This is a genomic window from Arthrobacter sp. JUb119 (genome assembly GCF_024807995.1).
GTDB lineage: Bacteria > Actinomycetota > Actinomycetes > Actinomycetales > Micrococcaceae > Glutamicibacter.
In genome coordinates this window covers 115,344-229,350 of the sequence record NZ_JANUFE010000002.1, presented here as the reverse complement: position 1 = coordinate 229,350, position 114,007 = coordinate 115,344, and the positions used below count along the sequence as shown (strand labels likewise).

The following is a 114,007-nucleotide window of genomic DNA, read 5'->3' as shown; positions in this document are numbered from 1 at the left end:
TCGCCATTGGGGTACATCGTGGGAGCTGTCACCCCGACCCCCAACAGGTCCGTGATTTCGCATTCGACGCCGGTTTCTTCCAGCACTTCGCGGTGTGCTGTATGCGAAGGCTCTTCGCCTGGATCGATAATTCCTGCCGGCAGGGTCCATTTGCCATTGTCGGCACGTCGCACCAACAGCACCCGGCTGTCGTGGAGGACAACGATTTTCACCCCGGAGAGCCATAGCAGTTCATGACCGATGCGTTCTCGAAGATGGGTTACGAATTCTGGAGTTGCCATGATTTCATCGTGCCATAAGCAGCACTGCTAAAGACCCAATGAGCATGAAGGGGCCGAAAGGGACCGCTGATTTCAGCGTCAATTTCCGCACGGCCACGCCCCCGATAACCCAGCCGGTGGCCAGCAGGAAGGCAAGCAAGGTCGCGAAGAACAAACTGGGCAAGGAATAGTATCCGAGATTCATCCCCAGCACGCCGGCCAGCTTCACATCGCCCATGCCCATTGCCCCAGCGGAAATCAGCGCGAGGAGCAGATAGCCTCCGCCAAGCAGCAGCAACCCCAAAAGGCTCATCAGCAGCCCATGCCCATCAGAACGGAAGATCCCCAGCGGCGCGATCACCACGATGCTGGCCGCCAACCAGTAAGCCAGTAGCCGGTTGGGCAAACGATGCGTCGCCATGTCTTCCTTGGACAGGAGGAACCCGAAACCAAGAAAGCAGGCTAGCTGGAGGAGAACCAGCGCTGCGGTGGTCGGGCTTTCCTGTGCCACGTTCCAAATTTCTGACATGCATAGAGCATAGGCACCTCATTGGATCTTCGGCAGAGGGGTCTTCCTCTTGTGAATAATTCAGCCGCTTCTACAATTGGAGTATGGACGTTCCAGCAGTTCCAGTTCTTTTCCCCGGGCAATCCGCCCCTGAGTCGGCGGCCCGTCGTCGTTTCCGTGCCTTGGCCCGGTCCGCCCCATGGCTGAGCACCTCCTTGCAGTTCCAGGTCCAGGTCCCGGAGCATTACGCCAAACCGGACGAAGGCCTGGAAGGCCAGCTGACCGCCATCCTCCGCCAGCGAGAAGCCATAGCCGTGCGCTCGGCCGAGGGGCAACTGGTGTACCAAAAGGAGAAGTTCACCGCAGACCGGAGCCGAGGCTACGTCGCAGCCACCAATTCCTCATGGAAGCTGCCGGCCTCGCTGACCTCCCCGGTTTATACCTCAGACCACCTGATCTTGCGCCGTCCACAAATTTCTGGCTTCAATGGGTTGCTGCCCTTGGAGCATTGGGAACCAATGCTCGATCCGGTGGAACTTGCCGGCACCGAGCCTGCCGCCCATGATCTCGCTTTCGACCACCCCACCTACATTCACGAGCTCGCAGAGATCACCCATGGCAACCGGCCTGCTCTAGCCGCCGTTCTCACTGCGGGGCACAACTACCAGCCCGCGCTGGCCAACTGTCCTCTCGTTCCCGCCGGGACACGAACCCTCGTGGTACTGGATCTGGCAACAGGCGTCTGCCTGAGCCGCCGGGTGCTCTCCGCCCAGGCCGGGATGCCTGTGGCCCCGGAGTTGTCGCTTCAGGTCCTGGCCCAGAACGAGTACTACATCGATTCCTTGTTCACCGCCCCAGCTCCCACGCTTACCGACGTGCGGGCGCCGATTCCGTGGGAGCTGCGCAGCGAGCGCCAATCCTAGGACAAGGTGGGCGAATCGAGCAGGTTGGTGACTAGCGCGGCGATAGCAGAGCGCTCGGAACGGGTCAGGGTCACATGCCCGAAGAGGGCATGTCCCTTGAGCTGTTCCACGACCGCGGCGACACCGTCGTAGCGGCCTACATGCAAGTTATCGCGCTGAGCCACGTCATGGGTGAGCACCACCTTGGAATTCTGCCCGATGCGCGATAGCACCGTGAGCAGAACATTGCGTTCCAGCGACTGGGCTTCATCAACAATGACGAAGGAATCATGCAGCGAACGCCCGCGGATGTGGGTCAGCGGCAGGACTTCAAGCATCCCGCGTTCGACCACTTCATCAATGGCATTCTTCGACACGATCGAGCCGAGGGTATCGAAGACCGCTTGGGCCCAAGGTCCCATCTTTTCGCCCTCGGAGCCCGGCAGGTAGCCTAGTTCCTGGCCGCCCACGGCATAGAGCGGACGGAACACGGTGATCTTGCGGTGTTCCCTGCGTTCAAGCACTGCTTCCATTCCGGCGCACAGGGCCAACGCCGATTTACCGGTTCCGGCGTTGCCGCCCAGGGAGACGATGCCCACGGATGGATCCATCAGCAGGTCCAAGGCGATGCGCTGCTCTGCACTGCGTCCATGCAATCCGAAGGCCTGCTGGTCGCCGCGCACCAGCTTCAAGGTGTTCGCATCAACCTTGCGGCCCAGGGCGCTTCCGCGCGGGGATGTGATGACGAACCCGGTGTTGATCGGTTCATCGGCGACCGCAGGGTGGTTCAGAAGCTGTTCATGTTCGTAGAGCTTGGCCATGGTCTCTTCGCCCAGTTCCAGCTGCTGTATGCCGGTCCACCCGGTCGAGGCGATCAGCTCATTGCGGTACACCTCGGCATGGATGCCCATGGCAGAGGCCTTGATGCGCATCGGCAAGTCCTTGGTGACCAGCGCAACGTCGAGGCCAGCATCCAGCAGGTGCTTGGCGACAGCCAGGATGCGTGAATCGTTATCGCCTGAGCGCATGCCCACCGGCAGGACTTCCGGGGCGATGTTGTTCAGTTCAATGCGCAGCGTTCCACCAGTTTTGGACACGGGCACCGCTTGGGCTAATCCCCCATGGCTGGCAATCAGCTCGTCCAGCACACGCAAGGCATGGCGTGCGAAGAAGCCCAGATCAGGATCCTTGCGCTTATGTTCCAGCTCGGTGACGACAGTCAGCGGGATCACGACATGGTGCTCATCGAAGTGGAACATGGCTTTCGGGTCAGAAAGCAAAACCGAAGTATCAATGACGTAGGTTCGTACACCCTGTTCGGCTGTTCGTGTCATGGCAGCGCACCCATTCTCGAATCCGGCGTGGGGACTCTCCCCACGCGTAAGTGGGGAATCCCGACACCGGATGTCCAAGGCGATTCCGGCAATTGCTCCGGCTGGCGCTGCATTTGGTCATCTAGTGAGGAACCCTTCGATCAGCTGGGTCTTGTTGCCCCGGCCTTATGATCACCATAGACCTTGAAGCGCTACCTGGGGACTACGTTCAGGTAACGATTAGCTGAACAGCTGAGCCGGGTGCACCATTCGGGGCTCAGGTGCCGAAGCGGCGCTGGCGATCAGCGAAGTCGCGCAACGCACGCAGGAAATCCACGCGGCGGAAATCCGGCCACAACGCCTCGCAGAAGTAGAACTCCGAGTAGGCGCTTTGCCACGTCAAGAAGCCGGAGAGACGCTGTTCCCCGCTGGTGCGGATCACCAAATCCGGGTCTGGCTGGCCCTTGGTGTACAGTGCCGATTCGATGTCTTCAGTGGACAGTCCGGCGGCAAGTTCCTCGACCGTGCGTCCATCCTCGGCGGCCTTGCAAAGCAGCGACTTGAAAGCATCAAGGATTTCACGACGTCCGCCGTAGCCGATGGCCACATTCACATGAACGCCTGTGCGGTTGGCGGTAACGGTTTCCAGCGCGGCAAGCTTCTGCGCCAGGTCTTCAGGCAGCAGGTCCTTGGCTCCCACCTGCTGGACCTTGACCCGGTTGGTCTCTCCCAGACGGTCCAGGGTCGTGCCGATAACTTCCAAGAGGTCGCGCAACTCGCTGGCTTCTCGATTGAGGTTGTCGGTGGAGAGCATGTACAAGGTAACCATCTGGATGTTCAGGTCCTCGCACCAATCGAGGAACTCCAGGATCTTGTCCGCACCGGCCTGGTGGCCTGCCATGGTCGGGGTGCCGGCCAGCTTGGCCCACCGGCGGTTGCCATCGACCATCACGCCAATATGGTGCGGAAGCTTGTCGGCAGGGAGGGACTTCGCCAAGCGCCGTTCGTAGTAACGGTACGCAAGGTTCGGAAGCTGCACCTTGTCCCTGCCTTTCGATAGATTCCAAAAACTCTAGGTTCTAAATCTACCGCTATTTATCGCCCAGCATGGGTATCTGCCCGCTTCACCGCGTCCACGATGGACACATTCTGCCGGGCTCAGGCACCCTTTCCGGAAGCGAACAGCGAGAACAATCCGTCCATCCCGGCTACAGGCATCTGGCAAAGCTCTTCGCGGCAAGGCTGGATCTGGACGGTCTGGGCCGCACCAGGTAGCGACGGATCGTGGCGCACATTCAATCCGAGGCTCAACGCCACCGAACGCACGCGCTTGGCTTCTGCCGAATCCCACTGCGACAGCGCAAGATACTGGACCGGGCTGGAAACTATGCACTGCACTTCCAAGGCGGTCGCTACCTGTGTTGGCGCGTCGCTGGCCAAAGCCAGGGCGTGGGCAGAAAGTACGCGGGCGCTTTCCAAATCCGCCGCATCTGCCTCGGTGTAGTCTCCCGCCGCCATGGACTGCAGGGCATGCATCGCCAGCGCCTTGGCGTAGAGCGCACCCGAGGCCGGCAGCGCATCATCAAGCACCGTGACGGCAGCAATGTTGCTGCGCTGGGCTGCGATGCGCGCATCGGCTTGGACCGCGTCACGCGGCACCCCGGTTTCCGGGTCTACGAAGTCGGCAGCGCGTCGCAGTAAGCGGCTCGCACGCTCGGCCCACTGCTTGTGCCCGGTGGCCTGGCCCAACGCCAAGAATCCCAGGGCCAGGGCGGCATAGTCCTGCAAGGTGCCTTCATTGCCGTGCTCAGCACGATTGGCGAAGCTCACGCGGGCCAGCCGTCCGGCATTTTCATCCCACTGCATCGTCCACACCGAGGTTGCTGCCTTCTCGGCGAGCGCCAAGGCTTCTGGCTGGTCCAGGAGCAGCGCGGCTTCAGACAAGGCTTCGATGGCCAGCCCGTTCCAACCGGCGATCACCTTCTCATCGCGGACCGGCATAATTCGCGAGCGGCGCAGCGTGCGCATTGCATCTCGCAGCTCATGGAGAACACCGATTTCGTTCGTTTCAGGAACCCTCAACAGCGAGAAGCAGAAGTTCTGCGGGTCCTCGGCCACCGGCGCGAAACGCAACAGCCCCTTGGGCAGCCGCTGAATCAAAGGGTCGGTGACCAGCGCGATTTCCTCGCGGCTAAAGGTGTAGTACGCGCCCTCGATCTGCTGGCCATCACGGGATGAATCGGCATCCAGGGAAGCCGCGAAGGCTGGAGCGTCCGAAGATGCGGTGAGCAGTTCCTCGCTGAGGAAGTCGATAATGCCTTGGGCGCTGCGCTGGGCGAGCCAGGCGAGATTCTGCGCGCGCTGGGCTATCTCCCCTTCGGACTTGCGGGCGAATTCCGCCGCGAGGACACTGGTGCGAGCCGCCAGTGAAAGCAGGCCGGCATTGTCGTAGAGCATCTTCTCGAAGTGCGGGACCGACCAGTTCTCATCAACGCAGTAACGGGCGAAACCACCATCAACATGATCCTGCAGACCGCCAAGGAACATCGCTTCGAGATGGGTGGCCGCTGCGGCGAAGGCCTCGGCAGCGCGGTCCGGGGTGGTGACCACTGCACGCCACAGTGTCTTCAGAGCCCAGGTCGGCGGGAATTTAGGCGCCGGGGTGAAGCCGCCTTCTGGTTTGGTGGCGGCAACCCATCGATCAAGTGCTGCGCCGAAGGCCTGCTCTGCTGGCTGCTGCGACTGCAGCGACAACAGCGAGCTCTGGCGGCTTCCGAGTTCTGCCAAATGCGCGGCGAGCATCTGGGCCTGCTCTTCCAGCGAATCGCGCTTGGTATCCCAGGCCTCGTGGACGGCGTTGAGCACTTGGCGGAAGCTCGGAGTCTTGCCACGGGGCGTCTTCGGATAGTACGTGCCGGCATGCACGGTACGCCCGTCAGGAAGGGCGAAAATCGTCATCGGCCAACCACCGGCACCGGTGAGCGCCTGGGTAGCCAGCATGTAGGTGTCGTCCACGAGCGGATGCTCTTCGCGGTCCACTTTGATAGCTACGAAGTTTTCGTTCAGCAGCGCCGCGATTTCAGGATCGTCGAAAGACTCGTGGCTCATCACGTGGCACCAATGGCAGGCAGCGTAGCCGATGGAAAGCATGACCGGTACGTCGCGCAACCGGGCCTGTTCGAAGGCTTCGTCCCCATAGGGGAACCAGTCGACAAGTTGGTGCGAATGCTGTCTGAGGTATTGGCTGGATGAGCCAGCGAGTCGTTGAGCCACGCAATCATGCTATCGCGCAGCTCACAAAGCGCCTACTGCTGTTCGTCGGTCTTCGGGTCGTGCGGCTCTTCGGATTCCTGAAGCTTGCGCTCTTCTCCCTTGGCCACCATTTCCTGCTGCTTTGCCTCGGCTTCCGAGGTGTAGCGCACGCGGCGCACTCGACGGACCATGTCGCGAATCAGGAAGATCACGGCAACCACCAAGGCTGCGGTGAAAATGAACCCAAGGAATCCTGGACCGTATTCGCTGCTGGTCTCCGTACCGACACCGAGGGTCGAGGAAGTCAGAGCCAGGGATTCGAAGATCGTATTCACGATGTAAAGACAACTCTTTTCTAGTACTGGAAAGCGCTTAGTACTATCTTAGTCCGGCAAACAGGTCGGTCTCGGGCAACTCGGTAGCTACCTTGGAGGAAATCAGCGTGTAGTCTTCCCACGGCCAGTGCTCCGCGTAGACGTGTTCCGGTACGGCGAAGAAGAAACCTTCCGGGTCGATCTGGGTTCTGTGGGCCAGCAACGCCTGATCGCGCTGCGAGAAGAAATCCGCGCAGTTGATCTGGGTGGTTGTGGTGTGTGGGGAAACCCACTTGAACATCTGGTTTTCCTCGTCCGCTTCCCACAGCGCAACGCGCTCGGTGTAGGGGGACTCGTAACCTGCTTCCAGCATCGCGTAGTGCAAGGTGCGGAAACGATCCGGTGCGAAAGCACGGTCGTAGTACAACTTGCTCACCGACCACGGCGCACCCAGTTCCGGGTACATCTGCGGATTAGCCGCGTGCTCAAAGGCAAAGGTTGAAACCTTATGGCAGTGGATGTGGTCCGGGTGGGGGTACCCGCCGTTTTCGTCATAGGTCGTGATGACGTGGGGACGGAATTCACGGATCAGCTTGATGATGCCGGCAGCAGCGATTTCTACTGGCTGCAAGGCGAAGGCGCCAAAGGGCAGCTCCGGCAGCGGATCCCCTTCCGGCAAGCCGGAGTCGACATAGCCCAGCCAGCGGTGCTTGACGCCCAGCACTGCAGCGGCCTCGGCCATCTCGGTCCGCCGGACGCCTGCCAGGTCGCGGTGCGCATGGGCGAGTTCGCCAGCGGCGGCGTTGAGAATATCCCCGCGCTCACCGCCGGTGCAGGAAACGACCATCACTTCGGCGCCAGCATCAACATAGGCAGCCATCGTTGCAGCACCCTTTGAAGATTCGTCGTCCGGGTGCGCGTGAATAGCCATGAGCCGCAGACCCTGCGAAGGAGCAATTTTCTTCACGTCGTGAATCTCCACTTATCTTCTTTCCTTATGCCACGTTTTTGGACGGCCCGAAGCTTCGAATCTGTCCGTCATCCATAACAACTCACAGCCGACCACCGGTTATTCCCCCATGCTGAAAGACGGTAAACTTGAGTAAGGAACCAACGTACGGCATTCCCAGTTCAAATGCCGCCAGGCAAGAGAGTGGTGCAAGGCAAATAATGTCTGATCCAAGCTTAACGGCTCGCTACAACAACCCCAAGAAACGCAGTCTTCCCAGGAAAACGCGTAACTGGCTAATTGCTGCCGCGCTCTCCGTCGGCGTTGCGGGGGCCGCCTATGTCGGCTTCAACAACTACAGCGCCATCAGCGCGCAGGACATCGAGTTCGAGGTCATTTCCGCAACGAAGGCCAAGGCCATTGTCGCAGTCGAATACAACACCAAGCACCGCGTGCAGTGCGATATTCGTGCGATGAACGAATCCAAGGCCATCGTCGGATACGACACCATTTTGCTTGATCCTGGAGAAGCTACCGGGCACATCACCCAACGCCTGGAGATTGACCTGCACACCGACAACCTGGCGACCACCGCTGGCGTGGAGTCCTGCTACGAGGTTCCGCAGGAATACAAGGGTTAATATTTCAGCTTCTTCATCCCCTAATAGCTGAATCTATTGGGCTTAAATCGTTTTGGCGACTACTATCGTTGAAAAGATACGTTTCGCCCCGCATCGGCGCATGGTTCTAGCTGAGTACTAGGACATGAGCCTGGCGGGGTCTTTGCTTGCATCGCCCATAACGTGTGAGCCCTCAGATCCGTACCGAATCCGACTTCGTCGACGCCACCGTTTCGGTGGCTTTCGGCTTTAGGACCACTTATCGGTCCCAAGGCCAAGCGAAGTCCTAACTGACCAAAGGAAGTACAACGTGAGCACCAACAGCAACGAACCTGTCGTTTGGCTGACTCAGGAAGCCTACGATCGGCTCCAGGACGAACTGACTTTCCTCTCAGGCCCGGGACGTGCCGAGATCGTTGCCCGTATCGAGCAGGCACGTTCGGAAGGTGACCTGAAGGAGAACGGCGGTTACCACGCCGCCCGTGAAGAGCAGGGCAAGGCCGAAGCGCGCATCCTCTACCTGAAGGATCTGCTGCGCCGCGCCGATGTAGGCGATGCTCCTGCCGATGACGGTGTTGTTGAGCCAGGCATGCTGGTTGTCGCCAATATCGCTGGCGACGAGACCACCTTCCTGTTCGGCTCCCGCGAAGTTGCCGGCGACACCGACCTCGAGGTCTACTCCGAGCAGTCCCCTATTGGCGTTGCCGTGCACGGCGCAAAGGTCGGCGACAAGCTGTCGTACTTGGCTCCAAACGGCCGCGACATCAAGGTTGAGATCATCTCTGCAAAGCCTTACCAGTCCTAGCAACTAGGCTGCTATGCAAAGTCCGAAGGCCGCCAACCCATCTGGGTTGGCGGCCTTCGGACTTTGCTGCTTATGCGCTAGGCGACTGAACCGCCGGCAGTATTGGTGATCTGCGGGTCGAAGCCTTCGGCGCGCAGGTTATTGAGCACCGTCTTGGAATGCTCATGGCCCTTGGTTTCCAGGTCGATGGTGATCGCGACATCGCCCATGGACAGCGAACCACCGATACGGGTGTGGTCCAGACGGGTGACATTCGCATCCGATTCGGCGATGATGTTGGAGATCTGCGCGAGCGAGCCGGGGCGGTCTGGAAGCATCATGCGTATGGTCAAGAAGCGGCCGGCCGCTGACAGGCCACGCTGGATCACCTTGAGCATCAGCAGCGGATCGATGTTGCCGCCAGAAAGGATTACCGCGGTGGTTGCCGGATTGATCCCGTGCGCTTCCAGCTTGTTCTCCAGCAGTGCCGCGACGCCCACCGCACCGGCTGGTTCCACCACGAGCTTGTTGCGCTCCAGGAGCACCACCAGAGCTCGTGCGAGCGTATCTTCCGATACCGTCACCACGTCATCAACCAATTCCTTGATGATCGCGAAAGGCAGCTGCCCTGGCTTGCCTACAGCGATGCCGTCGGCAATGGTGTGCACGTTATCCAGCGGGACCAACGCGTCAGCGGCCAGGGATGGCGGGTAGGCCGCGGCGTTCTCCGCCTGGACACCCACCACCTTGATCTCGCGGCCCAGTTCGCGGGCCTTGGCCTTCAGCGCGATGGCGACGCCGGCCAGCAGTCCACCGCCGCCAACACCCATCAGCACGGTGTCCACCTCAGGAAGCTGTTCGAGCAGTTCCAAGCCGATGGTGCCTTGGCCGGCAATGATGTCCGGGTGGTCGAAAGGATGCACGAAGACTGCCCCGGACTCGTCGGCAAAACGCTGCGCCTCGGCCAGCGCTTCATCCACGGTGTCACCGAAAAGCACGACTTCTGCACCATGATCACGCGTCGCGGTCAGTTTCGGCAAGGCGACGCCCCGGGGCATGTAGATGCGCGCCTTGATTCCGAGGTGGCTGGCGGCCTGGGCTACGCCCTGCGCGTGGTTGCCTGCCGACGCGGCGACCACGCCTCGGGCCTTCTCGTCGTCGCTGAGCTTGGACATGCGTACATAGGCACCGCGGACCTTGAAGGATCCGGCGCGCTGCATGTTCTCGCATTTGAGGAAAACTTCGGCGCCAACATGCTGGGACAAAACACGGGAATGCTCCACCGGGGTGCGGGCAATAACCGGTTTGAGTACTTCAGCGGCGGCTTCGATATCAGCCAGCGTAACCGGCAAAGTAGGTTCGGTGCTCATGGATTATTCCTCATCTGCTGTGGACTCAGGGTGCCGGGTTTCCGGCGAAGCTGTTGGTGCGGCGGCAGGTCCTGCAGCTGCAGCCGGCGGGTCGGCCTTCGCTGGGTCGCTCGCCTTAGGGCTCTGCGCCACTACTTGGTTTCCGTAGTGCTCAATCACGAATTGGTCGGTTTCCCAGGTTCGGCCCGACAGGTATTTCACGACCGCGTTGACCACCGCCAGCAGCGGTACGGCGAATAGCGCACCCGGAATGCCTGCAAGCATGGTGCCGCCGGCTACTGACAAGACCACTGCCAGTGGGTGCAGGCTCACTGCCTTGCCCATAATCAGTGGCTGCAGGATGTTGGACTCCGCCTGCTGGACCAGCAGCACTACGGCCAGCATGATCAATGCGTTGACCCAGCCATTGGCTACCAACGCGAGCAAAACTGCCAGGGCACCGGTAAACAGTGCACCGACGATCGGGATGAAGGAGCCGATGAAGACCAGGACGCCCAGTGGCATGGCAAGTGGCACGCCCAGGAAGAATGCACCGAATCCGATGCCGATGGCGTCGATCAGCGCAACGATCATCTGGACTCGCACATAGGTGACCAGCGAGGCCCAGCCCCGGGTCAAGGCGCCGTCCATCGCCGGGCGGGCGCGGCGCGGCAAGAGGTTCACCAGGAACAAACCGATCTTGCGCCCGTCAAGCAGCAGGAAAATCAAGGCGAAGACGGCCAGCAATGTGCCTGTCAGGATCTGCCCGATCGCGGAAGTCCAGCTGATTGCTTCACTTAGGATGTTGGTGGCATTGCCGCGAAGCTGGACGAGGGTATCGTCCAGCACCTTCTGCAGGTCGTCGTTGGTCAGCTTGAGCGGGCCATTGAACAGCCAGTCCTGGACCTGCTCGATGCCCGAAAGCGCTTGGGTCCACAGGGCGGTAAAACCGGCCGAAAGTTTTTGCCCTGCTACCGATAGCCCTGCGGTGACCAGCGCAAGGAAGCCGATGAGAGTAATGCCGACGGCCAACCCGCGAGGTACAGCAAGCTTGGAGTTCATCGTATTCACAACCGGTGAGAGCAGCCCTGCTAGCAGCGCTGCGATGAAAACCGGAATGACCAGCAAGGAGACTTTTGACAGCGCCCACACCAGCACGCCCAAGGCTGCGACGATGATCAGGAAACGCCAAGCCCACGCTGCTGCCATGCGCATGGCATACGGCATATCCTCGGCGCTTTTGAAATCCGTCAGATCTGGCCCTGGTGTGGCAGGAGTTTCCGCCGGCTGACTCGGAAGTGAAACACGAAAACGGCGTAGACGTTCCAACCGGCTCTTCTTCATGGAACCACGCTATCGCGTTTGCCAGACAGCTTCTTGATCCATGTCTCAATTGTGACAAAAACCAAGGACCAGTGCCCGATATGGGCACTGGTCCTAGAAATCTAATTCAATATGTTTATTTGCCCTTGCCGAGGGTAACCAGATTGCACAGGCTGCCTCTTATTGCTCACGCCAACTTGAAAACACGGCTCATCAGGCGCTTCGCACATGCTATCTCCGGCGGCGCATGACCGCTTCAAGGACCCTCTCCTCAGCGTCTTCACCGGGCTTGATGCCCGCGGGTACCTTGAAGAAGAAAATTGCCCCCAGTGCCCACCAAATGGCGAAGATGGCCCACGGTTCCCAGCTCAGCGAGGCCGGCATGCCGGGCATGTAGAGGCTGAAGAGCGCAGCGGTGAGCAGGACTGAAGTCCAGCCGATGATAGTCCCAGCAATTCCGTTGCCGCCAACGCGCAGCGGACGATCCATCATGGGTTCGCGCTTGCGCAGCACGAGGAAGGTGACCGAGACCAGGAAGTAGGCCACGATGATGCTTGGCGCCCCCGAATCCACGAGCCACCCCAGCATTTCAGCGCCGAAGAATGGGGCCAGCATGGAGATTCCGCCGATGAAGACCAGGGCGTTGGCTGGAGTGCGGTATTTGGGATGCAATGTGCCAAACCAGGAAGGAAGCATGCCGCTTCGGGCCAGCGAGTAGACCAGTCTGGAGGCTCCCAGCAGTAGAGAGTTCCATGAGGTCAAGATGCCGGCGATGCCACCGGCAATCAGCACCTTGGCCATCAGCTCCGAACCGAACATGGCCCCGAAGGCATCCGCCGTTGCAATGTCAGCTCCGGCCAGTTGAGCAGCTGGCATCGCTGACGCTGTGGTCAGGACAACCATGACGTACCAGATGGTGGCCAAGACTACGGAGACGACTACGAGCTTGCCAATTTGCTTGGCCGGAATATTCACTTCTTCCGCGGACTGCGGAATCACGTCGAAACCGATGAACAGGAATGGCACCGCCACCAGCACGGCGAAGAAGCCGCTGGTTCCTGGGGTGAAGAACGGTTCCATGTTCTTGGCTTCGCCGCCGGCAAAGGCTCCCACGATCATCAAGACGCCGATAACCATCAGGAAGAGCACCACGAAGGTCTGCAATACGCCAGCTTGCTTCACGCCGCGGATGTTGATCCAGGTGATCACCACCGCTGAAAGCACGCCTACCAACGCCCAGGTCAGGTTTACTTCAAAACCGGCAACAGTCCACAGGGGGATCTGGCTCATGCCCGGGAAGATGTATTCCACGGTTCGTGGCAAAGCAACCGCCTCGAAAGCCACAATCGTGACATAGCCGCCGGTAATTGCCCACGATCCGATAAAGGAAGGCCGGGCGCCCAGGGCGCGCAGGATGAAGTTATGCTCGCCACCGGCTTTGGGCATGGCCGCGGTCAGTTCGGCATACGTCAGGCCAACGACGGCCATGATGCCACCGCCAACGAGCATGGCCAGTACCGCCCCCATGGTGCCGGCGTTATCCAGCCACCCACCGGTCAGCACTACCCAGCCGAAGCCGATCATGGCACCGAACCCTAGGGCCAGGGCATCCAAGTTGCCCAGGGATTTCACCAAGCCCGGCGGCTTTCCTGATGTTTGATCGACTCTCATTGCGTTCTTTCTGCCAAATCTGCTGTGAGTTGAGTAACTGAATAGCTACAGGAGAATCTAACCAAAGTTTCGCATGAGCGCCCAATCAGCTGTCATTTTCCATGGCATAGGCGGTTGCAGTCGATCATAAAAATTCATATTTGAACAGGCGATTAACGCACAAGGACCAGTGCCCGAAATGGGCACTGGTCCTTGCGAGCTATGCTATTGCGGCTAGTCGTCGCCACGCAGGATCGCGAGAATACGCAGGATCTCGGTGTACAGCCAGATCAGGGTCATGGTCAGGCCGAAGGCGCCGCGCCATGCCATGATGGCTGGAGCACCCTGGTCGGACAATTCCTCGATCATGGTGAAGTCGGCAACCAGTGCGTAGGTTGCCAGCAGAACGGCAACTACACCGATAACCAAGCCGAGCACTCCGCCGCGCATGCCGAACATGCCATCGATAACGCCGGTGAGCATCAGAACCATGTTGAGCAGCGAGAAGACGATCAGGCCGACCATGCCGATCATGAACATCTTGTTCAGCTTGGGAGTCATGCGGTACTTGCCCGAGCGGTACAGCGCCAAGGTTACGCCGGCAACACACAGGGTAGCCAGCACAGCCTGGATAGCGATTCCCTCAAGGCCCGGCCGGCTTTCAAGGAAGCCGGAGAGACCACCAAGGAACAGGCCCTGGGCCGCGGCATACAGCAAGATGAGCACAGGCGATGGGCGCTTCTTGAATGCGTTAACCAGACCGAGGACAAAGCCAACCAAGGCACCTGGCAACATGAGGGCCGGCATGCCCCAGCCAATCGCGGCGCCAACAACAACCAAGGCCAGGCAGAGCACGGTCTTGTTGATCGTGGTTCCGATGGTCATGCGGCCGGTGTCGGCGCTGGTTGCAGCAGGCTGCTGGTACATCTGCTGCAGCTGGTCTGCGCTCATATTTGCGGTGTCACGGAATCCAACAGCACTTCCAGGCTTGGTTCCCCAAGCATCAGAGCGGCTGCTGGAACCAAAAATTGGATTGCCCAATGTCATTCCCCCATAGATTGCGATTGCGCCGGCACGTGGCTAGCTGAAGATCTTTTGCTTAATCCTATTGAGCATTGCTGTGAAATCACTCAGTCGGAAGGATGATATAGGGCATTTTTCCGAAGAAAAACTACTCTGTCAGCGATATTCTTGAAAGTTCTACCATCAAGGTTGCCTTGGCAGCCGATTTTGGTGGAATGCACGATGCCTGAGGTTGAACGATGGATGCGCTCCCACTTTTGGCAAAAGAAAAGACCACTGCTGACCGGAAAATCCGGAACAGCAACGGCCTTATTCTGTACCCCCAGTGGGACTCGAAACCTTTCGAATCGCCTGGGCCTGTGCGACTTCCCCGGATTCTAGGGGTTTTCGTCTATGTTGAATGACACCAAATCACCGTGTTTCAGTAGAAGGTGTGCCCCTTTTGTGCCCTTCGCGACAACTGCAGTAACCCTCGCGAATGTTCGCACCCTCAAACTTTCGGACAAATTTGTCTAAAAGGTACTCGAATAGTGAGTACCCCCTCCGCTCAAATCTGAGCAAAAGGGTTGATATTGAAAAACCATCCCTCGTTTCAAACGCGACCTGCCTAAAGGGTTGGATTTGAAAACGCACCCTTCCGCATCCCAAATGCGAGAGTTTCAACTCCGATTTGAAATCCGACCTGCCAACCATGCCCGTCATAACCACGGTTCAACCGCTTGCATTCCACAAGGAGTTGGATAACCCGTCACCTCGATGGGCTATGGTGCCAATAACCCATTAGGACCCTTGAAAGGACTGGGCAATGAACACCGAAATCAGCAATCAGGAACGCGGGCGCGAACTAGCAAGTAAATTCAGAGCAACCATGTGGCCAGTTATTGACAAGTACGAAAAATTAGGCCGTGGCGGACTAGGACGCCTGCTCAACGCCTTTGCATTCGCTATAAGCGACAACGAAATCGAAGCCCTAACAGGCCGCGTTGTTGACGATGAAGCTCACACCGTAGAAATCGCAGTGTTCACAACCGATCACGTGGTCTACTTCAATGGCATGTCTGACTTGGAACACCCAAAGGTGCAAATCATTCCACGTTCCAACCTCACAGCGCTAGTGATTCTAGAGGCACCACAGGTGATTCCCTTTGATCACCACAACCTATACGGACGTTGGGCAGCTTATGAGCTGACCTATACGAACGGCCTGAAATTCCAAGCACCCTTGAGTCCAGGCAATGACAAGGTCATCGAACATTTCAACGAGCTATACCCATCGCTGCTTCAAGATCTCAGTAGCTAAAGACTGCCCAGAAACAGAAAAAGACCGGCACACAATCATGTGTGCCGGTCAGTCTCGACATTCGTGAACTATAACGCGGGTCAACGCTTACGCGGCATTACCAGCGGCGTCGGAGGTTTAGGCTTTCCAACGGGCTCCAGGTTCGGATCCAATATCTGGGAAGTAGCGTCAAAATCTGGGTCATCTTCGAAAGGAAGATGGAGCATACCTAACAGACTTGCTTGGATCTCCTCCATTGCCTCAGTAGAAATTTTCCCTGCCATCTGGCACTGGCCATCTATCAACGTTTCCTTAGCCAATGGCTGCATAATAGCAACCCGCGCCCAACTACTCTGCGTAACGTTGTCACGCTTCGGGATCAAAGGCACACAAGTAGGTGTGGCCCAATCCTCAGACGTAGAAACCGGCACGCCAAAGACGAACGGCCATTCAGGATTAGAGTTATACGCATCATGCGAGGTTATGACTATCAGCCTGCTCGACTTAGGAGTACGCGCATAATCCGGCGGAAATACAAGGTGCTCGTCCTTGAACCACCAAAGCTGTCTAGCCTCAAATTTTTGGAAGGTCAAGATTAGTTCTCGAAGATCTCATTAACTTTTGCTCGTGCTGGGGCATAACTAGCGTTTATGCGCAGAAGTCCCTTTGCCGAGTCCTTATCTGATCTGGCCATCGTGACGCTCTTGGCGGCACGCACCGCGGCATAATGCGCAGCGATCTTACTAACATCTGCGCGTGTACGAACGCGTTGCGGTGATAATACGTGCAAAGACATAGCACTCACCTTTTCTATAGGTTCCTCTTCGGATCGACCGCTTGGCAAGACTACCGCCGCTTGGTTCTCTCCGTCCCATTACTATAGCCCACTTGAACGCCTGCTGCCGTTCCCAATTTCACAACCATCTAAGACTTGACCCTGGGGAGGGGAGGTTGAAACACGCAATCAGGGTCGCTCCTCTGGCATTGCGAAAATCCCCCTCCGAGTCAATTCTCAGTCTGACTTGGACATTCACTAAATAAGCGTTATCTGCGAAAAAGGGCACATACGGCCCACTAGATGGAGAGAGACGCTTTCAGGGGCCATCACGTGCGGAATTCCATGTGTGCGCCACTATGCTGCAGGAGTGCAGTCTGAAACAGTGTTCGCACCTCTCCCCCGCACCCCCTTGGGAAAAAAATACTAGGGAGAGAGCCCAATGCCAGGGGAGGGCACCTCAGGTCGGGGCGACTACCTCACTCCCCCACCCTCGTTTCAGCAGTTACGTGGCGACTGCTGATCTCCTATTTAAGCTGAGTGGCCAGCTTTAGACTTTTGCTGTCTTGCTGGCCACTCATACGCTATTCAGGTTGTGTTGGTGTTACCGGCTCATCTGCCGACCTTCGTGCATGAGGTTCTGCACGATTTGTGGTTCTTCGGTTGCGTTGAATTCTGCGATCTTCTTGGCTTCGGCTTCGCGGTGCTTAGTGAATGGTTCGCTCTGTTCGAGTGCTTCCCATTCGTTTGCGGTTGGCAGGTGTGGCGTGTAGCCGGCGTTGATGATGGTTGCCCACCAGTTGAGGTCGGCGGTCTGCACCTTGCCTTTGTATCCTGGCTTGGTGATGTAGGCGGCTGGGGTGGTGAATGCTTCGTCGTTGTAGATGAGCCCTCGGATGGTTATGGCTTCGTGGAGGGTGTCTGCGATGTCTTGGTTGTCTTTGATGATCGCGGCGTGGGCGTAGTCTCCTGAACTAACTGCGAGGTCTAGGTTCCAGGGCTTGTCAGGGTGCTTGGTTAGGAGGGTCTTGAGTCGTCGGATGGCGGGGGTGAAGTCGTTCTTTCGGAGCTGTTCGGTGATGTTGTCGGCGTTATCGTTGACCTGCTCTACGTATTTTGCGCGGGATAGTTCCAGGATGCGCTTGTTGAGTCCTAGTCGGCGGTCCCATGCGGCCGCGTTGAGTAGGTGGGGGGTGGGGTCTTCGCCGTTTAGCGTTGCTTCGGCTGCTTTGTCGAGGTGGTTTTCAGTGCTGCTTTGGGCTAGTTCGGTGACTAGCTGGTTGGCCTGCTGTTCGTAGGACATTGGGCCTTGGGTGAGGGATTCTGGGATGTTGAGGTTTGCGCTGTCGAGGGTCTTGGCTAGTCGGCGTAGCTGGTTGCCGAATTTCGCGTATTCTCGTGGTTCGATGCTGCTGTCTTGGATTGGGTAGTTGTTCATGGTGCGGCCTTTCGATGGTGCGTTGGTGGTTGGGGTGGTGTTGGTTTTTCCGGTGAAGTCGAGCATTTTGGTGCCTTTCAGTTGGTGATCGTGTAGTAGTTTCGGTAGCCGTATCGGCGTAGTTCTGGCATCACGTCGAGGCAGGGTACTCGGCGTGTCCATCCTTTGTCGGGTGGCCATTCGGAGAATTTGTACGCGCCGTAGCTGTGTTCGTTGTTGCAGTAGGGGCAGTTGGCGCTGATGCTTAGCTCGGTGATGCTTGTGGGTTTGATGCCCGTGTTTTTATTTGTTGCCATGGGTGCCGTTCACTAGGCTGCGATTGTTGCAGGTAGGTCCGGTTCGGGTGTGCCGTCCGCTGCTGTGAGTAGGGCGCTGTTTGTCCCGTAGCAGGGTATTGGGGCTTTGGGTGGTGTCGGGTCGGGCAGTTGGTCTGCGAGGTCTACAATCTCGTTTGCGAGGGCGTAGGCTTCGGATTTGGTGAGGTGTGCTGCGATGCCGCTGGCCCCACCTAGTTTGATGCCCGGCGTTACTTTGCCTGTGTGGATGTTTCTCCAGTCTTCGATCCAGATTTTGCCTATGAAGGGGCGACGGTCGTTGCTCATTTATTTTTCTTCCTGGCAGTCGTGTTCTTGCATTCGGCGTTCTGCCGATAGGGCGCGGGCTTTCCAGTAGGCGGCGTTCTGTTCTGCGTTGTTGGCTTTTTCCCAGTAGTGGGCTGCTTGTGATGCGTCGGGCCATTCGCGTAGTTGTCGGTCGCTGTAGGTGTAGGCCATTGGGTTAGTCCTCCTGCTCTGCGATGTCCGCGAGGGCATGTAGGTCTGTGTGGATCTGCCGGTTTTTGATGCCTTGGGCGATGTGGTCGGCTGCTCGGCGTAGTAGGTTTACTACTTGCTCGGAGCTGTTGGGGTCGATCATGGAAGTTCTTTCGGGTATGGGTGAGGCGGTCACCGGGTGCTGATTGGTGAACGCTCTTGTGTGGAAGGAGGGGTTAGCTAGTTAACTCTGCGTGGATACTTGCCTTGCCAGCTATCGGGAACCTGGATGTAGTACCCGCGGTTGGACTTGTACTCATCTCCGCAGTGAGACACGCGATGCCCTCCGGTGTCGCCGTCGCCAAACCATCCATGAGTGTGAGTCTTTGGGCAGTAGGGGCAGTCCACTTCGATGATGTAAGAGCTGCGATACGTGCGATTTTTCCATGCGTCTACTGCTAGAGCTTTGGGGATAGTCTCGTCAATGCGTGGCTTGATTTCTGAGGCTGGCGTGAGCACGTACCTCTTACCGTTTTTGAGTTCTCCGTAGATTGGAGTCATTAGTTTTCATCCTTTTCGAGTTGGTCTGCGTAGTCGTGGAGCTTGTCGGCTATTGCTCGGGCTTCGGCGGGTGTCATGTGGGCTAGTACCTTGTGCCGGTGCATGAGGGCGATGCCGGGAGTACTGGTGCCGTCTTTGAATAGCCAGGGCCTTTTGTGCAGCTTGGCTTGTGGCCTGAATCCTTTGTTTGAATCCATGGTGAGCTGTCCTTTGAATGTCTATGTGTACGAAAGATACGTAAGAACGAAAGAAGGGCTTGCATCCCTTTATTTACGGGGTTTCTTAGTTCGTCGGACGCTACGAACTTGGCTACGAAGTTATTCCTAGGTGTGATTCTTCGTAGCCAAATTCGTAAGCGATTACGCAATAATGAACCGCGTGATCATGCGGATCTACGGGCATAATTCGTAATTACGTATTCTTCGTTCGCTGCGAGTGTTCCCGTGCGAAGAAAACAATCTTCTTTCGGCCGTCGGTTGGCATCTCCACTTGCACCACTGATCCCTGTTCGATGAGTGCTGCGAGGTCGGCGCTAATCAGTGCGGACTTCCGATTTCTCTTATAAAGATCGATGGAAATCTCTGCGCGGCTTTTCCCCTGGACACCTCCGGACCGGATGAACTCTGCCAGCCGTCCGTGCTCGTTCGATCCTTTGTCTACATGCGTTTCGAAGATGTACCTGGCACTGTCCACTGAATACTGTTCGAGCGCTTCGGCTGCGCGAAGATCGTCAGGTTCGATTACGGTTCGCTGGTCGAAAAGGCAGTAGATCATGGCAAGCCTGAGCACCGAGGGAGCACGCCGCCCAGTAGCTTTGGTTAGTACCGTGTCTGGCCTGTCGGCGGTAAGTCGCGCATACGACTTTCGCCAGTGCACTCTTGCCTCTGCACTCATGTCGATGCGTCCAGCACGACGCGCTATGTCTACCGCTTCACTCATCGCCTGTGCCGATACGTTGATAACGTCCTGTGGAGCGTTACCGCCGTCCGGGAGCCGTTTCGAACGCCGTGAACACACATAGATGAAGCGGTTCATCGTTCCACCGTCCACGTCGCCTGAACGCACAACGCCTTGCAGCTCACCGGGGCTGATATGCCCAACGATGACGATATGCGGGGCTGTAGCTGTGATGGCTTTTCGGTTCATCACCGACAGGTCACGTCCGTCGTAGGCTAGGCGAAGGGTTGGACCCAAAGTTGAGCCTTCACGGTTGGAGCGTTTGAAGACCTGGGCTATCTCGTCTTCCATCACGAATAGCCTTTTATCCAATACGCCGGGCTCGTAGTGCTTTGCTTCGGGGTCATCCCCAGATTCATCCCGAACGGCTTCGATAAGTCCTTCACCGGAGGAGAGGCCTGTCTTGTGCATTGGTGGGTTCAGGACTGTTTCCAGGTACTTGGCTACGATGCGCCATACTGCGCCGTGGCTGGTGCCCTTAGCGCCGGATGAAGTGGTTCCAACGATGATGGGCCAGATCCGTGCGTGGTGCTTCGAGTTGGCAACAAGCATGTGCGCAGATTGTTCTTCAGCTCCGATGAGCCATCCGAAGGTTGCCAGGAGGTCTGCAAGCATCGCTGCGGGGTCCGCTTCGGTGGTTGGGGCTAATCCGTTGATGATCTCCCCTGCGATGCCGTGGAAGGCCTCTGGGCGTAGGGTGGGCCATTCCTTGTCTACGTGGACAGGGGTTTCTTCGGCTTCATGCGACAAGACTTGTTCACGTTCCCATTGCTCTGGGGAAACAGTCATTCAATGGCTCCTCTGATGGTCAATGAGCACTCGGGGCTCATAAGGATGAAGTGTTAGAGATTGGGTACAGCGAAGGCCCCCAGTGGCGTGCTGGGAGCCTTCAAGTGAGTTTGGTTGAGTGATTAGCTGACTAGCCGTAGCGGGTGCAGCGGGTAGGGTTCTGGGCCGGTCTTGTGGGTGCCCATGGCTTGCCGTGCCGCGTATACGTCCACGGCGTTCGCTGCGGACTTGGCGAACCGGCGCTGGTAGCCTGCCGGGTCGTTCAGGTAGGAGTCACTGACAAGAGTCACGCCTATCTGGTCATCGAGGTATTCCATGGCGGCTTTGTATCCGCGTTCGTAACCGTCGAGGAACACTTCACGGGCTTTCGCGTTGGAGCTGATGAACTCGGCTCGTTGTGCGTCATGGTCATGCATCGGCTTCACCTGCTGGCACTAGTTTGCAGAGGATCAGCTTTGCGGATTGTCCGCGTTCGGTGGCGCGGTCTACTGCTCGTTGTGCACTGGGCAGATTGAAGTAGGTGCGCCGCTTGTAATGCAGACTGTCTGGCTTCTCGACTTCCACGACTACTACGTGCACGCCTTCGATGAGCGCCTTCGGGTCAATATGCAATGGGTGCTCCTACCGCTTGTGCGATGGCTTGGGGAACGATGACCATGATGATGAAGATTGTGATGTAGAAGACGCTGCGCACGATGCCCTGGGTGACCTTATGCATGGTGACCGCCCTTGGTGAGTTCCTGGTAGGCGGCGAACGCTGCACTAGCGGTGACGCCGTTATCTACAGCGAAGTCGCAGAGCTTGTTCACGGTGGTGGTTGCGCGAAGCATCTCTGGCCGGCTCTTCATGAGATCGACTGCTATCTCTTGGTCAATCTTCTGTTCGATGCTGTCGATGAGTGCTGGCAGTTCTGCAAGCTGGTCACGGGTCCATAGTTCACCGTCGTTCTTTTGCAGGATGAAGAAGATGCCTTTTTCTGGTGTCCACTGCGAGGTGACGCCGCCGAAAGTTTCTCCTGAGACGTTTGGTCCGTGGTAGCTGATCTCGCGATCGCAAGCGCATGAGCCGTAGGGCTGGCACTCTGCTGGGATTTCGCCGTATTCGTCTGCGCAATCGAGGTAGACAGCTTTGAGGAATCCTGCTGGTGGAGTTACTGGGGTGATGCGGGTAGTCTTGTTCATGAGGATCAATCCCTTTCATGGGGTTTGGTTAGGCGGCTTCGGAACACTGTTTGGCGACGGTTCCGGGGCCGTTCTTTATTTGGTTGAGAGCGTCTTGTCTCTCTTTGGCCGTGGCTGGTAGATACTGAGTTCCCCCGCCGCGTGAATCTGCGAATAGGTCGAAACCTAATCTTCGGATGAACGCTTGCTTTGGTGGATGAAGAATTTCATGCCAGCCGGTGGGCAAGAGTTCTTTGGACTGTTCTGGATTCTTGGTCACTTCGCGGGCGAGCTTTTCCGCGAACCTGCGGTTATGGCTGCCACCGTCGCGACTACGAAAGTAGTTTGCGAGGTCTTTCATGGTGACCGAGCACAGAATTACGTCTGTTTCCATTGGTCTGTTCCTTAGCCGCCTATTCAGGCGAAAGAATGTTTAGGTGCGGTCGCGGGTCTGCTGGTCGAGCCAGGCTTGAATCTCAGACTCGGAATAGCGAATTTGTCGGCCGCCCAATTTGATGAAACGTGGTCCGTTGCCTCGGTAACGCATCTGCGCTAGTGCACCGACACTAAGGCCGAGTCGCTCGCCCAACTGGGCCGGGGTGATAATCGAATCTGTTGGCAGGTTGATTGTGGCCATCGGTAATTCCTCCATTTTCTGATACCCGACCTTCATCTTTTGCAGGTCTGTATCTATCTTTGCATGACATTCGGTCTCGCGCAACTATTGTTCCTCACCCTCCATCTTTTGGAGGTACACTCGGTTTATGGCTGGACAGAAAATAGAATCAGGCGCAACTTCAAAAACCGTTGCTGAAAACTTGACCAGGCTTCGCGAATCGCTAGGTCTGAACTACACCGATGTGTCGAGACGTCTAGACGAAGTCGGGCATACTGGCATTTCTCCGCTTGCCGTACGGCGCATGGAGGAGACTAAGCGCCGCGTAGATGCTGATGACCTCGTAGCACTCGCGATCGCTCTAAACGTGAACCCAAACGCGCTACTCATGCCGAACTACAGCGACAACGCTGATATGAGCGACAATGTAACCGCGATGCCAGAAGGCACAACAGGTGCCGACATTTGGGCCTGGGCAGACGGTTGGCAGGCCCTCCCGCATCACAGAGCCAGCGCTCCCGAGGTTAACGAAAACGCTAAAGGGATGGAGCGCGGAAGGCAGCTCTACGCCCAGGATAAAGTCACAATGGGAATGGATTTTCTAGACCGAATTAGGCCGCAAGACGAAGCTCATGAATCTCGAAATTTCTTAGCGGCCGTGCGTCAAAAAGTTTCCGAGCTGGAACCAGATGAATGGCTCGCGCTGTGGCTACATTCCGAGAATGACGACAAGGCATATGAGCTACGAGAGTACCCGGCATTCACTTTCGAAGGTCCAGCTGCTGTCGAGATAGAGCGACACATCAAGACACGGCTAGCAGGCATGCTTCGCGAACCGAACAACGCACACTATCTAGCATCAGTACTCAAGGAATTAGAATCCGATGGCGGCGATTGAGAAGTACCTGCTGAAAGACGGCGCAACTAGGTACATGGTGCGCTATCGCAAACCTGACCGGAGCCAAGCCAAGAAGAAGGGCTTCAAGAATCAGCGTGACGCGAAGCTGTTCATGGCTACGGTGGAAGTTGATAAGGCAAGTGGAACCTATATTGACCCTGCCAAGGCTAACGTCACTGTAGCGTCGTTGGGGCCGTCCTGGTTGGAACGCAAGCAAACTCTCAAGCCCTCCGCTTATCGTCCGCTAGAGATAGCCTGGCGGGTGCATGTGGAGCCGGTCTGGGGCAAGTGGCCCATATCCGAAATCGTGCACACCGAGGTTCAGGCATGGGTTACGAAACTGTCTATCGGTGACGCTAAGGCTAAACCCGTTGTGAAGCCCAAATCAGCGACAACAGTAATCCGTGCTTATGGTGTGCTGGCTGCGATCCTGGATGACGCGGTGAAAGACCGCCGGCTGCAAACCAATCCTGCGCGTGGAGTGGATCTGCCACGGAAAACCAAAAAGGCCCATGTGTTCCTGAGCCATGAGCAAATACGAGACCTGGCCGATCACTCGAAGTACCCTACGCTGGTTCGTGTGCTGGCGTACTGTGGGCTGCGGTGGGGTGAAGCGACCGCTCTGCGGGTGCAAGATGTGGACATGATTCGCCGGCGCTTGAACGTCAATCAGAACGCGGTTGATGTTGGCGGGAAGATCAAAGTTGGCACGCCGAAAAGCCATGAGCAACGCTCGGTGCCGTTCCCTGAGTTCATGGCCCCGGCCATCGGTGAACTATGCAAGAACAAGCATCGAGAAGATCTGGTGTTCCCAAATTCTGATGGTACTTACCTGCGCCATATCGACATGCGCGAACGTAAATCCTGGTTCGGTTCAGCCGTCATAGATTCAGGCGTGCCCAGGGTGACACCACACGATTTAAGGCACACCGCTGCAAGCTTCGCGGTCAGTGCCGGGGCGAACGTGAAAGCGGTTCAGAGGATGCTTGGGCATAGCTCTGCTGCGATGACTCTAGACGTGTATGCGGAACTGTTTGATGACGATTTAGACGGTGTTGCAGTGGCCTTGAATGAGGCTGTTTCACGGATGAATGTGCCCTGAATGTGCCCTTTTGATTGTTTTCAGAAACAGCAAAGGCCTCTACTTCCTTGTAAATAAAGGGAAGTAGAGGCCTTATGTGTTGGTACCCCCAGTGGGACTCGAACCCACAAGCCTTTCGGCAGCTGATTTTAAGTCAGCCGTGTATGCCAATTCCACCATAGGGGCAAGACTCTCAAATTTTACGTGATCGGCAAAGCAAATAGAAAATCCTTCTTTGCTGACGTACGCGAGGGGCCAATTGCTTGGCCCCTCGCATCATCGTCGATCAACTACGGCTCAAGCCTACTTCTTCGGCTTGGCCGACTCTTCGAAAGCAGTGCGTGGTGCTTCGAGGTTGTTCAGCTGCAGGGCATCGCGCTTGAAGACCAGTGCAACCAGCCAGTCGCCAACGACGCGGAACTTGCGCTCGAAGGTCGGCATGGCCATGCCGTGGTAGCCGCGGTGTGCCATCCATGCTGGCCAGCCCTTGAGCTTGATGCCAACAACCTTGGCAACGCCCTTGTTGCGGCCGAAGCCGGCAACTGCGCCCAGGTTGGAGTGCTTGTATTCCTTGATGGTGCCAACACCGTAGCGCGCAGCGTACAGGTTCTTGGCCAACAGCTTGGCCTGGCGCACTGCGTGCTGTGCGTTGGGAACGCAGGTGCCGTCCGGCAGGCCGCCGGTGACGTCCTTGACTGCCGAGATATCGCCGGCTGCCCAGGCGCCTTCCAGAGGTTCGCCGTTGGCATCCTTGATACGAAGGTCCGTGCGGGTCTCGATGCGGCCGCGCTGCTCGATTGGGAAATCGGTGGAGCGAACCATCGGGTTGGCCATGACGCCAGCAGTCCAGATCAAGGTGTCGGAACCGAACTCGCCCGCTGGGGACTTGTCGGCCATGTTGATCAGTTCCAGGTTGCCTTCTTCGGCATTGTTCAGCGAAGTGTTCAGCAAGACCTCGATGCCGCGGCTGCGCAGGTGATCGACAACCCACTCCGCCTGCTCGGCGGTGACTTCTGGCATGATGCGGCCCATGGCCTCGATCAGGACGAAGCGTGCTTCCTTCGCATCGATGCGGTCGTTGAGGCCGATCAAGTGACGGGCCATGTCTTCCAGCTCGGCGATGGTCTCGATGCCGGCGAAGCCGCCGCCGACAACCACGAAGGTCAGGGCGCGCTTGCGTGCAACTGGATCAGTCATGTTCGAAGCGGACTCGATGCGCTCGGCAACCTTGTTGCGCAGGGCGACGGCCTCTTCGATGGTCTTCAGGCCAATGCCGGTTTCAGCCAGGCCAGCGATGGGGAAGGTACGGGTGACCGCACCAGCGGACATCACGACATCGGTGTATTCCAGCTCGAACTGCTCGCCGTTGACCGGAGCAATGACAGCCTTCTTGTTGGCATGGTCGATGCTCAGCACGCGGCCGTTGACCAGCTCGGAGTGCTTCAGGTGCTGACGGTGCGAGACCACAACGTGGCGTGGTTCAATCTGGCCACCGGCAACTTCTGGCAGGAATGGCTGGTAAGTCATGTACGGGTTCGGGTCGACAACGGTGACGATGCCGCCGTGTGCCTTGACCTTCTTCTGCAACTTCATCGCGACGTACAGGCCTACGTAGCCACCGCCGACGATAAGAATGCGCGGACGCTTCTGGGAGGTTTCGATGATCGACATACTGTTGATTCTACGCGGATTTTTCGAGTTAGTGAAAACATTCACTAACTATTTCCGTTCGGTGTGTCACGTCGTCGCCAGGCATGGGCGTTTCCGACTGCCGAGGTTCGCACCAACCTGTCGAATTAAGCATCGGAAGGCGCGAAAAAGCGGGGTGGATCTTCAGTTTCCACCCCGCTTTGTCCGCTATTTACTTCTCTTCTTCGGGAATCTCGTCGAACAGATCCCGGCCGCCAGCTTGATCCGGGACTTTCAATGAACTCAAGGAAGCCGAACCAAGCCGCGCCGCAGCCTTCTCGCGTCGACGACGCACCAGGGTCTGGGCGATGCCTGCAATGATCACCAGTAGCAAGAGCACTCCCCCGCCGACGATCAGCAACGGCTGAAGCGCCGGTGCCGAGTCATCGGGAAGAACCGGATCTGGCGCCGCGACCTGCTTGAGGTCCGATTTCTCCATCGAGACGCCCGGAGCTGGGGTATCAGCAGTCTTCTGGGTGTCGCGGCGGTGCACGCGAATCCACTCGCTGATCGTGCCCAGCGGGTTCTCGGATACCGAGGGGACGCTCGCCGTCACTGCCGCCTGCGCATCGATGATTCCGTAGCCGTAGAGGTTGTCCACGCCGGCTGTGCCGGTGTCCTTGGCGGTCTTCAGGATGCGGTTGATGACCTCAGGAGCTTTCATGTTCGGGTATTCCGAACGAATCAATGCGGCCACGCCCGCCACCAAAGGAGCCGCGCCGGAGGTACCGGACCAGCGCGCGTAGCCGTCATCTGGCAAGCCGCCGACCAACTGCTCGGCAGGGGCTGCAACGCCGATGGAAATGCCTTCGGTCGAGGAATCCTGCGAAGCCTTGCCGCTGGCATCAACGCCGGCCACGGTCAGCACTCCCGGAATCGTGGCGGGGGCGCCCACCTGGCTCATGCCGCCCGAACGGTTGCCTGCAGCGGCAACAATAACCACGTCATGGTCTTCTGCGTACTTGAAGGCGTCATCCCAGCTTTCCGGCCATGCCGGGCTGGTTGAACCGAGAGACATGTTGATGACCTTGGCCCCGGAATCCACGGCCCATTTCACGGCACGGGGGATCTGGGTTTCCACTGGAATCTTCGCCGGGTTGCCTTCGCCCATCCACAGCGACACAGACAGCAGGTCTGCTGCCGGAGCGACGCCGAGCACGCCGTCCTTGCCGCTCTTCAGCTTTGGCACCTTTTCGTACTCAGGTTCCTGGGGAATGTCCTCGTCTTCGTCTTCGGCGGTCTTCTTGGCCTTTTCCCACGCGGCCTTCAAGCGCTCGTTCTCGGATTTAACCCGCTTGATTTCGCCCTTGTTGTTGCCGCGCCCGCCGAGCAAGGTAGCCACCAAGGTGCCGTGCTCGCTCATGACGCCTATGGGCTTGTTGCCCTTGTCTCCGCCTGAGCCGGACATATCAGCACCGCCAACCACGGCACCCTTCAAGTCTGGATGCGCGGTATCAATGCCGGTATCAATGATCGCGACTTTGACGCCTTCGCCCTTTGTCGTCTTGTGCGCTTCGGCCACGCCCAACGACTTGAGCCAGTATTCGGACTCACGCATGTTGTCAGCGCGGGCAGGTGCGCCCACGCTGAGCAGGGTGAAGGCCAACAGCGCTGCGACAAGCAGAGAGCCGAGCTTGAGGAAGCCCATTCTTTTCCTGGCACGCAAAGCTGAGCTCAAGACATCTCCTTGGGTCGGTGACTGGGTGACAGGTTCAGGCGGCGGCAGCTGAAGCCGCGATTCCGTCGAGAATATCGTGTTCGGAAGCAATCAGAACCATTTCGCGGTTCCCGCTGGCCTTTTCAAGGTAATGAAGGATGCGTTGCACAATGGCTGCGCCAGCTTGGATCACATCAACTCGTCCCGGATGCATGAAGCCCAGTGCCGCGCGCTCTTCCCGGCTGTAGGAAAGCATGCTGGCGGTGGCTTGGCGCATCTGGGCGAAGCTCAGCTGCGCCCCATGGATCTTTTCCGACTCGTACTGCTTCAATCCCAGGGCCTGGGCGGTGAGCGTCGTGAAAGTGCCTGCAACCATGATCACCGCGTCGACCTGCGCAACGTCAACCGATCCGGCCAAGGATTCCAAGGTGCTGTCCATGAATTCCAAGGCCTGATCCGAACGCAATCCCGCTTGGTGGAACCGTTCGGTAACGCGCACACAACCCATGTCCAGGCTCTTGGCTGCCAACGGGCCGGTGGCATCACCGAGAACGAATTCAGTGGATCCACCACCGAGGTCGATCACCAGGCTCTTGCCGCTTTGCCCGTCCCGAACCGAAGCCGCACCGGCAAAGGACAGGGAGGCTTCTTCTTCACCGCTGATCACTTCCGGGGCGACGCCCAGGATCTTGGTGATCCGCTCGGTGAAGACCTCGCGATTCGATGCATCGCGGGCCGCCGAGGTCGCTGCGAAACGGATGGCTTCCACCCCATGCTCATCGCACAGCTTCTTGTACTCGCGAGCAGCTTCAAAGGTGCGCTCCAAGGCCTCGGGAGCGAAAGCGCCGGTAGCGTCAACGCCCTGGCCCAAGCGCACGATGCGCATGGTGCGCAGCACGTCGATCAGCTGGCCATCGGCCCCGATGTCCGCGATCAGCAGACGGATGGAGTTGGTTCCGCAGTCAATACCGGCCACGCGCATTAGGCATCATCCTGGTCAGCGCCCTGTGCGGATTCACGCACGGCACGCTTCCGGGCGCGTTCTGCGCGCTTGGCCGCTGGGTCCTGCTGTTCCTGGGTCTTCACGTGGCGCGAGCGGTCACGGCTCGGGGCCTCGGATTCGGTATCCCAAGCACCCACGCAGTAGCACTTGTCCTTGGTCCACCACTGGGCAATCCCAGCCAGCGCTTCATCACCCAGCGGGTTCACGCCCTCGCCGGCAGCCAGCGAGTGCCCTACCAGCACGTGCAAGCACTTGACGCGGGTCGGCATGCCGCCAGCGGAGACCCCAGCGATTTCCGGAACGGCCCCGGTTCCCGAGCGCTGGCCAATCGCATCGCGGTTGGCCAGGTACGACTCGTGGGCAGCTACATAAGCCTGCGCCAGCTGCGCGTCCTCACCCAGGCGGTCATTCATCTCGTTCATCAACCCGGCAGCTTCCAACCGCGACACTGCCGCAGTGATCACCGGGTGCGCCAGGTAGTAGGTGGTGGGGAAGGGAATACCCGAGGAAAGGCGCGGTGCCGTGGTGGCTACCAGAGGGTTTCCGCAAACGCAGCGCGCACCGATCTCCACCACATCGCGCACCGGGCGGTTCAGCTGGCGGGACAGGGTGTCGAGGTCAGCTTCGCTGGGTACTCGTCCGGCGGCGTCAAGGGCTTCGCGGATTGGCTGTTCAGTCACGGTTATAAGTCTCTTCGTGTTTAAAGTGGTTAGTCAGTGGCAGAACGTCGAACGGAGTCGAGCAGAGCATCAACCCATGGAAGTTCCTGGCGCACCTCGAAGGTGCTTCCGTTGCCGTCGGCGGGCGTCTCTTCATCCTTAGGGCGTTCACCCACCACCATGTAGAGCTTTTCACCAGGCATTACCAAGTTTATCCGCTCGCGTGCTTGCTGCTTGATGTACAGCGGGTCATCCCAGCGCGCGATCTCTGCCTTGAGGTCATCGCGCTGCGTCTCCAGCGCTTCGATCGAGGCATTCAGCTCATTCAGCTCCGCCATCTGCGTGCGGTAGAAATTCACCGTGGGCACGAGCATCACTGCGAAGAAGGCCAGGACCACGATCAAGGCGGCGATACGGCCGGAAAACCGGTGCGCAGCAACGGGTTCGCCCTCGGGGACGTGGTTCTGGCCAGACGGCTTCTGCCCCGGCTTGCGGCGTACGGCAGCAGAGAACTTCACCCGGTCATCGCGTCGGCGTTCGTTCTGCTTTTCCTTGGCACGTTCGCGCAGCGGCACCTTCGGCTTCGGCGCGTAATTTCCTGCAAATTTTTTCGGCTCACGTGACGCATCTGACGCTGGGCGTGCCGTCGATTTCGGCTGTGCTGCAACGCTTCTGGGCTTCTGCGCAGCGGGAGCGGCCTTCGGTGGGCGCGGCGTTGCAGGAGTTTGCCTGGCCTGCGCTTGTGGCCTGACGATGCGCAGAGCGTCGGTAGGCGGTTCAGCTTCGGAACCTGCGCCGTCATGTTTCGTCTGGTCAACCGGGGTTATTACGGCTTCTTCGGCCGGATCCGGAGTATTACGGCGAGGCATTCGCGGTGGTCGCTGAGCCATACTCCCCCAATTCCCGTGGTGCTTTTCTTGCGGTGTTGCCGTGGACTTGGCAAGATAATTCCATTAAATAACGAAAAGCCCGCCGGTATCCACTACCGACGAGCTTATTCGCTATTACTGAAAATTAGCTGTTGAAACGCGGGAACGCGCTACGGCCAGCGTAGACCGCCGAGGCGCCCAGGTCTTCTTCGATACGCAGCAGCTGGTTATACTTGGCTACGCGCTCGGAGCGAGCTGGTGCACCGGTCTTGATCTGCCCGGCGTTGGTTGCCACACAGATGTCAGCGATGGTGACATCTTCGGTTTCACCCGAACGGTGCGAGGTGATGGTGGTGTACCCGGCACGCTGCGCCATGGTCACTGCATCGATGGTTTCGGTCAGGGTGCCAATCTGGTTGACCTTCACCAGCAGCGAGTTGGCGGTGCCCTTGGCGATGCCGTCGGCCAGGCGCTGCGGGTTGGTGACGAACAGGTCGTCGCCTACCAGCTGCACCTTATCGCCAATGGCGTCGGTCAGGGTCTTCCAGCCATCCCAGTCGTCTTCATCCAGTGGATCCTCGATCGAAACCAATGGGAAGTCGGCAACCAGGCCAGCGTAGTAGTCGCTCATTTCCTGGGCAGAGAGCGCCTTGCCCTCGAACTGGTAAGCGCCGTTCTCGTAGAACTCGGAGGAAGCGACATCCAGCGCCAGGGCGATGTCTTCGCCCGGGGTGTAGCCAGCGCGCTTGATCGCTTCGGTGATCAGTTCCAGAGCCGCGCGGTTGCTTGGCAGGTTCGGAGCGAAGCCGCCCTCGTCGCCCAGGCCGGTGGAGAGGTTCTTCTCCTTCAGCACGGACTTGAGGTTGTGGTAGACCTCGACGCCCCAGCGCAGGCCCTCGGAGAAGGTCGGCGCGCCGAGCGGGGCGATCATGAATTCCTGGATGTCCACGTCGGAGTCGGCGTGGGAGCCGCCGTTGAGGATGTTCATCAGTGGCACTGGCAGTACGTGCGCGTTAGGGCCGCCCAGGTACTTGAACAGTGGCAGGTTGGCGCTCACTGCAGCGGCGTTGGCCACTGCCAGGGAGACGCCGAGGATGGCGTTTGCACCCAGCTTGGACTTGTTGGCAGTGCCGTCCAGTTCAATCATGGTGGCATCGATGGCGCGCTGGTCGGTGGCGTCAAGGCCCTCCAGCTCGTCGGCGATTTCGTCGATGACGGACTCTACAGCACCCAGTACGCCCTTGCCGAGGTACCGTTCTTTGTCGCCGTCGCGACGCTCAGCTGCTTCGAAAGCGCCGGTGGATGCACCGGAAGGAACAGCAGCACGGCCATGCGAGCCGTCGGATAGCAGGACCTCGACCTCGACGGTCGGATTGCCGCGGGAATCAAGGATTTCGCGCGCGTGAATGGCGTCAATCAATGCCATGAGTATGGACTCCTTGTAGAAAAGGGGTGGTCTTGGGGCAGGTCAACCAGCGGTCGCTGATAAGACCGTCGGCGCCATTGCCTGTCTCTAGCCTAGCGCTTCGAAGGTGATTTGGGCGATGTTGTTGCGCCAGTTTCCGCGCCGTATTGCTGGCCCAGGGCCGCGCGCAGCACCGATTCGGCATCCAGGCCCAGCTCCTCGGCCCTCGCTGACAGGGCCATTAATTCCTTGGCCAGGGAGAACTCGTCGACGATTCGTTCACGGATCTGCTCGGTGACTAGCCCGGCCGCGGGCTGTGCCGATCCTGCTCTGGCATGGCGATCAAGCAATTTCTGCGCGAGCGCTAGGGACGGCAGCCCAGCGGGCAGTCCCGCGTTCTTCCGCTTCTTCGGCTGGCCGGCGCGTTCGGCCTGCTTCGCCGCATCCCACACGCGGATAATCTCATCCACATCCGTGATGACGTCCTGGCGGATCTGGCCCTGCTCGTCGAAAATATGCCGGTTGCGGCGCAATAGCTTCGCATTCAGCGTTTCGGCGACATCTTCCAGGCCGAAATGGTCTTGCTCCTCGGCGATCAGCGAATGCAGCAGGATCTGGAAGAACAAGTCCCCCAGCTCCTCCTTCAACAGGGCTGGGTTCCGTTCGGCGATGGCGTCCAGTACCTCATAGCTTTCCTCAATGAGGTAGGTGCGCAGCGACTCGTGAGTCAGCGCGCCAGTCCAGGCGCATCTGCTGCGAAGGGTCCGTACGGTGGCGTTGAGCTGCTCTAGCTGCGTTCTGTTCTCCGGCATAGGAACATGCTATCGAAGCGGGCTTTCAGCCTGCGGCCAAGGAGCTGCCCATTGCTGCCCATTCGGGCTAGCATGGCCGTAGTTCATCCCGACGACGCGAAGGATTGCCAATGACCGTCCAAGACACCGCCCAGCTGGAATTCCTGGATCAGCTTCCAGCCAAACTCTTCATCGGCGGCCGGTGGGTTGAGGGGCGCTCCGAGCGCATCCTGCGCACTGCCAACCCTTTTGATGACTCGCTCCTGGCCGAGATCCGCCAGGCGTCGACCGACGACGTCGACGACGCCTATGGCGCTGCCGCCGCTGCGCAGCCAGGCTGGGCGGCGCTCTCCCCCGGCAAGCGCTCGAAGGTCTTGAACCAGGCCGCCGACTACCTGCAGTCGAACTTCGAGGGCATCCTGGCGCTGTTGACCGCCGAGTCCGGTTCCACGCAGTTGAAGGCGAACATCGAACTGGGCGGCACCATCGCTGCCATCCGCGAAGCAGCCACCTTCCCCACCCGGGTGCACGGCAAGATCCTGCCCTCCAATGCCGAGGGCAAGGAGAACCGGGTCTACCGCGAACCGGTCGGCGTGGTGGGCGTCATCAGCCCGTGGAACTTCCCGCTGCTGCTGTCGGCCCGGTCCGTAGCGCCGGCCCTGGCCCTGGGCAATGCGGTGGTGCTCAAACCCGCCTCGGATACCCCGCTGGTGGGAGCCTTGGTCCTGGCCAAGGCTTTCGCCGAGGCTGGCCTGCCAGATGGCGTGCTGAACGCAGTGGTTGGGTCCGGTTCGGAAATCGGCGATTACTTCGTGGCGCATCGGACCCCGTCGCTGGTTTCGTTCACCGGTTCGACTCCGGTGGGCAAGAACGTCGGGAAAATCGCGGTCAGCGGCGAGCACATGAAACGCGTGGCGCTGGAGCTTGGCGGCAACGCGCCATTCGTCGTGCTCGAAGACGCTGATCTTGACGAAGCAGCCAAGGCCGCGACCCTGGGCAAGTTCTTGCACCAGGGGCAGATCTGCATGGCCATCAACCGCATCATCGTCCAGGCTCCGGTCTACGAGGCCTTCATCGAGAAGTTCATCGAGCAGGTCGGCAAGCTCGGCTATGGCGATGCCGCCGATCCAGCCAACCTCGTGGGACCGATCATCAATGATGCGCAGTTGGCGTCGGTGAGCGGCAAGATCAAGACCGCACGTGGCCAGGGCGCCCGCGAAGTCCTGGCAGGTTCGATCACAGGCCGTGTGGTCTCTCCCCACGTCTTCGCAGATGTCACCAGCGGCATGGAACTGTTCCGCGAGGAGATCTTCGGCCCGGTCGTGGGCATCGCCAAGGCCGACTCCGAAGAGCATGCGCTGGAACTGGCCAACGACACCGAATTCGGCTTGTCCTCGGCCGTTTTCACGCAAAACCTGGAGAAGGGCGTCGCCTTTGCCCGCGGCATCAAGGCCGGGATGACTCACGTCAATGACATCACCGTCAATGATGAACCGCATGTGATGTTCGGTGGCGAGAAGAATTCGGGTCTGGGCCGTTTCAACGGCGAGTGGGCTATCGAGGAATTCACCACCGATCACTGGGTCGGCGTGCAGTCCACCAAGAAGCAGTACCCGTTCTAGGAACCACCTGCCCTTGGAACCAGCGAAGCCGCCCCTTGCTTGGGCAAGGGACGGCTTCGGTGGTTGCCTGGCGGCTGGGTCCTGGAACTAGTCGGCGACGTTTTCGTATTCGTCTTCTTCGTAGTCCTCGTCATCCAGCAGGTTGTCGTAGTAGTCGTTGATGTACTCAACGAGCAGCTCGCGCATTTCCAGCGGGACGAAAGCAGCTTCGGCGGCGTTCAGCGTCAGATCCAGCAGATCTTCCAAGTCGTAGTCGAAGGCTTCTACCAGCAATTCGAACTCATCGGACAAGGTGGTGCCGGACATCAGGCGGTTATCCGGCGAGATGGTGACATTGAAACCGGTCTGGACCAGCAGGTCGATCGGGTGGTTCCCGATGCCTTCGCCGAATTTGGAGGTAGCACCGGTCTGCAGGTTCGAGGACGGGCAGACTTCCAGCGGGATGCCGCGTTCGCGGACCCAGTTCGCTACCGGGCCCAGCGATACCAGGCCGGTATCGTCGCTGAGTTCTTCGCCGTTCTCGTCGATAGCTCCGAACTCGATCTCGATGTCCTCGGCTACGCGGATTCCGTGGCCCAGGCGCTGGGCGCGGCCGATCAGGATGGCTTCCTTGATGGAATCCAGGCCGGCTGCTTCGCCAGCGTGCACGGTGGTTGGGAAGAGGTTCTCGGCCAGCAGGTCGAAAGCTTCCTTCATCACTGAGGGCGGGAAGCCATCTTCAGCACCGGCGATATCGAAACCGACGACGCCACGACCACGGTGGCGCAGGGCCAGCTTGGCGATTTCGACGCATTGGTCGCTGTGGCGCATGGCGGTAACGATCTGGCCGATCTGCATCGGGTGGCCCTCGGCGTTGAGCTGCTCGCAGGCCTGGTCCAGGCCTTCCTGGATGGCGTCGACGACGTCGTCCAGGCTCAAGCCTTCGCGGCGGTGCTGCTCTGGTGCATAGCGGACTTCGCCGTAGATGACACCGTCTTCAGCGAGGTCCTCTACGAATTCGCGGGCAACGCGGATCAGCGCATCTCGGGTCTGCATGACCGCGACGGTGTGCTCGAAGGTTTCCAGGTAGCGTGGCAGCGAGCCGGAGTCGGCTGATTCACGGAACCATTCGCCCAAAGCTTCTGCTTCGGTCTCTGGCAGCTCGTGTCCAATCTCGGCGGCCAGCTCGATGATCGTCTGAGGGCGCAAACCACCGTCGAGGTGGTCATGGAGCGAAACTTTAGGCAGATCCCGGAAGTCGAATTCGGGATCGTAGTCAGTATGAATCATTTCTTCAGTCACACCACTGAGCCTAGTCGCATTTTCGCGGAACTGACAGCTCCAACGGGTAAAGATCTGCGAGCCACTATGTGACCCTGATCAATACGGGAGGTTAACCCTCGTCAGGGGTTGGCGGGACGGTCTGCCTGGCTGGTTGCACCGGGTGCCCTTCGCGCTTCGCCGCGCGCCGATGCAGGCGATCCAGCACCCAGCTGACGATCCGGTCGATGACGAATCCGAGCACTACGGCGATGACAATGGAAACTGCAATGCCCAGCAGCTTGTTGTCGTGCATCCAGTTGCCGGCCAGCGCACCGATGCTGACGGAGTAGGCGGCCCAGGTCAGTACGCCGATGGTGTCGAAGAGGGTGAAGCGCTTGTGGCTGAATCCGGTGGCGCCCGCGGTCAGGTTCACGGCCACTCGGCCAATCGGGATGTATCGGGCCGTGAAAATCAGCAGAGCGCCCGAGGTTTCAAGTTTCTTCTCGGCATAGTTCAGCACCCGCTGCGCGCGTTGCCCGCGCATCCACTTGAAGCCCCTGGATCCGATCTTGCGTCCGATGGCGTACGTGATCTGGTCGCCGAGCAAGGCACCGCCGGCACCGAGCAAGCCGATCAGGACAAGGTTGGGAACACCGGTGTGGACGCCGACCGCGGCCAGTGAAACCAAAAAGGATTCACTCGGGACGAGGGGGAAAATCGCATCGATCATGCAGAACAGAAACAATAACGGCAGGATCCACCATGCGCTGGCGGCCTGCGTGATTGCCTCATTGACTAATTCCATGCGTGCCTACATCTACTTTCCCAAGGCGCTCCATGCGCTGAATGTCTCTCCATTTTCGCTCGAGAACTCACCTGCGCGCATCCTGCTTACGTTGCGTTGTGGACAATTCCCATCTGCTACCCAGGTAGGAGTTAACTGACTAACGTTTGACTACGCCGTTATTGTTCCCGGGAACTTTCTGGGAACTTCCACTGCGGCAGCTGGCCTGGGAACCACCAGGATGCCAGGCCATTGCTACCGCAACTTCGAAGACGAACGGACCTGCAGAGCCCTCCGGAAAAGAAAAGCCCAGCTGATGCAGGCAGCGAGGCCGGGGAAGAGCACTCGCAGGGCGACCAGGCTCCCGATATTTCTGGAGCGGGGCACTGATTGCCAGCGGATCGGTCGCCGGCAAGCGAAAGAGCCGGGAAACACGGCAACGTGTTTCCCGGCTCCTTGAGCGCCCATCCGGATTCGGCTACTTGGCGGCGATGCGGTCCAGGATCAGGCGGGTGTCCGGACGGTCATCGGCCGAACCGATCATGATGGCGCGCTGGACCAGCTCGATGGCACGCTCCATCTTGGCCGGGGTGTCGGTCAGCAAGGTGGCAATCGGCTCGCCACGGCGAACCAAGGCACCTGGCTTCACGTGCATGCGCACGCCGGCGCCGGCCTGGACGCTGTCTTCCTTGCGGGCACGTCCTGCGCCCAGGGTCCACGCGGCCAGGCCGATGTCCATCGCGTCGAGCTTGATCAGCACGCCCTCGGCGGGCGCCACCACGGTGTGCGATTCCTTGGCTACCGGCAGCTTGGCATCCGGATCGCCGCCCTGGGCCGCGATCATCTTGCGCCAGATGTCCATGGCCTTGCCGTTCTTCAGCGCACCGGGGACATCCGCATCCTTGATGCCTGCCCCGGCAAGCATCTCGGTGGCCAGGGCCACGGTCAGCTCCACGACGTCCTCTGGTCCGCCGCCTGCCAGGACCTCAACGGATTCCTCGACCTCGATGGCGTTGCCGGCGGTCAGGCCCAGCGGGGTTTCCATGTTGGTCAGCAGAGCCACGGTGTTCACCGACGCATCGGTGCCCAGGTTCACCATCGTCTCGGCCAGTTCGCGGGCCATGGCCTCGTCCTTCATGAACGCGCCGGAGCCGACCTTCACATCCAGCACCAGGGTGCCGGTGCCTTCGGCGATCTTCTTGCTCATGATCGATGACGCGATCAGCGGGATGGCTTCCACAGTGGCGGTGACATCGCGCAGGGCATAGAGCTTCTTGTCCGCCGGAGCCAGTCCGGTGCCGGCGGCGCAGATGACCGCGCCGACGTTGGACAGCTGGGAGAACAGCGCTTCGTTGGACAGATCCGCCTTCCAGCCGGGAATGGCTTCGAGCTTGTCCAGGGTGCCGCCGGTGTGGCCCAGCCCGCGGCCCGAGAGCTGCGGGACGGCCACGCCGAAGCTGGCGACCAGCGGAGCCAGCGGCAAGGTGATCTTGTCCCCCACGCCCCCGGTGGAGTGCTTGTCGGTGGTGGCCAGCTTCTTGCCCGACGGGTCGGTGAGGGCAGAGAAGTCCATGCGTTCCCCGGAGTTGATCATCGCAGTAGTCCAGCGCGAGATCTCGTTGCGGTTCATGCCCTGGAAGTAGATGGCCATGTTCAGCGCGGACATCTGCTCTTCGGCGATGGCCCCGCGGGTGTAGGCATCGATGGTCCAGTCGATCATCTCGTTGCTCAGTTCGCCGCCATCGCGCTTGGCGCGGATGACTTCGACGGCACTGAATTGCTCGGTAGCCATATCAGGCACCTTCCATTCTGCTGTTGGCCGGTGTGCTCCGGCGCTAGAAGTTGAGATTCTGCGGCCCGAACGCGTCAGGCAAGAGGTCGTCGATTCCCACGATGCCGCGGGCTGTCTTGATCAGCAGCTGCGCCCCGCGGTGCTCGAAAAGCAGCTGGCGGCACCGGCCGCACGGGGTAATCAGTTCGAGCTCGCCCTCGCGCAGCTGGCCGAAGCACAGGAAGTATTCCATGGTGCCCCCGCCGGTGGCGAAGAGCTGGCCCACCATGGCGCATTCAGCGCACAGGGTGACCCCGTAGGCGGCGTTCTCGATGTTGCACCCGGAAATCAGGCGGCCGTCGCTGGTCAGTGCCGCGGCACCCACCCGGAACTCGGAGTAGGGCGCGTAGGCCTGGGACAGCGCGGCCGCAGCCGCAGCTTCGAGCTGCGGCCACGGCGCGTTGTTGCTATTCATGGGAAATCGCTATTCCTTCACGTAGGGTTCGCCCGCAGCTGCCGGTCCGCGCGAACGCCCCACCAATCCGGCCACCGCGAAGATGGTCACCAGGTAAGGCATCATGGCCATGAACTGGCTTGGTACCGGGGTGCCGATGATCGTCAGGATCACCTGCAAGTTATCGGCGAAGCCGAAGAGCAGGGCGGCCAGGAAAGCGCCGATCGGGTTCCACCGGCCGAAGATGACTGCGGCCAGCGCGATGAAGCCGCGGCCGCCGGAGATTTCCTTGGTGAAGGAGTCGATGGCCACCAGGGTGAAGAAGGAACCGCCGATGCCGGCCACGATGCCGCCGAGGGTGACATTCCAGAAGCGGATCGCGTTGACCTTGATGCCCAGGGTATCGGCTGCCTTCGGATGCTCGCCCACGGCGCGCACGCGCAGGCCCCACTTGGTCTTGAACAGGCCGAACCAGACCAGGAAGACGGCCAGGTACATCAGGTAGCCGATCACCGACTGCTTGAACAGGATCGGGCCAATGACCGGGATCGAGGAGAGCAGCGGGATTTCAATGACCGGCAGGTGCGCTGGCGAGTTGAAGCGCTCCGGGTCCTCCTGCATCACGGTGGTGAACAGGAAGCCGGTGATGCCCGAAACCAGCACGTTCAGGACCACGCCGACGATGATCTGGTTGACCACGTACTTGATGGAGAAGACCGCCAGGACCAGCGAGACCATGGCGCCGGCCAGGCCGGCGGCAACCAGGCCCGCGAAGGCGCTCTGGGTCAGTGAGGCGACCAGTGCCGCGGTGAAAGCACCGCCCAGCAGCTGGCCCTCGATGGCGATGTTGACCACGCCGGCACGCTCGCACAGCACGCCCGAAAGCGAACCGAAGACCAGCGGCACGGCCAGCACCACGCCACCGGCCAGCAGGCTGGCCAGCGAAATGCTGTTGATGTTGGCGCCGGAAACCACCCAGATCAGGAAGCCCAGCACGAACAGGACCGCCGCGATGGCGACCATCCAGGTGGCCAGGATCCTGCCCTGCTTGCGCTGCATCCACGCGTAGGCGGCAATGGCCAGCAGCAGCACGCCGAACACGATGTTGGTGATGCGGCCCGGGAAGACCAGTTCGGGCAGCTCGAAGGCGTCGCCGGCGCTGTTCAGCGTGAAGTGGGCGGCTTGGTCGTTGCCCAGCAGGCCGAAGCTGAAGAAGACGATCACTGCGATCACCGAGAGGATGATCGGGGTCTTCTTGCTCGGCAGGACGTTGATTGCCGGCTGCAAGGTGGAAGAGGTCACTTGGCACCTGCCTTAGTAGGTTCGAGCTTGGAGCTGCGCTTCTTCTTGCGGTTCATGCCGAAGATGGCCTTGACCAGCGGCGGAGCGGCAATGAACAGCACGATCAGCGACTGCACCACCGAAACGATGTCGATCGGGGTGCCGGTGGTGATCTGCATGTTCACCGCACCGGCCTGGAACGCGCCGAAGAGCAGGCCGGCGAAGAAGGTGCCCCACGGGGTGGAGCGGCCCAGCAACGCCACGGTGATCGCGTCGAAGCCCAGCGAGCCGGCGATGCCGCCGGTGAGCACCTTTTCGGTGCCTGCCACCTGTGCCACGCCTGCGGCACCGGCCAAGGCGCCAGCCAGCGCCATCGCAATGATGGTGGTGCGGGCCACGTTGATGCCGGCGGTCTGCGCGGCTTCCGGGTTGTGGCCCACGGCGCGGAATTCGAAGCCCACGGTGGAGCGCTTGAACATCCAGGACACGGCCAGCACCAGCAGCACCGCCATCACGAAGCCCAGGTGCAAACGCGAACCGGGGATCGCCGGGAATATGGCCGAGCTGTCCAGGATCGGCGAGATCGGGTTGGTCTCGCCGGGACGGCGGAACCCCTGGGTGTTCATCAGGAAGTCGATCAGGTACACGGCCACGTAGTTGAACATGATCGTGAGGATCACTTCGTGGGCGCCGGTCTTGGCCTTGAGCAGGCCGACCAGGCCGCCCCAGATCGCGCCGCCGAGCAGGCCGAAGACGATCACCAGCAGCAGGTGCAGGCCGAGGGGCAGGTGCCAGGCGAAGCCGATGTAGGCGGCCAGCACCGAGCCGATGATGATCTGGCCCTGGGCACCGATGTTGAACAGGCCGGCGCGGAATGCCACGGCCACGCCCAAGCCGGCGCAGATCAGCGGGGTGGAGACGGTCAGGGTCTCCAGGAACGGCTTGAACCCCTGCGAGGAGTTGTAGATCGAGCCGTTGAACAGCGCCACATAGCTTTCGGTGGCCGCACGCCAGAATTCGCCGAAGAAGGCCGAAGGCTGGGCGAAGAGGTAGCCGGCCGTTTCGCCCACCTTCTCATCGGTGACCGCAATCAGCAGGCCGCCGATGACCAGTGCGACGATGACGCCGAGGACCGAGACCAGGCCTGGTCCCTGGGTGATTTGGCGCAAGAGGTCATTGCCCGGCTTGCCGGAGCCGGGAACCACAGGTGCTTTCTCGCTCACTGCGCTTCTCCTTCCTGGTTGTCATGCTCGCTAGCTGGCTGGGCTTCAACCGGCTCGTTCTCCGCCTTCGCGAATTCGGCCTGGGCCAGGGCTTCTTCCTGCGAAACGCCGGCCATCATCAAGCCCAGCACCTCGCGGGAGGTGTCGCCCGGCACGATGCCGTTGATTCTGCCCTTGTAGAGCACGGCGATGCGGTCGGCCAATTCCATGACCTCGTCCAGCTCGGTGGAAACGATCATCACCGGGGTGCCCTTGTCTCGCTCGGCCACGATGCGGCGGTGCAGGAACTCGATGGATCCCACATCCACGCCGCGGGTCGGCTGCGAAGCGATGAACAGCTTCAAATCGCGGCTCAGCTCGCGGGCCATCACGACCTTCTGCTGGTTGCCGCCCGAGAGGCTGGAGGCAGGGTTCAGCGGATTATCGGTACGCACGTCGAAGCCCTGGATCTGCTGCGCGGCGTTCTTCTTGATCGCCTCCAGGTTCATCGAGATGCCCTTGCCGAAGGGCGGGCGGTCGTAGAGGTCCAGCACCAGGTTCTCCTCGATGGAGAACTGGGTGACCAGGCCGTGCACCGACCGGTCTTCGGGAACGAAGCCGAGGCCCGAGCGCAGGATCTGCTTGACCGACTTGCCAACCAGCTCTTGGCCGGCGAGCTTGACCGAGCCGCCCGTCACCGGCTGGGTGCCCAGGATCGCTTCGGTCAGTTCGGTCTGGCCGTTGCCCTGCACGCCGGCGATCGCCAGGATCTCGCCTGCATGGATATCCAAGGTGACCGAGTCCAGCGTGGTGGTGCCCGCCGGGTCGACGACCGTCAGGTCCTTGACCTGCAGTACCGCCTGCCCGGGAGTGGCTGCGGCCTTGTTCAGGTTCAGTTCCACGGCGCGGCCGACCATGAGGTTGGCCAGCTCGGTGGTGGAGGATTCCGGGGAGACCGAATCGATGACCTGGCCGCGGCGGATCACGGTGATCACATCGGACACGGCACGCACTTCGCGCAGCTTGTGCGAGATGAAGACGATGGAGGTGCCGTTGGCCTTGAGCTGGCGCATGATGTCCAGCAGCTCGTCGGTTTCCTGCGGGGTCAGCACCGCGGTCGGCTCATCGAGGATCAGGATCTTGGCCTCGCGCACCAGGGCCTTGATGATCTCGACACGCTGCTGCACGCCAACGGGCAGGTCTTCGACGACCGCGTCCGGGTCCACGTCGAAGCCGTAGCGGTCGGAGATCTCGCGGATCTTCTTGCGGGTGACCTGCAGGTCAAGCACGCCGCCAGCCTTGGTGGTTTCTGCGCCGAGGGCAATATTCTCTGCCACGGTGAAGACCGGGACCAGCATGAAGTGCTGGTGCACCATGCCGATGCCCGAGGCCATGGCGTCGCCCGGTCCGGAGAACTCGACGGGCTTCCCGTCCAGCAAAATTTGGCCCTCGGTCGGCTGGTACAGCCCGTAGAGCACGTTCATAAGCGTGGACTTTCCAGCACCGTTTTCGCCGAGCAGACAGTGAATCTGGGCGTCATCGACCGTCAGGTCGATATCTTTGTTGGCGTAGAAAGAACCGAAGGCTTTCGAGATTCCTCGTAGTTCGAGTTTCACGATTCCACCATCTTCATTGTTCGTTTGGCGAGGTTCTTGCTTGCAGGTTGTTTTGGCCCTTAGGCAGGCATAAAGCGCGTCACCTGCCCACCGCTGTATTGCGGCGAGCGGTGACGCGCTCCATGGCTGGTTTGCCTAGACCTACTTGGGGCTGGAGGCCGATTCGATCTCCAGCTCACCGGAGATGATCTGCTGCTTCAGGGCATCGATCTCCTTCTTGGTGTCTTCGCCGATTTCCTCATCGAAGTTGTGGAACGGTGCCAGTGCAACGCCCTCGTTCTCCAAGGTGCCCACGTACGGGGTCGAGTCGAACTTGCCCTCGGCATCGGTGCGGATGACATCTTCGACTGCGGTGTCCATGGTCTTCACGACCGAGGTCAGCATGACGTCCTTGTAGTCGGGAGCGGTCAGGAAGCCGTCGGAGTCGACCCACACGAGCTTGGCTTCCTTGCCGCCGTCGTTGGCCTCGACCACTGCAGCGCCAGCGCCCTTGCCCACTGGGCCGGCGACAGGCATGACAACGTCAGCGCCGGAAGCGATGAAGTTCTTGGTGATCTGCTTGCCCTTATCCTGCTTCTCGAAGTCGCCGGAGAAGGTGCCGTCCTGCTTCTTCTTGTCCCAGCCCAGCAGCTTGACGTCCTTGCCCTTGTCTTCGTTGAACTTGGCCACGCCGTCAGCGAAGCCGTCCATGAAGATGGTGACGGTAGGGATCTTGATGCCGCCAAAGGTGGCAACGGTGCCGGTCTTCGAAGCGGCAGCTGCTGCGTAGCCTGCCAGGTAGGCAGCCTGGGCCGTGTCGTAGATGATCGGCTTGACGTTTTCGATCGGCTTCTCGTACTGGAAGTCGACGATGGCGAAGTTCTTGTCCGGGTTGGCCGCGGCAGCCTCAGCGGTTGCGTCGCCCAGCAGGAAGCCGATGGTGACGGTCAGGTCGCAGCCTGCGTTGACCATGCCGTTGAGGTTGGTCGCGAAGTCGGCGTTCGACTTGGATTCTGCATCCTTGGTCTGGATGCCCAGGTCCTTCTCGGCGTTTTTCAAGCCGCGGAAGGAAGATTCGTTGAAGGACTGGTCGTCGAATCCACCGGAGTCGGACACGATGCAGCCAACGTAGTCCGGGAACTGGCCAGCCGAGCTGGTCTCTTCCGGTGCAGCGCCGCAGGCGCTCAAAGCTAATGCCGAGATGCCGAGCATGGCTGCAGCCATACCGGTCTTGCGCGATACGAAGCGCATCTGTTCCTCCAAAGAATCTTGCGAGATAATGCGGGAGGCAAGACACCTGACCCTCGTGCAAGGCTCCATTGCCTAGGCCTTACTCGAGAACACCAAAAGTCATAGCATTCCCATCGTTTCCATAGCCTATCGGAGATATGTCACAGGTAAAGACGATAAAGATTACAAACAGATAACTTACGGGCCGCAAAACGGCAAGCGCTTAACGCCAACGCCCAAGTCACTGACCGAATTGTTAAAGCGTCAAAGAAATGTTAAAAACTTTCGGGTTTGATGTGGCCAACGCCCTATTTGGCGTTCGCCTCGCGCACAGCCTGCATGGCGGCGGCCGCCATGATGCGAACCCCCACGCCAATGCACGATTCGTCCGGGATATAGTCCCCGCGGTGCAGGTCATAGGTTTTGCCGCCCGGGGTGCGGGTTCCCAGCCGCAGCATCGCACCGGAAACCTTCTGCGTCATCCACGCGAAGTCCTCCCCGCCCATGGACTGCGGAGTCAGCTCGATGGCCTCGGCCCCGAACTCGCGGCGCGCGGCGTCCTCGATCAATGCGGTCTCCGCCGGAGCGTTGACCACAGGAGGCACTCCACGGGTGTGCTGCAGCTTGATTTCCACTCCGTAGGGAGCGGCGATCTGGCGCACGGCCTGGTCCAGCAGCTCACCGGCCTCGTACCAGACATCGCCGTCCAGGCAGCGCATGGTGCCGGCCAGGTATCCGGTGGCGGGGATCGCGTTCGGCACGCTGCCGGCATGGATCTGGCCCCAGACCACCGAGACGGCCGAGCGCACATCGACCTTGCGTCCGAGCACGGCCGGGACCTGGGTGGCGATCTGGCTCATCGCGAAAACGATGTCTTCGGTCAGGTGCGGGCGCGAGGTGTGCCCGCCCCGGCCGTTGACCTCGATGCGGATGGTGTCGCTGGCCGAGGTGATCGCACCGATGCGGGTGCCGATATGCCCGGCGTCGATCCGCGGGTCGCAATGCAGCGCGAGCACCCGCGGCACGCCATCGAGCAAGCCCTGCTCGATCACCGACAGCGCCCCGCCGGGAAGCTTCTCCTCGGCGGGCTGGAAGATCACCCGCACGCAGCCATCGAGCTTGCCGGCGGCATGGATCCTGCCCAGGGCCAAAGCCACGCCGATCATCACGGTGGTGTGGATGTCGTGGCCACAGGCGTGCGCCACGCCCTGGGTCATCGAGGCGAAGTCCAGGTTGGTTTCCTCCACCACCGGCAGCGCGTCGATGTCGGCACGGAAGGCGATGCGGATGGGCCCTTCGCCAATGTCCACGAAGGCGCCGGTGTCGGCCATTTTCTGCGGCGCCAGCCCGGCAGCACGCAGGGTTTCGAGAATCCGCTCGGTGGTTTGGTGCTCAGCAAAGGACAGCTCCGGGTTGCGATGCAGTTCCCTGCGGAAGCCGATCAGCTGGTCGATCAGCGGCTCGGTGAAGTCGCTGACGGAAGCCGGATTGCCATTTTCATTCACGGTGGACACCTTTTGAAGATACTCGGCACGGTGCAGAAAATGACAGTTTTCCGTAATGTTCGGGCGCATTGCGCAACATCAGGCAAGGGAAACGGGGCGCGCCGACCTATTGCCGGCCAGCTCGCCCCGTTCGCAATCCTGCTGTGCTAGAGCACCTCGGTAGCACCGTCGGCCTTCAAGGCCTCCACGGTCTGCTTGACCTTCTGCGCATGCTCCTTGGTGGTCACCAGCAACGCGTCGGCGGTATCCACCACGACCACATCCTCGATCCCGACCAGGGCCACCACGCGCGGGCGGTCCGAATAGACCACGCCGGTAGCGCTGTCGGCATACACGCGCACCGACTCGCCGCCCAGGTTGATGATGCCCTCCTCGGCACTGGCCTTGTTCAAGCGGCCGATCGCGGCGAAGTCGCCCACGTCGTCCCAGTTGAAAACGCCCGGGATCACCGCGACATCGCCGGCCGCGGCGGCCGGCTCGGCCACCGCATAGTCAATGGCGATCTTCGGCAGATCGGCCCAGACTTCGCGCATCACGGTTTCGCGCTGATCGGTCTCCCAGGCATCGGCGATCTTCATCAGGCCCGTGTACAGCGCCGGCTCATTGGCTTCCAGGTGCTTGAGCATCAGGCTCACCGGCGCGACGAACATGCCGGCATTCCACAGGAACCCGCCCGAGGCCAGGTACTTGCGGGCGGTGTCCTCATCGGGCTTCTCCACGAACTGCACCACGCCGCGCGCCGACGGCGCATTGGGCACCTGGAGCGGTTCGCCGGTCTGGATGTAGCCGAAACCGGTGGAAGGGTGCGTCGGGTGGATGCCGATGGTCACGATCTTGCCGGTCGCAGCGGTGTGGATCGCTTCGCTCAGCGCGGCCTGGAACACCTCAACCGGCTCGATGACCTGGTCCGCGGCGAAGGAGCCCATGATGATGCTCGGGTCGCGGCGGTACAGGATCGCGGCGGCCAGGCCGATGGCGGCGGCCGAGTCGCGCGGCTCCGGCTCGAGCACCAGGTCCTCGTCGCATAGCTCGGGCAACTGGGATACCACGGCCCCGCGGTGCGCACGCCCGGTGACCACCATGATCCGTTCGCCGGCCAGCGGGACCAGGCGGTCATAGGTGGCGCGGATCAGCGTGGATCCGGATCCGGTCAGATCGTGCAAAAACTTCGGAGCGGAAGCCCTGGAGAGGGGCCACAATCGGGTGCCGACGCCGCCGGCGGGGATCACGCCGTGGAATCGGGCTAATAGGTCTGCATTCACGCCTTCCAGACTAATTCATTCGGTGGATAATCCTGTCCATTGAAACCTGTGCAACAGATTAAATACGAAAACATCGCATGAGGTATTACGGGCGGGATTTCGGCCTTTTAGCGCATAATTACCCCTTTTCGGTGAACATGCTCACAGGAACGAGACACGAAATAGATTGGAGCTAGCCAAGTGGTTTAGACTCGCACAAGGAACGCTCGCACAAGTGCGTCAAATCTCATTGTGTGCAATATACACATGCGCCGTTGCGAGCCTTGGAGGTTTAGTTCAGTGTCGAAGACTTCGTCAGGCACCCTATACCGCGGCCATGAAGGCATGTGGTCCTGGGTGGGACACCGAGTCACCGGTGTCGTTATTTTTCTTTATCTGCTGGTGCACGTGCTCGATACGGCCATGGTCCGTGTCGATGCCGGCGCCTACGACGCAATCATTAGCACCTACCAGACCCCGTGGATGGCACTTGGTGAAACCGGTCTGGTTGCAGCAATCCTCTTCCACGCATTCAACGGTCTGCGCTTGATCCTGGTCGACTTCTGGAAGCAGGGTACCAAGTACCAGCGCCAGTTGCTCTGGGGCGTATTGATCCTCTGGGTCATCGTCTTTGCGGGCTTCGCCATCCGTCACCTGTCGATCGCATTTGGGAGCCACTAAGCCATGAGCGTTTCTATTCCTGCTCCTCGCAGCCAGCGCATTGATCCAAAGTACAAGCGCGGACCAAAGTCCCGCGGAAGCTTCGAAATGCTGGCATGGCTGTTCATGCGCCTCTCCGGCGTCGTGCTGATCGTCCTGATCTTCGGACACCTGATCTCCAACCTGATGGTCGGCGAAGGCATCTCCGGCATCAGCTTCGGCTTCGTGGCCGGCAAGTGGGCCTCGCCGCTGTGGCAGTTCTGGGATCTGGCCATGCTGTGGCTGGCCATGCTGCACGGCACCAACGGCGTGCGCACCATCATCAACGACTACGCAGAGAAGCACGCTACCCGTGCATGGCTCAAGGGCATCCTGTACGTCGCCACGATCTTCATCATCGTGCTTGGTTCCCTGGTGATCTTCACCTTCGATCCATGCGTAGCCGGCAGCACCCTGCCGCAGTGCTAATTGGAACTCCCCTAGTTCCAGCCAATAGCCACACAGATTTTTAGAAAAGAGAGCATCAAGAATGCAGGTACATATGTACGACGTTGTTATCGTCGGTGCCGGTGGTGCAGGCATGCGTGCAGCGATCGAATCCGGTCAGCGCGCACGCACCGCAGTGCTAACCAAGCTTTACCCAACCCGCTCGCACACCGGTGCGGCCCAGGGCGGCATGTGCGCAGCACTTGCCAACGTCGAGGAAGACAACTGGGAGTGGCACACGTTCGACACCATCAAGGGTGGCGACTACCTGGTTGACCAGGACGCAGCCGAGGTCATGGCCAAGGAAGCCATCGACGCCGTGCTGGACCTGGAGAAGATGGGCCTCCCATTCAACCGAACCCCAGAGGGCAAGATCGACCAGCGCCGCTTCGGCGGCCACACCCGCGACCACGGCAAAGCCGCCGTGCGACGCGCATGCTACGCAGCTGACCGCACGGGCCACATGATCCTGCAGACCCTGTACCAAAACTGCGTCAAGCACAACGTCGAGTTCTACAACGAGTACTACGTGCTCGACCTGCTGATGGTCGAAGAAGACGCCTACCGCGAGGACGGCACCGCCTACAAGCAGAAGCGCGTTGCCGGCGTCGTCTCCTACGACCTGGCTACCGGCGAACTGCACGTCTTCCAGGCCAAGTCGGTCATCTTCGCTTCGGGCGGCGCCGGCAAGGTCTTCAAGACCACCTCCAACGCGCACACCCTGACCGGTGACGGCATGGGCATCGCCTTCCGCTCGGGCCTGCCGCTGGAGGACATGGAGTTCTTCCAGTTCCACCCAACGGGCCTTGCCGGACTGGGCATCCTGCTCACCGAGGGTGCACGTGGCGAAGGCGCGATCCTGCGCAACTCGGATGGCGAGCGCTTCATGGAACGCTATGCGCCGACCATCAAGGACCTCGCACCACGTGACATCGTGGCCCGCGCGATGGCCAACGAAGTCCGCGAAGGCCGCGGTTGCGGCCCGAACAAGGACTACGTGCTGCTGGATCTGACCCACTTGGAACCAGAGCACATCGAATCCAAGCTGCCGGACATCACCGAGTTCGCCCGCACCTACCTGGGTGTCGAGCCATTCACCGATCCGGTGCCTGTCTACCCCACTGCGCACTACGCAATGGGTGGCGTTCCAACCAACATCAACACCGAAGTGCTGCAGGACAATGACACCGTCATTCCTGGCCTGTTCGCTGCCGGCGAGGTTGCTTGCGTATCGGTCCACGGCTCGAACCGCCTGGGCACCAACTCGCTGCTGGACATCAACGTGTTCGGCAAGCGCGCCGGCGTTGCCGCTGCCGAGTACTCCAAGACCGCCGACTTCGTCGAGTTGCCGGAGAACCCGGAAGCATTCGTCACCGCGCAGATCGACGGCGTGCTGACCGGCAACGGCACCGAGCGCGTCTCGGACCTGCGCTCGATCCTGCAGGAGACCATGGACGCCAACGTCCAGGTATTCCGCGACGAGCGTTCGCTGAAGGAAGCGCGCGACGTGATCGAGGATCTGCGCCTGCGCTACAAGAACATCAGCATCCAGGACAAGGGCAAGCGCTTCAACCTGGATCTGCTCGAAGCCATCGAGCTGGGCTTCCTGCTCGACTTGGCCGAGGTCATCACCGTTGCTGCATTGCACCGCAAGGAATCCCGCGGCGGCCACTACCGCGAGGACTTCCCAGACCGCGACGATGAGAACTTCATGAAGCACTCGATGTCCTACCGTGACGCAGAAGCCGTCACCGAGGACATCAAGGGCATCCGCATGGAGACCAAGCCAGTGGTCTTTACCCGTTACCAGCCAATGGAGCGTAAGTACTAATGAGCACCGAACTGCCAGAACCACCGTCAAAGATCGACCTGAAGCCAGGCGTTGGCGGCGGCGGAGAGATCCCGAGCTTCGACATCACCCTGCGCGTTCGCCGCTACCTGCCAGAGGCTACTGCGGACGCATACTGGGAAGATTTCAAGCTGACCATGTACGGCACCGACCGCGTGCTGGACGCCCTGCACAAGGTCAAGTGGGAGCAGGACGGCTCGCTGTCGTTCCGCCGCTCCTGCGCCCACGGCGTGTGCGGTTCCGATGCCATGCGCATCAACGGCCGCAACCGCCTGGCCTGCAAGACCCTGCTCAAGGACCTGGACACCTCCAAGCCGATCACCGTTGAAGCCATCAAGGGCCTGCCCCTTGAAAAGGACCTCATCGTCGACATGGAACCGTTCTTCCAGTCCTACCGCGAGATCATGCCATTCCTGATCTCCAAGGGCCACGAGCCAACCAAGGAACGCTACCAGTCCGCCGAGGATCGCGAGATCTTCGACGACACCACCAAGTGCATCCTGTGCGCTGCTTGCACCAGCTCCTGCCCGGTGTTCTGGACCGATGGCCAGTACTTCGGCCCCGCCGCGATCGTCAACGCCCACCGCTTCATCTTCGACTCGCGCGATGATGCAGGCGACATGCGCCTGGAGATCCTGAACGACAAGGAAGGCGTGTGGCGCTGCCGCACCACCTTCAACTGCACCGAAGCATGCCCACGCGGCATCCAGGTGACCAAGGCTATCGCCGAGGTCAAGCAGGCAATTCTGGCGCGCACCGTCTAAGGACGCGCTAAGGGCCCGAACCAGTGATGGTTCGGGCCCTTTTTGTATCCCTTCAACTCCCCCGCTATGCGTGGCATGATGGGCAGTACTCGCCCTTTTCCCAATGCACCACATAGCTGAGGAGCAAACATGGCCAGTGAAGATCCCACCTCGACAACCCAAGCAGGAATCCCGGCAGCCAGCGATCGCAACTCGCTGACCGTGGGCGCCAACGGCCCCATCGTGCTGCACGACCATCATCTGGTCGAGACCCTGCAGCATTTCAACCGGATGAATGTTCCCGAGCGCCGCCCGCATGCCAAGGGTTCCGGAGCCTTCGGCGAATTCGAAACCACCGAGGACGTATCCCGGTACACCAAGGCGGCCCTGTTCCAGCCTGGCGTGAAAACCGAAACGCTGATGCGTTTCTCCACCGTTGCCGGCGAGCTCGGCTCTCCCGACACCTGGCGCGATGTGCGCGGCTTCTCGATGAAGTTCTACACTTCCGAAGGCAATTTCGATCTGGTCGGGAACAACACGCCGGTGTTCTTCGTGCGCGACCCGATGAAGTTCCCGCACTTCATCCGCTCCCAGAAGCGGCTGCCCGATTCGGGGCTGCGCGATGGAACCATGCAGTGGGACTTCTGGACGCAGAATCCGGAATCCGCCCACCAGGTCACCTACATCATGGGCCAGCGCGGCCTGCCCAAGACCTGGCGCGAAATGAACGGCTACGGCTCGCACACCTACATGTGGGTCAATGCTGCCGGAGAGAAATTCTGGGTCAAGTACCATTTCCTGAACAAGCAGTCCGAGAAGTTCGAGACCATGCGCGGGGCGCAGGCCGAGGCACTGGCCGGATCCGACGCCGACTTCCACCGTCGCGACCTGTTCGAAGCCATCAAGGCCGGAAATTTTCCCCAGTGGGACCTGTACGTGCAGATCATGCCCTACGAGGAAGCCAAGACCTACCGGTTCAACCCCTTCGACCTGACCAAGGTCTGGTCCAAGAAGGACTATCCGCGCATCAAGGTCGGCACCATGACGCTGAACCGGAACCCGGAGAACTTCTTCGCGCAAATCGAGCAGGCCGCATTCTCCCCCGGGAACATGGTCCCGGGCATGGGGATGAGTCCGGACAAGATGCTGCTGGGACGCAATTTCGCGTACGCGGACGCGCAACGTTATCGCATCGGCACCAACTTCCAGCAGCTGCCGGTGAACAAGCCCAAGTGCCCGGTGAACTCGTATAACTTCGAGGGGAGCATGACCTACGATCACACCGGTGATCGCAGCGTCTACGCGCCGAACTCCTTCGGGGATTCATGGAGCGATGAAACCGGTCCGGCGGAGAACTCCTTCGAGTCCGACGGCGAGCTGGTCCGCGAGGCCTACACGCTGCGCAAGGACGACGGGGACTTCGTCCAGCCCGGCATCCTGGTCCGCGAGGTGATGGACGACGCCCAGCGCGCCGAACTGGTGGACACCGTCACCGGGGCGCTGGATGGCGTCATCGAGCCGGTGCTGTCCAACGCGATCGAGTACTGGAAGAACATCGACGCGGACACCGGAGCGAAGATCGAAGCGAACGTGCGCGCGAAGTAGCCCGCCAACGCAGCAGGTCCCCGCCAGAACTTTCGCGGGGACCTGCTGTGCCCTTGGGTGCTAGCGCGCTACGCCGCTGAGCTCAGCCGCCGAGGCATCGACCGGGTTGTCCTGCGTGCCGTCGTCTTCCGCAGCCACGTTCGCTTGCTTGCCCTCCGGGGAATCTTGCGACCCCTGCTGCGCGGGGACTTCTTCGCCGTTGAACACCTTGCGTACTCGTTCGATGTCAAGGGACTTGTCCCACCAGGCGATGAACAAGGTGGCGACGGCATTGCCGCAGAAGTTCACCAGGGCGCGGCATTCGGACATGAACTTGTCAATGCCGAAGATCAGCATGATGCCGGCCGCCGGGATGGTTCCCAAGGTGCTCAAGGTTGCGGTCAGTGCGATGAATCCGCCTCCGGCAACACCCGCCGCACCCTTCGAGGTCAGCAGCATGACGGCAAGCATGCCGATCTGCTGGCCCACAGTCAGGTCGGTATTCGTGGCCTGGGCGATGTACACGGACGCCAGCGAGAGGTAGATGGCAGCGCCATCGAGGTTGAAGCTGTATCCGGTCGGCACCACCAGCCCCACGGTCTCCTTCTTCACCCCAGCATGCTCGAGCTTCTTCATCAGCCCGGGGAGCGCCGGCTCCGCCGTGGACGTGCCCAGGATCAGCAGCAGCTCCTCGCGAAAGTGCTTGAGCATCTTGAAGATGTTCAGCCCCAGGAACGCCATGATTCCACCGAGGAAGAAGACCACGAAGATGATCGAGGTGCCGTAGAACAGCAGGATCAGCCAGCCCAGGCTGGAAAGCGTTTCCACCCCGTATTTGCCCACGGCGAAGGCCATGGCGCCGAAAGCGCCCAGCGGTGCCGCCTTCATGATGAAATTCAGCACCTTGAAGATCACCGTAGTCAGCCGCTGCACCAGATCCAGCACCGGGCCGCCGATCTTGCCCACGGCATTGATCGCGATGCCGAACACCACCGCCATGAAGATGATCTGCAGGATGTCGCCTTCGACGAATGGCGATGCCACTGAGCCGGGAATGATGTGGGTCAGGAACTCCCACCATTGCTGGTTCTCGCCCTTGTCGATGAGTTCCGCGGCCTGGCCGGTGGTTTCGAGCTTGCTGGCGTCCGCGTTCACACCATCGCCCAGGCGGAAGATGTTGATCGCTACCAGTCCCAGCAGCATGGCGCAGATCGTGCCGATCTGGAAGTAGCCCAGCGCCTTGAGCCCGGTGGCTCCGACCTTTTTCAGGTCGGCAACGCTGGCGATGCCCCCGACGATGGTCAGGAAGACGATCGGTCCGATCAGCATCTTCATCGCTTCCACGAATGTGGTGCCGATCGGTTGCATGGACTGGCCGGTTTCCGGTGCCAGCCAGCCAAGGATAATGCCGGCGACAATGGCGATCAGGACCCAGAAGTACAGCTGCCGGTACAGTGGCCGGCGAGCCGGCTGGATGCTTTCGCTCTGCATGGTCTTGCCCATGATTCCTACCTCAGTGTTGGAATAAGCCTTGCTCCGTGGATCTCAGCGTGCGCGGGAGCGGGGCTTGGAAAAATTCAGGGAGCCGCGATGCAATATTCGCGGCCTGGTGGCGCGCCCCGGATGGGGCGCGCGTTGGACCTAGACAGCGGCCAGAGTGCTGCTCAGTGCTGCCACGATGGCGTCGGTGACGGTCTCGGTATCCGCAGTTCCGCCGATGTCGCGGGTCAGCTGTCCGGCCGCGGTGGCTGCTTCGATAGCCCCCTCGACCTGGCGGGCTTCGGCTTCCAGCCCGAAGTGCTCCAGCATCAGCGCGGCGCTGGCGATCGCGCCGATCGGATTGCAGATCCCCTGCCCGGCGATGTCCGGGGCCGTACCGTGCACCGGCTCGAACATGGACGGGAAGCGGCGTTCGGGGTTCAGGTTGGCGCTGGCGGCCAGCCCCAGGCTGCCGGCCAGGGCGGAGCCCAGATCCGAGAGGATGTCGGCGTTCAGGTTCGAGGCGACAACCACGGACAGGTCCTCGGGATTGAGGATGAACTTGGCGCTCATCGCGTCAACCAGCACGCTTTCGGTGCGCACATCCGGGAATTCCTGCGCTACGCGCTCGAAGGTCTCGTCCCACAGCACCATGCCGTACTGCTGCGCATTGGACTTGGTGACCGAGGAGACCTTCTTCACCGTGCGGGTGCGGGCCAGCTCGAAAGCGAAGCGGATGATCCGCTCGCAGCCCTTCTCGCTGAACAGCGCCGTCTGCAGCGCGATCTCATTGCCCGGCCCGCGCCCCGAAAGGTTGCGTCCGCCCAGCCCGGCATATTCGCCTTCGCTGTTCTCGCGCACGACGATCCAATCCAGCTCGGTGTCATCGGCCTTGCGCAGCGGCGAAGTGACCCCGGGAAGGAACTTGACCGGGCGGATATTGGCCCACTGGTCGAAGTTCTGCGTAATGTTCAGGCGCAAGCCCCAGAGGCTGACATGGTCTGGAACGTTCTCCCAGCCGACCGCGCCGAAGTAGATCGAGTCGAAGTCTTTCAGCGTTTCCAAGCCGTCTGGTGCCATCATGACCCCGTGCTTGGCGTAGTACTCGCAGCCCCAGTCGAACTCGGTCCAGTCGAAGGCGAACTTGCCGTTGGATTGCGCGGCGACAGCTTCCAGCACCGTGCGGCCGGCGGCGACCACTTCCTTTCCGACACCGTCTGCGGGAATGGAAGCGATCTTGAATACTCGGGTCTGGCCCATGGTTTCCTCCTTGGTCTAAGTGGTCCGCATCACGTGCGAACTTGGTTTCCATTAGACCGGGACCTAGGCATCGCGTCTAAGACCGAATATGCATACGCCGAATAGGGTTACCCTATAGTTGCTGGCCAGATTGGGTTTCTGAATACTCCTGGGCGAGCCGGAGGAAGGACTGGGCCGCGGGAGTCAGGTTCTCCTGCCGGCTGATGATCGCCACATGCAGCTGCGTGACCGGCTCCAGCAGGGCCACCCGCAGCCCGGAACGGCGCGCCAGCGGGGCCCAGGAAATCGGCAGGATGGCATGCCCGACTCCGGCGAGCACCAGCGGGAGAATCGAGGTGCGGTGGGCGACTTCGGCGACGATGCGCAGGTCCACGCCGCGGGCTACCAGGTCGTCCACCACTGAGCGCATGAGCGAGCCGCGCTGCGAGATGATGATGCTCTCGCCGTCGAGGTCGCAGCCCTGAAGCGTTTCGCCCGGCCCGAAGTGATCTGCCAGCGGATTGATGATCAGCACCAGCGGCTGGCGCTCCAGTTGCACTACGTCCACCCCGGGGGCGGCAATCGGCTGCTCCGCGCCGAGCAGGCCGATCTCGCTGCTCCCGGAGCGCACCGAGCTGACCACCTCGTCAACGGTGAAGGCGGCGGCAGTGCTGACGGAAATTTGCGGATGCTGCTGGGTGTACCGGGAGATCAGGGTGGTCAGCGGCTCGATGGCCGGTGACGGCATGGCCGCCAGCTCCAGCCGGCCGCGGTGGACCCCCTTGAGCTCCGCCATCGCCGAACGCGCAGCGTCCAGGTCCCGGACTACCAGCCGGGCCGGGCCCAGCAGCTCCTTGCCCGCTTCGCTGAGCACAACCCGGCGGCCAACCCGGTGGAACAGCGGCAAGCCGATCTCCTGCTCGAGGCTCTTGATCGTCTGCGACAGCGAAGGCTGCGCGATGAGCAGGTGCTCGGCGGCGCGGCTGAACCCCTCGTGGTCGGCGACCGCCAGGAAATACCTCAATTGCCGGACGTCCATATCCTGCCTTTCCGGCGCCATGGCTGCGTCGCGGCGCCTTCCACCATTATGTGAGCAGGAGCACCCGAATGCCGATTCGTGTGTCGTCGCGGGCAGAAACGTGCTGCCCTGCGGCAGCACGGGGTGCGCTATGAACCGAGCGCGATGTCCTCGCTGAAGTTCCACTCCCCGCCGCGGGTATCGAACAGCTGGATGCGGTCGGCGGTGAAGGACAGCTGCGCGTCGCCCAGCGCCGCCTGCGCGGCGTCCAGTTGCCGCGCAGGCACGTTCTGGGCGATAGTCAGGTGCGGATGGTAGGCGAAAGCTGATTCGTGCCTCAGTGCGTCGCCGAGCAGCGCACGGTGCAGCTGCCAGCATTCATCGGCGCCGGTTTCAAGCGGCAGGAAAACCACGTCACTGGCTGGTCGGAAGGTTCGAGCCGGACCCAGCTGGATGCTGAAGGGCTCCACCGTGGCTGCCACCCGGCGCACCTGGGCCGCCGCCTTCTCCCAGGAATTCAGGTACGATCCGGACACCAGGGTGATATGCGGGGCAATTGGCCCGGTGGCCTCTCCCCCGTATTCCTGGCGCCACGCGCGCAGGGTCTCCCGGTGCGGCTGCGGCACCGGGATCACTACGCCCAGGGTGTACTCGAAAGCCATCAGATTCCCAGCGGTGGCAGGAAGCCGACCTTCTGGTAGACATCGGCAACGGTCTTCGATGCGACCTCGCGCGCCTTGGTCGCTCCAACCAGCAGCAGGCGATCCAGCTCGGCGGGATCATCCAGCAGTTCCAAGGTGCGGGTACGGATCGGGGTCAGGCGCTCCACGACAGCTTCTGCCACAGCCACCTTCAAATGCCCGTACATCTTGCCCTCGAATTCGTTGACCAGCTCCGGAACATGCTTGCCGGTCACGGCGGCCAGGATATCCAGCAGGTTCGAAACCCCTGGCTTCTCAGCCTTGTCGTAGGCCACGACGGACCCGGCATCGGTCACGGCGGACTTGATGCGCTTGGCGATCAGCTTCGGCTCGTCGAGCACGTTGATCAGGCCAGCCGGGGACTCGGCGGACTTGGACATCTTGGAGGTCGGGTTCTGCAGGTCGTAGATGCGCGCGCCCTCCTTCGGGATGAACGCCTCCGGAACGGTGAAGGTCTGCCCAAAACGGTGGTTGAAGCGCTTGGCCAGGTCGCGGGCCAGCTCCACGTGCTGGCGCTGGTCATCGCCCACTGGAACGCCTTCCGGCTGGTAGAGCAGGATGTCTGCAGCCATCAGGACGGGGTAGGTGAACAACCCGACGCTGGCGGCATCCGCGCCGCCCTTGGAGGATTTGTCCTTGAACTGGGTCATGCGGCTGGCTTCGCCAAAACCGGTGATGCAGTTGAAGACCCACGCCAGCTGAGCGTGCTCGGGAACCTGCGACTGGACGAACAGGGTGGACTTGTCCAGGTCGATGCCGCCGGCGATGAACTGCGCGGCGGTCTTGCGGGTGCGGGCGCGCAGCTCGGCCGGGTCCTGCGGCGTGGTAATCGCGTGCATATCCGGGATGAAGAAGAATGCTTCGTGGTCATCCTGGGTCTTGACCCAGTTGACCAATGCGCCCAGATAGTTGCCCAGGTGCAGGGAGTCGCCCGAAGGCTGCATTCCTGAAAGTACGCGGGGACGGGTTGTTTCCATGGTTTTCCTTAGAACTGGTAGTCGGCGACCAGCGGTGCATGGTCGGAGAAGCGCAAATCGTAGGCCGAGGCACGGTCTACGTGGGACTTGATGGCTTTGGCGGCTAGTGCCGGGGTGGCCATGTGGTAGTCGATACGCCAACCGGCATCGTTGTCGAAGGCCTGTCCGCGGAAGGACCACCAGGTGTACGGTCCCTGCACGTCGCCGGCCAGCTCGCGAGCCACATCCTTGTAGCCGATCTGAGGGCCGAAGAAGCCGTCGAAGTAGGCGATTTCCTCGTCCATGACGCCGGCGCGCTTGTTATGGTTCGGCTTCCAGTTCTTGATGTCCTTCTGCGTGTGCACGACGTTGAGGTCGCCCACCACCAGCACGTGGTCCTTCTCGCTCTTCAGTTCGACCAGACGCACGTTCATGCGCTGCAGGAAGCGGTACTTGTCCTCCTGCTTCTGGGTGCCCAGCTCGCCGGAGTGGACGTAGGCGGAGACGACGGTGAAGATCTCGCCGTTGATGTCGAAATCGGCTTCGACCCAGCGGCCGGATTCGGCGAAGTAGTCCTCGCCGATGTGCTCGCGCACGGCTACCGGCTCGGTCCGCGAGAGGACGGCGACCCCTGCGCGGCCCTTGTCCTTGGCCTCGGCATGCAGAATATGCCAACCCTCGCCAATCAGGTCGCGCAGGATCTTATCCGGTGCGCGTACTTCCTGCAGGCACAGGATGTCCACGTCACGGGCGGCGATCCAGTCCGCCATGTTGCGCTTGTAGGCCGCGCGAATGCCGTTGACGTTGACCGACGCCACGCGCAGTGCGCCGGCGTCCTTGTTGAGAATTTCCACACTGGTAGGTATCACTGTTCCAGCTTACAAAATTAAGCGTTCGATTACGCGCTGATCTGGCCTGCGCCCAAACACGGGCAACGAAAAAGGGCAACGCTTTCGCGTTGCCCTGGCCAGTTAGTCGATGATTTCGCCATCCATCGGCTTGGCCGGCTTGATCATGTCCCGCGCATTCGTCGCGGTCATCTGTATTGTCTCCAGCGCCCGGTCGATCATGCCCTCGTAGTCCTCGCCCTTCGCCTCGCGCTGCTCGGCAATCACGCGGGCCTGGACCTGGACGATCTTGAACGAGTGGTCCAGCTTCATGTCGCGCTGGCTGGTGGACTCGTCAACCACCACGGTGCCTGGCTGGGCGCGCGGGGTAGCCGCCGCTGTGGCTTCGCGCAGCGAGTTGTTGATCTTGTCCGCGCCTCGCTTGAGGCCGAACATCATGAATGCGGCCAGCAGCAGCCAACCGGCGGAGATGACGACAACGAACCAGCCGACGATCTCATTGGAGTTGGCAGCGAATACCACTGCCACCAGAAGGACGATGACCATGACGGACATTGCCAAAGTTGATGCGTTCAGGGTGACTTTTCTGCCCTGCTTCGCGCTGCTGCCTAGAGGTTCCATGCCGTCAATTCTCGCATCATTACCCCGCTTCAAGCCAATTGGAACCGTGCCCTTTCGCCCACAGCGTGGCTAGCTGAGCAAGCTGTGCAGATCCTGCCCGGAAAGGCATGCGCGAATCAGCAGGTATCCACCGATGCCCACCACCCAGCCAAGGGTTTCCTGGGCGTAGGCCGAGGCTTTGGCCCCCATCTTCTGCATCCAGGCTTCGATGCGCGGGCCGGCGAGCGCACGGGCGCCAACCAGCACCAACGCCGGGACGATCATCACCAGGCAGTAGCCGATCAGCGCAAGCAGCTGCAAACCGGTGCCCCAGCCGGCGCCCTGCATGACGCCTACGGCGGCCAGGTAGGGAAGCATCGTGGGAAGTTCCAAGAGGCCGGCGAACAGGGCCAGGGCAATCAGCCCGGTGCGGGTATCCAGCGCAGTTCCCAAACGGCTGCGCAAGCGCCGCGGCACCTGGCCGGTTGCGTCCGCCGGGCTCGGTGCCGGTCCTTCAAGTGCCGCGCCGCTATGCGCGATGGCTTTCTTCCGTGCGCTGGCTTCCTTCTGCGCATCGGTGCGGTAGGTGAGCGCCCAGATGATCATCAGCGCCCCGACCGCCATTCCGGCCAGCCGGAAGAACCGGTGCTGGAAGATGCCGGGATCGATGAGCAGCAACCCGCTGCGCAGCAGCACCCCGACGATCCAGTAGAATCCGGCGATCACCAGCAGGTAGGCCAGTACCTTGGCAATGGCTTCGCGGCGCCCCCTGAGCAGCAGCCACAGCGGAATGACCAGGGTGCCGATGCTGGTCGAGTCGATTAGCGCCAGGATGAGAAGGGATAGTTCGGGATTGCTCGTCATGATGTCCATGGCTTCCACTGTTCCGCGGCCTGCCGATTCGCGGTATCGGCCAGTGGGCTGCGCTTTCTCCTCCTTAAGGGGGATACCGGCGGGCAGCCAGTTCGGGGATGCTGGAAGCATGAACTTCATTCGGCGGATGGGCAGCGGAGACAAGGAACCCGAGGTCGTCGGCACCTATCTGGTGCTCACCGCCATCTTGCATCTTTCGGGACTGGCCAATCCCCCATGGTTCGCGATCCGCGGATACGAATGGATCGTCCTGCTGCTCATCGGCTTGGCCGCCGTGCTGGTCCGTCGCCGTTTTCTCGTAGCCAGCTCCGTGGCCATGCTGCTCGCCGGCGCCGGCCTGCTGGCCGTGGGCAGCATCGGCGGATACTTCCTGGTCTTCGAGTGCGTCTTCGGGCTGTTCCTGCTCGGTTCGGTCCGCACCCGAACGGTGGCGCTGGCGCTGCTGTGCCTAGCCGCCATCTCGCTGGCCATCGCCACCTGGCTAGGCAGCCACAATCCGCAGGAAGTGGTGCTGGCCCTGCTCATGGCCGGCTTCATCCTGTTCACCCCGATGCTCTGGGCGGAGAATGTGCGCACCGCCAAGGAGCTGGCCAAGGCCGAAGCACAGCGGGCAGAGGCCGTCCAGTCGGCGGCCGATGCCCGCGAGGACCAGCTGGTCGCCGAGCACGACTTTTCCCGCGTCCAGGAGCGCACAGCATTGGCCCGCGAGATGCATGATGTGCTCTCGGCCAGGTTCTCGTCGATCGCTCTGCTCTCCGGCGCCCTGCTTCCGGCCGCACCCCAGGAGGTGCGGGCTCCGTTGCAGAGCATCCGCGATGAGTCGGTGTCCGGCTTGGAAGACATGGCCGCGATGGTGCGGATGCTGCATACCGGGGGCCCTGCGCTGCAGGCGCGGATCGAGGATCTGCCCGAGCTGGTGGCCGGATTCGGCAGCCCGGTGCGCTGGGAGTACCGGGTGGCGCATCCGCAGCGCTTCGGCCCGGCGGTGCATACCGCCGCGCACCGCACGGTCTGCGAGCTGCTGGTCAACCATGCCAAGCATGCGCCGGGCACTACCCTGGAACTGAGCGTGATCCAGGACAAGGGCCTGGCGATCACGGCGAGCAACGGCCTGCGGTCGAATGCCAGCCGCGCCCCCGGAGCGGGGACCGGGCTGGAGAATATCCGGACCCGCGTCGCCGCGCTCGACGGGCGGTTCGAGGTGCGCACCGGCCCGGACTTCGCGGTGCACGTCGAATTCCCGGGCCCAACCGAAGCAACGGAGAAGCCATGAAAGTCCTGATCGTCGATGACCATGCCACCGTGCGCATGGGGATCCGGCTGGTGCTGCAGGCCGCGGAAGACCTGGAAGTCGTGGGCGAAGCGGCCGACGGGCGATCGGCCATTTCCATGGCCCGTGCCCTATCCCCCGACGTCATCCTGATGGATCTGCGCATGCCGGTGCTCGATGGCATCGAGGCCACCAAGGCGCTGCATGGCAGCTGCCGCGTTGTGGTGCTCACGACCTTCGATGACGACCAGTACCTTTTTGGCGCGCTGCAGGCCGGGGCGCACGGGTTCCTGCTCAAGAGCGCCGAACCGCAGGCGATCATCATGGGCGTGCGTGCTGCCGCCCGTGGTGAATCCGTGCTGGATCCGCAGGTGACCTCGCGGATCCTGGCCCGGGCGCTGGCGCCGGAACCCGGCACCGCGAAGCTGCCTGATGGCTTGACCGGCAGGGAACGCGAGGTGCTCGACGGGCTGGCCGAAGGGCTGAGCAACCCGCAATTGGCGCAGCGGCTGGGCATCGGGCAGAGCACCGTGAAGACGCATGTCTCCCAGGTGCTGGCCAAGCTCGGGGTCTCGACCCGGCTGCAGGCGGCGAAGATCGCCTACGCGGCTACCAGCTCACTAGGCAGAACGGGTGGTCCTGCGGGTCAAGATAGACCCTGAAGGTTTTGGACCCTTCCCCGGTCCAGCGCGCACCGAGGTGCAGCACCTGCTCTTCGGCCAAGTCCAGGTCGGCGACTTTCACGTCGATATGCGCCTGCTGCGGGTGCACATGCCCGGGCCACTGCGGGGCCACGTACGGGCTGACCGCCTGGAAGGCGAGCGCAGGATGGTCCGGTGCATCGCCAATGGAAACCCAGTCGGGCTCGTTGTCGATGCGCACCATCCCGAGGAGCTGTTCATAGAATCCGGCCAGTGCATCGGGGTCCTCGCAGTCGATGACCATGGCCTGCCACGTGCCAATCATGTGGCCATTATGCGCGCTGCAGGTGTTCGCGTCTACCAGGACTCAGCCATTGCGCAGGTGCAGTGGTCAATCAGCGCCTGGACGCGCGCGGGAATGCGCACCCCGCGCGGGGTGATGGCCACAACCGCATTCGGGTAGTTGGGAGCCTTGAGCTCGCGGAAGGCCAGCGGGCGGCCCTCGATGGAGACCTCGGCATTGTTCGGGCGGCGCATGAGCAGCCCGTAGCCCAGGCCGCGGCCCACCATCGCGGAGACCAAGATCATCTGCGGGACCGAGGCGGCGATCCTGGGCTGCAGGCCCTGGGAGGCGAAGAGCTGCTTCTGGTGCTCGGTACTCGGGTCGGACTCGTAGATGATCAGCGATTCGTCGACCAGGTCGGCCAGTTCCAGCGGCCGGGCGAGCTTGGCCAGCCGGTGCTCGGGATGCAGCACCACCTGCATCTCGGTCTGGTAGATCTGCTGCTTGTCGATATCGGCGGGCAGCTGCAGGTCGTAGACGAAAGCAACGTCGATCTCGCCCTCGCGCAGGGCCGGCAGCAAGTCCTCGTGGGTGCCCACGCGCACATCGAGTTGCACCTCGGGGTGGTCGAACCCCTCCAGCGTGGCCGGGATCAGGTGCGGCGAGAGCGAAGCGAAACAGCCGAACCGCACCGGTCCGCGCAATGTTCCTTCGGTTTGCGGGAATGTTGCCCGCAATTCACCGACATCGGAAAGGATCTTCCGGGCCATGGCGGCGAAGTGCTGCCCCGAAGCGGTGAGCCGGATCCCGTGGGCCTTGCGCCGCAGGCACAAGGTCTCCCCGGCATGCTTCTCGATGGCGGTAATTGCCTGTGACAAGGCCGATTCCGAGATCCTCAATTCGCTGGCCGCCGAACCGAGCGTGCTGTGGACGGGCAGTTCAGCCATGATTTCCAGATGGCGCATCGAATACATAAGCCAACCTTCAGAAGTATTGCAGACATTTGAAGTTTACCTTACTTGTGCTTGGTGCCACACTGGAGTGACCCAAAACTCAGGTGCCAGTGATCGACGCCTCGGTACCACTCGCAAGGGAAGCACTATGACACAATCCAAGGCCGCCAAGGCCAACCAGCGCCGCGTAGCTTTCGCGACGGTCATCGGAACCACCGTGGAGTGGTACGACTTCTTCATCTACGCCACCGCAGCAGGCCTGGTCTTCAGCCAGCTGTTCTTCGAGCCAGCTGGCCAGGACATCGCGCTGCTGATCTCCTTCGCCTCGGTCGGCCTGTCCTTCCTCTTCCGCCCGCTGGGCGCATTCCTGGCCGGGCACTTCGGCGACAAGATCGGCCGCCGTGCGATGCTGGTCCTGACCCTGGCGCTGATGGGTGCAGCCACCACGCTGATCGGCGTGCTGCCGACCTACGAGACCGCAGGCATCTGGGCGCCGATCATGCTGCTGCTGCTGCGCATCCTGCAGGGCATCTCCGCTGGCGGCGAATGGGGCGGCGCGGTGCTGATGGCCGTCGAGCACGCCTCCGACGGCCACCGCGGCCGCGCAGGCTCCTACCCGCAGGTGGGCGTGCCACTGGGCATGCTGCTGGCCTCGGGCACCATGGCGCTGATGACCGGGGTGATCTCCCCCGGCGATGCGTTCCTCGAATGGGGCTGGCGCGTTCCGTTCCTGGTGTCGATTATCCTGATCGCCGTCGGCTACTTCGTGCGCCGCTCGGTGGACGAGTCCCCGGTCTTCGAGGAAATCAGCGAGAACAAGGCCCAGACCGCTGTGCCGATCCTGGTGCTGTTCAAGAAGCACTGGCCACTGGTCATCATCGCGGCCCTGGTCTTCGCCGGCAACAACGCCGCCGGCTACATGACCACCGGCGGCTTCTTCCAGGCCTACACCACCGATCCGGAGGGCCCGGTAGGCCTGGAGCGCACCGACGTGCTCATCGCAGTGGCCTTCGGCGCCGCGGTCTGGCTGGTCATGACCCTGGTCGCTGGCCTGCTGGCCGACAAGATCGGGCGCAAGCGCACCTACCAGATCGGCTTCATTATTCTGGCAGCTTCGCTCTTCCCGGTCTTCGCACTGGTCAACTCCGGCTCGCTGGGCCTGCTCTACCTGGCCTTCGGCCTGTTCTCCATCGGACTGGGGCTGACCTACGGCCCGCAGGCGGCGCTCTACTCGGAGCTGTTCCCGGCCTCGGTACGCTTCTCCGGCGTCTCGATCTCCTACGCGATCGGCGCGATCGTCGGCGGCGCGTTCGCACCGACCATCGCCCAGGCGCTGGTGCAGGCGACCGGCGGCACCACCGCGGTGGCCATCTACCTGCTGATCGTCGTCGCGATCTCGTTCACCGCGGTCTCGCTGATCCGCGACCGGGCCGGAATCGACCTGTCCTTCCGCAACCAGGCGGAGCAGGAAGTGGGCGCGCTGGTCTTCGACAAGCGCCGCGCTGATGCTGTGAAGGCTACCCAGGACGCCTAGGCGCTGCAAGCAAAAGCCCGATGGCCCGTTTCCGAACGGGCCATCGGGCTTTTCTATTTCAGCTTGGTGCGCACCACATCCAGTCGTTTGCGGAACTCGGTCTATTCGATCTCGCCGCGGGCATTGCGTTCGCGCCGCACCGATTCGGCGCCGGCCGCAGCGCGGGCCACATGCCGTCGGCGGGCTGCGAAGATGATTGCACCGATCAGTCAGGATCCAGAAGGTCGGGGCTACCAGCCCGGGCCGTGCCCATGAATGCCGCGGGCAAGCACCAGCCGTTCCCCTCCTCGTCGCGCTCGTGGCGTTGGCGTTCGGCCGCTGTCTTAATGCAGTCCTCCCGGCGGCTGCGCCCCAAGCCCACCAGCGGCACCGAGGATACTCCGGGCGTTGGCCTTGCGGCATTGGCCCGCGGATGCGGGTGCCTGCTCCGCCAGACAGTAGCCCGGTCAGTGAGCGGCGTTCGTCGAATGCAGTTCTAGTGCCAGGTCATGCATGGCGGTGGCCGCCTTGGACGGGGCGACGGCGCGGGGGCGGGCCAGTGCGACGCGCACCGTTCGGGCCACCGGGTGGATAGGGCGCACCACCAGGTCCAGACCCTCGTAGGAAACATCCACCGCCGGGCGCTGGACCAGCACCGCGTAGCCGAGCCCGCGGGCCACCATGGAGCGGGTCACCTCGAAGTCGGCGGTGCGGTAGCGGATCCACGGTTCGACCCCGGCGGATTCGAACAGGTTCTGCGTGTGCTCGCGGCTCGGCGGGACATCCAGCAGGATCATCGGCTCGCTGGCCAGCCGCACCAGCGGCACCTTCGGCTCTTCGGCCAGCGGATGCCCCGCGGGCAGCAGCACATAGGGTTCGGTGCGGAACAGTTGGGTGCGCTCGATGCCTTCGGGCAGGCCGAAGTCGTAGACGAAGGCCAGATCCAGCGTCCCGGCGGCCAGCATCTGGAAGATCTCCTGCTGCGTGCCGGCGAAGAAATCGACTTCCACCTGCGCGTAGCGCTGCCCGTATTCGGCGAGCAGCTCCGGAAGCACCGTGGGCGCCAGCGACGAGTAGCAGCCCACCCGAACCTTTCCGGCCAGCACTTCCCCGGCACCGCTGGCCATTTGCTCCAGGTCCCTGGAGGCCTGCAGGATTCCCTGTGCCTCGTCCAGCACGTAGCGCCCGGCCGGGGTCAGGCTCACGCCATGGGCCTTGCGCCGGATGGTCAGCTGCGTGTTCAGCACGCGTTCAAGCTCGTTGAGCCCGCCGGTCACCGCGGAGGCTGACAAATTAAGTGACTGCGCGGCGGCGGTGATGGAGCCCAGCTGCCCTACGGCGGCCAGGCATTCGAGCTGACGCAGCGTAAATTTCGGCACTATTCCTCGCTTATTCAGTGGATATTCCTCGAATATAACCATTTTACCCGTGGTTATGGCCTGCCTCACACTAGTGATTGAACAAGGAACCACTAAGGAGACAGCATGAGCACCGCCCCAGCGACCTGCCCGTTCACCGGCGCCCAGGCCACCCCCGGCACCGCACCAGTGCCGCACGCCAGCACCGAATCCGCAGTCCGCGAGGCCCCGGTCGCCGATTGGGTAAAAATCGAGGACCTGTACCGCGATCCGTTCCCGATCTACCAGCGCCTGCGCGCCGAGGCCCCGCTGCACTGGGTCCCGGCGGTGAACCGCTACATGGTGACCTCCTACGCCGCCTGCCACGAGATCGAGCAGGACGAAGCCCGCTTCTCCGCCAACGAGCGCAACTCGCTGATGAAGCGGTCCATGGGCCACTCGATGCTGCGCAAGGACAACCCGGAGCACCAGGTGGACCGCGACTCCTACGGAGCGACCCTGCGCCCGGGCACCATCAAGAAGCACTGGAACGGGATCTTCGCGCAGAACAACGAGAAGTACCTGGGCCAGCTGCTCGCCAAGGGGCCGGGTTCGGACTTCGTCTGGGACTACGCCGCACCGTACACCGCGGAGAACCTGCGGCTGATCTGCGGCTTCCACAATGCCACCCAGCAGGACATGCAGCGCTGGAGCCAGACCATGATCGACGGCACCGGCAACTACGCCGATGACCCAGAGGTCTGGGCCAAGGCAGAGGCTTCCTCGGCAGAGGTCGACGCGGCCATCGACGAGATGCTCCCCTATCTGGCGAAGAACCCGGACCACTCGCTGCTCTCCAACCTGGCCACCATGCCGATCCCGCTGGAAGCCATCCGTGCCAACCTGAAGATGACCATCGGCGGCGGGCTGAACGAGCCGCGCGACGTGCTGGCCACCACCGTTTGGGCGCTGCTGGAGAACCCCGAGCAATTGCAGGCGGTACGCCAGGACCCGGCTTTGCTCCCCAAGGCCTTCGAGGAATCGGTGCGCTGGGTCGCCCCGATCGGCATGTACCCGCGTGAAACCACCCAGGAGCTGGTGCTCGAAGGCATCAGCCTGCCAGCCGGTGCGCGCCTCGGAGTGGTGCTAGGCGCGGCCAACCGCGACCCGTTGGTCTTCGAGGATCCCGAAACGTTCAACATCTTCCGCGAGAAGAAGCCGCACCTGGCCTTCGGCGGCGGTGTGCACTTCTGCGCCGGCACCTGGATCGCCCGGGCCCAGGTGGCCCAGGTCGCCCTGCCGGCGGTCTTCGAGAAGCTGCCCAATCTGCGGTTGGATCCGGCCACCGCCAGCATCGATGCCGGCTGGGTCTTCCGCGGCATGACCAAAATGCGCGTCCTCTGGGACGCCTAATACAAGGAGCCTTCCATGCCTACCATCACCTTTGAACAGCCAAACGGCACCGCGACCGACGTCGAGGTCGCCGAAGGCGGCAACATCATGCGCGCTGCTGTCACCAACGGCATCGCCGGGATCGTCGGCGAATGCGGCGGCCAGGCCATGTGCGCCACCTGCCACGTCTACGTTAACCCCGAGGATGCAGCTGGTCTTCCAGAACTCTCGGAAGACGAAGACGAAATGCTCGACTGCACCACCGCAGAGCGCACCGCGAACAGCCGGCTGGGCTGCCAGGTTTCCCTGGGCGGCGCATTGCAGTCCATCCGCGTGGCCGTACCCTCCGGACAGGTCTGAAATGAACGAAAGCATCCTGATCATCGGCGCCGGCCACGCCGGCGTGCAGCTGACCGAAACGCTGCGCGAGCACGGCCATGCCGGCGCCATCACCTTGGTCGACCAGGGCGCGCAACAGCCCTACCAGCGCCCTCCGCTGTCCAAGGACTTCGTGGCTTCCGCCCAGGAACCCGAGGTGCTGCCGCTGCGCTCGGAGGACTTCTACGCCCAGCAGCGCATCGAACTGCTGACCGGTGCGCGCGCCACCGCCGTTGACCGCGCCGCACGCACCGTGACCCTGTCCGACGGGCAGCAACGCGGCTATGACCGGCTGGTCTTCGCCACCGGCGCACGCAACCGGGTGCTGTCCTGCCCCGGCGCCGAGGACCCGCGGGTCATCGGGCTACGCACGCTGCAGGACGCGGAAATCCTGCGCCGGCAGCTGGACGGCGCCCAGCGGGTCGTCGTGGCCGGTGCCGGCTTCATCGGTCTGGAGTTCGCGGCCTCGGCCCGGGCCCGCGGGATCGATGTCACGGTGCTGCACTCCGCTCCCCGGGTGCTGAACCGTTCGGTTTCCGCCCAGCTCTCCAACTGGTTCACCCAGGCCCATCGCGGCGACGGCATCGAGCTGCGCCTGGGCGAAGGCGTGCAGTCCATTGACGTGCAGGAGGATTTGCTAGTGCAATCCTCCGCCGGGGAAAGCTGCCGGGCGGATCTGGTGGTCTACGGCATCGGCGTGCTCCCCAACATTGAGTTGGCCGAAGCATCGGGATTGGAGTGCGAGAACGGCATCCTGGTGGATGCCGCGCTGCGCACCAGCGATGAGCGCGTCTACGCGGTGGGCGACTGCGCCAATGTCGGGCGCGACGGCACGCGGGTGCGGTTGGAGTCGGTGCAGAACGCCGCGGACCAGGCGCGCAGCCTGGCCCGCACCCTGTGCGGCGAGCCCACGGCGTACTCGGAGATTGCCTGGTTCTGGAGCATCCAGGGCCGCCACCGGCTGCAAATCGCCGGGCTGGCCGAGCCCACCGACAGCAGCGTGCTGCTGGGCGACCCGGGCAGCGAAAAATTCTCCATCGCACGGCTGCGCGACGGACAATTGGTCGCGGTGGAATCCATTAATCGTCCCGCCGACCACGCTGCCGCACGCAAGCTGCTGGCCCGCGGCGAGCGCATCACCGAAGCGATGCTCGCTGGAGCATCCCTGAAGGACCTGGCCAACGCCGCACCGGTCGCGGCCTAGCACCCCCACTACTATCCCAATGAGGTCAGCTCATGAGCACACCCACCCAGCGGCACCCCGGCACCAGCCAGCGGCGCGTCGCCTTCGCCACCGTCATCGGCACCACCATCGAGTGGTACGACTTCTTCATCTACGCCACCGCAGCGGGGCTGATCTTCGCCCACCTGTTCTTCGAACCAGCCGGCGCGCAGATCGGCCTGCTGCTCTCCTTCGCCAGCGTCGGCATTTCCTTCCTCTTCCGCCCGCTGGGCGCGTTCTTAGCCGGGCACTACGGGGACAAAATCGGCCGGCGCGCCATGCTGGTGCTCACCCTGGCCCTCATGGGCGCCTCCACCACGCTGATCGGCGTGCTGCCCACCTATGAGACCGCGGGCGTGCTGGCCCCGATCCTGCTGCTGCTCTTGCGCATCATCCAGGGCATCTCCGCCGGTGGCGAATGGGGCGGCGCGGTGCTGATGGCCGTTGAGCACGCCCCGAAGGACCGTCGCGCCCGGGCCGGCGCCTACCCGCAGCTCGGCGTGCCGCTGGGCATGCTGCTGGCCTCGGGAATGATGGCGCTGATGACCGGCGTGATCTCCCCCGGCGAGCAGTTCATGGCCTGGGGTTGGCGCGTGCCGTTCCTGCTCAGCTTCGTGCTGATCGTGGTGGGCTACTTCATCCGCCGCTCGGTGGACGAGTCCCCGGTCTTCGAGGAGATCGCGCAGAAGAAGGCACAGACCCGCGTTCCGATCGTGGTGCTGTTCAAGAAGCACTGGCTGCTGGTGCTGGTTGCCGCGCTGATTTTCGCTGGCAACAATGCCGCCGGCTACATGACCACCGGCGGATTCCTGCAGGCCTATATGACGGACCCTGAGGGGCCTGTGGGCTTCACCCGCACGCAGGTGCTGCTGGCCGTCTCCTTCGGTGCAGTCATGTGGTTCGCCTTCACCCTGCTCTCCGGGGTCGTGGCCGACAGGATCGGGCGCAAGCGCACCTACCAGATCGGCTTCATCAGCCAGCTGCTGTGCATCTTCCCGCTATTCTGGCTGGTCGACGCCGCTAGCCTGCCGCTGCTCTACGTGGCGTTCGCGTTGTTCGCCATCGGTCTGGGCTTCTCCTACGGTCCGCAGGCCGCGTTGTACTCCGAGCTGTTCCCCGCCTCGGTGCGCTTCTCCGGGGTTTCCATTTCCTACGCTTTCGGCGCGATCCTGGGCGGGGCGTTCGCCCCGATGATCGCCACCGCGCTGGTGCAGGCCACCGGCGGGACCACGGCGGTCGGCTGGTACCTGTTCGCGCTTACCGCAATATCGCTGGCGGCGGTCAGCATGGTGCGTGATCGCAGCGGCATCGACTTGGGTATCGGCAACCAGGCCGAGCAGGAAGTCGGCGCGCTGGTCTTCGACAAGCGGACCGCGGGGCAGCCCGTGCCCCAGGACGCGCTGTAGGATCTGCAGGGATCAAAAAACCGGCAGCCCACCATTGGCGGACTGCCGGTTTTTCGCGTCTACTTCGCGGCGTTGCGCTCTGCGGCTTTAATGGACACCACAATCGGGTAATCGGGTTCTCATCCCACCGCACCGCACCAAGATTTCCTTAGGACCGGACCTCGCTGGATTTCTCTGTAAGGTTTATCCAGTGGGCTCTCGACCTCACTGCTTCTCGATGGGGATGTGCAAATCGATTTGCAACGGCGGAGAATTGCGGATGCGATGAAGGGCCGCAGTTTCATAGTCCTGGATACTCTGAAAACCGAGGTGCCTAGCAATCTCAATTCTCATGCTGGTGTTACGAATCGGGAGCGCTTTGATCAGCTCGTCATACGCACAAGCAGTAACATGATCCTTCATCTGCCTGAGAATTTGTGGAAATGGCGAGTCAAAGTTGATCTCGATTGCGTTCTCATCAACCACATCTGGCATGTACTCGACTAGTTTCCTCGCGACCACAGATTTCGAAAGCTGTCCGGTCAGTCTTTCTAACGTCCCGTCCTTTCCTAGCGCCTTCATGGCCGCGCTCTTGGCCTCCTCAACTTTGACCTGAGGATCGTAGCCAAACGTCGAAGCTTGTTGCTCTGCTACTGCCTGCAGCACTTCCGAAGTGTAGTAGAGGTTCTCAATTTCGCTCACCGGCAGAACATGAATACCAAGACTAAATAAGGATTCAATTTCCTGCTCAGATCGCCAGTCCCCATCAACCAAACCGCGTGCTCTGACCCAATGGAAACTCGCACTATTCCGCAGGCCAGACACTGACCGGATGAGCGTATCGCATCCTCCGCTAGGCACCAGTAGCCAATCTGGGAAGAGCACCTTGTAAAGGCTCAGATCATGGCTCGTCGTTTCTCCTTCAATGAAGAGAATCTCCTTCCGCCCACCAAGAATGGCCTGTCGGGCGATTTCAGGCAAGGAGTCGTCCTGTGCAATCTCATGCAGATCCCACTGCATGGCTTGTTCGCCTTCCCACCGCACACCAAACACGGTTAGCACTTTCCCTCTTTGTTCAGAAAGGCTCGCGGCGAGGTCCAGGTCATGGGTCAACACGACAAAAGCACAATCATTACGTGTAGCAATAATGGTTTTTATGAGTTCATCGGAAATTGCTCGATGCAGATGTCTCTCCGGCTCATCGATAATAAACGTCACCCCGGACGGGGCAGTAATAATTTCAGCGGCGAGCAATAGCGCGCTCTTCTCACCATCGGACATCAAATGAATCGGATATGTCACGTCAGAATTGAGATGCTTCGCAAAAAAATTCTCTGTAGAATCCACGCCTATTTCAATTTCCAGGCCCGAAGTTTGAAGCACTGTATTGAACGTGTCGAGAACACGTGGACCCATCCTCCGGGTAACATCTTCAGTGCTCGACCCCGCCTCATACAGATCTACGCGTGCCCTGTTCTCCTGGTTGATCTTGGCTAGCATATCGAACAAGGCAATCCCCGAGCGCTGTGAATCACTGTGATCAAGATAGCGCGAACTAAATTCCTGATCCCAATGCGTGATTTGGGCAAATCGCGTTTTTCGGTCTGCCGGAGTAATGGAAGATCCCGACTGAGTAAACCACAGTTTTCGTTGCGCTAACACTCTCCGGATAGCCGTTGCCTGCGAATTTCTCGGCATCCACGAAGCCAGAGCAGATTTACCCGAGCCATTCGCCCCTAGGATCGTCAACACCTCTCCCGCACTCACCTGCACGCTGCAGAAACCACCCGTAAACACTGGAATATTCCACTGAGCCAAAGGTGTGGGCACCTCGCCAATTTGAGTCATGAGACCGATATTACGATACCCAACCATCATTCGTTTATTACCCAAACGAAAAGCCAACGACACACTTACAGAAAAGGACGTCACCTATTAAATCTGATGAACCACTAACATTAATCAGGGAAACGCAAATCTAAATGCTTTCGGAACGGCCTTAAAACCAATTTGCGTCCAGAGGAATTACGTCTCCTAGTAAATACCGCTGCTGGACGTAAAAGACCAACGGCCTGCCATCATGGCAGGCCGTTGGTGTTTGAGTTCATTCGCGTCTAGTTGGCGGCGTTGCGCTCTGCGGCCTCGACCACGTTGTTCAGCAGCATCGCGCGGGTCATCGGGCCCACGCCGCCCGGGTTCGGCGAGATCCACGACGCGACCTCGGCGGCAGCCGGGTCCACGTCGCCGGTGACCTTGCCATCCACGCGGGAAACGCCCACGTCGAGCACGATCGCACCGGGCTTGATGGCGTCGGCCTTGATGATGTGCGGCACGCCGGCAGCGGCGATGATGACATCGGCCTGGGCGAGTAGTTCAGGAAGATTGGTGGTGCCGGTGTGGGCTAGGGTCACGGTCGCGTTCACGTCGCGGCGGGTCAGCAGCAGGCCGACAGGGCGGCCGATGGTCACGCCGCGGCCCAGGACCAGCACGTGCTTGCCGTTCAGGTCGATATCGTGGCGGGCCAGCAGTTCCACGCAGCCCAGCGGGGTGCATGGCAGCGGGGAGGCCATCGGGCGGTTGACGTTGGCGACCAGGCGGCCCAGGTTCATCGGGTGCAGGCCGTCGGCATCCTTGGCCGGATCCATGGCTTCGAGGATCACGTCCGTATCGATGTGCTTGGGCAGCGGCAGCTGCACGATGTAACCGGTGCAGTTCGGGTTCTCGTTCAGCTCGCGCACCTTGGCCAGCAGCTCGTCCTGGGTGGTTTCCTCGGGCAAATCCACGCGGATCGACTCGATGCCCACTTCGGCGCAGTCCTTGTGCTTGCCACCGACATACCAGGCCGAGCCCGGGTCGTTGCCAACCAGGATGGTGCCCAGTCCGGTGGTGTGCCCGGCAGCCTTGAGCTTGGCAACGCGTTCGGCCAGTTCCTGCTTGATGGCGGCCGCGGTGGCCTTGCCGTCGAGAATGCGTGCGCTCACGCTGTTCCTTCCGTAGGTGCCCTGTTCCCAAGGCGGGTGGTGTGCAAACCCAGGCGCGCGGCTCGCACGATTAGCTCCCTGGTGGTTACCCACCTAACGCCAGTCACGCGTTCCAGTGTAGCGAAAATGGCTTCGGGAATGACTTTGAAGTGCGCAGGGTTACCTTAAGCGTGTACTCGACAATCGTGATCGGCGCAGGGCAAGCCGGGCTTGCCGCCGCCTACCATCTGGCCAAGCGCGGCATCGACTTCCTGGTGCTCGACGCAAACCCTGCACCAGGCGGGGCCTGGCAACACCGCTGGGATACCCTCACGCTGGGCGACGCGCATCATATCCACCCCTTGCCCGATTTCCCGCTCGAGGTGCAGGATTCCACCCGGCCTGCCTCGCAAGTGGTGTCCGAATACTATGCGGAATACGAACAGCGCTTCGCGTTGCCGGTACGCCACGGCGCACCGGTGACCTCGGTCGAAAACGACGGAGAAAACTTCGTGGTGCACGCCGATGCGGATTACCGGGCGCGCACCATCATCAACGCCACCGGGACCTGGAGCAATCCGTTCTGGCCGGTCTACCCCGGGCACTTCGACGGTCCGCAGGTGCACACAAATGGCTTCGTCTCCCCGCAGCAATTCGCCGGGCAGCGCGTTTTGGTGGTCGGGGCCGGCGCCAGTGCCACCCAGTTCATCGTGCAGTTGCGCGCTGCCGGCGTGGATACCCTGTGGTCCACGCGCAGCGCACCGGACTGGCGCGACGTTCCCACCGGTGCCGAATGGGGCCAGGAAGTGGAGCGCCAGGTCAACGAGCGCACCAGTGCGGGACTGCCTCCGAAGTCGGTGGTAGCCACCACCGGGTTGCTGCTCACCGAGAAGATGCGTGCCGGGATCGCCTCCGGGGCGCTGGTTTCGCGGGGGAAGATCGACCGGTTGGAATCCGACGCCGTCGTCTTCTCCGACGGGTCACGCGAAAAGATCGATGCGATCCTGTGGGCAACCGGCTTCCGGCATGCCCACCGGCATTTGCGCGATCTGAAACTGCACACGGCTCAAGGCGGCATCCTGATGGAGGATGGGGTGGCCGCCGTGGCGGTGCCCGGGCTGTTCTTCGTCGGCTATGGCGCGTCGGCCTCGACTTTGGGTGCTACCCGGGCCGGGAGGAAGGCCGCGCTGGCAGCCAGCAAGTTCCTGTCCGCGGTTGCGGTATAGCGTGCCCAGTTACTTCTTGCTCACCTTGGTTAGCACGGTGGTGTAGCCGGGTTTCGAGGCCGTCACCCACACGCCCAAGGTCTTCCGGGCATCGGCTTTGACGACCTTGTAGTTCGGCTTGGTGGCCTTGGGGATGATCTTTCCGGAGCGCGTCCATTGGTAGGAGATCTTCACGTTTTTAGTGTTGTAGCTGCCTGCCGTGGCTTTCAAGGTCTTGCCGGTGGATTTCTTGCCGGTGATCACCGGCTTCTTCAGGACCTTGAGCTTGGCGGCTGCGATCTTCCCGGTCGCAGTGCTGGTCACGGTCTTGGTAGTGTAGTTGGCCTTGGCATAGGTCACCGAGACTGAGATCCGTTGGTTCAGATCTGCGGGTTTGAGCGCGTAGGTCTTTGCCGTGGCACCTTTGATCTTCTGGCCGCTGCGCAGCCACTGGTACTTAGTGGACTGGGCGGAGGGAGCCGGTGTGGCGGCCTTGGCGGTGAGTTTGGAACCGACTTTTGAGGTTCCAGAGACCTTTGGCTTGGCAACCGTGATCGTACCCTTGACGACCTTGACTGCCGAGCTGGCCGGCAGCCATACCGATTCTCCGTCCGCCGCGTGCAGAGTTGCCCGCACGGCGATCTTGCGGTTGGCATAGGACTGAGGTGGGGTATAGGTTTTCGCGGTAGCCCGCGGAATCTCGAAACCGTCGACTAGCCACTGATAATGGCGTGTGAACTCCGGGAAGTATGCGGCGTCGAGGGAAGCGGTGAGCTTCTGTCCCACGATCTTGCTGCCGCTGATCGTCGGCTTGGCGATCGAGGCGACTGTCGCGGCAATCGGCGCTCCGTACTTCATCGTCCCCTGCGCCGAGGGGACCCATACTTCGCCGTTTTGACGAACTGCTTTCGTCTCATAGTTCAGCGCGATGACTTTCTTGGAGTCTTCGCGCACCAGCTGGTAGCTCTCTCCCACGGCACCGGGAATCGGTGCCCCGTTGCGGGTCCACTGCAGGGCCGTGTATGGGTAATTGGTTGTCGGTGCCAGCAGGGCATCTCCCACGACCGCCGCGTCATGGCCCGCCAGCGACGGGTTCCTGTTCAGTGAAATTCGGCCGAGCTGGGCAGTATCGCGCACGCCAATGTGCCAGCTGGCTGCGTAGCTGACAGACTTCAGATTCTCCTGTCCCGGGATCACCGCCTCGAAGTCGGTGAGTTCAGCCGCCACACCCGCGAATCCAGCTTTGTTCGCGGTGAATCCGGTGGGGCTGATCTGGCCTAGGATTCGTTCGCGGGTGTATTCCCACGGCTTGAGCACACTGCCATCCACCGTGATCACCGGTTCAATTTCCGTGCTGGCACCGATCTTCAGTTCGATGAGCGGCTTGGTGTAGCTAGCCAGATCCAGTACTTCGAGATCAGACAGATCCTTGGCCCAGCGATAATCCGTCGAACTCGTGGCGAGCACTTCAAGTTCCTTCAGGTCAGACAACTGTCCCAGCCCAGCCAGCTGCACCTGCTGCCCCTTGGGGAATGTCAATGACAGTGACTCCAGCACTGGCAGCTTGGCTAGTTCCGCGATGATTTCCTGTGGAGCCTTATTGATCCGCACCGATTGCAACTGGGGGTTGGCGGCCAGGACTTCCAGCCCACCGAGCGCCTGCTCCTTCTGGGTGTCGACGCCGATCCACTGGATATCGCGCGTCATCGGCAGTTCCTGCAACGATGCCACGTTCTTGCAGGACAAACCCACGACGACACTAGCGGTCTCATCCATGTACTCGAAGCAGTCTGCAGGGCTGATAGCACCGTGGGCTGGGGGCACGAGCCCGGCGAATACCAAGGCGGTGGCGCCTATAACCGAAGTAAAACGATGCAGCAGCCTCATGTGTTTCCCCAAGCGTGAAAATGCCAAATTTATAGACATCATGTCATAGCGCGGCCAGGTATTGATCATTAGTTCGCACGGTGTTTTTTGAAGACGCATAAAGCACCTCGGCTGAGTGCGGAAACCTGCTGATGATCCAGTAGCTTCGACGCCTAACTGTGTAACTCCACCGAGACGAATGTGCATGCAGCGCGCCAGCCGGTTAATCTCAATGCATGAACAATTTCATCGTCACCCTATCTTGCATCGACCGTCCCGGCATCGTCCATGCCATTTCCGGGGGTCTACTGGGTGCCGGTTGCAATATCACCGAGTCCCAGCAGTTCCTCTCGCCCGAAACCGGCACCTTCTTCATGCGCATCGAGGTAGCCACCGAGCAGTCCCTGGAACAGATCCGCGCAGGACTCGCGCCCATCCGCGACGATTTCCACATGTCCCTCCGTGTGGACGATGGCGCCAAGCGCACCCGCACCATGATCATGTGCTCCAAGGCCGGGCATGCGCTCAACGACCTGTTATTCGCCCAGCGTGCTGGCACCTTGCCCATCGATGTGCCGGTGATCGTCTCCAACCACCTGGATCTGAAGCCGATGGCCGACTTCTACGGGGTGGACTTCGTGCACCTGCCGGTGACCAAGGAGAACAAGTCCCAGGCCGAGGCTGAGCTGCTCAAGCTCACCGAGGACTACGGCATCGAACTGGTGGTGCTTGCCCGCTACATGCAGATCCTTTCGGATTCGCTCTGCGAGCGCATGGAGGGCCGGGTCATCAACATCCACCATTCCTTCCTGCCTTCCTTCAAGGGCGCCAAGCCGTACCACCAGGCCTACGCCCGCGGCGTGAAGCTGATCGGTGCCACCGCGCACTACGTCACCGCGGACCTCGACGAAGGTCCGATCATCGACCAGGAAGTCACCCACGTCTCGCACACGCGCACCGCCGAGCAGCTCGTTGAGCTGGGCCGCAGCGTGGAGGGCCGGACGCTGACCCGCGCCGTGCAGTGGCATGCTGAGCATCGCGTGATGCTCGACGGCCAGCGCACCATCGTCTTCTCGTGACTCGCCCCGTGCGCCTGAGCCAATTAGAGTAGGTGGCATGAGCCACATGATTACTATTGACGGGTCGACCCCACAGGTCGGCGAGAACGTTTTTGTCGCACCCACCGCAGTGTTGAGCGGGGACGTGGCCTTGGCCGATCGTTCCAGCGCTTTCTACGGGGTATCGGTGCGCGGGGACTCTGCACCGATTCGCGTGGGTGAAGGCACCAACTTGCAGGACAACGTCGTGCTTCACGCCGATGAAGGTTTTCCTTGCACCCTTGGTGCGGGCATCTCAGTGGGCCACTCGGCTGTGGTGCACGGCGCCACCGTAGGTGACGGCTGCCTTGTGGGCATGAGCGCGACCATCATGAATGGCGCGGTGATTGGCGAGCAGTCGCTGGTTGCTGCAGGTGCACTGGTGTTGGAAGGCACCCAGGTTCCGCCGCGTTCACTAGTTGCCGGAGTTCCTGCCAAGGTCCGCCGCGAACTGAGCGATGAAGAAGTCTCCGGGTTGAAGACCAACGCTGATCACTATCTCGTGCTGGCAGCCAAGCATCTGGAAGCCAACGCCTAGAGTTTGCAAGCTCCTGGAAGCACACGCTTCCAGGAGCTTTTGCTTTAAGCATTGTGCGCGCTGCTCATGGCTCGGCAAGTTCTACTTCCAGCAATCCCGCACGCCACCTCACTGTGGTCTCCTCCGCCAACGCTTCGGCGTCCAAGGCTTCGGTCGGCGTCATGAAATAGGTGTTGATCCGCAATTTCTGTTCCGGATCCAACTCCGGCGGCAACAGCACCATCGGCCGGCTCCCAGGGATCTTCACCGCCTGGAACAATCCGCAATGCCTGGCCGTATGGTGAATCAAGCAATTCAACACCGCAGACTTGATATCAGTGCGCCCGCCCTTCTCCCACGGATCCAGATGATCCGCTTCGCACCGCTGCGCAGGCATGCTGCACCCGGGATAGGAACAGCCTCGATAGGCTGCCCGCAGGGCTCGGACTTGGGCCTTGGTGAATAGCCGCTGCGTTCGTCCGAGATCCAAGGGCAGGCTCTTGCCGTTCAGCACCACCGGGAGAATCCCGGCATTGCACAGTGCGGTCCTGGTTTCTCCCGGGGATAGCAGAATCCCCGAGGAGGTCACAGCGAAATCCTCGGTCCGCTGCTGCAATTTATCCCAATCCAAGATGACGCTCACCTGCGCGCTGGCAAGTCCTGATTGCTGTTCCGGCGGGCCTCCGCTGGGTTTCCGTTCGCTCATCAGCAAGGCCATGAAACCAACGAGTCGTCTTCGCTCGGGTTTCAGGTCTTCCCATTCAGCGTTGGCCGGCTTCGCTTCGGCGGAAGCAACTTCTGGCTGGAGCTCATCATTTCCGCAGTGGAGATTCTCGTCTTCCGAGTCGAGATCTCCAATGTCCTCCGTAGCGTCGCCACCCGGTCCGTCTTTTGCCCAGTCGGGTTTGCTTTCATCATCGTCCCAGCCGCTGGTTTCCTCACCGGTGAACTGGGCATCAACGTCTTTCAAGCCCTCGCGGTTGCCGGCAACGGTGGACGGATTATCCAGATTGGCGAAGTAGGCCTCGATGTATGCGGCATGCGATGGGAGAACACGAATGATGTATTCAACCAGCCCTTTGCGCATACCGCGCTTGAAGATCCCGATTCCGTCGAGCAGAGCCTTGAGCGGGCGCTGGCCCGCTTTGATCTGCGAGACCATGTCGTTGATGTGCTTGCGCGCTGACTTGGGCTCTGAACGCAGGAAGGCTGCGGATTCTGCCTGGAGCTGCTGCTTCTTCGCCTCTGCGGCTTTGCCTTCGCCCAGATCCTTGCGGAGCGAATGCAGCTTCATTGCCGCCGAGGCCACCAGCCGCGGATCAATGCTCGGGTCGTCGAACTGCGTAGCAAGCTCCGGCAGCCACGGATCAGTCGGTTGTCCTGCCTCGTCCGTGCCGCCAAGCAGGCAGTCGGCCTGCACCAGGCGGGCGGCGGCGGTGCTGCGCGGGATATCCAGCCAGCCGGTCATCAGTCCTTTGGCATCCTTGAAATGCGTGCGCGCTGTCGTGGTGCGCCCCTTCGCGGCTTCGATTTGCTCGACGGTGGGGTGGGCCCCGAGATCGGAGATGGCCTGGAAGGATTCCTGGTCGAGCTTGTGGGCGCCGGTACGCCGCAGGGCAGCTGCCGCGTGGACCTGGGTCCGGGCGAGAGATTGGGACGTGTCTTCAGCGAGCATCGAAAAATAGGCGGCCTGGCCGGCGGTGAGGCCGCCTTGGGCCAGGACATGGGTCGCTGAAGCGGCCAACGCGTTGGCGTCGGCCAGGTCCTTCAGCGCTTGCGCGATTTCTCTGCTCATGGGTACACCATGCCCCGCAGAAATGGATCTGCAGGGCATGCGTGTACGGGCTGTGGACAAGTCTAGTTGCCGGCTTCAACCGGCAGCCAGAGCTCGCAGGTCGCGGTGCTGAAGTCCGGGGCCCGATCGAGCACGGCGACAATGGACGGCCCCACGCGCAAACGCCACGGATTGGACGGGAACCACGCGGTAGCGGTGGCGGCGTAGAGGTCCTGCAACGCTGACGGGTAGGGGCCCGAAACGCTGAAGACCGCCCACTGGCCAGCAGGAACCTGGATCATGTCCAGGTCCTTGGGCACCTGGATGCCACCGGGTACGGCGACACCGTGCAGGTAGGTCAGCTCGCTGCCTTCGCGGTAATCGGGGTCTACCTGGTCGCTGACCTGCAGCAAACCGGCAGGTTGCGCGGAAGACAGCTCCTTGAGCCGAGCGTGCTCGGCTATCGGGATGGAGGCGATGTGGGCCTGGATGTGCGGGTTGGCACCGTTGTGAATCAGCGGTACCTGCGTGGCGTATCCAATGAGCTGGAATTCTTCTCGATCAACTATTCGTGCATCCATGGGACGATTCCCTTCGACGGTCAGGCTGAACCTGATGATTGGTTGGCTTCGAAGGGGGCCACCATTCTCGCGGACATCGGCCACGGACGCGCCATGCACCGCTCGGAAGGCCCGGCCGAATGCTTCGGCCGAACCATAGCCGTAACGGATCGCGATGCTCAGCAGGTCCTGACCGGCAAGCAGATCCGCGGCGGCCTGGGTCATGCGGCGCCGGCGGATGTACTCGGAGACCGGCATGCCGGACAGCGAGGAGAACATCCGCCGCGCATGGTATTCGGTGCTGCCTTCGGTGCGCAGCAGGTCAGCGAGGTTGATCTCGGCGCGTAGCTGAGCCTCGATTTGCTCGATGAGCCGATTGAGAATTCCGATCATGATTCCACCCTTCCCCAACTACTATTCTTCAGGGTAGGGGCACGCCGCCCGATAATCGCGGTTCGATGCGATCAGGCGTTTTCCAGAGTCTTTTCACATACCCGGGCGACGACCGGTTTGGACGCCGCGCGGGCCGCGGCCAGGCCGCGTTCCAGATCGGCAATCAGGTCGTCGGCTTCCTCGATGCCCACCGAGAGGCGGACCAGATTGGCCGGGATTTCCAGCGGGGTGCCGATCAGCGAAGCATGGGTCATTTCGCGCGGATAGCAGACCAGGGATTCCACCCCGCCCAGGGAGACCGAGAGCTGGAAGTACTCCATGGATTGGGCGAAGGCGCGGGCGGCGGCTTCATCGGAGAGCTGCAATGAGAGGATCCCGCCAAAGCCGCGGCCGGCCGCGGACTGGGACTTGGCCAGCTCGTGGCCCGGGTGGCGTTCCAGCCCCGGGTAGTAGACGCGGGTGACCTCGGGCTGGTCATCGAGCCAGCGGGCCAGGGTGCTGGCGGTAGCCCCGTGGCGTTCCATGCGCAGGCCCAGGGTCTTCAGCCCGCGGGCGGCCAGGTAGGAATCCTGCGGACCGGAGACCGCGCCCCCGGCAAACTGCTGGTAGCCCACGGCTTCGGCCAGGCTCTGCCCGCGGTGCAGGTGGTCGGCCACGATGACGGCCCCGCCGAGCACATCGGAGTGCCCGCCGATGTACTTGGTGGTGGAATGGACCACCGCGTGAGCACCGAAATCCAGCGGCCGCTGCAGGTAAGGAGTGGCGAAGGTATTGTCCACCACCAGCAGGGCGCCGTGTTCGCGGGCGATGGCCGCCCAGCCGGCCAGGTCGGCGATGCCCAGCAGCGGGTTGGACGGGGTTTCCACCCAGAGCAGCGCGGTGTTCGGGCGCATCGCGGCGCGCACCGCGTCCAGGTTGGTGATGTCCACCGCCGAGGAGGTGATCCCCCATTTGCCGTGCAGCTTGGAGATCAGCCGGTTGGTGCCGCCGTAGCCATCGGCACCCAGCACGATGTGATCGCCTGGCGCCAGCACTGCGCGCAGCAGCGCGTCTTCGGCCGCGATCCCCGAGGCGAAGGAGAAGCCGGCGGCGCCGCCTTCCAGCGCGGTGAGCTGGGATTCGAACCCGTTGCGGGTCGGGTTGGAGCCGCGCGAGTATTCGTGCCCGGCGCGCAGCACGTTGATGCCGTCCTGGATGAAGGTGCTGGTCTGGTAGATCGGCGGGATCACCGCACCGGTGTGCGGATCCTTGTACTGGCCGGCGTGCACGGCGAGGGTGTTGAAGCCGCTCATGCGAAACTCACTTCCTTGGTGCCGGCGGTGGCCTGGGTTGCGGCCAGTGCGTGATCCAGCGATTGGGTGATATCTGCGAGCAGGTCGGCGGGGTCTTCCAATCCCACCGACAGGCGCAGGGTGGAGGTGTTCAGGCCCGCGGCGGCCAGCTGCTGCTCCGAGAGCCGGCAGTGCGTCATGGTGGCCGGGTGGGAGACCATGGTGCGGGTGTCCCCCACATTCGCGGCCAGGGAAATCAGCGCCAGCCCGTCGATCACCGGGGAAACCAGCGACGGGTGGGCCAGCTCGATGGCCAGCACGCAGCCGGTGCCCTTGGGCGTGAGCGTCCGCGCCAGCTCGTGGCTGGGGTGGCTGGGCAGGGACGGGTGGTGGATGGCCGCGATGCCCGGGTGGGAAGCCAGAGTGCCGATCAGCGTGGTGACGCTGCGCTGCACGTGGGTGGCGCGCACCGGCAGGGTCTCGATGCCGGCCAGAATGCCCTGGGCGCTGGCCGGGGCGAGGGTCGGGCCCAGATCGTGCAGGAACTTGGAACGCACCAGCATCGCGTAGGCGGCCGGTCCGTGGCGCTCAAGCAGCGAGGTGTTGTTCAGCCGCACCCGCGGAGCGGCGATCTGCGGCCAGCGTAGCGGATCGGAGAAGTCGAATTTCCCCGAGTCCACCACCACGCCGCCGAGCACCGAGCCGTGTCCGGCCAGGCCCTTGGTGGCCGAGTGCACCACGATGTCCGCACCGATTTCCAGTGGCCGAATATTCAGCGGCGTGGCCAGGGTGTTGTCGACCACCACCGGGATGTTGTGCTCGTGGGCAACGGCCGCAATGGCGGGCAGATCGGCCACGGTGCACAGCGGGTTGGAGACGGACTCCAGGAAGAACGCGCGGGTGTCCGACTCAATGGCAGCGGCCCAGGCGGACGGATCGGCCTGGTCGACAAAGCTGATGCGGATGCCGAAGTCGGCGAAGGTGTCGGTGAACAGGTCCACGGTGCCGCCGTAGAGCGAGGAAGAGGCCACAATGTGCTTGGGGCCCTGGGTCAGGGCCAGCAGGGACAGGGCCACGGCGGCCTGCCCGGTGGCGGTGGCCACCGCGTGGGCCCCGCCTTCCAGGGCGGCCACGCGCTGTTCGAGGATGGACACGGTGGGGTTGCCGGTGCGCGAGTAGGTGAAGCCGGCCTGGCGCAGCGCGAACTTCTCGATCGCTTCGGCGTGCGATGCGAATTGGTAGGCTGCGGAATTGTGCAGCGGCGGCAGCATCGGGCGGAAGTCTCCGCTCGGGCGGTACCCTGCGTGCACCGCGTCGGTTTCCTGGCTCATGGCTCCTCCTCGATTCTCTGCGAGGGAGTGCACCGATTGGCATCGTGCGGCGGCACGAAGCTACGCAAAAACGCGTTCGGAACTGCTCCATCGTTCCTGGCGGTAGCACCTTTCGGTTTCCCGATGGTTGCTGCGGCGTCTCCGAGCCAGATCTCTCAGCCGCTCTTGATGGGTTGTTCTTCCATGGTTGGCTATCCGCCGCAACCGGTGCAAGCGGTATCCGGCGCCCGGCTTCATACAAGGCCGCTGCGCTTCATATGTCGTCGCCTTGTCATGATGACGCGGGGGCCTGAACCCTTTTGTGAAGCGAGCTTTTGAGCGGAATCGGCGTGATGCAGGGGTTTTTCTGGAAGTTTGTGACGATGCGCCGGTGCTCCATGACCGGCGGTTACGCTGCTGGCGGCTCAGCCGAGCACTTCTACCCCGAAGCTGGCGACCACCGTTCGCACTTCTTGCAGGTAGCGCTGGGCCTGGTCGGTGAGCGGGATGGCGGCGTGGTCAATCCAGCCGATCTCGATACGCTCCTCGATGGCCAGCGGGATGGCAACGATGGAGGGATCCAGCTCGTCACTGATGATGCCGGTGGAGATCGTGTACCCGCCCAAGCCGATCATGAGGTTGAAGATGGTGGCGCGGTCCGAGACCTGGATTTCGCGTTGGCTGGAGCGCGTGGAGAGCACCTCTTCGGCGAAGTAGAAGGAATTATTCGCGCCCTGGTCGAAGGTCAGCCGGGGCAGGTCTTCGAGGTCTTCGAGCGTGACCTGGGTTCGGGTGGCCAGCGGGTTGCTGCGCGATACGAAGATGTGCGGGTCGGCGAGGAACAGCGGGTGGAAAACCAGCCGGGACTCGCGCAGCAGCTTGTCGATGACCTTCCGGTTGAAGTCGTTGCGGTAGAGGATTCCGATGTCGCTGCGCAGCGTGCGCACGTCCTCGATGATCTCTTCGGTGCGGGTCTCACGCAGCGAAAACTGGTACTCCTCGGCGCCGCTGGCCTGGACCATCCGGACAAAGGCATCCACCGAAAAGGAGTAGTGCTGAGTGGAGACGCCCAGCAGTCGCCGGGCTGAGGGACGGCCGAGGTAGCGATGCTCAAGAAGCTCCACTTGTTCCAAGACTTGCCGGGCATAGCCGAGGAATTCTGCGCCTTCGGCGGTGAGCGTGACTCCCCTGGCTGAGCGCATCAGCAAGGTGCGCCCGACCCGTGATTCAAGCTCCTTCATCGCCGCGGACATGCTAGGCTGTGCGACGTAAATCAGGTCGGCGGCAGCCGAGATCGACCCCTCGGAGGCCACCGCCACAAAATAGCGAAGCTGCTGCAGTGTCAGACCGTTCGTTCCCTGAACCATAGGTCGAGTCTATATGAATCCATAGTTATATCGAGTTACCTGATATCAAGAATCGCCCTGCATGATTGACGCAACGACTTTCCCTCGGCCTGCCCAGGCCTCCCAAATACAGATTGGCCATCATGGCAGACGCATTAAATTTCAGCATTAGCACCACAAGATTCGACGAGAATTACTCCCCTTCAGCGAATTCTCGAACCACGACAAACTTCGCTAATTTGGCGCGCGGAGAACGCCGCGAAGAGAACCTGCGCAATGCCCTGACGATGATCAACCGCCGCTTCAATTCACTAGCTCACTGGGACAATCCCCAAGGTGACCGCTATGCGCTGGAATTGGAAATCATTTCAGCAAATGTGCATTTTTCTGCCGATAATACCGATCAGGAATTTCCACTTTTAGAAGTGCTTGAAACCACGATCGTGGATAAACTCCTAGGCACTCGAACCCAGGGAATAGTCGGCAATAATTTCTCTTCTTATGTCCGCGATTACGACTTCAGCGTGGTGCTCCCGGCATCGTGCAATGGCAGCGGAGCTCCGGTGCTTCCAGAAGATTTTGGTGATCTCCACGGACAGCTCTTCCAACATTTTTTGATTTCACAGGCATACCGTGAGCGTTTTGCCCAGCTGCCGGTGGTTTGCATTAGCGTCTCGACTTCCAAGACCTATTTCCGCACCGGCAACAGCCACCCCGTACTCGGTTTGGAATACCAGCAGGACGAAAATTCATTGACCGACGCGTACTTCGGAAAAATGGGTTTGAGCGTCCGCTACTTCATGCCACCAGGCGCTGTTGCCCCGCTGGCGTTCTACTTCCGCGGCGACCTACTCAACGATTACACGAATCTGCAGTTGATCAGCCTCATCAGCACGATGGAAACGTTCCAGAAGATTTATCGCCCGGAAATCTATAACGCCAATTCGGCCGCTCCTTCTGTGTACCACCCGAGCCTGGGCGCCGAAGACTTCTCCCCCACTCGCGTCTTTTATGACCGCGAAGAACGAACTCAGTTGGGCAAGATCCAAGGCAAGTTCACCGAAGAGCATTTCATCATCCCGAATCGCCAACTGCTAGATCAGTGGTCTTCCTCCTACCCGACTCCAGTCGCCTAAGATTCCGAAAGATAACTCATGACTTCCCCGCTTATCCCCACATCAATTGTCGGCAGCCTGCCCAAGCCTTCATGGCTTGCCGAACCTGAAAAGCTTTGGTCCCCATGGAAGCTTGAAGGCGAGCAATTGCGCGAAGGCAAGCAGGACGCCATGCGCGCTGCGGTCCTCGAGCAGGACCAGCGCGGCATCGACATCATTTCTGATGGCGAGCAGTCCCGCCAGCACTTTGTCACCACGTTCATTGAGCACCTGAGCGGCGTCGACTTCGAGAAGCGCGAGACCGTGCGCATCCGCAACCGCTATGACGCCAGTGTTCCCACCGTGGCTGGTGCCGTCGAGCGCGAAAAGCCGGTATTCGTTGAGGACGCGAAGTTCCTGCGCACGCTGACCGACCGGCAGATCAAGTGGACCCTGCCTGGCCCGATGACCATGGTTGATACCTTGTACGATGCGCACTACCGCAGCCGGGAGAAGCTGGCGTGGGAATTCGCTACCATCCTGAACCAGGAAGCCCGCCAGCTTGAAGCCGCCGGAGTGGATGTTATCCAGTTTGACGAGCCTGCCTTCAACGTCTTCTTCGACGAGGTCGCAGACTGGGGCATTGCGGCCCTGGAGCGCGCCTGCGAGGGGCTCAAAGCCGAGACCGTAGTTCACATCTGCTTTGGCTATGGCATCAAGGCGAACAATGATTGGAAAGCCACTCTCGGCGCACAGTGGCGCCACTACGAGAAGTCCTTCCCGCTATTGCAGGCTTCCTCCATCGATACCGTTTCGCTGGAATCCCACCACTCGAATGTCCCGCTGGAGGTCGTCGAATTGGTCCGCGGCAAGCGAGTGATGCTTGGAGCCATCGACGTGGCCAATGACGCTGTGGAAACTCCCGAGGAAGTGGCGCAGACCCTGCGCAACGCACTCGAATATGTCGATGCCGACAAGCTGATTGCAAGCACCAACTGCGGCATGGCCCCGTTCCGCCGCGATGTGGCCCTGGCTAAGCTCAGTGCGCTGAGCGCTGGCGCTGGCATCCTGCGCGAGGAGCTTGTTGGTGCCCGCGCCTGAAGTGACGGGATCTTCGACGCCTTCGTTGCTGCTAGCCTTCTCCGTCCCGGCTCTGCGCTCGACCTCCGGGGCGATGGTCTAGGCAGCAACGGTGGTCGTTCGTTTCTTGGATACCCATGACGTCGTAGTGGCGAAGCCCGGGACGATTCAAGTAGCTGGACATGGACGTTGATTTCCTACATCTCACAAAGGGCCTTGACGAGATTGGTGACGCGCACTCCAATCGCATCCTGCCTCAGAGCCGATGCAACGCTGTTGGTAGTTGTGTACAAAGTATTGGACATTCGCTGTCTATGATGTCCCGAGATTTCACACCCGATTCGTGGAATCGCGGTACCAGACACGTGGACGCGTAGTTTCAATTAGGGGGGATTTAACAGAGACCGGCGAGCTCACTAAATTGCATGTGAACCAAAACGATTAATGACCGCTAAATAAAACCCATAAAGGAGAAAATGCCAGCAAAGAAGAGCCCACCGCAACGAAGACGTGCTCGATCAGAGATCACGGTGACACTGTCACTGCCTGCGCCGCAGGTGCGAATCCTGACGGTCGCAGCTCAAGCTTTGGCATCTCCCTGGACGAAATAGTCACCCACCTGCTTACCTTCGGGATGCGCACTCGAAAGTACAAGGAGCTGTACAAGGAGTACCAGTCGCCATAGACGCCAAAGGAAGATGAGAGCGACAAATAAGGATCAGCTCGACGGCATTGATACTTGGATGCAGGCTACTTAGAATCAATCATCTCCGTGTATCGACTAAAGAGCAGCTCTTGCTTCTCGCCTTCATCATGTAAGACTTTACGTAAGCTAAATAGTTTAAAAACAGACTGGTCAAGCTCTCTATGAGCCTTCAATAGATCCTGACGCATTGCCAGCGGATTATACATTTCGGCAAGCGACCTACCAGGCTGTGCCTCACGAGCTTCCTGGACCTTCGCTGCCGCGTCCGTCACACTCTTGCGTGCGTGCTCACTGAACGACTCTGGCAATGGGAAAGTATTCCACACAAGGGTGTTTGAAAAGCGCAAGTCATCACGTATTCGACCACCGACCATTCGTTGCCACGACATGAACAGCGACGATGAAAAGATACCGAAAAGGAACCCATCTTCATCAGCAGCCATGAAGTTCGCGTCCGACTGAATCACTTCAGGGCCAAAATAGGCTGCAGTGCAGTACAAGCGTCCAGCTGAGTAATGCCGAGGAATTGCCAAGTATTCAGAGTCAGGTTGACGGTTTTCGTCAAATAGGTGCGGGGTATTTGCTTTTGCGCGAGTGTTCGCTTTGGAACTGCCCAAGCGCATCTGCCGTACCCCTTCTATTCTTTCACGAAGCAAAGCCGACTTCTGAACGTCGGACGGTTCAAGATCCACCATCCACAAGCACCACCGAGGCTTATCATTGATAAGCTCTTTAGCCCCGGGGAAACGTCGCAGGTATTTAGCCGCGTTCGAGTCGGCCACGAACTGCGGATACACTTCCGCTTTTACAATCAAATTTCCGCCGTCCGTGGGCTGATTGCCTTTGGTCACGATGGGCATTTGTGGGTTAACTGGTTTAGTTGAACTTGTTACATACAGCTCCCGGCCCTCTACCAAATAAGGAGAGATAGACTTAACTTCCCTCTGCCGAGGTGCTTCTCGTCCTCCGGCACCGTATTCGAATAGTTGCCTTTTTCCTGACTCCCTAGTGAAACCTGTGATGGAAACATGTACGCCGGCCTTTCCGGTTGCTTCAGTTTTCCAATTGAAACCACGATGGGCGAAGCCAATATGCCAGCTAGCGTCGTAGATCGGCTTAAAAAGCGCCTGAACGGGCTCGCCTTGGCAAATGGAAGACGTAGACACAAACGCCCACCGACCTTCATGCTTGCCAAAGTAATCAACTGCCTTCACGAACCAGCCTGTAACCAGATCCAGATAACCGTGGTATCTACTCTTACCCCATGCAACTTTGAGGTCTTCGGTTTGTTCCTCAGTAACTTTGCCCTGTCCACTGAATGGCGGGTTGCCAACGATGACAACGCTATCGGACGCGGGTAGAACCCGTTCCCAATCGGTCCGCAAAGCGTTAGCCACAACAATTTTCGCTGAAACCCGCAAGGGCAACCGGTTCGGAGCCTCAGCGAGTACTTCAAGCATCCGCCGGTTCGCCTGATGATCAGTGATAAAAAGAGCCACCTCAGCAATACGAGCAGGCCACTCCTCGATTTCGATGCCATGGAATTGCTCCAGTGAAACCTTCAACCCGGCGGACTCATCCACCAGCATCACTTGGCTGCTACCTTCAAGATTTTGCAAGCGATCCATGATCTGCAGCTCAATTTCTCGGAGCTCACGGTAAGTGATAATCAAGAAATTACCGCAACCACAGGCTGGATCCAGGAAGCGCATACCCGCGATTTTGTCCCACAAACGGTTGAGCTTCAAACGACTGTACTCGGCTTCTTTCAGCTCCTTTTTCAAACCGTCCAAGAACAATGGTCCCAGCGTTCGTAGGATATTCTCCTCGCTCGTATAGTGCTCCCCGAGCTCACGGCGCAGCTCTTTAGATTTCACCGCCTGAAACATTGACCCAAAAATTGCAGGGCTAATTGTCCCCCATTCGAAATCGGTTGCAGCGAGTATTGCATCCCTCATCGCCCGATCAAAGTTAACCAGCGGAACTTGCTCAGAGAAAACGGATCCATTCACATAAGGAAGTTGCAGCATAAGTTCGTCTGTGCGCTCGCTACGCCTCGACTCATGCGTGTCGAGTACTTGGAAGATCTGCCCCATCAGTCCACCGAGGTCGCTGCCATCCTCAGCAGAGCGATCCCGAATAATTTGAGCAAAAAGCCCGCGCTCCATCAATCCGGTATCTTCAGCAAAAAGTAGGAAAAGCATGCGTGCCAGAATGACCGACGTCTGATGATCAGAAAGATTATCGTGCGCTAAAGCGTCATAAAGCTCCGCCATGCGTTTCACGGCTTTTTTGTTGGCGGTACCGGCGTCTGTAACAGCTGACGGTCGACGCGTATACCCGGCCATCCACATGAATAGACCGATGCGCTGCGGTAGCTGCTTGAGCGTGAATTTTGTGACGTGAATAGGAGAAACTGTAAGATCATGCACCTCGAAGTTCTCGAAGTCAGACACGATAATTTGATCTGGAAGTTCTTGAACTGGAAGCCCATCCAGATAATCAAAAGCTTGATCAGCGGCCTTAGTCAGATCTTTACCGAAGCTCTTCTGTTCAATGAGAAGCTCGCCAGGCCAAAAGACATCAATGCGTCCAGGTCTTCCCGTGCTTAAACGGTCGGCATGACGCTCAAAAAGGATGGTCCTCTTATGGTCTACACCAAAGATTTTGAGAAATTCAGCCCAGAAAAGTTGTGTCTCAGCATTCTCGCGGGTGGTGCCAGCCCACCGTTTAGCGAAACGCGCAGCGTTCTGCCGCGCCTCGCCAAGGGTCGGCTTCTTGTGTGGATTTTGCACGGCTGACATGGGACCACCAGATAGCTAGAAGATCGGATCTTTGCCTTTGATCTTATCCATTAGCCCACTGGTTCCTCGTATCATGACACGGGTAGTGCCGAGGGATGCTGTTTTATGATCCTTCGCTGCCACGCGTATGCTTTAATATGCGATTTGCAGTGTCCTGGTATTTAGCGTCGAGCAGTTCGTAGATCGTCGCCTGCGCTGGCGCAACACGCTCAGGCGGCTTCTGGATGTACAAACTGCGGACCAGGGGATTAGCATTCAGGCTCAAAACTTTGTCGTCCCATGAGTAGAGGATAGCTGCGTCATGCACTACGGCGCTTGCGACAAGCATGGCGTCTGGACCTTTCATCTGCATTTCTCGCGCAATTTTCGCACCAAGCAATGCTACACGTTCATCATGCTCCAAAGTGATGTGCCCAAAACCGTTAAAATATTGGTCAAGAGCAACTTTTCGCGCTTTCCTCTGCTTCGAAGTTGAGTTCTGTCCAAGCTGACGCGAAGAGTTAAGCTCGATAAGAACCAACGGCAGCAGCCCTGCGATGTACTCGCCCTTGTCCAGCGACTCAAGAACTCTAAGGCTTCGTTGAGCTCGGTCGGCGCTGGCGTCGGCATGCTGAGCATGTCCGATGAACAGCGCGTCCACGTAGACGCAAGTATCAAGAACAATCAGCTCTGGCTTATTCTTCATCTCGGAGTCTCCTCTGGAATTCCACCGAGTCGACCCACTCCTCGTCATCCGCCCACAGTCCCTTAATTAGGTCTACGCTCACGACTTCCCTATCCGGAAGAACTTCGAAATCTCTCATGACCAGTGAGATCTTTTTGCCGTCCCTATTTCGCTTCAGATCGCCGCTTATTCGAAGACGCGACCCAGCAACTTGCTGAATTGTCAGCCCGGCATCCGAAGAGATGCGAACTGGGACGCGAGTTCTCGAAGATTCATCCTGGATCGTTAGCACTTCAGATCCACCTTCGTCTTTCCAGCCAACGACGTGACCGGTAACGCTTCCACGTGAGATCTTTGATTCTTGAGCAAGAGTCTGCTCAACTATCCTGCTAAATTCAGCATCAATAAGCACCCTGTTTTCGGTGTTACCGACCCAAATGTCAACGCCTTCAGCGCCTGCAAACTGATCAAGCTTAGTAACTTTGCGAAGCGCACGAAGCATTTCAGTGTCCCAATGCTCTGGTGCGCTGCCTTCATCTTTCAGCTCGGTCAAGCCATTTGCTAATTTGGCAATGACCTGATTACCGGCCTCTGACCAATCTGCTCGCGGCATGAAACCAGCCGTAATGCTGCTTAAAGCTAGATTCGAAACGACCCACGAAGGTTCTTCACTCTCCTCCAGCAGTACCTTTGAGGAGGCTTTAAGTAGGTCATGTAACGAGCGAGCGACGCGTTCTAATGCTTCCGCGGATATTTTTGCCGGGTCGCCATGTAAATGAATACCAAGAGTTTGCTGCTCGCTTGACGCGTCAGCGACTGGAGCCCCCTCAAATGGTTTCATGATGATCAGCGTACACACCTTGCAGGACGTGGGAAAGTTACCGCGTTGGCTCATAAAAAACCTCCGGCGCGGACCACGTAGTGCCTCAAGTCAATATGCTCGCGAAAACAACAACCCATGCCTCACCTAAAATGCTCGCGTAATCACTAAGAAACCTGCGCCTGCACCTGAGCTTGCGTCTTCGCCTCCGCAAGACGAATAGGTTCCTGTTGCAACTGATGGATCCGCCGGGTCAGCTCAGCTAGATCCGTATCCCGATACAACCGGTCTAGCGCTTCGCGCTGCGGTGCCAGCATCACTCCAGTAAGCCTGACCCGGTCTGCCGGCGTGCACGGAGCATCGTAGGCCCGCACCTGCCTTCCTGACCGGCTGACCTTGTATCCCACGGCCTTCGTCGTTGGAGTGAACAAGTTTTTACGCACGTTCACCAAAGGCCACAAAGCCTTCAATACCGCCAATTCGCGAGGCGTGTGGTTGCATAATCAGCATCTAAGACGAACAAAACGAAAACTGCAGGCTTGGCGACTTGAAACGCTCAACGCGTCCGTTTCGGATTGGACACGCAAAAAGGTGGGGCCGATTCCCATGAATTTATGAAAGTCCCCAGCTTACTTGAGGGCTACTGGGGTTCCCCGCAACTAGTGGACACGTGATCTAGCTCATGCTGCTAGCGTTAGCACGGTCCTATGCTGTTCAACGCGTTCCTGCTGGCCGCGAAGCTTCTGCTCAAACTCCACCGGAGGAACCATCCCCAGGCTTGAATGCAGCCGGCGGCGGTTATAGAAATCCTCAATCCACCAAGCCACTTTCTGCTTGGCGTCCGCCCTGGTTGCCCTCCGGTAGCGGTCATAGAATTCGGTCTTCAGCGTCGACCAGAATGACTCGCTCATGGCGTTGTCCCAGCACACGCCCGTGCGGCCCACGGACTGCAGCAAATCCAGCTCAACAGCCACCTCATGCAACTGGGCTGAGGTGAATTGCGAGCCGCGGTCCGCGTGGAACACCACCTGACCTGGAATCTTCCCCCGCAGGGTCCTGGCCATGCGCAGGGCCCTTTCCGCCAGATCGGTGTTCTGCACGCTGTCCAGCGCCCATCCCAGCACCCTGCGGGAGCAGCCATCACGCACTGCGCACAAGTACAGCCAGCCCTCGTTGGTGCGCAGATACGTAACGTCGCTGATCCAGACCTTGTCCAAGGTGCCCTGGTCCCATTGCCGGCGCACCCGATCCGGCAGGTGGTAAGTGTCAACGCCTTGGATCGTGGTCACCGGAGTGAACTTCCGTGGGCTGATCCCTTCGATGCCCTGGCGCAGCATTGAAGCAGCGACGGTCTTGGGATCGGCCGGGGATCCCTCGCGGGCCAGCTGGGCGGCCACCCGCGGAACCCCGTAGGTCTGATGGGAATCGTTGAAGACCTTGGCGACCTTCACATCCCGTGCCCGCTGCGCAGCAGCCCTCGGGGACGGGCCAGCGGATTGGCGTTGCCTCCAGGCGTAGTACCCGGATTTCGAGACGTGAAGCAATGCCGCCATGCGGGTCAAGGCGAACTCATCCTTCAACGCGTGCATCAGTTCGAACCGTTCGACCGATGTTGCTTCGACGCGAAGAAGGACGCTGCTTTCCCAGGAAACGGTTGTCTTCCCGCAGTTCGAAGACTTCCTTGCGCAAGCGTTTGAGTTCTTCGCGTTCGGACTCGTCCAACGCTCCGGTCGGCTCACCGTCCAGGCCTCGGCGGGATCGTTCTATCTTCACCCAGGTGCCCAGTGTTTGCTCGCCGAGGTTCAGTTCCTTGGCGACCGCGCTGATGGTGCGTCCGGTGTCGATGACCAGGCCGGCAGCTTCCCTGCGGTACTCCTCGGTGAAGGACCTGCGTTGCTTTTTCATATTGCTCATTAATGACATCCTCTCAAATGCGGGATCGGCTGATCCCGCTTGTTCGGCTGTCCACTAATTCAGGCTAACCCCAACGTAGGCCACCCGAGAATCGAGGTCATCCATGGCAGCGATGAAGCCACCATGAGCATCGTCGACCCCACACTAGGATCAGCGCATATATTCCGTCAGATCGTATTCACGACCCCACGGGGAACTGCGTCTAGACCAGTGCGGCCTGCAGTTCCTTGGCTGCCTGCGCCGGGTCGGCGGCGGAGTAGATGGCACCGCCGGCCACGGCTACCTGTGCGCCGGACTTCTGGACGTTGGCGATCGTGCTGATGCTGACGCCGCCAGCCACCGAGAACGGCACCTGGGATGCTGTGCCAGCGCTCAGCAACACATCCAGGTCGTAGCCCGGCTGCGCCTGCTCGTCCAGGCCAGCATGGAATTCGACAAACTGGACGCCCAGCGCAGCAACTTCGCGGGCCCGGGCTGGCTTGTCAGCGATGCCGATCAGATCCACAACGATGCCCTTGCCGCGCTCGGTGGCCGCCTTGACCGCGCCGGCGATCGTGGAATTATCGGCGGCCCCGAGGATGGAAACCAGATCCGCGCCAGCGGCGAAAGCGATGTCCGCTTCCAGTTCCCCGGCGTCCATGGTCTTCATGTCCGCGAAGACGGTCTTGTCCGGGTGGGCCTGCTTGATGGCGGTGATCACCGACAGCCCTTCGGCCTTGATCAGCGGGGTGCCCAGCTCGATGATGTCCACATACGGGGCGACTTTTCCAGCCAGCTCCAGCGCTTCGGCAGTGCTGAGCAGATCGATGGCAACTTGGATTTTCATGATGTTCCCTTTCAGGGGTTATTGATGGTGGGTTGATCCTGGCGCCAAAGCGCCGGTCTACTCCAGATTCGCGTGGCGCTGCCACAGCTGCTGGGCGGTGGCGTCATCCGCGCTCCAGAGCGTGTGGAACACGATTTCGCTGATCAGGAACAGCGACTGCTCGAACAGGCTGCCGGAATATTGGCGGGTAATGGACGATCCGTGGTCCGTTTTCCCGGCGGCCGGGACTTCTACGAGAACGTGGGCGGCCGACCCGATGGGGCTGGATGGATCGGTGGTGATGGCCGCGATCCGGGCGCTGGCCCGCTGGGCGGTGCGGACGCTCTGGACCACGCCCGCGGTGGTCCCGGATCCGGAGGCCACGAGCAGCAGGTCCCCCTCGGCGATGGCCGGCGTGGTGGCATCCCCGGCAACGTGCACGGCCAGGCCCAGATGCATCAGGCGCATCGCCGCCATGCGCAAGGCCAGCCCGCTGCGCCCGGCACCGGCGACGAACACCCTGGGTGCCGCCCGCAGCTGCGCTGCGAGCTCGACGACCTGCCGCGGCTTCACGCCCCGCACGGTTGCCTCGATCTCCGAGTGGACCAGGTCCATGGTGTCCAGCACGTCCTGCTGGGATATCGCTTCGGTGAGGGGTAAGGCCATGGTGTTCATGCCATTCCTTTCGACAGCGCCTCCCGGCGGACCGGATCGGCTTTGATGGGCATGAGTCAATCCTCCGGCCAGAAAGGGGTTGCCGCTACGCCATTTACAGGCAGTTGAACCTGTCCTTTCGGATAGTGGCTGGTCCCCCGAGCTGCGATACACTCGCCTGCATGAGCATTCTGGACTCCTCTTTCGACCCTGGCCTGCAAGCTGCCGAGCCGGCACCAGGGGTGCTCGAATCGATCGCGCGGCTGGCCACGGCTGCGCTGCCGCAGATCGCCGTTCGCCTGCGTGATGCCCTGGCTCCGGAAATCCGTTGCGCGGCCCTGGCCATTTTCACCGAGGAGTGCACCGATAGGCCCAGGAAGCTTGCCGGCGATCAGCGCATCACGGATCTGGTGGGCATTGCGGAACTGGATCGGATCCGCGGTTCCCATCCCGGTGAGAACCGCTGGAGCGAGCGTGCCGAGATCGGCGGTGCTCCGCGGGAGATCCTTGCCCTACGCTACCCGCCCAGCAATGCGCTGCTGGTGCTCATCGAGCCCCGCCGGGCCGGTGGCCAGCCCGAGATGATCGGATACCTGTGGAATCTGGCCGCCAACCGGATCCGCGAGAAGGTCGCCGATGCCCCTCCGTCCTATCTGCGCGAATCGCGCGCGGTCTCGGCAGAGCGGGTTCGGGTGACCGGCGAGCTGGTGGAACAGTATGCGACGAGCCTCGATATCCTGCTGGCGACCTTGCGCTCCACGCAATTGGACGATGCGGTCGCGCGAGTTGCCGCCATCGACCTTGCGGCCAAGACCTTGGTCGGGCTCAAGACCGTGGATGACCGCACCAATAGCATCGTGGAGGAACCGGTCGCTTCGGCTTTCACCCGCTTGCGCGATGACCTGCGCCCGTTGACCACTTTGAGCGGCGTGGACCTGCAATTCGTCGAGCCGCCCAAGAACGGCAGGGCGCTGCCCGGCGAGGTGGCCCATGCCGCCCGGGCCATCGTGCGCGGCCTGGCCCTGGCGATGATGGAGCAGGAAGACATCCAGCGGATCCGGGTGCAGTGGAACTGCGACGGCGAGAATTTGCTGATCAATGTCCGCGACGATGCACGCGGCGGCATCGATCCCTCCGCGGCGGCCTTGGACCGCCTCGTGCGGCGCGTGGAGGCGCTGAACGGGCTGATCGAAATCGAGGTCATGGGCGGATGGGGCACGGAGGTCGCGGTGCGGCTCCCGCTGGATGCCCCGCCGTCGGCCGTGGCGGAAATCGCCGAATGGAGCCTGGGTGGCCGGGAATTCGAGGTCCTGCAGCTCCTGGCAGCGGGGCAGCGCAACCGTGCTATTTCGCAGACGCTGGGGATCAGCGAGAACACGGTGAAATTCCACGTGCGCAATCTCTTCAAGAAGATGGGCGTCAGCTCCCGTGCCCAAGCTGTCGCGCTGGCGCACAGCCATGGTGTGGCCAGCTCCACGTAGCCTGCCGGCATTGATGCCCGCGGACGGCCGGCCGCGCTCTTCGCCACGATCCGTGGCGTGTCATTTCATGATGTTCCGGAGCAGGAAATTGCTCCACGGTCTCCAGCCACGGCCCGCCGCCCATCGGGCAAGCAATGGCAGGCATCATCCCGACGGCGAGTCGAGGCTCTAGCAACTACGGGCAACGAGGTGCAGGATAGGTTCCATGGATCCACAAGATGCTTTGATTCTTCCTGATGTCACCGCTTGGCGCGCTTGGCTCGACGAACACGAAGAAACCAGCGATGGCGTTTGGCTGGTAGTGGCAAAGAAGGGAACGACTTCCCCCACCTCGCTCGCTGTCGCACAAGCATTGCCCGAGGCGCTCTGCAGCGGATGGATCGATGCCATCCGCCGCAAACGCGATGAGACGACCTTCCTCCAGCGCTACACTCCCCGCCGGAAGAACTCTGTCTGGTCCCAGAAGAACACTGAATTCGCCCAGGAATTGATTGATCAAGGACGCATGCGGCCACGGGGCTTCGCGGAAATCCAGAAGGCCAAGGAAGATGGACGGTGGGAGCGTGCCTACCAAGGCCAGGCCACCGCCCAGGTTCCTCCGGATTTGCAAGAAGCGCTGGATCGCTCGGCCGTGGCGGCCAAGAACTTTGCGGCCTTGAAATCCCAACCGCGCTATCACATCCTGCATCAGCTGATGATTGCCCGAACAGAGAAAACGAGAACCGCCCGCTTGGCGCGATTCGTTGCAGAACTTGAGCAGGGTCCGGAAGGCTGATCCTAGGTCCGGTAGATCACTACGCGGACGATGCCACTGAGCGCTAGCTTCTGGAGCGGTATATCGCTTCGGCGATCATGGCGCCGGCTTGCAAAATGGCTGCCGCAAGAATGACTAGCGCGGCCGCAGTGGCCCCTCCAAGAATCAGCATGACTACTCCGACAAGGCCCAAGGTCCAGGCAATGAACATTGCTCCTGTAGTCATTCCCAGTCCGGCCTGTCGAGTTTTCTTCACGCTCTGAGTCATATCGCCAGTTTAGACGCAGGGCTGAGCTCTGGGGAAAATGGTTTCGGGAACTGATCATTTTCGCGGGGGCCTTGGTACCGTGGAATTCAACGCCCGGGCAACCCCGGCAAAATCTCATCTCACGATTGGACTCATGGTTTGCGTGTATTAGTTCCGTGGCAGAGCTTGGTCGACAGCATGCAGATTCCCGGGGTCGAAACCGTCTTGTGGAATATCAATGATGGCGAGCCTCCAGCAGCTGATGTGCTCGTTACCGAGCGGCCGCTGGATCCTGCGCATCGCTCGCGAGTCAGCAGAATCCCGGGGCTCAAGCACGTGCATCTGCTATCCCTCGGCTACGAGTGGGTGCTGGAGCATCTCCCCGGCGAAACAGTCTTGTCGAATTCCCGCGGCGCGGTGGAAGACTCCACCGCTGAGCACTGCCTCGCCCTGGTACTGGCCGCATTGCGCGAGCTCCCTGCGGCCATGGCCTCGCAGAAAGAGCAGGAATGGCCTCGCTTGTGGACGTCCTCGCTTTTCGGCTCCAATGTCGTGGTGCTCGGAGTGGGCGGTGTTGGCACGGCCACTATTGAACGGCTCAAAGCCTTCAAACCAGCCAGAATCACCGGAGTCGCCAGTTCCCCGCGAATCCTGGACGATGGCACCAATGTCGTCGCCCTGCGCGATGCAGCTGAGCTCCTGCCTGAAGCCGATGTCGTCATCTGCACTCTGCCGCATACACCCCAGACCCAAGGCCTTATAGATGCAGGATTCCTCCAGCGCATGCGTGACGGAGCACTGCTGGTGAATGTCGGCCGCGGCCCTATTGTGAACACCGCAGATCTGCTCGACGAGCTGCGCTCGGGTCGCCTGCGCGCGGCTTTGGATGTGACCGATCCCGAACCGTTGCCCACCGGCCATCCGTTGTGGACCGCGCCGAACTGCATCATTACGCCGCATATGGCTGGTGATACCTCGGAATTCATGCGGTTGGTGTCGGATTTGGCGACGCAGCAAGTTCAGCTGCTATCCACCGGTTCGGCACCGCACAACATTGTTCGCCGCAACCTAGGCTAGGCCCTGCTTGCCGCCAAGGAATGCTCGACAATTTCATGAACCTTGTCGACGGTAACCGGAGCCAGGGTAACGCCGAGGGGTCCATGCCCCGCGGCTACTGTCAGGTTCTCGTATTTGCGTTGCCCAATGATCGGCACGCCGCTTGCAGTCATCGGCCGAGCGCCCTGCCAACGGCTAAGTTCCGGCAAATGCCTAAGCTCTGGCAGCAATGCTTCCGCGCCCTGGCGCAGGGCTGAAATATCCGAATCCGCTGGCACTGCATTGCTCATGCCGCCAAAACGCATTCCGCCCGTAATTCGCACACGTCCAGGCATTGGACTGATGACCACATGATCTTCCATCCCCATCAAGGCACGGCTAACCAAGCGGTCCTGATCTTCCAGCATCACCGACCAGCCGTATCCAGGCTCAACTGGCACACTGACTCCCAAGGCCTTGCCGGTTTCACGGCTGGAGGCCCCCGTTGCCAAAACCACGTGTCGCGCCGAGACCCTCCCGGAATCAGTGATCAAGGTGTGCAGGTTGGATCCGGTAGCTTCGTGGTCGATGACCTGACCGGCCTAACATCTTCAAGGGCACTGGGATGTCCTGGCAAGATCTGGTGGTTGCTGTCGGCGTTCACGAGCACTTCACCAATTAGGCGACGGCGAACAGGGATCCCGTACCGTTGGGCAGTTGCGCATGCATGCGCAACTGCCACGGCACTGGACGTTCGTCGCCCCGAAACGACGTTGCACCAATTCGCGTGGCTTCTCTTGCTCGATCGCCTAGGCTAGTTCATACGATGGAAACTAGAGCACAGACACATCAGACCGGCGGCCGCGACCGCGCTATCGTCGAGCGGAATCGCACCGGTGAAGATGAGTTCCGCGTTGACATTGAGCGCATCCGCTTCTCCCCGTACTTCTCCCGCCTGTCCTCGGTGACTCAGGTAATTCCCCAGGCGGGTTCAGGCACTCTGGTCCATAACCGGTTGACTCATTCGCTTAAGGTCTCCGCGGTGGCCCGTTCCATCGCCATCGGCCTCCGAAGGCGTGACGAACCTACTAGGCGACTTATCTCCGACTTAGGAGGGTGCGACCCGGTAGTTGTCCAAGCAGCTGCAGCGGCCCACGATCTGGGCCACCCGCCCTTCGGGCATCTGGGAGAGCAGGAACTCGACCGGGTCGCCCGCGATACCTTGGGGCTTCCCGATGGATTCGAAGGCAACGCACAGACCTTCCGGATCCTCACCGCCCTCGATAGCTGCGATGCCACACCGCGCGGCATGAACCTGACCCGCGCGGTTCGCGCGGCTGTGCTCAAATATCCCTGGACGCGCAATGAATGGCGCAGCCAGGCCCCGGTCGCCCCGGAGTTGCTCCCCCGCGGCGTCGGTGCGAATCCGGCTGCTGGCGCCATGAAGTATTCGGCCTACGATATCGAGGCCGTGGAAATGGACGACGTCCTGTCGGTCTTCCCGGGCATCGGAAAATACCAGCAGACGCTGGAAAGCTCGGTTATGGATATCGCAGACGATATCGCCTACGCGGTTCATGACCTCGATGATTTCTATCGAGCTGGCATATTGCAATACACCAGCGTCTCCGCTGAACTGCGGGCGTGGCTGGATCAGTCCGTGCGCTTCCAAGCCCTGAAGGCTCCAGAGCTGGACCAGCGGCAGCCGGGCCACGCGCTGGAAATTACGTGGCGCCATGTCCTGGCGAAGGATCCCTGGATTGCCAATCCAGAGGCATTCCGCGCCTCGGTGCAACGGGTCGGCCATGACCTCGTCGATGGCTTGCTCGCAGTTCCCTACGACGGCGGCCTGCAGGCGGACCGTGCGGTTACCGCCTTCACCCGGCGATGGATTGACCGGTTGCAGGAATCGATCACCGTTGAACGCACGCCTAATGTGCGCAGCGGCCATATCCGCTTGAGCGATGAAGCATGGCATGACGTCGTAGTACTCAAGTTCGTCCATGCCCGCTTCGTCTTGGACCGTTCAGACCTGGCGGTATACCAGCGTGGGCAAACGCGAATTATCCGTTCCCTGGCAGAAGGCTTCAACACCTGGCTCAATGATCCGGAGGATGCAGGGCGCGCACCGCGACGGTTGCTGGACTCGGTGGAAGCTACCACCGAGGAATACCGCCAGCTGCGCGAGAGCACCCCGGAGCTGTTCTCGCAGTCCGGCCCGCAAGAGATCCAACGGCTGGGCCAGGCCCGGGCCATCGTCGATTACATTGCTTCCTTCACCGATGCCCAAGCCGTCTCGTTGAATTCGCTGCTAACCGGCACCTCGGACAATCTCTGGGAAGCCGGCCGCGGACTCTAGCGGCCGGGTGCGGCATGTTTCATGCCGCAAGAGCCTGCTGGGACAGCTCCTCGAGAACGATCTTCGTCATCATTGACTGTGTCAGTTGCGGATTGATCCGGGCGCTGAAATGCCGCGACATCAGGATGGCCATCCGGTTGGCCGCTTCGTTGTGCCGATTTCCATCGTGCCCTCGAACCCAGCGGGCTCGGGTGCGCCCGGTACGAAGTTCAAGACTCTCGCGCAGCTCATGATGGACCTTCACAGTGCGCTCCCGTCCTCGAACAAGATCATTGACCGCTTTCACCAGGGCACGGCTGTCGCTGAAAATGGTCAGGTCCGAATCGAGCGGGGCGTGGGTCAGCGCCAGCAGGGCGCCTGTGGTTTCTGCCAGCAAGGTGTCCTGGACGTAGTGCTTCGGCGAAATTGCGCAGGCCCAATGGCCTTGCGAGGTCACCATCGCTCCAGCGCTGCGGAACTTCCTGTTCCGCGGCACCGAACCGTCTGTATAGGCTATGACTGGAAGGTTCGCCGTGTAGTCCTGTACCAGCGGGGCCAGCGCCTGGCTATTGGCCTCGTTGGCAACGCCCAGATCCAGCCCGAATTGCCACGACGGATTGAGGCAGAAAACGGGATTCATCGATAATTCTGCCATTCCGAGGTCGTCATAGTCCGGGACCAACAGGTCGATCGATGACGGCTGCGAGATTTTGCAGGTACCGGAGAACTCCGCGATAGCCTGCAGGATGGCCTGGTCCAATTCCCCGTTGACAGCAGTACCCGTGAGAGTCAGCAAAGGACGGTTCACGAAATCGCACAAAGTCAGCGCAAAATCGAAGTGGAGACCGTGCGTGCTTCGCTGGGCGAGGTGCTTTTCCTCGACAATCCGCTCCGCAAATGGAACGTACTGCTGCTTCTTCCCGTGGGCATCTCGAATGAACGCTGAACGTTCGAGAACGGCGATCAGCCGTGAAGGCTGCGGCTGCCGCTGTGCACCGGCCAATCTCCGCACGCCATCCGGATCGAGCGCAATGGGCATCTGCGGACGTGGAACTGACACCAGCATTGAGATTCCTCCTGCCTATTTTGTTGATGTCAGGCGATCCTATCGACTGGCACCTACGATTTAGCCCCGGGTCTGAATGTTCTGGTGCGGGCACCTGGTGAGGATATCGCGGACTTCGGTTTCCATGAACCGGCCGTGTTACTTCGCCTGGTAGCCAGCGCCGGTCTCGAACAGGCCGACCCGAGCCAGCGGCAGATCGATCGACAGGATCTTGGCCGAGGTGGCCAGTGCCACCATCGGAAACGGGTCGGCCAGATAGTCGTGCAGCGCGAAACATATTGAATAATGGATTCTTTTGCCAAAAGGATTCACTGAGGAATACGCCCCGCAAGTCGAACTCCTGATCCGGCATATCCGTTCAAGCAAGGCATTTATCTGCCGTGTTAAATTCATTGATCGCCACTCATTTTCACGAGTGGCGATCAATGGCATCGGTTCAATGACCGAGATCTGAAGCTTAGAGACCCAGGCTGCGGATAAGTTCTACCAAGGCTGCAAGAAGTTCGCTCAACATCAAATTACCTCATTCATTTTCGTCTTATCTATGTTTCGTGTTGGTACGAGTGACTCGTTCCGACACGTATAACCCTAACTCAACATGGTTCTGACAAGTGCAAATTTAGAGAATATTAGAAACTTTTTACACGGATGCAATGAACGATTTACATTAGGATTCTTGACTGCCGTACCAGCGACTGCTACTTGCCAGTTGGTAACCAGCTCGCATTGCCTCCGACTTGCCCTATGGATACTGGCCTGCCGCCAGAATTCATGCAATCACTCACCGACCTTAATGGCCCGGGCAATTTCCTGATAACGGAATTAACCTGTCCACTGTCAGCTCCAGGGAATTCAGGAATCACCGGGAGAAATCGCAAGTTGCTGCCGCGCTAGTGGAACAACCAGCGAGGAACTGACGACCGAGGCTTCATCGCGCGTTAAAGCAGCTGGCCCCAATCCTCACTGAGGATTGAGGCCAGCTGATTGGCTGCAAGGACTACTTGGTCAGCAGTTCAAGAGCCTTGTTCAGGGTTGCGCTTGGGCGCATGGCCGCTGCGGTCTTGGCTTCGTCTGGGCGGTAGTAGCCACCCAGCTCGACAGCCTCGCCCTGAACGGCAGCCAGCTCGGCAACAATGGCTTCTTCATTCTCGCCCAGTGCCTTGGCAACTGCGGAGAAGGCCTCGGCCAGTTCTGCGTCCTTGTCCTGCTTGGACAGCTCTTCAGCCCAGAACTTGGCCAGGTAGAAGTGGCTGCCGCGGTTATCCAGCTCGCCCACCTTGCGCTTAGGCGACTTGTCTTCCAGCAGGAAGGTGCCGGTTGCAGCGTCGAGGGTATCGGCCAGCACCTGGGCGCGGGCGTTGCCGGTGGTCACTGCCAGGTGCTCGAAGGAAGCACCCAGGGCCATGAACTCGCCCAGCGAATCCCAGCGCAGGTGGTTCTCGTTCACCAGCTGCTGCACGTGCTTCGGAGCCGAGCCGCCGGCACCGGTCTCGAACAGGCCGCCGCCAGCCAGCAGCGGAACGATCGAGAGCATCTTGGCCGAAGTGCCCAGTTCCAGGATCGGGAACAGGTCGGTCAGGTAGTCGCGCAGCACGTTGCCGGTCACCGAGATGGTGTCCTCGCCCTTGCGGATGCGGTCGATCGAGTACTGGGTCGCCTCGACCGGGGAGAGGATCTCGATGGTCAGGCCCTCGGTGTCGTGCTCCTTGAGGTACTCGTTGACCTTGGCGATCAGCACTGCGTCATGCGCGCGGTTCTCATCGAGCCAGAAGACAGCCGGGGTCTGGGAGGCGCGGGCGCGGTTCACTGCCAGCTTCACCCAGTCGCGGATGGCTACATCCTTGGTCTGGCAGGCGCGCCAGATGTCGCCAGCGAAGACCTGGTGCTCGATGAGCACTGCATCGTTCTCGTCGACGATCTGCACGTGGCCGTTGCCAGCGATTTCGAAGGTCTTGTCGTGCGAGCCGTATTCCTCGGCCTTCTGCGCCATCAGGCCGACGTTCGGCACAGTGCCCATGGTGGTCGGGTCGAACGCGCCGTTGGCACGGCAGTCGTCGATGGCCACCTGGTAGATGCCCGCGTAGGAGGAATCCGGGAGAACGGCCAGGGTGTCTGCGGTGTTGCCCTTGGCATCCCACATCTTGCCGCCCAGGCGGATCATGGCCGGCATCGAAGCGTCGACAATCACGTCCGATGGAACGTGCAGGTTGGTGATGCCCTTGTCGGAATCGACCATGGCCACTGCCGGGCCTTCTTCCAGGCCCTTGGCGATCAGCTTCTCCACGCCGGCGCGCACCTCGTCGGACAGCTCGTCCAGGCCGCCGAGGATGGCTGCCAGGCCGTTGTTCGGGTTCAGGCCGGCTGCTGCCAGCTCGTCGCCGTAGGTTTCGAACAGCTCGGAGAAATAGGCCTTCACCACGTGGCCGAAGATGATCGGGTCGGAGACCTTCATCATGGTGGCCTTCAGGTGAGCCGAGAACAGCACGCCCTCTTCCTTGGCGCGGGCCACGGAGTTCTTCAGGAACTCGGACAGGGCCGCGGCGTGCATGACGGTGCCGTCGATGACTTCGCCGGCCAGCACGTCGAAAGGCTTCTTCAGGACCTTGACTTCGCCGTCTTCGCCGACGAAGCGGATCGAGATCTTCTTGTCCGCGTCGATGACTACGGACTTCTCGTTGGCAGCAAAGTCGTCAACGCCCATGGTGGCCACGTTGGTCTTCGAATCAGCGGCCCACTCGCCCATGGAGTGCGGGTACTTGCGAGCGTAGTTCTTCACGCTCAGTGGTGCACGGCGGTCCGAGTTGCCCTCGCGCAGGACCGGGTTCACAGCCGAACCCTTGATCTTGTCGTAGCGCGCGCGGACATCGGTCTCTTCATCCGAGGTCGGGTTATCCGGGTAGTCAGGCAGCGCGTAGCCGGCAGCCTGCAGCTCGGCGATGGCAGCCTTCAGCTGCGGGATCGAAGCCGAGATGTTCGGCAGCTTAATGATGTTTGCATCCGGGGTCTTGGCCAGGTCGCCAAGTTCTGCCAGAGCATCACCGATGCGCTGCTCTTCGGTGACATAATCCGGGAAGGTAGCGATGATGCGACCAGCCAGCGAGATGTCGCGGGTCTCAAGTTCCACACCGGCGGTCGAGGCGAAGGCCTCCACGATTGGCAGGAACGAGTGGGTCGCCAGCATAGGCGCTTCGTCGGTGTGGGTGTAAATAATCTTTGCCATAGGTGTGGCGTCTCCCTGAACGTCGTGCGGAAGCGGTGTTACCGCCCTGAACTCAACGTTCCAAATCTACCTGATTTTGCTCTGCACCACACTTTGCGGCAGCGGGAAATACGCGCGGCAACGCCGTTTATTCACCGAAATGCCGGGCTGGACAGCCTGCAAGCAGTTCGTCACATTTAAGTTAATCAGCGATAACTCAACAGAGTTATTCGCTATTCGGCTCTTCCGCCGGCCAGCACTTCGAGATTCGCCATGGCCTCATCGAAGAGCTCAACTGGATCTGCAGGCTCCCCGGCGCGTTCCGCCTGGCCGAAGCTCTGCCAGGCCACGCGCCAGAGGGCGGCCAAGGCTTCGCCAATCATCAAGGCGGGCATGGCCGGCACCAGCCCGCGGCGGCGCAGCTCCTGCGAGGTGGCAGCGCAGAAGGCTTGATCTTGCCGGGTGATGGCCAATAGCAGCTTCGGCTCCGTGGCAATCAACCGGGAAATGCGGCGGTATTCATTGCCGCGGATCTCGGCAACAAGGATCCGGCGGCATTCGTTGGCCAGCAGCCGGAAAATCTGCGCGCTCGTGGAGCCGTCAGCAATGGGGCATTCGGTCACGGCCTGGATCAATTCATGCTGCGCCGGCACCATGGCCGCTTCCCTGGATTCGCAGTAGCGGAAGAAGGTCCGCTCGGAAATGCCGGCCCGGGCAGCGATCTGCCCCACGGTCACCGATTCCAGGCCATGGAGTTCCACCAGGTCCAGGGTTGCTGCCCGGATGGACTGGATCGTTGCCTCTTTGCGTTCCTCGCGAATCCCCATGGCGCTCTCCGATGCTCCGGACTGCCTGTGCTGCGCAGGCCTCGTCCACCAAAATTGTTTCCTGTCACAGTCTGACAGATTCGCTTACGAAAAAGTGGCAGAGTGTGACAGTATTTAGCGGTTGACACTCCACAGGAAGAAGACTTCGTGACTACAAATCCCCCTAGAACCAGCACCAAGCCAAGCGCGGCGCCCGCCGGGCAACTCTCCACCAAAACCCTGACAGGCATCATCGCCTCGCTGGCCCTGGCCGCTTTCATGATGATCCTGAACGAGACCGTGCTCACGGTAGCGCTGCCCGGCATCATGCAGGACATGGGCATTTCGGCGTCCACCGGCCAGTGGCTCACCACCGGATTCCTGCTGACCCTGTCGGTCGTCATCCCCACCACCGGCTTCCTGCTGCAGCGCTTCGCGCACCGGTCGCTGTTCTTCTTCGCCATCATCAGCTTCATCCTGGGCACTGCCATCGCGGTGCTGGCGCCGAGCTTCGGCTTCTTGCTGCTGGCACGCGTTATCCAGGCCGTCGGCACGGCCATCGTCCTGCCTTTGCTGATGACCACCACCTTGACGCTGGTGCCCGTCCACCAGCGCGGCACCATCATGGGCCTGAACTCGATCGTCATCGGCGTCGGCCCGGCTATCGGGCCTACCGCCTCGGGGGCCATCGTGCACGCCTTGGGCTGGCACTACATCTTCATCCTGATGCTGCCAATCGCCGTGGCGGTCCTGGTACTGGGCGCCATCTTCTTCAAGATCCCTTCCAGTGCACGCAAGATCAAGGTGGATTCCGCTTCGGTCCTGCTATCCGCCTTGGCCTTCGGGTTCCTGGTGTACGGCATTTCCAGCATCGAGCATGCCGCGGATAACGCCACGATGATGATCGCCAGCTTCGCCATCGGCCTGGTGGCCCTGGCACTGTTCATCATCCGCCAGGTCAAGCTGTCCGCCAGCGGCCGCGAACTGCTGAACCTGACCCCGTTTGCCTCGCGCAGCTTCAGCTTCGCGATCGCGATGATCATGATTGCCTTCGGCACCCTGCTCGGTTCGCTGATGATCGTGCCGATCCTGCTGGAATCCGGGCAGGGCGTCGACTCGCTGCAGATCGGCATCATGCTGCTTCCCGGCGGACTGGCACAGGCCATCGCCTCGCCGATTTTCGGGCGGATCTACGACAAGCGCGGTCCGCGCCCGGTCCTGATCCCCGGCGCCGTGTTCCTGGCCGCCGGGCAGTGGATGTACGCCACCGTGACCGCGCAGACCGAATTGTGGATGTTCATGCTCTGCCACATCGTCTTCTCCATCGGACTGGCGCTGCTGATGACCGGTCTGATGTCCTCCGCGATGGCTTCGGTGGATCCGCGCCTGTTCGGCCATGGTTCAGCGATCTTCAACACCGCGCAGCAGCTGGGCGGTGCCATCGGCACCACGGTCTTCGTGACCGTGATGTCGCTGCTGTCAAAGGTCCAGCTGGACGCCGGGTCCGAGCTGGCCGAGGCCTTGTTCTCTGGCGCGCATATCTCGTTCATCGTCGGCGCCGTGCTGGCCACGATCGGGATCGTCTTCGCCTTCATGATCAAGGGCGAGAAGCCGCACGCGAATCACTGAGGCGCCACTTCGGCGTTGCTGGCCCTCAAGGCCTGGATGCCCAGACGCTGACCTCCGGGAAAGCAGCAGGCATCCCGGATAAATATAGTGTTCAGCCCGAGCGGAGGAATTCCTGGTGGAATTCCTCCGCTCGGGCTTCATTTGTCCTTGGAGGCACCCCGGGCTGTCGGCCGCTTCCTTGTCCGTTGGGTTCTGGGCAGTTGCATGGCTATGGCGACCTCATAAGTTCCCCCAACGCGAGGCTGGCCACGAAACCGCCTGGTCCGCGATCTTCAAGCAGCGACCGCGGCTTGGGCGCAACTAAATTCTTGAGAAGTTGGTTTTAGGGTGCCATTACCCCTTGTCCGGCCCTCGGACCGTGCCGAGAACCGACCCACGTTCTGCCCATCACGGCCTTCTCGCCTTGCCTGCAAGGTGATAGCTTGAAGGCCAATCAGGGAAAACCAGAAGCCTTGGTCTTCCTCACCCCCGGGTCACCGGGCAGCCAGACAGGGGACACAACATGGCAGCATTGCCGGAAACCGATATGAGCGATCTGGCCATTGCCTCGCGGGCAGTGCTCAGGCCGATCTCCCGGATTGCCGAGGCGGCCGGAATCCCGCAGGACGCGCTGGAGCCCTACGGCAAGTACAAGGCCAAAATTGATCCTGCCCTGCTGCCGGCCAACGGAAGCCGGCCCGGAAAAGTCGTCCTGGTCAGCGGCATGTCCCCGACGCCGGCGGGGGAAGGCAAATCCACCATGGTGGTGGGCCTGGGCGACGCGCTGGCTGCCACCGGGACCAAGACCATCATCGCGCTGCGCGAGCCCTCAGTCGGCCCGAGCTTCGGGATGAAGGGCGGAGCCACCGGCGGAGGCCAATCCCAGGTGCTGCCCATGGACGAGATCAACCTGCATTTCACCGGGGATTTCCACGCCATCACCAGTGCGAACAACCTTCTCATGGCCATGCTCGACAACCACCTGCAGCAGGGCAACGAGCTTGGCATCGACCCGCGATCCATCACCTTCAAGCGGGTGCTGGACATGAACGACCGCGCATTGCGCCACGTGGTGATCGGCCTGGGCGGTACCGCCAACGGGGTGCCGCGCGAAACTGGCTTCGAAATCACCGCCGCCTCCGAGGTCATGGCTGTTTTCTGCCTGGCCACCGGGCTGGCGGACCTGCGCGCCCGGTTGGGCAGGATCACCGTCGGATACACCTACGCCAAGGCCCCGGTCACCGCCGATGACCTGGGCGCGGCGGGTGCGATGGCGCTGCTGCTTAAGGAAGCCATCAAGCCCAACCTGGTGCAGAGCATCGGGGGCACTCCCGCGCTCATCCACGGCGGGCCCTTTGCCAACATCGCCCACGGCTGCAACTCGGCCATCGCCACCAACACCGCCCGCGCACTGGCCGACGTGGTGGTGACCGAAGCCGGCTTCGGCACCGATCTGGGCGCCGAGAAATTCATGGACATCAAGGCCCGCTACGCCGGGTGCCCGCCGGACACGGTGGTCATTGTCGCCACCGTTCGCGCACTGAAGATGCATGGTTCGGTGCCCAAGGATGAGCTGGGGGAAGAAAACGTCGAGGCCGTGCGGGCCGGGCTGCCGAACCTGGAACGCCACGCCTCGATCGTCTCGAAGTTCGGCATCCAGCCGGTGATCGGCATCAACCGCTTCACTACGGATACCGATGCCGAGCTGGAAGCGGTCACCGGCTGGGCAAAACAGCAGGGCATTGCCTGCGCCATCGCCGATGTCTGGGGCCAGGGCGGCTCCGGAGCAAGCGAGCTGGCCGCCATGGTGCTGCGGACCATCGGGGAACCGGGCAATTTTGCCCCGCTGTACGAGCTGCAGCAGCCGGTCGAGGACAAGATCCTGGCCCTGGTGCGCGGCGTCTACGGGGGCGAAGGCGTCGAGTACTCCCCCAAGGCCCGGAGGATGCTCCAGCAGATCCACGACAATGGCTGGTCGCACCTGCCGGTCTGCATCGCCAAAACCCAGTACTCCTTCTCCGATGACCCGCAGCTGCTAGGCGCCGCCAGCGGATTCACTGTGCAGGTCCGCGAGCTGATCCCCAAGACCGGTGCCGGATTCATCGTGGCCATCACCGGGGCGCTCACCACGATGCCGGGCCTTCCGCGGGTGCCAGCGGCCCTGCACATGGATGTCGACGAGCACGGCAACGCCATCGGACTGTCCTAGCGGCCGGGCAAGACCGCGGGGATCGCCAGCGTGCCAGGATTCCACGGCGGGCGAACATGGTAATTCCCTGATCGCACCGCTTTTCGCCACGATTCACGGCTAGGCTATGTGAACCAGCACCCGATAGCTGGCAATCAAGCAAGGCACGGATGAAGGGAAATAACCATGGGAACCGAAAACCACGACGAAACCACAGGTCCAGCTCAGACTCCGGACCCAGAGGGCAAGAACACTACTGTCCCTGATCCGGATGCGGCCCAGAACGCGCCTATTCCGTTCGGGCATGAAGATTCCGACGGCGAAGAAGGCCAGTAGCCGCACCGCCAGCCACAAGACCTGCCCGAGGCCAGGATTCCGCAAGGATTCCTGGCCTCGGGCTTTGCTATTCCACGTGCAAAATGCCTGATCAGATGACAGATGGGAGCACCACTCCAGCGGAATTCCGGGAAGCGATGCTCAAAAACCCTGCCAAGATTGTTGAACAATTACCGAAAGTGGGGCATTCTTTTACCAAGAGGTTTTCACGAGACGGGGATCACAATGCCATACATAGACCTGAATTCAGACGTAGGCGAGTCGTTCGGCAACTGGACGATGGGCGACGACGCCGCCATCTTCACCTCCGTGTCTTCGGCCAATGTAGCTTGCGGGTTCCACGCTGGAGACCCCAGCACCATCGCCCAGACCTGCCGCGATGCGGTCAGCGCCAACGTCACCATCGGAGCCCATGTGGGCTACCGCGACCTGGCCGGTTTCGGCCGCCGCTTCCTGGACTGCTCGGCCACCGAATTGGCCGATGACATCCTCTACCAGCTAGGAGCCCTGCAGGCCCTGGCACGCTCCGCAGGCAGCGAAATCAAGTACGTCAAGCCGCACGGCGCCCTGTACAACACCATCGTGCACCACCAGGTGCATGCCCAGGCCGTCATCGATGCCATCAAGGCCTTCGGCACCGACCTGCCGGTCCTGCTGCTGCCAGGTTCTGTCGCCCTGCAAAAGGCCGAAGCCGCTGGCCTGCGCGGCGTCGCAGAAGCCTTCGCCGACCGCAACTACACCCCCGAGGGCACCCTGGTCTCCCGCCGCGAATCCAACGCCGTATTGCACGACCCCGTCCAGGTCACCGAGAACATGGTCCGCCTGGCCACCGAAGGCACCATTGTTGCCGTGGACGGCAGCACCATCAAGATGGAAGCCGAGAGCATCTGCCTGCACGGGGATACTGCCGGTGCAGTGGCCATGGCCAGCGCCGTGCGCGCAGGACTGGAACATGCCGGCGTGCAGATCCGGAGCTTCGCGTGAGCATCCTCGCCATTCACCGGGCAGGTTCCCATGATCTGCTCATCGACCTGGACTCGCTCGATGCTGTCTTGGCGCTCAACGCCGCCTTGGAAACCTCTCCCCTGTCCGGACAGCGCGACCTCTTGGCGGCCGCGCAAACGGTACTGCTGAAATTCGATTCCGCGCAGAGCGCCGAACGGGCCATGGCAGCCCTACCAGAACTTGAAGTAGCTTCTGCACTCCACGCTGCGGGCAAGCTGGTTGAAGTACCAGTGAATTACGATGGCGAAGACCTCGCCGCAGTGGCCGAGCTGACCGGGCTGAGCACCGAAGCTGTGATCAATGCGCACACCAGCCAGAGGTGGCGTGCAGTATTTGGCGGATTCGCTCCCGGCTTCGCCTATCTGCTCGGCGAAAACCAGGACTTGCATGTCCCGCGCAGAGACTCCCCGCGCACCAAGGTGCCCGCCGGAGCGGTGGCGCTCGCCGGTGAGTACTCGGCCGTCTATCCGCGCCAATCCCCCGGAGGCTGGCAGCTGATTGGACATACCGATCTGCAAATGTGGGATTTGCAGCGCCAAAATCCTGCATTGATCCGGCCGCAGGATACCGTGCAGTTCGTCCGGGCCACCCGGAAAATATCGGTGAGCCAGGCACCCGCCGCACAAGACGAAGCATCAGGGCAGGCACTTGCCGGTGGCCTGAAAATCATCGACGCCGGCCTGCAGTCCCTGCTCCAGGATGCCGGACGCATCGGCTATGGCAACCTCGGAGTTGGCGTTGCAGGAGCCGCAGACCCGGCCGCCTTCCACCAGGCCAACCGCCTGGTGGGCAACCAACCAGGCCAGGCCGTGATCGAGAACCTCGGCAGCCGCATCACCGTTGAAGCCGAGCAAGACCAGGTGCTGGCGCTTACCGGCGCCGAAGCAGAACTCTGGATCACCCCGGCCGAAGACGACCAGGTCCGCACCCCGCGCCAGGCCGCGGCCAATGCACCGTTCGCGCTGCTGCACGGCGAGCGCCTGGAGGTTGAACCCGCCGGCCGCGGACTGCGCAGCTACCTTGCGGTGCGCGGCACCATCGAGCAGGAACCGGTCCTCGGCTCGCTGTCCACCGACACCCTCTCCGGCGTCGGTCCCCAGCCTCTGCAAGCCGGTGGCATGCTGCCGGTGAACCGCCCGCAGCTGGGCCACATCGTTGGCAACAGCGAACCGAGCACCCTGCCGGTCCCAGACGATAACGGCGTGTACACGCTGCGCGCCATGCCCGGTCCGCGTGCCGATTGGTTTGGCCAGGCGGGCCTGGACCAGCTCGCCGCCCAGATTTGGGATGTCACCAGCGAATCCAACCGCGTGGGCGTGCGCCTGGATACCGGGCAGCAGCCGCTGCAGCGCGTCCGCTCCGGGGAACTGGCCAGTGAAGGCGTAGCCCGCGGATCCTTGCAGGTGCCGCCCTCCGGCCTGCCGGTGCTGTTCCTCGCAGATCACCCGGTCACCGGCGGCTATCCGGTGATCGCCACCGTCATTGCCGAAGACCTCAGCGCAGCCGCGCAGCTTCCGCCCGGAAGCAGAATTCGATTCGAACTCCATCCCGCTGCCGGCCACGCGGCATCAGACGCCTAAGGAATTGCCATGAAAAAAGTTCTCATCGCCAACCGAGGCGAAATCGCGGTCCGCATTGCCCGGGCGGCCACCGACGCAAATATTTCGTCGGTAGCCATCTACTCGGACCCGGATGCCGACGCCCTGCACGTGCGCCGCGCAGATGAAGCGTACCCGCTGCACGGTTCCACCGGTGCGGACACCTACCTGGATATCGAGAAGATCATCGAGATTGCCAAGCGCTGCGGCGCCGATGCGGTGCACCCCGGCTACGGTTTCCTCTCGGAGAACGCGAACTTCGCCACCGCCGTCATCGAAGCCGGCATGAGCTGGATTGGTCCGCCTCCCGCGGCCATCGAAGCACTGGGCAACAAGGTCACGGCCCGGCAGATCGCGGTGCGCGCAGGTGCGCCGCTGGCCCCGGGCACCGACGGCCCGGCAGCGGACGCCGGCGAGGTGCGGGCCTTCGCTGAAGAGTACGGCGTGCCGGTCGCCATCAAGGCGGCCTTCGGCGGCGGTGGCCGCGGCATCAAGATCGCCTACTCGCTCGATGAGATCTCCGATGCTTTCGAGTCCGCCACCCGCGAGGCCACCGTGGCCTTTGGCCGTGGCGAGTGCTTCGTGGAACGTTTCCTGGCCAAGCCGCGCCACGTCGAGGCCCAGGTGCTGGCCGATACCCACGGCAATGTGGTGGTCGTCGGCACCCGCGACTGCTCCTTGCAGCGCCGCCACCAGAAGCTGGTGGAAGAGGCGCCGGCCCCGTTCTTGACCGATGAGCAGCGGACCAGGATCCACGAGTCCGCGAAGGCGATCTGCAAGGAAGCCGGATATGTCGGGGCCGGCACCGTGGAATACCTGGTGGCCCAGGACGGGTTGATCTCCTTCTTGGAAGTCAATACCCGTTTGCAGGTGGAGCACCCGATCACCGAGGAGACTTCCGGCGTCGATCTGGTGGCCGAGCAGTTCCGCATTGCCGATGGCCTGCCGCTGTCCATTACCGAGGACCCGCAGCCCACCGGCCATGCCATCGAATTCCGCATCAACGCCGAGGACCCGGCTCGCGGCTTCCTGCCTGCGCCGGGCACCGTGGAGCGGTTCGAAGCGCCAACCGGCGCCGGCGTGCGGGTGGACTCGGGCGTGCGCAGCGGCTCGGTCATTCCGCCGTTCTACGACTCGATGATCGCCAAGCTGATTGTGCGCGGTGCCGACCGGAACCAGGCTTTGCGCCGTGCCCGCCTGGCGCTGGAAGAAATCAGCATTGCCGGTGTTCCCACGGTCCTGCCATTCCACCGCGCCGTCATCGAGCACGAAGCGTTCAACGGCGAATCCCTGGGCGTCTACACCACGTGGATCGAGGACGAGTTCCTCAACGAGGTGGAGGCCAGCGACGAGATGGATCTGGACCAGCGCGATACCAGCCGTGAAACCATCACCATAGAGCTCGACGGCAAGGCCGTCCAGCTGGGTCTTCCCGCTGCACTGACCAACGCGTTGCGCAATACCCCGGGAGCCGGCACCGCCGCCGCCACCCAGGATGATGCTGCCGGCGAGGTCGATGCCGCCGCGGTACGCAGCACCATGG

The 114,007-nt window shown here is 61.1% G+C and carries 106 protein-coding genes, 1 tRNA gene and 1 riboswitch (2 of these 108 only partly in view); of the genes, 34 read left to right on the top strand and 73 right to left on the bottom strand.

Annotated features, from left to right (window positions below; all coding sequences use genetic code 11):
- A protein-coding gene (locus M2368_RS07100) for an NUDIX hydrolase (protein ID WP_498724283.1) crosses the window boundary here: on the bottom strand, nt 1-281 show its 5' portion. It extends 187 nt beyond the left edge of the window; only the first 281 of its 468 coding nucleotides appear in the window; the start codon lies at nt 279-281; its stop codon lies beyond the left edge, outside the window.
- Between the two features lie 4 nt (nt 282-285).
- The gene (locus M2368_RS07095; protein WP_133833082.1) at nt 286-789 is read right to left on the bottom strand and encodes a prepilin peptidase; all 504 of its coding nucleotides are present in this window, start codon (nt 787-789) and stop codon (nt 286-288) included.
- An 83-nt stretch (nt 790-872) separates the two neighbouring features.
- Here M2368_RS07095 and M2368_RS07090 point away from each other — a divergent pair, with 83 nt between their 5' ends.
- Nucleotides 873-1,691 (top strand): hypothetical protein, encoded by an 819-nt coding sequence (locus M2368_RS07090; protein WP_133833083.1) that lies wholly within the window; start codon nt 873-875, stop codon nt 1,689-1,691.
- Here M2368_RS07090 and phoH2 read toward each other — a convergent pair.
- The 5 genes from phoH2 to mca form a co-directional block, all read right to left on the bottom strand.
- A complete protein-coding gene (gene phoH2, locus M2368_RS07085; RefSeq protein ID WP_105657452.1) occupies nt 1,688-3,004 on the bottom strand; it encodes an RNA 5'-3' helicase PhoH2 in 1,317 nt (438 codons plus the stop codon). The genes M2368_RS07090 and phoH2 overlap by 4 nt on opposite strands.
- A gap of 256 nt (nt 3,005-3,260) precedes the next feature.
- On the bottom strand, nt 3,261-4,022 hold the full coding sequence (locus M2368_RS07080) for an isoprenyl transferase (RefSeq protein ID WP_105661709.1): 762 nt from the start codon (nt 4,020-4,022) through the stop codon (nt 3,261-3,263).
- 119 nt (nt 4,023-4,141) lie between these two features.
- Nucleotides 4,142-6,256: a thioredoxin domain-containing protein gene (locus M2368_RS07075; RefSeq protein ID WP_498724282.1), complete on the bottom strand. Its 2,115-nt coding sequence runs from the start codon at nt 6,254-6,256 to the stop codon at nt 4,142-4,144.
- Nucleotides 6,257-6,288: 32 nt separating this feature from the next.
- A complete protein-coding gene (locus tag M2368_RS07070; RefSeq protein WP_105657449.1) occupies nt 6,289-6,570 on the bottom strand; it encodes a hypothetical protein in 282 nt (93 codons plus the stop codon).
- Nucleotides 6,571-6,613: 43 nt separating this feature from the next.
- A complete protein-coding gene (gene mca, locus M2368_RS07065) occupies nt 6,614-7,480 on the bottom strand; it encodes a mycothiol conjugate amidase Mca (protein ID WP_105657493.1) in 867 nt (288 codons plus the stop codon).
- A gap of 239 nt (nt 7,481-7,719) precedes the next feature.
- Between mca and M2368_RS07060 the strand changes: the two genes are divergently transcribed.
- Nucleotides 7,720-8,139, top strand: coding sequence for a DUF4307 domain-containing protein (locus M2368_RS07060; protein ID WP_105657448.1), 420 nt, complete (start codon nt 7,720-7,722; stop codon nt 8,137-8,139).
- A gap of 289 nt (nt 8,140-8,428) precedes the next feature.
- Complete coding sequence (gene greA / locus M2368_RS07055; protein WP_105657447.1) at nt 8,429-8,923, top strand: transcription elongation factor GreA; 495 nt, start codon at nt 8,429-8,431, stop codon at nt 8,921-8,923.
- A gap of 77 nt (nt 8,924-9,000) precedes the next feature.
- Here the strand turns inward: greA and ilvA are convergent, their stop codons facing one another.
- The 4 genes from ilvA to M2368_RS07035 all read right to left on the bottom strand — a co-directional run bounded on the left by ilvA (nt 9,001) and on the right by M2368_RS07035 (nt 14,265).
- Complete coding sequence (ilvA, locus tag M2368_RS07050; RefSeq protein ID WP_105657446.1) at nt 9,001-10,272, bottom strand: threonine ammonia-lyase; 1,272 nt, start codon at nt 10,270-10,272, stop codon at nt 9,001-9,003.
- A gap of 3 nt (nt 10,273-10,275) precedes the next feature.
- A complete protein-coding gene (locus M2368_RS07045; RefSeq protein WP_498724281.1) occupies nt 10,276-11,460 on the bottom strand; it encodes an AI-2E family transporter in 1,185 nt (394 codons plus the stop codon).
- Nucleotides 11,461-11,805: 345 nt separating this feature from the next.
- Entirely contained in the window at nt 11,806-13,245 is a 1,440-nt protein-coding gene (locus M2368_RS07040; protein WP_498724280.1) for an APC family permease, read from the bottom strand.
- A 213-nt stretch (nt 13,246-13,458) separates the two neighbouring features.
- Nucleotides 13,459-14,265, bottom strand: a complete 807-nt coding sequence (locus M2368_RS07035; protein WP_426735313.1) for a Bax inhibitor-1/YccA family protein — start codon at nt 14,263-14,265, stop codon at nt 13,459-13,461.
- A 787-nt stretch (nt 14,266-15,052) separates the two neighbouring features.
- On the opposite strand from M2368_RS07035, the gene M2368_RS07030 reads away from it, so the two are divergent.
- Nucleotides 15,053-15,547: a hypothetical protein gene (locus tag M2368_RS07030; RefSeq protein ID WP_498724279.1), complete on the top strand. Its 495-nt coding sequence runs from the start codon at nt 15,053-15,055 to the stop codon at nt 15,545-15,547.
- A gap of 80 nt (nt 15,548-15,627) precedes the next feature.
- Here M2368_RS07030 and M2368_RS07025 read toward each other — a convergent pair whose 3' ends face one another.
- The 12 genes from M2368_RS07025 to M2368_RS06970 all read right to left on the bottom strand — a co-directional run bounded on the left by M2368_RS07025 (nt 15,628) and on the right by M2368_RS06970 (nt 22,679).
- The gene (locus M2368_RS07025; protein ID WP_498724278.1) at nt 15,628-16,119 is read right to left on the bottom strand and encodes a type II toxin-antitoxin system PemK/MazF family toxin; all 492 of its coding nucleotides are present in this window, start codon (nt 16,117-16,119) and stop codon (nt 15,628-15,630) included.
- Nucleotides 16,120-16,905: 786 nt separating this feature from the next.
- A complete protein-coding gene (locus M2368_RS07020; protein WP_498724277.1) occupies nt 16,906-17,805 on the bottom strand; it encodes a hypothetical protein in 900 nt (299 codons plus the stop codon).
- 242 nt (nt 17,806-18,047) lie between these two features.
- Nucleotides 18,048-18,341 carry a hypothetical protein gene (locus tag M2368_RS07015; protein ID WP_498724276.1) on the bottom strand — a complete coding sequence of 98 codons (294 nt, stop codon included), beginning with the start codon at nt 18,339-18,341 and terminating at the stop codon, nt 18,048-18,050.
- Nucleotides 18,342-18,512: a hypothetical protein gene (locus tag M2368_RS07010; RefSeq protein WP_498724275.1), complete on the bottom strand. Its 171-nt coding sequence runs from the start codon at nt 18,510-18,512 to the stop codon at nt 18,342-18,344.
- Nucleotides 18,513-18,731: 219 nt separating this feature from the next.
- On the bottom strand, nt 18,732-19,052 hold the full coding sequence (locus tag M2368_RS07005; RefSeq protein ID WP_498724274.1) for a hypothetical protein: 321 nt from the start codon (nt 19,050-19,052) through the stop codon (nt 18,732-18,734).
- On the bottom strand, nt 19,052-19,249 hold the full coding sequence (locus M2368_RS07000; protein ID WP_498724273.1) for a hypothetical protein: 198 nt from the start codon (nt 19,247-19,249) through the stop codon (nt 19,052-19,054). The genes M2368_RS07005 and M2368_RS07000 overlap by 1 nt, the downstream gene beginning before the upstream one ends.
- A 214-nt stretch (nt 19,250-19,463) precedes the next feature.
- Nucleotides 19,464-20,798 carry a YfjI family protein gene (locus M2368_RS06995; protein WP_498724272.1) on the bottom strand — a complete coding sequence of 445 codons (1,335 nt, stop codon included), beginning with the start codon at nt 20,796-20,798 and terminating at the stop codon, nt 19,464-19,466.
- A 122-nt stretch (nt 20,799-20,920) separates the two neighbouring features.
- The gene (locus tag M2368_RS06990) at nt 20,921-21,214 is read right to left on the bottom strand and encodes a hypothetical protein (protein ID WP_498724271.1); all 294 of its coding nucleotides are present in this window, start codon (nt 21,212-21,214) and stop codon (nt 20,921-20,923) included.
- Complete coding sequence (locus tag M2368_RS06985) at nt 21,207-21,410, bottom strand: hypothetical protein (protein WP_498724270.1); 204 nt, start codon at nt 21,408-21,410, stop codon at nt 21,207-21,209. Before M2368_RS06985 ends, M2368_RS06990 begins: the two co-directional genes overlap by 8 nt.
- 98 nt (nt 21,411-21,508) lie before the next feature.
- The gene (locus M2368_RS06980; protein WP_498724269.1) at nt 21,509-21,979 is read right to left on the bottom strand and encodes a hypothetical protein; all 471 of its coding nucleotides are present in this window, start codon (nt 21,977-21,979) and stop codon (nt 21,509-21,511) included.
- Between the two features lie 28 nt (nt 21,980-22,007).
- Nucleotides 22,008-22,352 carry a hypothetical protein gene (locus tag M2368_RS06975; RefSeq protein ID WP_498724268.1) on the bottom strand — a complete coding sequence of 115 codons (345 nt, stop codon included), beginning with the start codon at nt 22,350-22,352 and terminating at the stop codon, nt 22,008-22,010.
- A gap of 39 nt (nt 22,353-22,391) precedes the next feature.
- The gene (locus tag M2368_RS06970; RefSeq protein ID WP_498724267.1) at nt 22,392-22,679 is read right to left on the bottom strand and encodes a helix-turn-helix transcriptional regulator; all 288 of its coding nucleotides are present in this window, start codon (nt 22,677-22,679) and stop codon (nt 22,392-22,394) included.
- Between the two features lie 43 nt (nt 22,680-22,722).
- On the opposite strand from M2368_RS06970, the gene M2368_RS06965 reads away from it, so the two are divergent.
- Nucleotides 22,723-23,472 carry a helix-turn-helix domain-containing protein gene (locus M2368_RS06965; RefSeq protein ID WP_498724266.1) on the top strand — a complete coding sequence of 250 codons (750 nt, stop codon included), beginning with the start codon at nt 22,723-22,725 and terminating at the stop codon, nt 23,470-23,472.
- Nucleotides 23,459-24,574: a site-specific integrase gene (locus M2368_RS06960; RefSeq protein ID WP_498724265.1), complete on the top strand. Its 1,116-nt coding sequence runs from the start codon at nt 23,459-23,461 to the stop codon at nt 24,572-24,574. Before M2368_RS06965 ends, M2368_RS06960 begins: the two co-directional genes overlap by 14 nt.
- 80 nt (nt 24,575-24,654) lie before the next feature.
- Here the strand turns inward: M2368_RS06960 and M2368_RS06955 are convergent.
- From M2368_RS06955 to M2368_RS06920, 8 genes are all read right to left on the bottom strand, one after another.
- Nucleotides 24,655-24,739 (bottom strand) — tRNA-Leu (locus M2368_RS06955).
- 117 nt (nt 24,740-24,856) lie between these two features.
- Nucleotides 24,857-26,224 (bottom strand): NAD(P)/FAD-dependent oxidoreductase, encoded by a 1,368-nt coding sequence (locus tag M2368_RS06950; RefSeq protein ID WP_105657442.1) that lies wholly within the window; start codon nt 26,222-26,224, stop codon nt 24,857-24,859.
- Between the two features lie 190 nt (nt 26,225-26,414).
- Nucleotides 26,415-27,890, bottom strand: a complete 1,476-nt coding sequence (locus M2368_RS06945; protein WP_388024197.1) for a S8 family serine peptidase — start codon at nt 27,888-27,890, stop codon at nt 26,415-26,417.
- A gap of 64 nt (nt 27,891-27,954) precedes the next feature.
- Entirely contained in the window at nt 27,955-28,881 is a 927-nt protein-coding gene (locus M2368_RS06940) for a Ppx/GppA phosphatase family protein (protein ID WP_400290112.1), read from the bottom strand.
- Nucleotides 28,881-29,582 carry a DUF501 domain-containing protein gene (locus M2368_RS06935; protein ID WP_105657439.1) on the bottom strand — a complete coding sequence of 234 codons (702 nt, stop codon included), beginning with the start codon at nt 29,580-29,582 and terminating at the stop codon, nt 28,881-28,883. The genes M2368_RS06940 and M2368_RS06935 overlap by 1 nt, the downstream gene beginning before the upstream one ends.
- A gap of 29 nt (nt 29,583-29,611) precedes the next feature.
- Nucleotides 29,612-30,451 carry an FtsB family cell division protein gene (locus tag M2368_RS06930; protein ID WP_286134178.1) on the bottom strand — a complete coding sequence of 280 codons (840 nt, stop codon included), beginning with the start codon at nt 30,449-30,451 and terminating at the stop codon, nt 29,612-29,614.
- Nucleotides 30,452-30,575: 124 nt separating this feature from the next.
- Entirely contained in the window at nt 30,576-31,856 is a 1,281-nt protein-coding gene (eno, locus tag M2368_RS06925) for a phosphopyruvate hydratase (protein ID WP_498724264.1), read from the bottom strand.
- Between the two features lie 92 nt (nt 31,857-31,948).
- On the bottom strand, nt 31,949-32,647 hold the full coding sequence (locus tag M2368_RS06920; protein ID WP_498724263.1) for a MazG nucleotide pyrophosphohydrolase domain-containing protein: 699 nt from the start codon (nt 32,645-32,647) through the stop codon (nt 31,949-31,951).
- A gap of 110 nt (nt 32,648-32,757) precedes the next feature.
- Here M2368_RS06920 and M2368_RS06915 point away from each other — a divergent pair, with 110 nt between their 5' ends.
- Entirely contained in the window at nt 32,758-34,248 is a 1,491-nt protein-coding gene (locus M2368_RS06915) for an aldehyde dehydrogenase family protein (RefSeq protein WP_402735655.1), read from the top strand.
- An 87-nt stretch (nt 34,249-34,335) separates the two neighbouring features.
- Here the strand turns inward: M2368_RS06915 and M2368_RS06910 are convergent, their stop codons facing one another.
- From M2368_RS06910 to M2368_RS06865, 10 genes are all read right to left on the bottom strand, one after another.
- Nucleotides 34,336-35,517, bottom strand: a complete 1,182-nt coding sequence (locus M2368_RS06910; RefSeq protein ID WP_498724365.1) for an adenosine deaminase — start codon at nt 35,515-35,517, stop codon at nt 34,336-34,338.
- Nucleotides 35,518-35,620: 103 nt separating this feature from the next.
- Complete coding sequence (locus tag M2368_RS06905) at nt 35,621-36,295, bottom strand: DedA family protein (RefSeq protein ID WP_105657434.1); 675 nt, start codon at nt 36,293-36,295, stop codon at nt 35,621-35,623.
- A 457-nt stretch (nt 36,296-36,752) separates the two neighbouring features.
- On the bottom strand, nt 36,753-38,066 hold the full coding sequence (locus M2368_RS06900; RefSeq protein ID WP_105657433.1) for a thymidine phosphorylase: 1,314 nt from the start codon (nt 38,064-38,066) through the stop codon (nt 36,753-36,755).
- Nucleotides 38,067-38,109: 43 nt separating this feature from the next.
- A complete protein-coding gene (locus tag M2368_RS06895) occupies nt 38,110-38,520 on the bottom strand; it encodes a cytidine deaminase (RefSeq protein WP_105657432.1) in 411 nt (136 codons plus the stop codon).
- Between the two features lie 9 nt (nt 38,521-38,529).
- Complete coding sequence (locus tag M2368_RS06890) at nt 38,530-39,801, bottom strand: ABC transporter permease (protein ID WP_105657431.1); 1,272 nt, start codon at nt 39,799-39,801, stop codon at nt 38,530-38,532.
- Entirely contained in the window at nt 39,798-41,003 is a 1,206-nt protein-coding gene (locus M2368_RS06885) for an ABC transporter permease (RefSeq protein WP_402741650.1), read from the bottom strand. The genes M2368_RS06890 and M2368_RS06885 overlap by 4 nt, the downstream gene beginning before the upstream one ends.
- A complete protein-coding gene (locus M2368_RS06880; RefSeq protein ID WP_105657429.1) occupies nt 41,000-42,598 on the bottom strand; it encodes an ABC transporter ATP-binding protein in 1,599 nt (532 codons plus the stop codon). The genes M2368_RS06885 and M2368_RS06880 overlap by 4 nt, the downstream gene beginning before the upstream one ends.
- A gap of 141 nt (nt 42,599-42,739) precedes the next feature.
- Nucleotides 42,740-43,828 carry a BMP family lipoprotein gene (locus tag M2368_RS06875; protein ID WP_105657428.1) on the bottom strand — a complete coding sequence of 363 codons (1,089 nt, stop codon included), beginning with the start codon at nt 43,826-43,828 and terminating at the stop codon, nt 42,740-42,742.
- A 287-nt stretch (nt 43,829-44,115) separates the two neighbouring features.
- Nucleotides 44,116-45,312, bottom strand: coding sequence for an amidohydrolase (locus M2368_RS06870; RefSeq protein WP_105657427.1), 1,197 nt, complete (start codon nt 45,310-45,312; stop codon nt 44,116-44,118).
- A 146-nt stretch (nt 45,313-45,458) separates the two neighbouring features.
- Nucleotides 45,459-46,574: a mannose-1-phosphate guanylyltransferase gene (locus tag M2368_RS06865; RefSeq protein WP_498724261.1), complete on the bottom strand. Its 1,116-nt coding sequence runs from the start codon at nt 46,572-46,574 to the stop codon at nt 45,459-45,461.
- Nucleotides 46,575-46,820: 246 nt separating this feature from the next.
- Here M2368_RS06865 and sdhC point away from each other — a divergent pair, with 246 nt between their 5' ends.
- The 5 genes from sdhC to M2368_RS06840 all read left to right on the top strand — a co-directional run bounded on the left by sdhC (nt 46,821) and on the right by M2368_RS06840 (nt 51,896).
- Complete coding sequence (gene sdhC / locus M2368_RS06860; protein ID WP_388025151.1) at nt 46,821-47,234, top strand: succinate dehydrogenase, cytochrome b556 subunit; 414 nt, start codon at nt 46,821-46,823, stop codon at nt 47,232-47,234.
- Nucleotides 47,235-47,237: 3 nt separating this feature from the next.
- Nucleotides 47,238-47,681, top strand: coding sequence for a succinate dehydrogenase hydrophobic membrane anchor subunit (locus M2368_RS06855; RefSeq protein ID WP_105657424.1), 444 nt, complete (start codon nt 47,238-47,240; stop codon nt 47,679-47,681).
- Between the two features lie 61 nt (nt 47,682-47,742).
- Entirely contained in the window at nt 47,743-49,530 is a 1,788-nt protein-coding gene (gene sdhA, locus M2368_RS06850) for a succinate dehydrogenase flavoprotein subunit (RefSeq protein ID WP_498724260.1), read from the top strand.
- Nucleotides 49,530-50,312, top strand: coding sequence for a succinate dehydrogenase iron-sulfur subunit (locus tag M2368_RS06845; RefSeq protein ID WP_105661693.1), 783 nt, complete (start codon nt 49,530-49,532; stop codon nt 50,310-50,312). Before sdhA ends, M2368_RS06845 begins: the two co-directional genes overlap by 1 nt.
- Before the next feature lie 129 nt (nt 50,313-50,441).
- Nucleotides 50,442-51,896, top strand: a complete 1,455-nt coding sequence (locus M2368_RS06840; protein WP_498724259.1) for a catalase — start codon at nt 50,442-50,444, stop codon at nt 51,894-51,896.
- A 60-nt stretch (nt 51,897-51,956) separates the two neighbouring features.
- Here the strand turns inward: M2368_RS06840 and dctA are convergent, their stop codons facing one another.
- The 8 genes from dctA to M2368_RS06800 all read right to left on the bottom strand — a co-directional run bounded on the left by dctA (nt 51,957) and on the right by M2368_RS06800 (nt 59,589).
- Nucleotides 51,957-53,378 (bottom strand): C4-dicarboxylate transporter DctA, encoded by a 1,422-nt coding sequence (dctA, locus tag M2368_RS06835; protein ID WP_498724258.1) that lies wholly within the window; start codon nt 53,376-53,378, stop codon nt 51,957-51,959.
- Nucleotides 53,379-53,516: 138 nt separating this feature from the next.
- Nucleotides 53,517-54,614, bottom strand: coding sequence for a tartrate dehydrogenase (locus M2368_RS06830; RefSeq protein WP_498724257.1), 1,098 nt, complete (start codon nt 54,612-54,614; stop codon nt 53,517-53,519).
- Between the two features lie 112 nt (nt 54,615-54,726).
- Nucleotides 54,727-55,653 carry a LysR family transcriptional regulator gene (locus M2368_RS06825; RefSeq protein ID WP_498724256.1) on the bottom strand — a complete coding sequence of 309 codons (927 nt, stop codon included), beginning with the start codon at nt 55,651-55,653 and terminating at the stop codon, nt 54,727-54,729.
- A gap of 107 nt (nt 55,654-55,760) precedes the next feature.
- Nucleotides 55,761-56,273 carry a 2'-5' RNA ligase family protein gene (locus tag M2368_RS06820; protein ID WP_498724255.1) on the bottom strand — a complete coding sequence of 171 codons (513 nt, stop codon included), beginning with the start codon at nt 56,271-56,273 and terminating at the stop codon, nt 55,761-55,763.
- Nucleotides 56,273-57,289, bottom strand: a complete 1,017-nt coding sequence (gene trpS, locus M2368_RS06815) for a tryptophan--tRNA ligase (protein ID WP_013348087.1) — start codon at nt 57,287-57,289, stop codon at nt 56,273-56,275. The genes M2368_RS06820 and trpS overlap by 1 nt, the downstream gene beginning before the upstream one ends.
- An 8-nt stretch (nt 57,290-57,297) precedes the next feature.
- Nucleotides 57,298-58,137, bottom strand: coding sequence for an exodeoxyribonuclease III (locus M2368_RS06810; protein ID WP_498724254.1), 840 nt, complete (start codon nt 58,135-58,137; stop codon nt 57,298-57,300).
- Between the two features lie 102 nt (nt 58,138-58,239).
- On the bottom strand, nt 58,240-58,737 hold the full coding sequence (locus M2368_RS06805; RefSeq protein WP_013348085.1) for a hypothetical protein: 498 nt from the start codon (nt 58,735-58,737) through the stop codon (nt 58,240-58,242).
- 69 nt (nt 58,738-58,806) lie between these two features.
- On the bottom strand, nt 58,807-59,589 hold the full coding sequence (locus M2368_RS06800; RefSeq protein ID WP_498724253.1) for a GAP family protein: 783 nt from the start codon (nt 59,587-59,589) through the stop codon (nt 58,807-58,809).
- A 109-nt stretch (nt 59,590-59,698) separates the two neighbouring features.
- On the opposite strand from M2368_RS06800, the gene M2368_RS06795 reads away from it, so the two are divergent.
- Together M2368_RS06795 and M2368_RS06790 are read left to right on the top strand one after the other, a co-directional pair.
- Nucleotides 59,699-60,862 carry a sensor histidine kinase gene (locus M2368_RS06795; protein WP_498724252.1) on the top strand — a complete coding sequence of 388 codons (1,164 nt, stop codon included), beginning with the start codon at nt 59,699-59,701 and terminating at the stop codon, nt 60,860-60,862.
- Nucleotides 60,859-61,521: a response regulator gene (locus M2368_RS06790; RefSeq protein WP_498724251.1), complete on the top strand. Its 663-nt coding sequence runs from the start codon at nt 60,859-60,861 to the stop codon at nt 61,519-61,521. Before M2368_RS06795 ends, M2368_RS06790 begins: the two co-directional genes overlap by 4 nt.
- Here the strand turns inward: M2368_RS06790 and M2368_RS06785 are convergent.
- Nucleotides 61,469-61,825 carry a VOC family protein gene (locus M2368_RS06785; protein ID WP_102598283.1) on the bottom strand — a complete coding sequence of 119 codons (357 nt, stop codon included), beginning with the start codon at nt 61,823-61,825 and terminating at the stop codon, nt 61,469-61,471. The genes M2368_RS06790 and M2368_RS06785 overlap by 53 nt on opposite strands.
- A gap of 32 nt (nt 61,826-61,857) precedes the next feature.
- Nucleotides 61,858-62,757 carry a LysR family transcriptional regulator gene (locus tag M2368_RS06780; RefSeq protein ID WP_417367257.1) on the bottom strand — a complete coding sequence of 300 codons (900 nt, stop codon included), beginning with the start codon at nt 62,755-62,757 and terminating at the stop codon, nt 61,858-61,860.
- 127 nt (nt 62,758-62,884) lie between these two features.
- Between M2368_RS06780 and M2368_RS06775 the strand changes: the two genes are divergently transcribed.
- Complete coding sequence (locus M2368_RS06775) at nt 62,885-64,270, top strand: MFS transporter (protein ID WP_498724250.1); 1,386 nt, start codon at nt 62,885-62,887, stop codon at nt 64,268-64,270.
- Between the two features lie 446 nt (nt 64,271-64,716).
- On the opposite strand, the gene M2368_RS06770 is transcribed toward M2368_RS06775, so the two are convergent.
- Nucleotides 64,717-65,628, bottom strand: a complete 912-nt coding sequence (locus M2368_RS06770; protein WP_181149028.1) for a LysR substrate-binding domain-containing protein — start codon at nt 65,626-65,628, stop codon at nt 64,717-64,719.
- 105 nt (nt 65,629-65,733) lie between these two features.
- Here M2368_RS06770 and M2368_RS06765 point away from each other — a divergent pair, with 105 nt between their 5' ends.
- Genes M2368_RS06765 through M2368_RS06750 form a run of 4 tightly spaced genes read left to right on the top strand, consistent with a single transcriptional unit; the run spans nt 65,734 to nt 69,984 of the window.
- Complete coding sequence (locus M2368_RS06765) at nt 65,734-66,999, top strand: cytochrome P450 (RefSeq protein WP_105657409.1); 1,266 nt, start codon at nt 65,734-65,736, stop codon at nt 66,997-66,999.
- Nucleotides 67,000-67,014: 15 nt separating this feature from the next.
- A complete protein-coding gene (locus tag M2368_RS06760; RefSeq protein WP_332728565.1) occupies nt 67,015-67,338 on the top strand; it encodes a 2Fe-2S iron-sulfur cluster-binding protein in 324 nt (107 codons plus the stop codon).
- Between the two features lies 1 nt (nt 67,339).
- Nucleotides 67,340-68,560 carry an NAD(P)/FAD-dependent oxidoreductase gene (locus M2368_RS06755; protein WP_448940053.1) on the top strand — a complete coding sequence of 407 codons (1,221 nt, stop codon included), beginning with the start codon at nt 67,340-67,342 and terminating at the stop codon, nt 68,558-68,560.
- Between the two features lie 32 nt (nt 68,561-68,592).
- Entirely contained in the window at nt 68,593-69,984 is a 1,392-nt protein-coding gene (locus M2368_RS06750; protein ID WP_448940054.1) for an MFS transporter, read from the top strand.
- A gap of 204 nt (nt 69,985-70,188) precedes the next feature.
- Here the strand turns inward: M2368_RS06750 and M2368_RS06745 are convergent, their stop codons facing one another.
- Both M2368_RS06745 and M2368_RS06740 read right to left on the bottom strand, forming a co-directional pair.
- Nucleotides 70,189-71,811 carry an AAA family ATPase gene (locus M2368_RS06745; RefSeq protein WP_448940055.1) on the bottom strand — a complete coding sequence of 541 codons (1,623 nt, stop codon included), beginning with the start codon at nt 71,809-71,811 and terminating at the stop codon, nt 70,189-70,191.
- Nucleotides 71,812-72,077: 266 nt separating this feature from the next.
- Entirely contained in the window at nt 72,078-72,944 is an 867-nt protein-coding gene (locus tag M2368_RS06740) for a bifunctional methylenetetrahydrofolate dehydrogenase/methenyltetrahydrofolate cyclohydrolase (protein ID WP_498724249.1), read from the bottom strand.
- A gap of 170 nt (nt 72,945-73,114) precedes the next feature.
- On the opposite strand from M2368_RS06740, the gene M2368_RS06735 reads away from it, so the two are divergent.
- The gene (locus M2368_RS06735) at nt 73,115-74,149 is read left to right on the top strand and encodes a flavin-containing monooxygenase (RefSeq protein WP_498724248.1); all 1,035 of its coding nucleotides are present in this window, start codon (nt 73,115-73,117) and stop codon (nt 74,147-74,149) included.
- A 9-nt stretch (nt 74,150-74,158) separates the two neighbouring features.
- Here M2368_RS06735 and M2368_RS06730 read toward each other — a convergent pair whose 3' ends face one another.
- On the bottom strand, nt 74,159-76,015 hold the full coding sequence (locus tag M2368_RS06730; RefSeq protein ID WP_105657402.1) for a hypothetical protein: 1,857 nt from the start codon (nt 76,013-76,015) through the stop codon (nt 74,159-74,161).
- Between the two features lie 215 nt (nt 76,016-76,230).
- Here M2368_RS06730 and purU point away from each other — a divergent pair, with 215 nt between their 5' ends.
- Nucleotides 76,231-77,073 (top strand): formyltetrahydrofolate deformylase, encoded by an 843-nt coding sequence (gene purU, locus M2368_RS06725; RefSeq protein WP_498724247.1) that lies wholly within the window; start codon nt 76,231-76,233, stop codon nt 77,071-77,073.
- A 37-nt stretch (nt 77,074-77,110) separates the two neighbouring features.
- Nucleotides 77,111-77,629 (top strand): gamma carbonic anhydrase family protein, encoded by a 519-nt coding sequence (locus M2368_RS06720; RefSeq protein ID WP_498724246.1) that lies wholly within the window; start codon nt 77,111-77,113, stop codon nt 77,627-77,629.
- 64 nt (nt 77,630-77,693) lie between these two features.
- On the opposite strand, the gene M2368_RS06715 is transcribed toward M2368_RS06720, so the two are convergent.
- From M2368_RS06715 to M2368_RS06695, 5 genes are all read right to left on the bottom strand, one after another.
- Nucleotides 77,694-79,403: an HNH endonuclease signature motif containing protein gene (locus tag M2368_RS06715; RefSeq protein ID WP_498724245.1), complete on the bottom strand. Its 1,710-nt coding sequence runs from the start codon at nt 79,401-79,403 to the stop codon at nt 77,694-77,696.
- Nucleotides 79,404-79,465: 62 nt separating this feature from the next.
- Nucleotides 79,466-80,335 carry an AraC family transcriptional regulator gene (locus tag M2368_RS06710; RefSeq protein ID WP_434692044.1) on the bottom strand — a complete coding sequence of 290 codons (870 nt, stop codon included), beginning with the start codon at nt 80,333-80,335 and terminating at the stop codon, nt 79,466-79,468.
- Between the two features lie 71 nt (nt 80,336-80,406).
- Nucleotides 80,407-81,627: a cystathionine gamma-synthase gene (locus M2368_RS06705; RefSeq protein ID WP_498724244.1), complete on the bottom strand. Its 1,221-nt coding sequence runs from the start codon at nt 81,625-81,627 to the stop codon at nt 80,407-80,409.
- Nucleotides 81,624-82,937 carry an O-acetylhomoserine aminocarboxypropyltransferase/cysteine synthase family protein gene (locus M2368_RS06700; RefSeq protein WP_498724243.1) on the bottom strand — a complete coding sequence of 438 codons (1,314 nt, stop codon included), beginning with the start codon at nt 82,935-82,937 and terminating at the stop codon, nt 81,624-81,626. The genes M2368_RS06705 and M2368_RS06700 overlap by 4 nt, the downstream gene beginning before the upstream one ends.
- Nucleotides 82,938-83,021: 84 nt before the next feature.
- A riboswitch (SAM riboswitch) is annotated at nt 83,022-83,112 on the bottom strand.
- Between the two features lie 229 nt (nt 83,113-83,341).
- Nucleotides 83,342-84,283 (bottom strand): LysR family transcriptional regulator, encoded by a 942-nt coding sequence (locus M2368_RS06695; RefSeq protein ID WP_498724242.1) that lies wholly within the window; start codon nt 84,281-84,283, stop codon nt 83,342-83,344.
- 122 nt (nt 84,284-84,405) lie between these two features.
- Here M2368_RS06695 and M2368_RS06690 point away from each other — a divergent pair, with 122 nt between their 5' ends.
- Nucleotides 84,406-85,398, top strand: coding sequence for a DUF1852 domain-containing protein (locus M2368_RS06690; protein ID WP_498724241.1), 993 nt, complete (start codon nt 84,406-84,408; stop codon nt 85,396-85,398).
- Nucleotides 85,399-85,416: 18 nt separating this feature from the next.
- Nucleotides 85,417-86,457 carry a methionine synthase gene (locus tag M2368_RS06685; protein ID WP_498724240.1) on the top strand — a complete coding sequence of 347 codons (1,041 nt, stop codon included), beginning with the start codon at nt 85,417-85,419 and terminating at the stop codon, nt 86,455-86,457.
- A 729-nt stretch (nt 86,458-87,186) separates the two neighbouring features.
- Here M2368_RS06685 and M2368_RS06680 read toward each other — a convergent pair.
- The 7 genes from M2368_RS06680 to hxlB form a co-directional block, all read right to left on the bottom strand.
- Nucleotides 87,187-89,946, bottom strand: coding sequence for a class I SAM-dependent DNA methyltransferase (locus M2368_RS06680; protein WP_498724239.1), 2,760 nt, complete (start codon nt 89,944-89,946; stop codon nt 87,187-87,189).
- A gap of 103 nt (nt 89,947-90,049) precedes the next feature.
- Nucleotides 90,050-90,631 (bottom strand): type II toxin-antitoxin system VapC family toxin, encoded by a 582-nt coding sequence (locus tag M2368_RS06675; protein ID WP_498724238.1) that lies wholly within the window; start codon nt 90,629-90,631, stop codon nt 90,050-90,052.
- Nucleotides 90,621-91,451 carry a hypothetical protein gene (locus M2368_RS06670; protein WP_498724237.1) on the bottom strand — a complete coding sequence of 277 codons (831 nt, stop codon included), beginning with the start codon at nt 91,449-91,451 and terminating at the stop codon, nt 90,621-90,623. The genes M2368_RS06675 and M2368_RS06670 overlap by 11 nt, the downstream gene beginning before the upstream one ends.
- Before the next feature lie 146 nt (nt 91,452-91,597).
- The gene (locus M2368_RS06665; protein WP_498724236.1) at nt 91,598-91,909 is read right to left on the bottom strand and encodes a hypothetical protein; all 312 of its coding nucleotides are present in this window, start codon (nt 91,907-91,909) and stop codon (nt 91,598-91,600) included.
- A gap of 201 nt (nt 91,910-92,110) precedes the next feature.
- Nucleotides 92,111-93,344, bottom strand: a protein-coding gene (locus M2368_RS06660) for an IS3 family transposase (RefSeq protein ID WP_498724235.1) whose coding sequence is annotated in 2 segments (ribosomal slippage) — nt 92,111-93,068 and nt 93,067-93,344 — 1,236 coding nt in all. Because the reading frame shifts where the segments join, the coding sequence is not laid out codon by codon here.
- 202 nt (nt 93,345-93,546) lie between these two features.
- Entirely contained in the window at nt 93,547-94,170 is a 624-nt protein-coding gene (gene hxlA / locus M2368_RS06655) for a 3-hexulose-6-phosphate synthase (RefSeq protein WP_133833168.1), read from the bottom strand.
- 57 nt (nt 94,171-94,227) lie between these two features.
- Nucleotides 94,228-94,824 carry a 6-phospho-3-hexuloisomerase gene (gene hxlB / locus M2368_RS06650; RefSeq protein WP_498724234.1) on the bottom strand — a complete coding sequence of 199 codons (597 nt, stop codon included), beginning with the start codon at nt 94,822-94,824 and terminating at the stop codon, nt 94,228-94,230.
- Nucleotides 94,825-94,985: 161 nt separating this feature from the next.
- Between hxlB and M2368_RS06645 the strand changes: the two genes are divergently transcribed.
- Nucleotides 94,986-96,284 (top strand): helix-turn-helix transcriptional regulator, encoded by a 1,299-nt coding sequence (locus M2368_RS06645; protein WP_498724233.1) that lies wholly within the window; start codon nt 94,986-94,988, stop codon nt 96,282-96,284.
- A gap of 205 nt (nt 96,285-96,489) precedes the next feature.
- Nucleotides 96,490-97,059 (top strand): YdeI/OmpD-associated family protein, encoded by a 570-nt coding sequence (locus M2368_RS06640; RefSeq protein WP_498724232.1) that lies wholly within the window; start codon nt 96,490-96,492, stop codon nt 97,057-97,059.
- A gap of 43 nt (nt 97,060-97,102) precedes the next feature.
- Here M2368_RS06640 and M2368_RS06635 read toward each other — a convergent pair whose 3' ends face one another.
- Nucleotides 97,103-97,306, bottom strand: a complete 204-nt coding sequence (locus M2368_RS06635) for a hypothetical protein (protein ID WP_332489410.1) — start codon at nt 97,304-97,306, stop codon at nt 97,103-97,105.
- 138 nt (nt 97,307-97,444) lie between these two features.
- Here M2368_RS06635 and M2368_RS06630 point away from each other — a divergent pair, with 138 nt between their 5' ends.
- Nucleotides 97,445-98,362: an NAD(P)-dependent oxidoreductase gene (locus tag M2368_RS06630; RefSeq protein WP_498724231.1), complete on the top strand. Its 918-nt coding sequence runs from the start codon at nt 97,445-97,447 to the stop codon at nt 98,360-98,362.
- On the opposite strand, the gene M2368_RS06625 is transcribed toward M2368_RS06630, so the two are convergent.
- Entirely contained in the window at nt 98,359-98,910 is a 552-nt protein-coding gene (locus tag M2368_RS06625; RefSeq protein WP_498724364.1) for an NAD(P)/FAD-dependent oxidoreductase, read from the bottom strand. The two genes, M2368_RS06630 and M2368_RS06625, sit on opposite strands and share 4 nt — an antisense overlap.
- 236 nt (nt 98,911-99,146) lie before the next feature.
- On the opposite strand from M2368_RS06625, the gene M2368_RS06620 reads away from it, so the two are divergent.
- Complete coding sequence (locus M2368_RS06620) at nt 99,147-100,679, top strand: deoxyguanosinetriphosphate triphosphohydrolase family protein (RefSeq protein WP_498724230.1); 1,533 nt, start codon at nt 99,147-99,149, stop codon at nt 100,677-100,679.
- A 19-nt stretch (nt 100,680-100,698) separates the two neighbouring features.
- Here the strand turns inward: M2368_RS06620 and M2368_RS06615 are convergent, their stop codons facing one another.
- The 4 genes from M2368_RS06615 to M2368_RS06600 form a co-directional block, all read right to left on the bottom strand.
- A complete protein-coding gene (locus tag M2368_RS06615) occupies nt 100,699-101,724 on the bottom strand; it encodes an RNase H family protein (protein WP_498724229.1) in 1,026 nt (341 codons plus the stop codon).
- Nucleotides 101,725-101,862: 138 nt separating this feature from the next.
- A complete protein-coding gene (locus M2368_RS06610) occupies nt 101,863-102,036 on the bottom strand; it encodes an NADP-dependent isocitrate dehydrogenase (protein ID WP_498724228.1) in 174 nt (57 codons plus the stop codon).
- Nucleotides 102,037-102,721: 685 nt separating this feature from the next.
- Nucleotides 102,722-104,944: an NADP-dependent isocitrate dehydrogenase gene (locus M2368_RS06605; protein ID WP_498724227.1), complete on the bottom strand. Its 2,223-nt coding sequence runs from the start codon at nt 104,942-104,944 to the stop codon at nt 102,722-102,724.
- 212 nt (nt 104,945-105,156) lie between these two features.
- The gene (locus tag M2368_RS06600) at nt 105,157-105,750 is read right to left on the bottom strand and encodes a TetR/AcrR family transcriptional regulator (RefSeq protein ID WP_498724226.1); all 594 of its coding nucleotides are present in this window, start codon (nt 105,748-105,750) and stop codon (nt 105,157-105,159) included.
- A 147-nt stretch (nt 105,751-105,897) separates the two neighbouring features.
- On the opposite strand from M2368_RS06600, the gene M2368_RS06595 reads away from it, so the two are divergent.
- From M2368_RS06595 to M2368_RS06570, 6 genes are all read left to right on the top strand, one after another.
- A complete protein-coding gene (locus M2368_RS06595) occupies nt 105,898-107,358 on the top strand; it encodes an MDR family MFS transporter (RefSeq protein WP_498724225.1) in 1,461 nt (486 codons plus the stop codon).
- Nucleotides 107,359-107,860: 502 nt separating this feature from the next.
- Nucleotides 107,861-109,546, top strand: coding sequence for a formate--tetrahydrofolate ligase (locus tag M2368_RS06590; protein WP_498724224.1), 1,686 nt, complete (start codon nt 107,861-107,863; stop codon nt 109,544-109,546).
- Nucleotides 109,547-109,711: 165 nt separating this feature from the next.
- The gene (locus tag M2368_RS06585) at nt 109,712-109,861 is read left to right on the top strand and encodes a hypothetical protein (RefSeq protein WP_181149023.1); all 150 of its coding nucleotides are present in this window, start codon (nt 109,712-109,714) and stop codon (nt 109,859-109,861) included.
- Nucleotides 109,862-110,086: 225 nt separating this feature from the next.
- On the top strand, nt 110,087-110,845 hold the full coding sequence (locus M2368_RS06580; RefSeq protein ID WP_402696590.1) for a LamB/YcsF family protein: 759 nt from the start codon (nt 110,087-110,089) through the stop codon (nt 110,843-110,845).
- The gene (locus tag M2368_RS06575; protein WP_498724223.1) at nt 110,842-112,446 is read left to right on the top strand and encodes a 5-oxoprolinase subunit B/C family protein; all 1,605 of its coding nucleotides are present in this window, start codon (nt 110,842-110,844) and stop codon (nt 112,444-112,446) included. Before M2368_RS06580 ends, M2368_RS06575 begins: the two co-directional genes overlap by 4 nt.
- Nucleotides 112,447-112,455: 9 nt before the next feature.
- Nucleotides 112,456-114,007: the 5' portion of an acetyl/propionyl/methylcrotonyl-CoA carboxylase subunit alpha gene (locus tag M2368_RS06570; RefSeq protein WP_498724222.1), read on the top strand. Its footprint extends 188 nt past the window's final position; the window shows 1,552 of its 1,740 coding nt (coding positions 1-1,552); the start codon lies at nt 112,456-112,458; its stop codon lies beyond the right edge, outside the window.

What these genes read in the sequence shown, in the direction of transcription:
- M2368_RS07095 (WP_133833082.1), bottom strand. Translation starts at nt 789, where the DNA reads ATGTCAGAAATTTGGAACGTGGCACAGGAAAGCCCGACCACCGCAGCG.
- M2368_RS07090 (WP_133833083.1), top strand. Translation starts at nt 873, where the DNA reads ATGGACGTTCCAGCAGTTCCAGTTCTTTTCCCCGGGCAATCCGCCCCT.
- phoH2 (WP_105657452.1), bottom strand. Translation starts at nt 3,004, where the DNA reads ATGACACGAACAGCCGAACAGGGTGTACGAACCTACGTCATTGATACT.
- mca (WP_105657493.1), bottom strand. Translation starts at nt 7,480, where the DNA reads ATGGCTATTCACGCGCACCCGGACGACGAATCTTCAAAGGGTGCTGCA.
- M2368_RS07060 (WP_105657448.1), top strand. Translation starts at nt 7,720, where the DNA reads ATGTCTGATCCAAGCTTAACGGCTCGCTACAACAACCCCAAGAAACGC.
- ilvA (WP_105657446.1), bottom strand. Translation starts at nt 10,272, where the DNA reads ATGAGCACCGAACCTACTTTGCCGGTTACGCTGGCTGATATCGAAGCC.
- M2368_RS07045 (WP_498724281.1), bottom strand. Translation starts at nt 11,460, where the DNA reads ATGGCAGCAGCGTGGGCTTGGCGTTTCCTGATCATCGTCGCAGCCTTG.
- M2368_RS07040 (WP_498724280.1), bottom strand. Translation starts at nt 13,245, where the DNA reads ATGAGAGTCGATCAAACATCAGGAAAGCCGCCGGGCTTGGTGAAATCC.
- M2368_RS07030 (WP_498724279.1), top strand. Translation starts at nt 15,053, where the DNA reads ATGAACACCGAAATCAGCAATCAGGAACGCGGGCGCGAACTAGCAAGT.
- M2368_RS07020 (WP_498724277.1), bottom strand. Translation starts at nt 17,805, where the DNA reads ATGCTCGACTTCACCGGAAAAACCAACACCACCCCAACCACCAACGCA.
- M2368_RS07015 (WP_498724276.1), bottom strand. Translation starts at nt 18,341, where the DNA reads ATGAGCAACGACCGTCGCCCCTTCATAGGCAAAATCTGGATCGAAGAC.
- M2368_RS07010 (WP_498724275.1), bottom strand. Translation starts at nt 18,512, where the DNA reads ATGGCCTACACCTACAGCGACCGACAACTACGCGAATGGCCCGACGCA.
- M2368_RS07005 (WP_498724274.1), bottom strand. Translation starts at nt 19,052, where the DNA reads ATGACTCCAATCTACGGAGAACTCAAAAACGGTAAGAGGTACGTGCTC.
- M2368_RS07000 (WP_498724273.1), bottom strand. Translation starts at nt 19,249, where the DNA reads ATGGATTCAAACAAAGGATTCAGGCCACAAGCCAAGCTGCACAAAAGG.
- M2368_RS06995 (WP_498724272.1), bottom strand. Translation starts at nt 20,798, where the DNA reads ATGACTGTTTCCCCAGAGCAATGGGAACGTGAACAAGTCTTGTCGCAT.
- M2368_RS06990 (WP_498724271.1), bottom strand. Translation starts at nt 21,214, where the DNA reads ATGCATGACCATGACGCACAACGAGCCGAGTTCATCAGCTCCAACGCG.
- M2368_RS06980 (WP_498724269.1), bottom strand. Translation starts at nt 21,979, where the DNA reads ATGAACAAGACTACCCGCATCACCCCAGTAACTCCACCAGCAGGATTC.
- M2368_RS06975 (WP_498724268.1), bottom strand. Translation starts at nt 22,352, where the DNA reads ATGGAAACAGACGTAATTCTGTGCTCGGTCACCATGAAAGACCTCGCA.
- M2368_RS06965 (WP_498724266.1), top strand. Translation starts at nt 22,723, where the DNA reads ATGGCTGGACAGAAAATAGAATCAGGCGCAACTTCAAAAACCGTTGCT.
- M2368_RS06960 (WP_498724265.1), top strand. Translation starts at nt 23,459, where the DNA reads ATGGCGGCGATTGAGAAGTACCTGCTGAAAGACGGCGCAACTAGGTAC.
- M2368_RS06950 (WP_105657442.1), bottom strand. Translation starts at nt 26,224, where the DNA reads ATGTCGATCATCGAAACCTCCCAGAAGCGTCCGCGCATTCTTATCGTC.
- M2368_RS06945 (WP_388024197.1), bottom strand. Translation starts at nt 27,890, where the DNA reads ATGGGCTTCCTCAAGCTCGGCTCTCTGCTTGTCGCAGCGCTGTTGGCC.
- M2368_RS06940 (WP_400290112.1), bottom strand. Translation starts at nt 28,881, where the DNA reads ATGCGCGTGGCCGGTATTGACTGCGGAACCAACTCCATCCGTCTGCTG.
- M2368_RS06930 (WP_286134178.1), bottom strand. Translation starts at nt 30,451, where the DNA reads ATGGCTCAGCGACCACCGCGAATGCCTCGCCGTAATACTCCGGATCCG.
- eno (WP_498724264.1), bottom strand. Translation starts at nt 31,856, where the DNA reads ATGGCATTGATTGACGCCATTCACGCGCGCGAAATCCTTGATTCCCGC.
- M2368_RS06920 (WP_498724263.1), bottom strand. Translation starts at nt 32,647, where the DNA reads ATGCCGGAGAACAGAACGCAGCTAGAGCAGCTCAACGCCACCGTACGG.
- M2368_RS06915 (WP_402735655.1), top strand. Translation starts at nt 32,758, where the DNA reads ATGACCGTCCAAGACACCGCCCAGCTGGAATTCCTGGATCAGCTTCCA.
- M2368_RS06910 (WP_498724365.1), bottom strand. Translation starts at nt 35,517, where the DNA reads ATGATTCATACTGACTACGATCCCGAATTCGACTTCCGGGATCTGCCT.
- M2368_RS06905 (WP_105657434.1), bottom strand. Translation starts at nt 36,295, where the DNA reads ATGGAATTAGTCAATGAGGCAATCACGCAGGCCGCCAGCGCATGGTGG.
- M2368_RS06900 (WP_105657433.1), bottom strand. Translation starts at nt 38,066, where the DNA reads ATGGCTACCGAGCAATTCAGTGCCGTCGAAGTCATCCGCGCCAAGCGC.
- M2368_RS06895 (WP_105657432.1), bottom strand. Translation starts at nt 38,520, where the DNA reads ATGAATAGCAACAACGCGCCGTGGCCGCAGCTCGAAGCTGCGGCTGCG.
- M2368_RS06875 (WP_105657428.1), bottom strand. Translation starts at nt 43,828, where the DNA reads ATGCGCTTCGTATCGCGCAAGACCGGTATGGCTGCAGCCATGCTCGGC.
- sdhC (WP_388025151.1), top strand. Translation starts at nt 46,821, where the DNA reads ATGCGCCGTTGCGAGCCTTGGAGGTTTAGTTCAGTGTCGAAGACTTCG.
- M2368_RS06855 (WP_105657424.1), top strand. Translation starts at nt 47,238, where the DNA reads ATGAGCGTTTCTATTCCTGCTCCTCGCAGCCAGCGCATTGATCCAAAG.
- sdhA (WP_498724260.1), top strand. Translation starts at nt 47,743, where the DNA reads ATGCAGGTACATATGTACGACGTTGTTATCGTCGGTGCCGGTGGTGCA.
- M2368_RS06845 (WP_105661693.1), top strand. Translation starts at nt 49,530, where the DNA reads ATGAGCACCGAACTGCCAGAACCACCGTCAAAGATCGACCTGAAGCCA.
- M2368_RS06840 (WP_498724259.1), top strand. Translation starts at nt 50,442, where the DNA reads ATGGCCAGTGAAGATCCCACCTCGACAACCCAAGCAGGAATCCCGGCA.
- dctA (WP_498724258.1), bottom strand. Translation starts at nt 53,378, where the DNA reads ATGGGCAAGACCATGCAGAGCGAAAGCATCCAGCCGGCTCGCCGGCCA.
- M2368_RS06830 (WP_498724257.1), bottom strand. Translation starts at nt 54,614, where the DNA reads ATGGGCCAGACCCGAGTATTCAAGATCGCTTCCATTCCCGCAGACGGT.
- M2368_RS06825 (WP_498724256.1), bottom strand. Translation starts at nt 55,653, where the DNA reads ATGGCGCCGGAAAGGCAGGATATGGACGTCCGGCAATTGAGGTATTTC.
- M2368_RS06820 (WP_498724255.1), bottom strand. Translation starts at nt 56,273, where the DNA reads ATGGCTTTCGAGTACACCCTGGGCGTAGTGATCCCGGTGCCGCAGCCG.
- trpS (WP_013348087.1), bottom strand. Translation starts at nt 57,289, where the DNA reads ATGGAAACAACCCGTCCCCGCGTACTTTCAGGAATGCAGCCTTCGGGC.
- M2368_RS06805 (WP_013348085.1), bottom strand. Translation starts at nt 58,737, where the DNA reads ATGGAACCTCTAGGCAGCAGCGCGAAGCAGGGCAGAAAAGTCACCCTG.
- M2368_RS06800 (WP_498724253.1), bottom strand. Translation starts at nt 59,589, where the DNA reads ATGGACATCATGACGAGCAATCCCGAACTATCCCTTCTCATCCTGGCG.
- M2368_RS06795 (WP_498724252.1), top strand. Translation starts at nt 59,699, where the DNA reads ATGAACTTCATTCGGCGGATGGGCAGCGGAGACAAGGAACCCGAGGTC.
- M2368_RS06790 (WP_498724251.1), top strand. Translation starts at nt 60,859, where the DNA reads ATGAAAGTCCTGATCGTCGATGACCATGCCACCGTGCGCATGGGGATC.
- M2368_RS06785 (WP_102598283.1), bottom strand. Translation starts at nt 61,825, where the DNA reads ATGATTGGCACGTGGCAGGCCATGGTCATCGACTGCGAGGACCCCGAT.
- M2368_RS06780 (WP_417367257.1), bottom strand. Translation starts at nt 62,757, where the DNA reads ATGTATTCGATGCGCCATCTGGAAATCATGGCTGAACTGCCCGTCCAC.
- M2368_RS06775 (WP_498724250.1), top strand. Translation starts at nt 62,885, where the DNA reads ATGACACAATCCAAGGCCGCCAAGGCCAACCAGCGCCGCGTAGCTTTC.
- M2368_RS06765 (WP_105657409.1), top strand. Translation starts at nt 65,734, where the DNA reads ATGAGCACCGCCCCAGCGACCTGCCCGTTCACCGGCGCCCAGGCCACC.
- M2368_RS06760 (WP_332728565.1), top strand. Translation starts at nt 67,015, where the DNA reads ATGCCTACCATCACCTTTGAACAGCCAAACGGCACCGCGACCGACGTC.
- M2368_RS06755 (WP_448940053.1), top strand. Translation starts at nt 67,340, where the DNA reads ATGAACGAAAGCATCCTGATCATCGGCGCCGGCCACGCCGGCGTGCAG.
- M2368_RS06750 (WP_448940054.1), top strand. Translation starts at nt 68,593, where the DNA reads ATGAGCACACCCACCCAGCGGCACCCCGGCACCAGCCAGCGGCGCGTC.
- M2368_RS06745 (WP_448940055.1), bottom strand. Translation starts at nt 71,811, where the DNA reads ATGACTCAAATTGGCGAGGTGCCCACACCTTTGGCTCAGTGGAATATT.
- M2368_RS06730 (WP_105657402.1), bottom strand. Translation starts at nt 76,015, where the DNA reads ATGAGGCTGCTGCATCGTTTTACTTCGGTTATAGGCGCCACCGCCTTG.
- purU (WP_498724247.1), top strand. Translation starts at nt 76,231, where the DNA reads ATGAACAATTTCATCGTCACCCTATCTTGCATCGACCGTCCCGGCATC.
- M2368_RS06720 (WP_498724246.1), top strand. Translation starts at nt 77,111, where the DNA reads ATGAGCCACATGATTACTATTGACGGGTCGACCCCACAGGTCGGCGAG.
- M2368_RS06715 (WP_498724245.1), bottom strand. Translation starts at nt 79,403, where the DNA reads ATGAGCAGAGAAATCGCGCAAGCGCTGAAGGACCTGGCCGACGCCAAC.
- M2368_RS06710 (WP_434692044.1), bottom strand. Translation starts at nt 80,335, where the DNA reads ATGATCGGAATTCTCAATCGGCTCATCGAGCAAATCGAGGCTCAGCTA.
- M2368_RS06705 (WP_498724244.1), bottom strand. Translation starts at nt 81,627, where the DNA reads ATGAGCGGCTTCAACACCCTCGCCGTGCACGCCGGCCAGTACAAGGAT.
- M2368_RS06700 (WP_498724243.1), bottom strand. Translation starts at nt 82,937, where the DNA reads ATGAGCCAGGAAACCGACGCGGTGCACGCAGGGTACCGCCCGAGCGGA.
- M2368_RS06695 (WP_498724242.1), bottom strand. Translation starts at nt 84,283, where the DNA reads ATGGTTCAGGGAACGAACGGTCTGACACTGCAGCAGCTTCGCTATTTT.
- M2368_RS06690 (WP_498724241.1), top strand. Translation starts at nt 84,406, where the DNA reads ATGGCAGACGCATTAAATTTCAGCATTAGCACCACAAGATTCGACGAG.
- M2368_RS06685 (WP_498724240.1), top strand. Translation starts at nt 85,417, where the DNA reads ATGACTTCCCCGCTTATCCCCACATCAATTGTCGGCAGCCTGCCCAAG.
- M2368_RS06680 (WP_498724239.1), bottom strand. Translation starts at nt 89,946, where the DNA reads ATGTCAGCCGTGCAAAATCCACACAAGAAGCCGACCCTTGGCGAGGCG.
- M2368_RS06675 (WP_498724238.1), bottom strand. Translation starts at nt 90,631, where the DNA reads ATGAAGAATAAGCCAGAGCTGATTGTTCTTGATACTTGCGTCTACGTG.
- M2368_RS06670 (WP_498724237.1), bottom strand. Translation starts at nt 91,451, where the DNA reads ATGAAACCATTTGAGGGGGCTCCAGTCGCTGACGCGTCAAGCGAGCAG.
- hxlA (WP_133833168.1), bottom strand. Translation starts at nt 94,170, where the DNA reads ATGAAAATCCAAGTTGCCATCGATCTGCTCAGCACTGCCGAAGCGCTG.
- hxlB (WP_498724234.1), bottom strand. Translation starts at nt 94,824, where the DNA reads ATGAACACCATGGCCTTACCCCTCACCGAAGCGATATCCCAGCAGGAC.
- M2368_RS06645 (WP_498724233.1), top strand. Translation starts at nt 94,986, where the DNA reads ATGAGCATTCTGGACTCCTCTTTCGACCCTGGCCTGCAAGCTGCCGAG.
- M2368_RS06640 (WP_498724232.1), top strand. Translation starts at nt 96,490, where the DNA reads ATGGATCCACAAGATGCTTTGATTCTTCCTGATGTCACCGCTTGGCGC.
- M2368_RS06635 (WP_332489410.1), bottom strand. Translation starts at nt 97,306, where the DNA reads ATGACTCAGAGCGTGAAGAAAACTCGACAGGCCGGACTGGGAATGACT.
- M2368_RS06620 (WP_498724230.1), top strand. Translation starts at nt 99,147, where the DNA reads ATGGAAACTAGAGCACAGACACATCAGACCGGCGGCCGCGACCGCGCT.
- M2368_RS06615 (WP_498724229.1), bottom strand. Translation starts at nt 101,724, where the DNA reads ATGCTGGTGTCAGTTCCACGTCCGCAGATGCCCATTGCGCTCGATCCG.
- M2368_RS06605 (WP_498724227.1), bottom strand. Translation starts at nt 104,944, where the DNA reads ATGGCAAAGATTATTTACACCCACACCGACGAAGCGCCTATGCTGGCG.
- M2368_RS06600 (WP_498724226.1), bottom strand. Translation starts at nt 105,750, where the DNA reads ATGGGGATTCGCGAGGAACGCAAAGAGGCAACGATCCAGTCCATCCGG.
- M2368_RS06590 (WP_498724224.1), top strand. Translation starts at nt 107,861, where the DNA reads ATGGCAGCATTGCCGGAAACCGATATGAGCGATCTGGCCATTGCCTCG.
- M2368_RS06585 (WP_181149023.1), top strand. Translation starts at nt 109,712, where the DNA reads ATGGGAACCGAAAACCACGACGAAACCACAGGTCCAGCTCAGACTCCG.
- M2368_RS06580 (WP_402696590.1), top strand. Translation starts at nt 110,087, where the DNA reads ATGCCATACATAGACCTGAATTCAGACGTAGGCGAGTCGTTCGGCAAC.